We start from the raw sequence: 115,343 nt of genomic DNA on the forward strand, positions 1-115,343 counted from the left end.
AATACCACCCTTTATTTACGTGATGCCTAATCTGTATACAGAGACAGTGTTTGGTGGGTAGTTTGACTGGGGTGGTCGCCTCCAAAAGAGTAACGGAGGCTTTCAAAGGTTCCCTCAGCACGCTTGGTAACCGTGCGCAGAGCGCAATAGCATAAGGGAGCTTGACTGTGAGACCAACAAGTCGATCAGGGTCGAAAGACGGATATAGTGATCCGGTGGTTCCGTATGGAAGGGCCATCGCTCAAAGGATAAAAGGTACTCTGGGGATAACAGGCTGATCTCCCCCAAGAGCTCACATCGACGGGGAGGTTTGGCACCTCGATGTCGGCTCGTCACATCCTGGGGCTGGAGAAGGTCCCAAGGGTTGGGCTGTTCGCCCATTAAAGTGGCACGCGAGCTGGGTTCAGAACGTCGTGAGACAGTTCGGTCCCTATCTGTTGTGGGCGTAAGAAATTTGCGAGGATCTGTCCTTAGTACGAGAGGACCGGGATGGACTAACCTCTGGTGTACCGGTTGTGGTGTCAGCTGCACTGCCGGGTAGCTATGTTGGGAAGGGATAAGCGCTGAAAGCATCTAAGCGCGAAACCCACCTCAAGATGAGATTTCTTTATAAGGGACGTTATAGACGATAACGTTGATAGGCTGCAGGTGTAAAGTCAGAAATGACATAGCTGAGCAGTACTAATTACCCGTAAGCTTTCTCTAGGGCCATAGGCCTTTACCGAGAAAAAGTTGTAGTTCATAATTCTTTCATAATATACATGTCAAAAAGTATTTAAGACTTTATGGTGACTCTAGCGTAGGTGTCCACCTCTTCCCATTCCGAACAGAGAAGTTAAGCCCTACAGCGCCAATGGTACTGCAATAACATGTGGGAGAGTAGGTCGTTGCCAGACTTTATCAAAACCCTTAACTCATTTAGTTAAGGGTTTTTTTATGCCTCAGAGGTAAAACTCGCATATAATAAAAAAAGCATGTACCTGATATGCTTTCTCTAGTTATAATAATTTGTTTTGATTAGCCCACTGTAACCGCTGTCATATCTTCAAAAGATAGATAGTCATTGGCGGTGTTTAGAATAGTATAAGGATCTATAGATTGTATAGTGGTGATGTAATTAGTATAGAATGAGTAATCAAGGTCATGCAAATGGATATTTTTGAATTTACTCATAAGAGAAAATGGGGTACTAATGCCTGACTGAAAAGAACCAATTAAATGATTTTTCACCGCGTCCAATTCTGAAGTGCTGATAGGTTCTTGCTGTAATTTTGAAATTTCTTTTTTTATCTGTGTAAGTGTGTCTTCTAGACTTTCTTTTATAATATCAGCACCGATTACCAGATATGAATCATATTGGAAGTTAACCAAGCTACTATAGATTCCATAAGTATATCCTTTATCTTCTCTAATGTTTTTCATTAATCTAGACCCAAAGTATCCGCCTAGGATGTGATTGGTGATTAGTAACTTACTGTAATCTGGATGTGACTTGGAAATGATAGGTTTTCCTATTCTTATTGATGTTTGTGAAGAGTTCTCTTTATTATCGTTGATTTGTTGGGCCTTATAGTCAAGTGTAAATTGGCTATTTTTTGAGATTTCTGTAGTTACAGGCATTGAAGAGAACGTCTTAACAATATGATCTAAATACGGCTCTACAGCACCAGATACTAAAATTTCGAAATTACTTAAATTTGATTTGAAAAATCCTTTAAGATCTTGACTAGAAACGTTAAGAATATCAGATTCTGTAATAACCTTACCGTATGGGTGTTTGTCTCCGAAAAGAGCATTACGAAAGGTTTTACTGGCTATTACACTATTTTTTTTGTTTTGGGTTTTAAGGTTTTGAATTTGAATACGCTTTAGCGTTTCTAATTCATCTTCAGGAAAGCTCGGTGCAGTGAGGATATCATGAACTAGAGGTAACAAGCTTTCTATATGCTTATTTAAGCAAAGAAGGCTAATAGAAGGCACATCAAAGGAGGGGTTTATATCTAAAAACGCTCCATATTGAGCCAAAGTATCAGCTACTTGTTTGCTATTATATTTGGCTGTACCTTCTTTTAAAAGTTGAAGGCATAACATTGATATACCGGGCTTGGCTTCATAATAATTGCCGCCATAAGGGAACAGGAACTCAAGCTTAATAACTGGCTGGGTTCCTGCATTTATATAATATGTATCGGTCTTACCTGCTGTAGCTTTTTTGACCTGTTGTAGGTCTACAGTTGCAATATTTTGTATTGGTGGTGGTAATGTTCTATTAAGCATATATTAATTAACGACGGACTCCTGATCTTTTGTTCCCTTGTCAAAATTAAATAGGAGAGTAAATCTTAAGGTTTCAGCTAATGGGTGTTCTTGTTCTGAAGGTACTAAATAGGCAAAGTCAATTCCGAATACTTGATAACGGAATCCTAAACCTAAGGTGAGGTATTTTCTGTTTCCTTTATTTTCAGACTCATAGAAGTATCCAACTCTGGCCGCAAATGTTTTATTATACCAGTATTCTACACCTGCAGAAACTGTAACTTCTTGCATTTCTTCACTGAATCCATCTTCAGCATCAGAAAATGATCCGAAGATACCGCTAAGCAAAGTTTTGTCTGAGGCACTACTATCTGCTTGTGGACTAGGTACTAATAGTTTGTTAAAATCCAGCGCAAATGTTAGGGAATTATATGGATTAAAGTTAGTAGTAAATGCAGTTCCTAATCTTAAGTTAGTAGGTATAAAGTCTCTGTTATCTTCATCAGAGTATGTAAGTTTTGAACCTATGTTAGATATAACTGCTGCAAGAGCAAGGTTAGAGTTGCTTCCACTAAGTAGTAAGTCTTTATTATAATACATTGACAAGTCTGCTGCCACACTGCTTCCTGGTTGAGCACTGGCGCTACCAGAAGTATAACTACCTGTAAGGTTAGAGTGTATAAATCTACCAGCCACACCTATACTAAGGTTTTGAGTAAGTTTTCTTGAGTAAGCTGCATCAATGGCGAATTCTCTTGGGTTAAAATTACCTTCATCTCCTCCTGTTTCGTTAGTGAAGTATATTTCACCTAAGTCAAAATACTTCATAGATAACGCTACAGCTTGTTCATTTGAAAGTTTATAGTAGCCAGAAAGATAGGATATAGACATGTCATTGATGATCTTACCTAACCATGGTGTATATGATACTGAAAAGCCTATGTCATTCTCTATGTAAACTAGTTTTGCGGGGTTCCAATAAACGGAGTTGGCATCAGCAGATGTGGCGGAACCAACATCTCCCATACCTCCTGCACGTGCATCGGGTGTAATGGTTAGAAAAGGAACAGCAGTGGTTATAACTCTTCGGTCTGAGTCAGCACCAGTTAGGTCGCTGGGGTCTGTTACCTGAGCATACAATGCCGTCGGAAAGCTATTCAAAGCCATAATAATAGCCCCTAGGAATATGGTTGATATATATTTCATAAAATAGTGATATTAAACAAATATAATTAATTAAAAAGAATAAGCTTTTGGAATGTATGATTTTTAGCCCCGTCTACGTTTGAACGAACGGATACCTTGTATATGTATATCCCAGCTTCTGTTTTTTTGCCCAATGTATTATTTACATCCCATTCGTACAAATTAATTTTACCTGGAGCATCTATAAATTCAAAACCTAGTTTAAGTAAACTTTCTCCTGATATACTAATAATTTCTAGTTCCACCTGCAAATCATCACCGGCACGATTATGCTCGAAACTTATGAGTGTTTTATCCATAAATGGGTTAGGATAATTTCGTAAATGACTGATAGCTAATGAGCCTGAAGCACTAACCTCGAACTGGATAGTTTTTTCAGTACTGTTATTATGAGTGTCCCACGCTTTAATGGTAAGAGTATGCAGGCCTTCACTCAAATTGCTAAGCGGATATCTTAACCATCCTTCCTGGTAAGTATTTTTTGTAGCTTTATAATAGTCATTAACTATTTCAGGAGCCTGATTATCTAGTTGTACTGTTAGGCTGTTATTTGCATTATAATTGGAAATATTAATGCCACTTTCATCTTTTAGATTAGCTACCAACAGCGTATTTGTATTAACAGGCATTCTTCCTGAGTAAGTAGAGTCTCCGAAAAATATATTTATTTCCGGACCAGTATTATCATTAGGGTAAGCATCTGCAGATCCACCGACTATTACGTTGATATCAGCACCATTGCCATCACTATCTCTGGATGAATTTACAGCATACAGACTAATTTTCCCCTTTTCTAATTGGTAAGAGATGTTTTTTGGTACAACGAATTCTGCATCAAACAAGCCTGAGGTAATGCTTACGTCACCTCTGAAAAGCGTATTTTCTCTGGCTTTGTAATTATATACGAGGCCATTGTCCTCATCGCCCAGAGTGGTTAAAATAGCTTCTTTATCAAAAACTGTAATTTCTAAGTCTCCGCTAAAATTAGAATCAGTACTGCCGTTAGCTTGAAGAACTTTACCGGTTATAGCTATTTTATCTAATGCACTCAGCGTATCAGTAGATTGAGAACCTGAAATAGATTCTATAATAATATTTTTTTCAGGGTAGTTGAGCTTAAGTGCCGGATCTCCAAGCAATATGAAATTTCGGTTACCTACCTGATTTTGATCTACGGCATTATCAGCGCTGTTATTTTTTGTGATACGAATAATATCACCTAACCGCAGGTAATGATCATCAGCCTTAGAGAATACGGTGTTATAAAAGGCTTGATTGAGTTCAAAGTTAGATGAAGCATAAACTGGTCTGCAAGTGCTTATAATAGCTATTCCACCTTTGTTTGCACTGTTGAGGATTACTTCACCACCGGATCTGATGGCACTGATATCATCATGGCGGCCAAACTCACAGGTAGCTGTAACAAATAATGGTAGCTTATTTTGATTATCCCAATTCTCTATTTGTGGTATATCCAGAATGTTTTCCTGAGCCCATACATTTTTGCCCCCATGCCCAGTGTAATTCATAATAAGCGTCCCTGTTTCAATACTTGCATTTATAGCCTCGACCATATCAGGTGATTTGATAGAAGGTGCGGAAGCATCTTGTCGGTATGCATCAAGGAATAACTTCTTATAGTTGAAGGCGGAATAAGAGGTGTCGATAAGAACACTTAGTTGATTACTTTGATCAATATGTAAGTTGTTATCTCCATCATCAGCTACCAGAGAAACGGTGTTTCGCCAGGGGCCATAAGTTTGAGGTGTGGAATAGTGAATAATTTTATTTACTACATTCTGTGCTTCTTCGGCACTAGCCGCAGGAATGCGTCCTACACCTATTTCTAATGAATGATTGCCTCCAGCAATTTCTTCCCACTCACCTTCTTCATCTTCCATAAAACCAAAATAATCATCAGAACAGTAGGTTTGTAATGGGTGTAATGAATTTCTCGATTCATAAGTAGGTACGAAATTGGAGTTATTATTATTGATATCTTTATAATCAAAGGACCCTTTACCAAATAGAAGTACGTATTTTAAGGAATGGTTTTGATCGTATAAATATTTTATGAAATCTCTTATGGCTGTGATGTCTTGCTTGCCACTACCAAATTCATTGTATACCTGATTGGTAGTTACTACAGCACTGGAAATACCATCATTACTATCATGATATGAGGCTAGTTGTAAGGCCTGACTTTGGAAATTTTCATGCGAAATAATCAATAGCTCAGGAACACCGATTCCATGGATATTTTGATTGTCAATTTTTTCTACTGATTCTGGAGAAGGTATTTGAGTAGGATCAAAAACTACAAACTCTTTATTGATGCTGGTATTGCTCCCAAATGAAATGGTGCTATTATTCAATTCAATACTTTGTAAGTCTGGCGCAGTAGGATTGCTAATATCAAACACAAGGCAATTATTTGTGCAATTATTTATCACATAGGAGGATACTGCATCAGATGTATTAGCAAAAGACCTAAAAGTGAGTTGATTACCTGCTAAAGAGATTCTTCTATTAGCTTCTATAATTACTTCTTTTAAGTAGCCTATTGATCTTCCACTATTATTGCCATTATAAGAAATATTTAATGATAAGGCGTTAACTGATGAACTAGTGGTAGTGGAATAGGTAGAGGTATTTTCTAATCCTTTTACACTATATCTATAAGGGTTGTTTTGACTCGGATTTAAGAAGTTTGGAACACTATTTACATTTTGAGTGCCCAATTGACTTCCGTTGATACTTAAAGTAAAACTGCTTTGCGCGAAAGATTGAGCCATTACAGTAGAGGTGACCTGAATAGTGCTATTGGCTGTAATATTGGGCATCTCCACGTCAATTTGTTCGTTAATAACCCGAGAATACCAGGCTCTGCCAGAGCGCAATAGGTTTTCTTCTTCTTGCTTGTAATAGGCAAAATCTTTGAAAGCAGTGATTTGATTATGGTTTAAACCCAAATTGTCTATCTCCTCTACTCTGGCTCCATTTTGAGTGCCAATAGTCAGGTAGTAATAATTGACATTGCTGTAGAGGTTCCTTTCATAAGTAATTTCGCCGTCATCTGAGTAACTGTACTTATCGGGGCCTTGAGCATAAAAAATAATATAGTCATCAGTATTAAAATTGCCATCATCTTCACCTCTTACATATATGCTATTCATAATAAGGTCAGCAGCACGGCTGGCATTATTTGCTTGAGGTAACATGCCGCCCCCATTTCCATAGATAGCTAATTTTCTAGGATCTATGTCATCAGCAGGTATACCTAACGAATTGAGGTAATCATAATCTATTTTATAAACGCCATCATGAAGTATTTCAAGTTTATACCATTCTCCATTACTTAAGACAGAGTTGATTTTCTGACCATAAGAATAATTATTTGGAAAAACTGTAAAACCAGAAATTACAATAAGAATTACCTTAAAAGCTTTAGGCATTATAAAATGACATTTGTCTTAACAAACAAGATAACTAAGTTTAACGTTTCTTATAACGCTATGGTATTTAAAGTACGGCTTTTGTTATGTTTTTAATTAATGACAATACAATATAGGCCACTATTATAAAAGGAATAGCGAAAATCTTCAGCATCAAAATCAGTATAACGCTAACTACTAGGAGCAAAATTTGAAAAATATTCTCTTTCCAGTTCATGGATTTTAGTTTTAGAGAAAATAATTCTACCGGGGCTACCAGTAACAAAGAAAAGACTACTGTAATAGTAATCAGTATATTAAAGTTGATCAGTTCTCTATATTCTGAGCTGGTAACAAAGGCTATACTTGAGATAAACAAGGCGTTTGCTGGTGTAGGTAATCCTATAAATACAGACTGTTGCCTATCATCAATATTGAATTTGGCTAACCTAAGAGCAGAAAACACAGCTATAAGAAAGGCTGCAAAAGGCATAACAAAGTGAACTGTGTATGATGACAAAAGCTCATACATAATTAAACCAGGTAATACTCCGAATGTCACCATATCAGCCAGTGAATCCAGTTCTTTACCGATTGGAGAGCTTACTTTGAGCAAGCGAGCCACAAAGCCGTCAAGGAAGTCAAAGATGAGAGCCGCCCAGATCATATAAGTAGCAAAGATCAGCTCACCATTAGCAGCGAGTGTAATACCTACACAACCACAAGCCAGATTGCTGGCTGTAAGCGTATTAGGAATGTGTTTTTTAATATTCAATCTATTAATTTTTTAAAGCGCAAAAAGGATTACTTTTTTTCTCTATTTCAGTAGAAGTAGGTCCTCCGTGACCTGAGTATACCGTGTAATCAGTATCCCACTTAAATAGCTTGTTGTGGATACTAGATATTAAGGTGTCAAAATCACCACCGGGTAAGTCCGTTCTGCCAATACTACCCTGAAATAACACATCACCACTGATGCATAATTTATGTTCATGATTAACAAAAGCAATATGACCGGGAGCATGACCAGGTACAAACAACACCTCAAATGTATGTTTTCCTATCTCAATAGTATCCCCTTCTTCTAAATATTCATCGGCTTCGCTAGGGTTAAACTGCGTGAAACCATAAGAAGGAGCATAAACTTCTACTGATTTAAGAGTAGGCACATCAGCCTTGTGAATATATAAATTTACATTAAAAGTATCCTTTATAAATTGATTGCCCAGCACATGATCTATGTGGCAGTGGGTGTTTAAAAGCTTATTTACCTTAATGTTATTATTGTTTACAAAATCAATCAGCTCGTTTCTTTCATAATCTTCATAGCAACCCGGATCTATAATGACTCCATCTAAAGTTTCATCATCATAAACCACATAGGTGTTTTCCATAAATGGATTAAATACAAAAGACTGAATCTGTATCATATTATAATTAAGTTTGTCGTATCAAATTTTGTTTTAGACTTTTCAAAAATAAGTCATTTAATTAAATCATTGTGATCAATGGCTGTAATATATGATTATCTTATAATAGGACAAGGGCTGGCAGGATCTGCATTGGCCTATCATCTTCTGGAATTAAACAAAAAAATACTGGTTATAGATGAGAATAGAGAAAATACTTCATCAAAAGTAGCAGGTGGGTTATATAATCCTGTTACTGGCAGAAAGATGGTGAAGACATGGAAAGCAGACTCGCTGTTTCCATTTATGCAAGAGTTTTATAAAAACATTGAAAAATTACTTGAAACGGAGTTTTTACATGAAACACCCATTTACAGACCTTTCATTTCTATGGAGGAGCAGAACGAATGGATGGGGAAAAGTGCTACACCTGAGTATAGCCGTTTTATTAAGAAAGTTCATCAGGGGAACTTGTATGATTTCAGCAAAGATAAATTTGGTGGTGTAGAGCTCAATTATTCAGGATACCTGTCCGTATCCAAATATCTGGAAGCCTACCAAGCCTACCTGAAAGAGAAAGATTCATTTATAGAAGGCAGGTTTGTTTATGATGATTTGAAAGTAGAGACTGATGAAGTGAGCTATAAAGATATCAGGAGTAAGAAAATTATTTTTTGTGATGGACTTGGCTCCCAGGAAGGATCCTATTTTTCATGGCTTCCTTTCAGGCCTGTGAAAGGAGAGGTGATACAAATTGATGCAGATATTGAACTTTCACACATCTTAAATCGAGGAGTTTTCGTAGTTAAAAAAGGTGATCATTTCTATGAAGTAGGGTCTAACTATGATAATCAGAATTTGAACTGGGAACCTACCCAAAAAGCCAGGGAAGAGATTTTAGGTAAGATGGCAGATATATCTGATTTTTCTTATGAAGTTACTCATCAGAAAGCGGGTATAAGACCAGCCACAGCAGATAGAAGGCCTATTATAGGAATGCATCCTGAGCATGAAACTATTGGGATATTTAATGGGTTAGGAACAAAAGGAGTTTCCTTAGCTCCATTTTTTGCCCATCAGTTTGTTCAATACCTGGAAGCTGATAAAGAACTCATGCCAGAGGTCAATATTAGTCGGTATTTTTCGTTATATTAGGATTCTTGTCGAGTTATAAATGATAGTATTTAAAAAGTTTATTCCAATTCTTGGTTTCTTCTTATGTGTATCTGTGGGTGTATTGGCCCAGGATGCTTCTGAGAAGTTTGGTAGAAATCGCTTACAGTACGAACAGTTTGAATGGAAGTTTTTAAGTTCAGACAACTTTGATATTTATTTCTACAAAGGAGGCGATAATATTGCCAAAGAAGTAACAGAATATCTGGAAGATGAATTTGAGAAGGTAACAGATCTTATTGGATACCCTCCGTATTCTAAAACTAAAATATTTCTTTATAACTCGGTTTCTGATCTACAGCAAAGTAACGTAGGTGTAGATGACAAGACCATAAGCCCCAGTGGACAGACCACTTTCATTAAATCTAGCATAGAAGTAGCCAATCCTGGTAATATAGAAGAGCTCAAAGAGAAGCTACTTTATAAAGTAAGTAGTCTCATGGTTAATGAGATGATGTTTGGCGGAAGCCTAAAAGATATGTTTCAGAGCTCAGTATTACTAAACCTGCCCGAATGGTTTATTGACGGAGCGGCACTATATGTAGCCAAAGGATGGAGCATAGAAATGGATGATTATGCCAGAGAGCTGATGAAGACTAAAAAGCCACAAAAGCTTAATCGACTTACAGGCAAAGAAGCGGCACTTGCTGGTCAGTCTGTTTGGAATTACATAGCTCAAAAATACGGCAAAAGTAATATCTCAAACATTCTTAACTATACACGGATTATCAGAAATGAAGAGCGAAGTATAGGCATAACCCTGGGTAGGTCTTTTGAAAGAGTACTGCAAGAGTGGCAGGAGTTTTATACAGATATAGATAAACAGGTGGCTCAAAACTATCAGGACGCTAATAATGAGCGTATTATTATAGATAGAAAAAACCGAAAAGGCATTGTTTACAGTCATGTGAAGCTAAGCCCCGATGGAACCAAAATAGCCTACACCACTAATAACCGAGGTAAATACGAAGTACGAATACGTGATGTAGAAGGAAAAAGAAGTGACAAAGTGCTTGATGGTGGTTATAAAGTAATAGATCAGGAAGTGAACTATGAAATGCCACTTATAGATTGGGTAGATGAAAATACATTAGGCATAGTAAGGGCGAAAAAAGGACAGTATTATTTTGTGCTTTATGATGTAGCCTCAAAAAGTAAGCTGCAAAGGCCCTTAAGGAAGTTTGATAATATAAAAAGTATGGACTTCTCAGATAATGGTCGGCTTTGGGTAGCTAGTGCTACCATTGATGGTGTTAATGATTTATACCTAATGACCACGAAAAGAGATAGGGTGAAGCGACTTATGCATGATATTTATGATGACATGAACCCTTATTTTCTGCCTGGCACTAATATCATTGCTTTTAGCTCTAACCGAATTTCTGATACCCTCAATGTAGATACTAAAGACTTTGCTAAGGTTACGGATAACTATAATATATTTTATTATAACCTTGATACTACAGATAACATAGTAAAACGCGTTACCAACACCATCAGCTCAGATGTGAACCCCATAGCAGTGAATTCAGATAAGATTTATTACCTGAGCGATCAAAAAGGAATAGTGAACATCTTTAGTTATAGTGTAAGTACGGGCATATATACTCAGGTGACTAACTTCTCCAAGAGTATTAAAGACTTCGATATTAATTTTGAAAACAACGCCTTGATTTTCACCATGCTGGAAGGTGAAAATGACTATATCTATTACTATCCTGACTTTGATTATAACCAACAGACTTTTACGCCACTAACCGTAAGGCAGCAATTGGAGCAAGTAAAAGCCTTCAAAAACAGAAAAAACAAGGAGAGCAAAGAGGCACTTACTGTAAAGGAAATTGTAGAAAAGAGGCTGGCTGAAGCCAAAGAAGAAATGGTAATGCCAGTAGATACAGTAACTACACCTCCTACAGATAGTATACCAACAGACAGTGTAACCATAGAGCCTATAGTGCAAGATGAAGATATTATTGATACTGATAATTATTCATTTGATTCTGATGTGGTAGATAACGCCACGGAAGATGAAAATGACGTAGTAAACACCAGTAACTATACCTTTGATAATGATGTGGTGGAAGAAGAGCAAAATGATTCCTTCCTGGCTCAATACCGAAAATTAAGAACGGAAAAGAAAATAGCCGGTCCTTTCCCTTATGATAATCGTTTTAGTGCAGATAATGTAGTTACTTCATTGGTGATCCATCCATTGATGGGCTTTGGCATTAGGCTGGAAACAGGCATGACAGATATGCTGGAAAACCACAAATTTAATGGTGGTATCATGACTAACTTTGATTTACGTAGTGGTGAAATATTCGCTCAATATCAATATCTAAAGCATTTTGTAGATTACAAGGTACGTTATGATCGTAGTGTATATTTCTTTGATGATGTGTTTCATAAATTTGTGAACAACACATTTCAGGTAGGAGCTTCTATTCCTATTAGTACCAGAGCAAGATTGAGCTTAGAGCCTTTCTATACTCAGGTGAAATCATTAGACCTTAATAATATTACCAGCAGCCGGGCACCTAATTCTATCTTAGACCCTATTACTGATAATTATGGTGGAGCCAATGTGGAGTTTGTTTATGATAACTCAATTATTAATGGCATGAACCTCATTGAAGGATCTAGAGCTAAGCTGAAACTCGTGCATTATGAAGGGTTAGATGATAAAGAACTTTCATTTACCAACCTTACAGCTGATGTAAGACACTATCAGAAAATATATAAAGAGATCGTTTTGGCTACCCGCGTATTTTATGGCCGCTCTTTTGGTAATAGCCCTAAGCAATTCCTTTTGGGAGGTATGGATAACTGGATCCTGTTCGATGAAAATACATCAGGAGACAATAATCCGTTGGACTTCACCAGTGAAAGATATAATACTGATGTTATTTTTGCTCAGTATGCTACTAACCTGCGTGGCTTTGATTATGCCACATTGGTGGGAGAGAATACTTTAGTTTTTAATGGAGAACTGAGGTTGCCGCTGATAAGAGCTTTATCTAATAAACCTATTTCCTCTAACTTCTTTAGAAATTTACAGTTTATAGGCTTTTTTGATATAGGTTCTGCCTGGACAGGTCGCTCTCCTTTTCATGAAGATAACAGCGTAAGCACAGAGACTATAACTGAAGGTAACTTTACAATATCATTGAAAAATTACCGTAATCCTTGGTTGTATAGCTATGGTGCAGGCTTACGTACCATGTTACTGGGGTACTATGTAAAAGCTGACCTGGCATGGCCGGTTGAAGATTACAACGTAGGCTCACCTCAGATTATGTTTACATTAGGATACGACTTTTAAGTCATTTAAATTTGCCCAAGTTTTAATTAAAGACACATTATGCTCATATCCATGACAGGTTATGGTGCGTCATCATATTCTGATGATAACCTTAGTATTAATATAGAAGTAAAGACCCTTAATTCTAAATTTTTGGATCTGAACTTTCGTTTACCAAAATCATTTTCAGAGAAGGAAATTGAAATAAGAAATATAGTATCAGAAAAGCTGATAAGGGGAAAAGTGATGCTTAACATTGACTATGTTAATGAAAAAGATGCTACCCTTAAGCAAAGATATAATGAAGAGCTTTTTGCCAGATATTATGATAGCTTACGTAAGCTGGCTGATAATGTAAATGCCTCTGATTCAGAGTTGTTTAAAATAGCTTTGAGTGCACCAGACGTGATCATTAATGACCTGAAGGAAGAAATTTCAGATCAGGAGTGGGATAGGTTACGTTCACTGATAGTAGAAGCTATAGAGCAGTGCGATGGTTTCAGGAAAAGAGAAGGTGCTGAGCTACAGAAGAAATTAGAAAGCTATGTAAGTACTATAGGTGAGCACTTAGAGGCTGTGGCAGAACTTGATCCTGCCCGTGTGGAGAGAATCAGAACAAGAATAAAAAACAATCTCTATAAATTTGTAGAAGAAGAAAACCTGGATAAAAACAGGTTAGAGCAAGAGCTGGTTTATTATATAGAGAAATTAGACATTACTGAAGAGAAAGTAAGGCTTAAGAGTCATCTTGATCATTTCAGTGAGGTGCTTAATGATGATAGCTCCATGGGTAAAAAACTGGGATTTATTTCTCAGGAAATGGGTCGAGAAATCAATACTATTGGCTCCAAGGCTAATGATGCTGATATTCAAAAGCATGTAGTGACCATGAAAGAAGAGCTTGAAAAAATAAAGGAACAGGTGTTGAATATTTTATAAATATTCAACCACTGCTTCTAATCCTAAACTGCGCGAGGCTTTTACAAGAATAACAGAATCAGAGAATTCTTTTTCTTGCAAGGCTTCAATCAGTTCTTTTCTACTAGTGAAATAATGAGCTTCTGGTACATGTTTAAGTGCCGGTTTTATCAATTCACCACATAGATATATCTCGGAGAAATGCCTTTCTGATAAGGTGGAGCCTAATTTCTCGTGCTCCAAATCACTTTCAGGTCCTAGCTCTTTCATATCTCCCAAGATGATTACTTTATCTGGGCTTTGCATTAAAGAAAGGTTTTCAATAGCTGAAGCCATGGAGCTGGGGTTGGCATTATAGGCATCTAATATTATGGTGTTAGAGCCCTTTTTTATAACCTGAGAACGGTTGTTGCTCGGGGAATATTCGCATACAGCAGTGTTGGCAGTATTTTCTTCTACCTTAAAAAACTTGCCTATACATAGTGCTACGGCTATATTTTCGAAATTATATTTACCTATCAGCTGAGTGGTTAGCTCTTCATTATTTTCGGCAATAAGGCTAACAAAAGGAGAAGCCTCTTTAAATTCACAATGGTAATAATCTCCCTCTGCAGGATAGAAGAGCGGAGCTTCAAACCTTTTTGACATGTTTTTCAAAATCTCATTATTAGAGTTTATCCACACAGTACCATTGGTTTTTATTAAGAAATGGTAAAGTTCACTTTTGGCTCTTATCACCCCTTCAAAACCACCAAAACCTTCTAAGTGAGCCTTGCCTATATTAGTTATTAATCCATGAGTAGGTCTGGCTATTTCACAAAGAGCCGCTATTTCTCCAATATGATTGGCTCCCATTTCTATTATAGCTATTTCATGAGAGCTATTTATATTTAGTAAAGTGAGCGGAACACCGATGTGGTTGTTAAGATTACCAGCCGTAGCCAAAGTTTTATATTTTCTGGAAAGTACTGCATTGATCAGCTCCTTGGTAGTAGTTTTTCCATTAGAGCCGGTGAGCCCAATTACCGGAATATTGAGTTGTGAACGGTGATGTGAGGCCAGATCCTGCAGGGTTTTGAGTGTGTCTTCCACTACTACATACCTTTCATCAGCCTTATAGTCATTATTGTCTATTACTGCAAGAGAAGCACCTTTAGCCAAAGCATCAGCAGCGAACTTATTGGCATCAAAATTTTCTCCTTTAAGTGCGAAAAATACATCTCCTTCCTGTATTTTTCTAGTGTCGGTAGAAACGCGGCCACTTTTTAAATAGACATTATATATTGCTTCTAATTCTTCCATGGATACAAACTTAATATTACTAAGTTATGGGAAAAACTATTAATTAGAACTTATGCTAACTATTTCCATTTCTATGGCGCTATTCAAACCTTATTTTGAAGTTGTACGTTACCAAATGTAATTACTTACTTATACATGAGATTCTTTTTAACCCTAGCCTGCAGCCTGTTTTTTTCCTTGGTATGTAAATCACAATACGCTTATCAGATAGTTAATGATGTTGAAATAAGTGGCCTTTCTATGCCGTGGGCAGGAGGAATAAACTCAGCTCAATACAGTAATATAGACCTGGATGGTGATGGACAGCAAGATCTGGTGGTTTTTGATCGTACCGGGAATAAAGTCAATACATTTATTTATAAAGAGGGCCATTTTGTCTATGAGCCGGAGTACGCCTATTACTTCCCGGAAAATCTAAACAGGTGGCTATTATTGAAAGACTTTAACTGTGATGGCAAACCTGATATTTTTACTGGTGATGCTCTGGGCATGAGGGTGTATATTAATACTACTCAAGAGGGTGAGCACCTAAGCTGGAGATTATTTAACAGTCGCGAACCACAGCCATCTCCATTACTGTCACAAGGTTTTTCTTCTGCTGTTAACCTACAAGTAAATACTTCTGATTTGCCTGCCATAATAGATGTTGATGGAGATGGAGATCTTGATATCCTTGTGTTTAGGCCTAGTGCTAACTCTACCATAGAATATCATAGAAATATGAGTATGGAGAATGATGGCAATTGTGATTCATTACAAATGGAACGTATTACTCAAACATGGGGCGGAGTAAGAGAGTGTAGTTGCGGTGTGTTTGCCTTTGGTGGAGATGATTGTGGCGTTAGTGGAGGTAGGGAAGAGCACCAGGGGGGTAAGGCCATGTTTTTATATGATAGAGACGGAGATGGAGACCTTGATCTGGTAATGTCAGAAGAGACATGTAATGGCACTTATTATTTTGAAAACAAGGGTAATTCTGAAGAAGCCTATTTTGAAGAAGCGCAAACTAATTTCCCTAATGATGATGATCCTGCCTGGTTCTATATTTTCCCTTCGGCACATCATGCAGATGTAGATATGGATGGGCTTGATGATATTATGGTTTCGTCTAACCATTCTTCTAATACCACAGGAGGAATAGATTTTAGTGCATCTAGCTGGTATTATAAAAATACAGGCACTGGCTATTCGCTTATCCAAAAGGATTTTTTGCAGGATCAGATGATAGACCTCGGAGAAAATGCAAACCCAGCTTTTATAGATGAAGATGGAGACGGTGATTTAGATATGATAGTTGGCCAGTTTATTGATAACACACAAGGGTTTTTAACCGCCTCACTTAAGTTGTATGAAAATGTAGGAACCCTATCTGAGCCTGCTTTTGAGCTTAAAGATGAAGACTATCTGGATTTATCACAGCAAGGGCTATTTAATTTCAAACCCAAGATTTATGATGTAAATGGTGATGGTAATCCTGATTTGGTAATCAGTGCAACAGATATTTTTAATTCTACTACCAGCATTTATTATATGCTCAATCAAAGTAGTAGCTCGTTTGAGGGTACGGGAAATTTAGTACCATTTTTTAGCTTGAGTATACCAGGAGACAATTATGAGAATTATGAAATAGCCGATATTGATCAGGATGGCCGCTTTGATATTTTAGTGGGGAGGTTAACCGGGAGGGTAGAGTATTATCGAAATTTGGGCAATTGGTCTAACCCATCTTTTGCCATACAAACCAATACTTTTTATAACTTGGATTACAGCACTTCAAGAATAAACCCTTCCATAGAAATAGCGGATCTTAATGCTGATGGAAATGATGAATTGATCATAGGTGATCAGAGAGGAACATTAACTATTTTCGACAATTTTAGAGATCATTTAGATGATCCTGAGCCAGGGATTACCGATTTTATGAGACCTAGAGATGAAGAGTACCTTACTACTTTTACCTTTGGAAGCAAGACTTTTCCTACAGTCGTTAATTTATTTAATGAAGATCATCCTGCCATAGTAATAGGCACCGGCCAGGGCGGGGTAAATATTTTGCAAAGTACTGAAGCCGTAGAAGGAAGAGAGAATTTAAGTGATTTAGATATCTACCCTAACCCTGTAATTAAATCAGAAAGAACCACAGTGAGTATAAGCTCCCGGTACAGTGGTGAAGCCGTGATATTAAATACATTAGGACAAGCGGTTTCAGGAAGATTCTCCTTACGAGCCAATGTGCCTGGTACTGTTTCCATAAAAAATCTGGCAGAAGGTATTTACATAGTTTATGTAAACGGATCGAAAAGCATTAGTCAAAAATTCATAGTTGTAGATTGAGGTTATTACTTTATATAAAAATAGCGGAAGATCGCTTTCACTTTGAAAAGGTTAACTTTCTAGGGGTAAAGGAAGCGAATGTATTTGATGTTGATAATTATTCTGATGCCTTAAGCGTTGACTTGGCACTGAAGGCAATGAAATTATCGGAGAAGCTCTTAGTGTATATTGAAGTAAAAGAGGAGATAGATGTAAAAAGTCTATTTAAAATTTTCCAATATCTTTCAAGACCACAGCAGCCTGTAACCATAGTTTATTCCGGTATTAAGCATCATTTAGTAAGCAGTCTTTTGCGGGCAGTAAAAGGAGAAGTCTTTATTCAGGAAAATCAAGAACTCCAGCAAGCCATCAGTTGGCTGGAGAATTAATTAGTTAGTTTATAGAGAATTTATCGGCATCCAACTGAGCTGGAAATTTCTCTCTAAAGCGTAGCAGTTCTTCTCCATTAAGGCTGGTAGTGTAAATTGCTTCATCATCTAAGCGGTGATAAAGTTTCTCTCCTTTCGGGGAAATAATAGCTGAGCTACCATTATAGCTGATGCCTTTACCATCTTCTCCTGTTCTGTTTACACCTATGGTATAGCATAAATTTTCTATAGCTCGCGCTTGTAGCAAGGCATCCCAGGCAGACACTCTGGCTTGTGGCCAGTTAGCTACATATATGGCCAGATCATATTCAAATTCTCCTTCGGCACTTATATTTCGGCTAAAAACAGGGAAGCGAAGGTCATAACAAACTAAGGGACAAATGCGCCAACCTTTAAGAGAAACCACCAGTCTTTTGCTGCCTGCTGAATAGTGGTCATGCTCATTGGCCATTCTGAAAAGGTGCCTTTTATCATACGTTTGGTATTCTCCTGATGGCGTCATCCAAATAAGTCGATTGTAATAATTGTTATTTTCTTTCACTATGTAGCTTCCGCAAATACAAGCTTTAGTCTGCTCTGCCATTTGACGCATCCATCGGAAGGTGGTGAAATTCATCGGTTCAGCCAGCTTTTCCGCTTCCATACTAAAGCCTGTAGTAAACATCTCAGGCAGTACTATCAAGTCCGTACTTTCTTCTATTTGCCATATTTTCTCTTCAAACATGGCGAGATTAGCACTAGTATTTTGCCAGTGGAGGCTGGATTGAATGATGGATACCTTTAAATCTTGCATAGTATTTCAGTAGCTTTTGAAAGAGTAGATTCATTTTTTGCAAAACAAAATCTCAGTACTTTATGATCAGTTTTAGATTGATTAAAAACAGAAATAGGGATTGACGCAACTTTATGTTCCTTAGTTAGCCATTCCGCCATAGCTACATCGCCTAGCTCAGAGATACCATTATAAGATAACAGTTGAAAATAGGTGCCTTTAGAAGGTAAAGGTTTGAACCTTGATTTTTTTATGCCTTCTAAAAATACATCTCTTTTCTCCTGATAAAAGTTAGATATGGAGTTGTAGTGACTTTCATCTTCAAGAAAATCGGCCAATGCCATTTGAGTAGCAGTATTTACGCTGAAAGTAACATACTGATGTATTTTCCTTATTTCTTTGGTAATATATTCTGGTGCTATGATGTAACCCACCTTCCAGCCCGTGGCATGGAAGGTTTTTCCAAAGGAGAAAACGGCCATACTCTTTTTAGCTAATTCAGGATATTGCATCACCGTTTTATGGTTATTGCCATCAAAGGTAATGTGCTCATAGACTTCATCGCTCAGCACAAATAGCTGCTTATGCTTTTTACTTAAGCTTTCCAGCTCTTTTAAGTCCTCACTAATTAATACCGTTCCCGAAGGGTTATGAGGGGAGTTGATTATAATCAGACGAGTTTTGCTGGTGATGGTTTCTGCTAACTGTTGCCAATTAATAGAAAAGTCAGGCCAATTTAACTCCAAGTGAATAGGCTTACCACCACTTAAGGTAATAGCAGGGGCGTAGCTATCATATGCAGGGTCAAACACAATGACTTCATCTCCAGGTTGTACTACCGCTTGTATGGCTACAAACAGAGCTTCTGTGGCTCCGGCGGTCACTGTAACTTCTGTTTCTGGGTTGATGGTAAGCTGATATTGATTGTGAAAGAGATCTGCAATTCTTTGTCGCAGCGATGGAGCACCTGGCATAGGAGCATATTGGTTATGCCCTTGCTGCATATGATAATTAACCAGCTCAATGAGTTCAGGAGAAACCGGAAAATCAGGAAAGCCCTGTGAAAGATTAATGGCGCCATTATCATGCGCCATTTTAGACATTATGCTAAATATTGTAGTGCCTACTTCCGGTAGTTTAGATACCAAAGATGACATTAGCGCTTAGCAGGTATTGCTACACGATAATCCACTTTCATTTTTCCTTTAGTAATGTTTTGAAGCTTACCTTTTAGCATTCTTTTTTTCAATGGAGAAAGGTAGTCTGTGAATAATATGCCTTCTATGTGGTCATACTCATGTTGAATGATGCGAGCTTTCATACCGTCAAACTCATCTTCGTGCTCTACCCAGTTTTCATCAAAGTATTTTATTTTGATTTTGGCATTTCTGCTAACTTCTTCTCTGATGTTAGGTATACTCAGGCATCCTTCTTCAAAAGGCCATTCATCACCGGTTTCTTCAATCATTTGAGGGTTAATAAATACTTTTTTAAACCCTTCCATATCTTCATCTTCAATAGGAGTGCCGTCTACTACAAACATGCGAATGCTTTTACCTATCTGTGGAGCGGCTATCCCGATACCACTAGCGGCATTCATTGTTTCGAACATGTCTTCGCTTAGCGTTTTTACATCTATTTCTCCCTGCTTAATATCTTCTGCTTTTTTCTTTAATACCGGGTCCCCATAAACCACTATAGGATAAATCATATCTTTCTGTTTGTTTTGAATGGCAAAATTAAGGATTATTTTAAAAAGAAGGCGAGCTATCCAGATAGGATTGTAATATCAAAGCGGCACTCACCTTATCAATATTACCTTTTTCTCTCCTGTCCTTTTTTTTCATACCTCCGGAAAGCAGGCTATCTGTAGCTATTTTGCTGGTAAACCGTTCATCTACCTCATGAATAGGTGTAGTACTAAAGTTTTTCTGAAGCTTCTCTATGAATTTTTTAACATGGCTGGTAGCATCTGTATCTTCATTCTGCAGATTTTTAGGCATGCCAATCACAAATTTTTCCACCTCTTCATTACTACAGTAATCTTTTAAAAAGGGAATAATTTCCTTAGTAGGCACAGTAGTTAAAGGAGATGCAATAATTTTTAAAGGATCAGTGGCGGCAAGCCCAACGCGCTTGGTGCCAAAATCAATAGCTATAATTCTGCCCACTTAGTTAAATCCTACCTTTTGAGAAAATTTCTTTTTGGCTTCTTTTTCTAACATCAGTGCTTTAGGGAAAAGTATTTCATTTTCTACTCTAGCATGGGTGATTAGACTTTTCTCAAGTTCTTTAAGCTCCTCATAGATAACCTTTACATGAATAGGTGTTTTTTCATCCATATGGTAGCCATCCGTAATTTTACGAATGCCCAGCATTTCATCATCATGCTCTTCATGCTCTATAGCATAGCGCTGAAGGGAGCTTTTTTCCATAAGGTAGTACACGTGCGAAATGTTGCCCTTGCCATCATTAATAAACTTATCCAATGTTTTGATGTAATAAAAAAGCGTATCTTCTTCTTCATAGATATGATGAATAAAATCTTCTACGAATAAAGGGAAGACGAATTTTAAGTCTTTTTCTATTACATTATAGTCCTTATGATCAGCATTAAAACCTTTTATGATTTGTGCTATATAAGGTAGTTTTTGCTTAATGAATAAGTAATGGGCATGTTGCAAGTATGTGATTATTAAATCAACAGGGTATTGATTTAATAATAAAGGCGCTTCTTCTCTGGTCTTTACAGATTCCAGTTTTTTAGTTACGGTCTGTACGTCTAGTCCTCTCTCTGTGCACGCTTGCTCTAGTGTCTTTTCAGAATAATCATAGAACTTGATTCCAAAATAGTAGAGCACTGATGCGTACACATAGTTATCATCTACTAGATCGTTTATTTTTCTTTGATTCAAGATAAATTTGTATTTTTAATATTAGAGCAATGTAAATATACAAAACACAATTTAAGAAAATAAGTCAATCAAAACATTAAGTGGTGGAATTTTAGATAAAAAGTAAAAAAAATCGATAGTATTATGTCTTGTTGGTTAGCGGGAGAACGAAATTGAGCTTAACCATAAAGCTAAAGGTTTCGTTAATTAGAAATTAAGAAGAAGAAAGAAGTTGATTTATTAAACAGTTTTAATTGTGAGTGAATATAATAATTCAAAATACCAAATAAGGTTACCCATTATATTGTTTATAGGAATTGCGGCCGGAGTACTCATAGGAGCTACTTTTACAGATTCCACATCTGTAGTGAAAAATGATCTGAATTCTAATCTGCATAAATTCAAAGAGGTGCTTACGCTCATAGATCAGAATTATGTAGATACAGTAAATACTGATAAGCTGGTAGATGATGCCATAGAGCAAATGCTTTCAGAATTAGACCCTCATAGTTCTTATATACCCGCGAGAGATGTTAAAAAAGCTAATGAAGATTTAAGAGGCAACTTTGAAGGGATAGGAGTTGAGTTTAATATTTTTCAGGATACCATAGTAGTAGTAACTCCATTAAGTGGAGGCCCTAGTGAAGCGGTGGGCGTAATGTCTGGTGACCGCATTATTAAAATTGATGGCGAAGATGTAGCAGGCGTTGGGTTTACCAATCAAGATGTGCAAAAGAGCCTCAAAGGGGAAAAGGGAACTGAAGTAAAAATCACTGTTAAAAGAAAGGGAGAAAAGGAACCCATTGAGTTTGAAATAATCCGTGACAAAATACCTCAGAATTCGGTTGATGCCAGTTATATGATTGATGATATCACAGGGTATATTAAAGTGAATCGTTTTTCTGCCACCACTTATGATGAGTTTTTGGAATCTCTGAAAAAACTTAAGGACAAAGGAATGGAAAGGTTGGTGCTTGATTTACAAGGCAACCCTGGAGGATATATGAATCATGCCATTAGAATGGCAGATGAGTTTTTGCCGGATAATGAGAAGATTGTTTATACGCAAGGTAAACAGTCGCGTTTTGACATGGAGGCACTGGCAGAAAGAAAAGGAGAATTTGAAAAAGGTGATTTAATAGTTTTGGTTAACGAAGGCTCAGCTTCAGCTGCAGAAATTGTTACTGGTGCTTTACAAGATAATGACAGGGCTTTGGTAGTAGGCAGAAGAACCTTCGGGAAAGGCCTGGTTCAGAGTCCTATGGATTTAAGTGATGGCTCGGAGCTTCGCCTCACCATTTCCAGGTATTATACGCCTAGTGGCCGATCTATACAAAAGCCTTATGATAACATGAAAGATTATAGTCGTGATATGATCGAGCGGTATAATCATGGGGAATTTTTTAGTGCAGACAGCATTCAGTTTAATGACTCATTAAAATTTGAAACCAGACATGGTAGAACTGTATATGGCGGAGGAGGTATCATGCCAGATTACTTTGTGCCTTTAGATACGGCTCATAATTCTAGTTATTTAAACAGGCTCTTCACTAGTAATTCTATGCAAGAGTATACCTTTAAATATGTAGGACGAAACAAATCCAGGTTAGAAAGTATGGATTATAGTGACTTCTTGCGAGGATTTAATGTAACAGATAGGATGTTAGATGAACTCGTGGAGGTAGGAGAATCTAACGGAGTAACTCCGGTAAGATCAGAAATGATAGAGCAAAAGGACTTGTTTAAACTTCACACAAAAGCGCAGATAGCCAGGCAAATCTGGGGTAATGATGGATTTTATCCTATTTACAATCAAACTAATGAGGTGCTGAGACAAGCACTAAAATTATTTGATGAAGCAGAGAAGCTGGAACGCGCTAAATTATAAAATGTATTATCACAGATTAGGACATATTCCTCCGAAGCGTCACACGCAATTCCTCCAACCAGATGGGAGTTTGTATAAAGAAGAGCTGGTCTCTTCAAGAGGCTTTTCTGGGATATATTCTAATCTGTACCACATAAATGCCCCTACCCGAATAAAGTCTGTAGGCGAATCAGAACCTTATGATTCTTCTTTAATAAAAGACTACGGCCTAAAGCATTCTCATTTGAATACGTCAGAAGTAGGCATTACAGGAGCAGATTTTCTTAGTGCCAGATTGCCATTGTTAAAAAATGATGATGTTACGCTTTCCCTTTGTAATCCTCAAAACAAGAATATGGATTACTTCTATAAAAATGCAGAGGGAGATGAAGTGATTTACATTCATGAAGGCAGCGGCTATCTGCATTCTCAATTTGGAAAGATCAAGATTACTAAAGGCGACTATGTCGTTATTCCCCGAACTGTTATTTTTCAATTACAGTGGGATGATGAACCGGTAAGGTTATTAATCATTGAATCTACAGGCCCGATAGAAACACCTACTCGATATAGAAATGAGCTGGGCCAGCTACAGGAGCATGCTCCTTTCTGCGAGCGAGACATTCGTGCGCCAGAGGAGTTGGTGACACAACGAGAGGAGGGAGATTATCTGGTAAAAATAAAAAAACATGGCCAGCTTCATAATTATGAATATAGCCATAGCCCCTTTGATTTAATCGGCTGGGATGGCTACTTATGGCCATACGCCTTTTCTATATATGAATTTGAACCTATTACTGGCAGAATTCATCAGCCGCCGCCAGTGCATCAGACTTTTCAAGCACAGAACTTTGTGATCTGCTCTTTTGTGCCTCGCCTTTTTGACTATCATCCTTTATCTATACCTGCTCCGTACAATCATTCTAATATCGATTCTGATGAGGTGCTGTTTTATGCTGAAGGAAATTTTATGAGTAGAAAGGGTATAAAAAGAGGCTCATTTACCTTACATCCTGGTGGTATACCCCACGGTCCACATCCGGGAACGGTAGAAAAAAGCATTGGAGCTAAAGAGACCAAAGAGTATGCAGTAATGGTTGATACCTTCAAACCTCTTTTTCTTACAGAAAATGCACACAAATATCTGGATCCTAATTACCCTATGAGTTGGACGGAATGATTGATTCTCAACGTTTTTTTTCTTATATTCTAGGGTGAATTAACGTTAAGGTGCTATGGAAACAAGGGTGCTATCCTCTAGTAAAGTGAGGTATTACATTGCCTTAAACCTGTCCTTATGGATAGTTTTGCTCCTTACCATGATTTATATCTCCATAAAAGCTGAAACCAGCACCGGTTTTTTGCTTTTTAATCTGGCTTATTTCTTCTTATTCTTTTATAAAATTTTCGTTCTCAGAACAGCCCGTCTCAAGAGCATTCGTTTCAATAATCATTTTCTCTATATAGAAGAGCGTAACTGCCCCATAAAATTACCTCTTACAGAAGTTAGAAATGTAGAACTTAGGAATTTTACCGGTGTACACGTAATCCATTTAGATAGAGATTTTGGTTTCGGAAAAGAAATCTATTTCAAAACTTCGTTATTTTATCCCTTCAATTATAAGCGGGTAAATAGAGACCTGTATTTATTTAAAAAAATGGTGCACAACTCCAAGTATGAAGCACCTGAAGAAGACTCCAAATGGGCTTTAGCCGGGCATAGTGTTTAATTTCTAAATTATTTGCAGCATCTTTGACCCATGGAAATCATATGGCTTCTTGTGGGGGTGTTAATAGGTGGAGCAGCAGCTTGGTTTATAGCAAAATATAAATTTTCTGGTGCTGCCCTGGAGGTTTCTGCTGAAAGGAAAATAGCCCAGGAGAAGATAGCCCATTGGCAACAAGAGTCCGTACAATTAAAAAAAGAACTAGCCCAGGAAAGAAGCAAAGTCCTAGGCCTCAATAATAGTCTTTCCTCAACTGAGGCTAACTACATCAACTTACAGGAGAAACTTAGAGATCAGAAGCTGGAATTAGAAAAATTACAACAGCATTTTGCATTACAGTTTAAAAATCTGGCCAATGAAATCTTTGAAGAAAAGAGCAAGAAATTCACTGATCAGAATAAAGTGAACCTGGGTGAGTTGCTGAACCCGCTTAAAGAGCGAATAGTTGAGTTTGAGAAAAAGATAGAGCTTAATAGTAAAGAAAGTCTAGAGCAAAGTAGTGCATTGAGAGAGCAGCTGAGAGGATTAAAAGAACTCAATCAGCAAATGACTAAAGAAGCGGAAAACCTTACTAAAGCACTTAAAGGAGATACAAAAGCTCAGGGTACCTGGGGGGAGTTTATCCTTGAAAGTATTCTTGAAAAATCTGGTTTAGAAAAAGGGCGGGAGTATTTTATTCAGGAGTCTTTTACCAATGAAGAGGGAAGAAGGCTACAGCCTGATGTAATAGTGAAGTTGCCCGATGAAAAAAACATCATTATAGATTCAAAGGTGTCATTAATTGCTTATGAAAGATATGTCAGTGGCGATGAGGAGGACAGGATGATTAACCTTAAGGCCCATTTACTTTCGATGAAAAATCATATCAAAGGCCTTGATTTAAAAAAATACCAACAGCTTCATGGAGTTCAGGGGCTGGATTTTATATTGATGTTTATTCCTATTGAGCCGGCGTTTAGTACAGCTGTGCAGGGTGATGCGCAACTTTTTAACGAAGCTTACGATAAGAATATAGTAATAGTGAGTCCTTCTACGCTTATGGCTACTTTGAGAACCATAGCTAATATATGGAAGAATGAGTACCAAAGTCAGAATGCGCTGGAAATAGCCAGGCAAGGTGGCAACTTGTATGATAAGTTTGTGGCCTTTACCGAAGATCTTAAGAAAGTAGGCAACAACCTGCGTATGACTCAAAATGCTTACTCAGATGCTATGAAAAAGCTACACGAGGGTAAGGATAATCTTGTGAGAAAGTCAGAGCGCTTAAGGGAACTTGGTGCTAAGGCCAGTAAAACAATAGATCAAAAATTAATAGATAGAGCGGATAATTAATTATGCAAAGTATAACTCCTGACAGTAAATTGAAGAAACTGATAGTAGTAGGAGACAGGGTGTTAGTAAAACCCGTCAAGCAATCTGATAAGACCAATAGCGGCTTGTTTTTACCTCCGGGTGTTCAGGAAAAGGAAAAAATTCAGAGTGGATACATTATAAAAGTAGGTCCTGGCTATCCTTTGCCGTTACCTACAGATGAAGATGATGTATGGAAAGGTAAAGACGAACAAATAAAATATATACCGCTGCAAGCCGAAGAGGGTGATTTGGCTATTTTCCTTCAAAAGGGAGCCATAGAAGTGATTTATGAAAACGAAAGGTATTTTATTGTACCTCAAAGTTCTATCCTTATGCTGGAGCGTGAGGAAGATTTTTGATAAAGACTGTTAAGTACTATATGCAACAAGGACTATCAATAAACGCCATGCGCGTAGGCCTGAAATATAAACTGGTGAATTACGGAGAGGTGTATGAGTTTGAAATTTTAAAAAGAATTAGTGATAATAACTTCCTATTAAAAGACCTCTACACTTTGGAACAATATGAAATCCACGACCTGGTAAGATTCGGTCGTGGAGATGATTTTGAAATTAGGGAAATGTAATTTACAGTTTCCCTTCTTTTCTTAACTGAGCAAATTCTTTAGCGCAATACGTTAAAATAATATCAGCGCCTGCTCTTTTCATACTAATCAACATTTCGTTCATAGTAGGAATTTTATCTAGCCATCCGTTTTGGGCGGCAGCTAATAGCATGGAGTACTCTCCACTTACGTGGTAAGCTGCTATAGGCAGATCATAGTTTTCCTTCAATAGCTTTATAATGTCAAGATAAGCCAATGCTGGTTTTACCATAAGGAAATCAGCACCCTCTTGCACGTCTAAATCAGCCTCGATCAATGCTTCGCGCTGGTTAGCAGGATTCATCTGATACGTTTTTTTATCACCACTTTTAGGAGCAGAATCTAGTGCATCTCTAAAAGGACCATAAAAAGCACTAGCATACTTAGCGGTGTATGACATAATAGATACATTAGTATATCCGTTGGCATCCAGCACATCTCTGATATACCCCACTCGGCCATCCATCATGTCTGATGGGCCTATGATATCTGCACCTGATTGTGCTTGAGATAAGGCCATTTTGCCTATAATTTCAAGGCTTTCGTCATTAAGGATGTTACCATTTTCATCTACTATCCCATCATGACCATCAGAGCTATAAGGGTCCATAGCTACATCTGTCATTACACATACTTCGGGGAAAGTTTCCTTAACCTTTTTCAATGCCTGCTGATAGAAAAAGGAATTATCATAGCTTTTGGTAGCTAACTTGTCTTTGTAACTTTCGCCCACCACAGGAAAAATGTCAAAGGCTTTTACTCCCACCTCCAAACACTCTTCTATTTCTTTCAACATCTTATCTATTCCCCATCTAAATACTCCGGGCATAGATTTAACCTCTACCTGAGCTTTAGGGTCTTCTAATAAAAAAAGAGGTAAAATAAGATCGTCGGTAGATACCTTAGTTTCTTCAACCAGCGAGCGAATAGCTGCTGATTTTCGATTTCTTCTGGGTCTGTTAATCATATTTTTAAAAAGGCTTTTGTTCCTTATTTATTGTGGGGCAAAGATAGATGATAAGCATTTATTTAGCTCTGTAAATTGAGCTTATCATTTATAAAGCTGTTATGATCTTACCCAGACTACCTGGTTGATCGCTGCTGTTTCTTCAGCAATGCCAGCTTCCTTGAGGGTGAATAGTACGCTGTCAAGCATTTTGTTGCTTACCCAGCTGTCAGTAGCCCATTCTGTAGCATGATACCAGTATTGCGCGTCTTCTAAAGGAATATTATACCTGTCACTGGTGAGCTCAATGGCATCTTTCCGTTTCATGAAATCTTTACAAGACTCATGGACAACCTTGAGAAATATATCCAATTCTGTAGCTTTTTCTGCTATAGCCTTATCAGAGGCGGCTATCATAAAACAAGGCCACGGAGATATAAACTCACCAATTCTTCTTAAGTATCCCTGGCTTACATAGGGTTTGGTAGTATATTTTTCCCAGTAAAAGATGTCGGTGTCTCCACTGTTTAAAGATTCTAAGGCGCCATTAATATCCTGCACAGGAATAAACTGTTCTGCAGACATTTTTTTGCCTTTAGAAAGTGCGTCTACTGTGGGCATCAGGTGAGAGCCAGATCCAAATCTGCTTATGGCTATATTTTTTTCGAAAACCTGATCATAAGAATGTACATCGCTGTCTTGGCCAGTATGTACTCCCCATATAAGTGGGGAGATTACATAAGGGCTAATGATCTTAGAGGGGTTGCCGTTAATAATATCTATGATTATACCTTCGGTAAGCAATATGCAAATGTCGCATTCATTATTTCTCAAGGCGGCATTCATGGCACCTGTTCCTCCAGGAAAGTTGCTCCATTCAATATCAAGATTGGCCTGAGCAAAATCACCTCTTTCCATGGCTAAATGGATGGGTAGATTAAAGTGCTCAGGCACACCTCCTATTCTTAGCATGCTCTGAATATATCAGTTAGAATTCTAAAATTGTCTTTTCGATAATATCACAGCATTCATTAATCTGAGCTTCGTTCATTACCAAAGGAGGGGCAAAACGAATAATGTTACCATGTGTAGGCTTAGCTAGCAGACCATTTTCTTTTAAGGCTACGCAAATATCCCAGGCGGTAGAGCTGTCAGGAGAATCATTGATAACTACAGCGTTTAGTAGTCCTTTACCTCTTACCAGGCTGAGTTTATCTGTCTTCTCTATCAGCTGAGCCATTCTTTCTCTGAATATTATGCCCAGTTTATCAGCATTTTCGGCTAGTTTTTCTTCCTCTACTACTTCAAGAGCGGCCATAGCTACTTTACATCCTAGCGGGTTACCACCAAATGTACTTCCGTGCTGTCCGGGCTTAATTACTTCCATTACTTCATTATCTGCCAATACTGCAGATACCGGGTATGCACCACCAGAAAGTGCTTTACCTAATAAAAGCATGTCAGGTTTTACATCTTCATGGTTGCAAGCTAGTAGTTTACCGGTTCTGGCTATTCCTGTTTGGATTTCATCAGCAATAAATAACACGTTATATTTTGCGCATAACTCATATGCCTTTTTAAGATAACCTTCATCAGGCACCATTACACCTGCTTCTCCTTGTATAGGTTCTACTAAAAAGCCTGCTATGTCATCTTGCTTGAGTACCTCTTCAAGGGCATCAAGGTCATTATAGTTTACTGAAATAAAGCCTGGGGTATATGGGCCGAAGTTGTTTTTAGCACTTTCATCATTAGAAAAAGAGATAATAGTAGTGGTTCTTCCGTGGAAGTTGCCATCACATACTATAATACGTGCTTTGTTTTCATCTATACCTCTTTTCTCATAAGCATATTTACGACAGATCTTAAGGGCTGTCTCTACCGCTTCAGCTCCCGTGTTCATGGGAAGTACTTTTTCGAAGCCGAAATATTCAGTGACAAACTTCTCGTATGCTCCCAATACATCATTATAAAATGCTCTTGAGGTCAGTGTAAGTGTTTCTGCCTGAGATTTAAGGGTATTAATAATTTTAGGGTGACAGTGTCCCTGATTAACGGCGCTATAAGCAGAAAGGAAATCGAAATATCTTTTTCCTTCGGCGTCCCACACATATACTCCTTCTCCTTTAGATAAAACTACCGGAAGGGGATGATAATTATGAGCTCCATACTTATCCTCCAGTTGTATTGCTTGCTCAGAACTGAGATTTTTTTGTTCGGTAGTATTCATAATGTTAACTTTAATAGCTGTTTAAGGGTTTAAAATTAAATGAATTTGAAAAAACTTTGTTGGTAAAAGATTTAGGAGTGATTGCAACAAAAGTAACAAATTTGGGGAGAGAATAAAGAATTTGAGGGGTTCTCTACGGAGAGAAGAGTATAATATTAATATTTTCATAGAATAATTTTCGCAGTATTTTGAATGTTATAGAAAATTTTCTGATATTTGCAGACCCAAATTAAAAAAGGATACGAAATTTAACTTTTTATAAAGATGTCAAGAGTTTGCCAGATTACCGGAAAGAGGCCTCAGGTGGGAAATAACGTTTCGCACGCAAACAATAAAACTAAAAGAAGATTTAATCCAAATCTTCAGAAGAAGAGATTTTATATTCCTGAGGAGGATAAGTGGGTAACTTTAAAGGTATCTACTTCAGCGATCAGAACCATTAACAAAAATGGTATTACGGCCGTTTTGAAAAAAGCCAGAGCGAACGGTAACACATTGGTTTAAGTAATTAAAGCATTTAAAAGAATTTAATCATGGCTAAAAAAGGCAACAGAGTTCAGGTGATATTAGAATGCACCGAGCACAAAACAACTGGTAAACCAGGAACATCAAGATACATCACTACTAAGAATAGAAAAAACACTACTGAGCGTTTGGAGCTTAAGAAGTATAACCCTATTCTTAAGAAATATACCATTCACAAAGAAATTAAATAACTATGGCTAAGAAAGTAGTTGCAACCCTTCAGAAAAAAGAAGGAAAGAATTTTGCGAAAGTGATAAGAGCCGTTAGATCTGAGAAGACTGGTGCTTATACTTTCAGGGAAGAGATGGTTCCTGTTGATCAGGTTAAGGATACTTTGGATAAAAAGTAATCAAAACTTATTTGAAATCTTGTTAAAGTCCCTTCCGAATAGTTGTCGGAAGGGACTTTTTTGTTATTTTCACCGTGTATATGTACCTATTTGATAATGAGTGTCTTTCAATTAGGTTTAAACCAACAACATTATGGCAATTTTTGGAGGTCTATTCTCAAAAGATAAGAAAGAGTCTCTTGATAAGGGATTAGAAAAAACAAAGGAAAGTTTTTTCACTAAGCTTGGAAAAGCGGTAGTAGGTAAGTCTAAAGTAGATGAAGAAGTATTAGATGAATTGGAAGAGGTTCTTATTACTTCAGATGTGGGCGTAAACACTACTATTAAGGTTATTGAGAGAATAGAAGAGCGAGTTGCCAGAGATAAGTACATGGGTGTAGAGGAGCTTGATAAAATTCTTAGAGAAGAAATAGCAGGCTTACTGGCAGAGAATAACACGCAAGATCTTAAGGATTTTTCTATTCCTGAAGGAGTAAAAAGACCTTACGTAATTATGGTAGTAGGGGTTAATGGTGTGGGTAAAACTACCACTATTGGTAAACTTTCTGCTCAATATAAAAGCAAAGGCCTTAAAGTGGTGCTGGGTGCAGCGGATACTTTTAGAGCTGCAGCTGTAGATCAAATTAAATTATGGGGTGACCGTGTAGGGGTTCCTGTAGTATCAAAAGGAATGAATACTGATCCTTCTGCCGTAGCATTTGATGCTGTAAAGCAAGGGGTGGATGAAGGAGCTGACGTAGTTATTATAGATACAGCCGGTAGGTTACACACCAAAGTGAACTTAATGAATGAGCTCTCTAAAATTAAGAGGGTAATGCAGAAATTCATACCTGAAGCTCCGCACGAAGTATTACTAGTGTTAGATGGTAGTACTGGTCAAAATGCTTCAATCCAGGCGAGAGAATTTACTAAGGCTACAGAAGTAACTGCACTGGCTATTACCAAATTAGACGGTACCGCCAAAGGTGGCGTGGTAATAGGTATCTCCGACGAATTTAAAATTCCTGTTAAATATATTGGTGTAGGCGAAAAGGTTGAAGACCTGCAGGTGTTTAATAAAATGGAATTTGTAGATTCTTTCTTTAAGAAATAGTTAATTACTATTTCTTTGGGTAATCCGGAACAGGCACTTTCCTTATAGGTATTCTGAACATGATCCAATAGTTGAATCCCCAGGTTACATTGTCTTCAGCTAAACCATAGCCGGGGATGGTATGGGGCATAAGTTCTTCTTCTTCAAAATTGCTCAGGCGCACTTTAAATCTGGCGGTGTAACCCATCCAAAGAGGTTTGGCTATTTGTACTTTTAAGCCGGTAGTTAATTCAAACCAGTGCGCTGTTATATTGCTATTTTCTAAGTTTCCGTTAGTCACTCCATAAGTGGGGTCATTGTTAATGTAGGAGAGGTTATCTGAAAAGGAAGATAAAGCATAGCGTAAGCCTACAAACAAAGCACTCCTGTCAGGGTCTTTTACCAGAAAGTTAATATCCGGGCCCAGTTTTAAATAAGATCCCTTTACTTCATAAGCTGCGCTGTCGTTGTCAGTGCTCATGGATTGCTCCATACGACCAAGCTCCACATTAAAAAGGTATTTATGAAAATCTATATCAGCAGTGATGTTAAACTCTGTATATTCATCTTTGGTGAAAGTTTTTACTATACTAATCACATCAGTACCTATACGCACTCCTGTAGGAATGTACATAGTGCTAGAGTCTAAGGCATTAATTACAGAATCAGTTTTAGCTTTTACCGTCTTTTCTTTTTTGGGTTTCGGTTTATCTTCTGTTTCTTCATCCTTCAGGTCTTGAGCGGAAGAAATTAAACATGCCAAAAGAAGGCTGGCGCTAATTAAATATTTTAACATCTTCAGTGCTGCTGTTTGATAATATATTGTTAACTACAACTACAGAATCCATAGTGGTAGAGGCGATTTCAAGATTTCTTATTATGTATTCTACTCCGCATTCATCAGATATAAAACGGGTACTGACGTCATAGGTAAACGTGATATCAGAGTCTCCATACTCAGTACTAAAATAGAAGGTTGTGCTGTCATGGTCGGTTCTGAGCGGGAGTTCTAGAGAACTGTATGAATTAGCCACGACCAGATCCTCCTCAACATCGTCAGTTTGAATAGACGAAACCCAAGTTTGCTCTGCATCTCCATCTGTAGTGCTGTAAAAATTAACTACCATTGATGTGGAAGTTATGGTGTTACAGTCTGGGTCTTCCAGGCATGCAGAAAGACCTAAAAGGGTAATAAAAGTGATATAAATTGTAGCGTGTCTCATTTTATAAATGGCAAATATAAAACTTTAGTTGTCTCCATCTTGTATTATATGCTTAAATGTAGATGATGTAATAAATAAAGCAACGTTACTTTCATAGGCTTCTTTTCTATTCAGCACTAGTTTTAGTAATTTTGCATACATTTTTAATTAGCACGATTTGAAAACTAAGGGTAGAAAGAAGGACAAAGTAAACATCGTTACGTTAGGTTGCTCAAAAAATCTGGTAGATTCTGAGGTAATGCTAACGCAGCTTCGTGGCAACAAGATTAATGCCACACATGAAGATAATAATGATGATGCCAATGTGGTGATTGTGAACACATGTGGGTTTATAGATAACGCCAAGCAAGAGTCTATAGACACTATATTGAGGTACGCAGATGCTAAACAAGATGGACTTATCGAAAAGCTATATGTTACTGGGTGCTTATCTCAGCGATATAAAGATGACCTGGAAAAGGAAATTCCGCAAGTAGATGCATTTTTTGGTACTATGGAGCTGCCGCTTTTATTGAAAAAATTTAAAGCAGACTATAAGCACGAGCTTGTTGGGGAAAGAATTCTTACTACTTCTAATCATTACGCTTATTTAAAAATAGCTGAAGGTTGTGATAGACCTTGCTCTTTTTGCGCTATCCCTATAATGAGGGGAAAGCATGTTTCTAAAACTATTGAGGAGTTAGTAACAGAAGCCAAGAATCTTGCTAAATACGGAACCAAAGAGCTGCTACTCATTGCTCAGGATTCTACTTACTATGGCTTAGATATTTACGGCAAACGCAATTTGGCCGATTTATTAAGAAGTCTTTCTGATGTAGAAGGTATAGAGTGGATAAGATTACATTATGCCTTTCCTACGGGCTTCCCTATGGATATTCTTGATGTAATGGCCGAGAGATCTAATATCTGTAATTATATAGATATGCCTTTACAGCATGGCTCTACCCGCGTGCTTAAGCATATGAGAAGAGGTACTACTCGTGAAAAGCAAGAGGCGCTTATTCAGGACATCAGAGCTAAAATGCCAGATATTGCTATAAGAACTACTCTGATAGCCGGGTACCCGGGTGAAACAGAAGAGGAATTTCAGGAAATGTATGATTTTGTGGAAAGAATGCGTTTTGAGAGACTCGGAATCTTCACTTATTCGCATGAAGAAAACACTCATGCCTATAATTTTATTGACGATGTTCCTGCTGATGTGAAACAAGAACGGGCCAATGCCGTAATGGAATTACAGGAAGGTATTTCTTATGACCTTAACCAAAAGAGAATAGGCCAGACTTATAAAGTATTAGTGGATCGTATGGAAGGAGGAAAATATATCGGTAGAACCGAATATGATTCACCTGAAGTAGATAACGAAGTAATTATAGATGAAAAAGATGGCCATATCAGGTTAGGTGATTTTGTTCAAGTGAAAATTAATGATGCGACAGAATTCGATCTATATGGAAGTGTTGTCAATGACTGATGGAATAGCAGTCTGTCAGTGTCATGCGATAACCTTATAATCAAACCGTTCATATGAATATAAATAAAGTTGATTTTACCGAGACGCACCAGTTCTCAGCATTGTTTTTAGATTATATAAAAGGTAAAGATCAACTTAAGGGATTCTATAACCAGTATCCTGAAATAAGTAATTTTCAGAAGCAGATAGAGGAGAGGAATTTCTCAAGTGATACCCGAGAAGTTTTAGTGAAAGTTTTAAAAGAGCAATATCAGCACATAGATGCTGATTATGCACCTATAAAACTGTTGGAAGAGGAGAATACTTTTACCATTACCACAGGCCATCAGCTCAATATTTTTACAGGGCCACTATATTTCATATATAAGTTAGTAACGGTTATTAATACCTGTAAAGAGCTTAAGCAGAATTATCCAGAGTATAATTTTGTGCCGGTATATTGGATGGCTACGGAAGATCATGATTTTGATGAAATCAGATATTTCAGGCTCAGTGGAAAAAAGCACCAATGGAGCACAGAGCAGAAAGGTGGAGTAGGCAGGTTTACTACCAAGGGTATTGAGCAAATAATAGCTTCAGTACCAGGCATGCCTCAGTTTTTTATAGATGCCTATACTAAAAGTAAAAATCTGGCCGATGCTGTGCGTAGTTATGTGCACCATTTATTCGGCGAAGAGGGCTTGTTAGTAGTAGATGGAGATAGCCCTGAGTTAAAGGCGCCCCTAAAGCCTTATATTACAGCCGATGTAATTAATAATGAAACCCTTCCTTTTGTAGAGAAGCATACTTCAGATCTCGAAGAACTTGGTTACAAAACACAGGTTCATGGCAGAGAGATCAACTTTTTTTACTTGGAAGATGGCCTAAGAGAAAGAATAGTAAAGGAAGATGACCATTATAAGGTATTAGACACCGATTTATCTTTTTCTGAAGAGGAAATAAAAAGTTTAATAGATCAGCACCCGGAGAGGTTTAGCCCTAATGTGGTTTTAAGACCGCTATATCAGGAAGTGGTACTGCCTAACTTGGCTTATGCCGGTGGTCCGGCAGAGGTGGTGTATTGGTTACAGCTAAAATCTGCCTTCGATCATTATGGAGTGTCTTTTCCTATGCTTATGCCTAGAAACTTTGCCTTGGTAATACCGGGGCCGGTCAAAAGAAAAATGGATAAGCTGGAGCTATCCTTTTTAGATCTTTTTAAAGGCGGAGCAGAGCTGGAAAAGGAAATAGTAGAAAAATATAGTACTCATGATATTCACCTGAATGGTCAGAAGGAAGCTATTATGGAGTATTTTGATAAGATAAAAGCCCAGGCAACTTCAATAGATCCTACATTGAGTCAGCATGTAGAAGCTCAGCAAACCAAGACCAAAAATAGACTCGAAATCATAGAGAAGAAGTTTATACGTGCAGAAAAGAAGAATCAGTCAGATAAACTGAGACAACTGCATGCTGTGTTAGATGAGCTTTTCCCTGGTGGTAGTCCACAAGAAAGAGTAGACAACTTCCTGAATTTCTACTTAGAAGATACTGAGTTTATAAAGAAACTGATCACAGGTTTTGAACCCCTTGACTTTAGGTTCAACATAATTACTAATGATTGATAAAAACACTTTACGGAAGGCTTACCTGCGAAAACGTAGACTATTAGCAGAAGAGGAGTTTACCCGAAGAAATCAATTATTACAAAGCAGGTTTGAGAGGTTTGTTGAAGAAAACGTACCTAAGGCTGTTCATACATTCCTATCAATAGAAAAACAGGCTGAAGTAAGTACTTTCCCACTAATAGCTATTATGAAAGAGGCGGGAGTAGAGAAAATAGCCATTTCAAAATCATTACCGGCAGGAGAACTTTCTCACTATTGGTTGAATGAAAAGGCCGTTCTTAAAAATAATAAATGGGGCATACCAGAACCTGTAGAAGGTATGGCCGCTGACATCCATGAATTGAACATGGTATTGGTACCTTTAATTTCATTTGATAAAGCCGGTCATAGAATAGGTTATGGTAAAGGTTACTATGATCGTTTCTTGTCTAAGATCCCTAATGTTATAACTGTAGGCCTTTCATTGAGCCCTCCTTTAGACTCCATTCCATTCACAGGAGAGCTTGATGTAGCCTTAAATTACTGCATCACTCCATTTGCTACCTACAGGTTTCAATGAAATCTTCATTAAGTGTAAAAATTACTCTTATTTATTAATTCTTACTTCCACTTTCCTTTTTCCTTGAATTAATATGATTCCTTTTGAAAGAAATAGGACGGTTGCAAAACTTTTTTAAGCGTAATAAATACGGTTTTATTACATGTTTCGGCACACGCTAAATAGATTTAGTATCTTGCAAACAAATCAACCTAAAACCTTTAACATGTTTATTTACCTTTTTCTGCATAAGTCTGTATTGACTTTCTATGCACTATGAGCACCAGGGCTCTCCTGATTGCTCTTTCTCAAAAGACTAACCACATGCTTTTTTATATAATTAACAGACGAATATCTGTAGTTGGCTCTATGGTTTTTTGTATTAGTTAATTTATGTTCAACCAATTTTTATGAAAACAATTTTTACGTTTATTGCGCTCATTTTCTGTAGTGGCTTTATGAGTGTGCATGCAAGAGATATTTATTTATCTCCAAGTGGTAGTGACTCTGGATCAGGCAGCCAGAGTAGTCCTTTGTATAGTTTAGAAGAAGCAGTAGATATGGCTAGTGCCGGTGATAGGATCTACATGAGAGGTGGTACCTATAACTATTCTTCAACTATTAAAATAGAGAAAAGTGGCAGATCAGGATCTATGATTAGCGTTTTGGCTTATAATGGAGAAGTTCCTGTGCTTAGTTTTTCGGCCATGTCAGAAAATTCTTCTAACCGAGGTATAGTGTTAGATGGTGATTATTGGCATTTTAAAGATATTATCATTGAAGAAGCTGGCGATAACGGTATGCTTTTATCTGGTAATAATAACATTATTGAAGATTGTATTTTTAGAGCCAATCATGATACAGGTTTACAGATAAGTAGATATAATGGCTCTGATGATTCTATCAGCGAATGGCCTACAGATAACCTAATATTAGGTTGTGAAGCTTATAATAACCGTGATTCTGATAATGAAGATGCAGATGGTTTTGCTGCCAAGCTTACAGTAGGTACAGGAAATGTTTTTAGAAACTGTATCTCACACCATAATATTGATGATGGTTGGGATTTATATACCAAAACAGATACAGGCCCAATAGGAAGCATTACGCTTGAAGGCTGTATTGCTCACCATAACGGAACACTTACCTCTGGCGGGAGCTCTGGTGGAGGAGATAAAAATGGATTTAAACTAGGCGGTTCAGGTATCCACGTAGATCATATCGTTCGTAGATGTATAGCTTATAATAACGGTAAACATGGTTTTACTGATAATAGCAACACAGGAAGTATAGAGTTCACTAACAACACTTCTTATGATAATGAGGAGTATAACTTCCATACCAGAGACGGCGCTTCTCATATATTTAAAAATAACCTTTCTTACCAGTCGTCTTCTAATGACCGCTTGAGAGGTAACACTTCAGCTCCTAATGTTTTTGATAACAATGATTCTTGGCCTTACTCTGTGAGTAGCTCTGACTTTGTTACTTTAACTCCTGGGCCAGACAATAACCCTACTTCTAATGGATTTTTGTCTTTAGCAGCTAATAGTGATTTAATAAATGCAGGTGTTACTACATCTGGTATTACTTATAATGGATCAGCTCCGGATTTAGGAGCATTAGAGTATGGTGGTACTACTACACCTGATCCAGATCCAGAAACCTATACATTAACAGTAAATCGTACTCCTTCAAATGGTGGTAGTGTTTCTATTACTCCTAATAAAAGTGAGTATGAAGATGGAGAAACAGTAACCTTAACCGCTTCTGCGAATTCTGGTTTTACTTTTTCTGGCTGGTCAGGAGCACTTTCTGGTTCTGCAGCTACAGCTTCTGTTACTATGACTTCTAACAGAACGGTTACTGCTATTTTTGAAAGTACAGATAACGGTGGAGGCGGCGGTGAGCCTGGAGCTACCGTGAGAATTGAAGATACTAATAGCAATGCGCAAGGCCTTTGTGCTTATGATGGTAGTCTTAAAGAATATGCTAACGCTGATAATGGTTCTGCTATCAATTTATCTAATTCTGCAGATCAATCTATTGTGTGGAAGGTGCGTGCTGCTACTTCAGGTACATACACGCTTACTTGGAGATATACTAATGGAGGAAACAGTGCACATACACAAGCTGTAGTAGCTCTTAATGGCGATGTTGTAAGAAATGTAACTTTCTCTAAAACTCAGGATAAAGAGACCTTTGTAACTACATCAACTACTGTTTCTTTAAATCAAGGAGTAAATGAGCTAAGCCTGATTACTGCAGAAGATGGTGAGTTTGCTGATGTTGACTGGATGGAGGTTTCAGGACCTGGTGTGAGTATAGCTAGTTGTTCTGCAAGTAATAGCGACAATGATACTCCAGCTGACGCATCTATAGCACTTAGCTCATCTGTTGCTAATGATGAAATTGCACTTGAGTGGGAAGTTACGAACGCTACATTTGCTCATGTAGAAATTTTCAGAGATACTGATGATAATCCTTCTGGAAGAGTGAGAATAGGCTCATTAGATGAAGCTACTACCTTTGTGGATGAAACCGCTGAAGAGGGAGTAACTTATTATTACTGGGTAAAAGGAGTTTATACTGATGGAACTGAATCAGTAAATTCTAATGTGGCTAGTGCAAGAATTGCTGCTGATGATGTGGCCGAAATTGCTTTGGAAGCTACAGCAGGAGCCGGAGAAATCAACCTAAGTTGGTCAATAGGAGATGCACAGTTTGCTCATGTAGAAATATTTAGAGATACAGATTCTGATCCTTCAGGAAGAGTGAGAATAGGTTCATTAGATGAAGCTACCACTTACACTGATGCTACGGCAGAAGCAGGAGTAACTTATTATTATTGGGTAAAAGGCGTTTACACTGATGGTACCAGTGCTGTAAATTCTAATGTAGCCAGTGCTGCTGCTCTAGGTGATATCGACCTGGGAGACTTTAGTATGGAAGGATATGCTACAGTACCTGGAGATGGCTTTCAAACTACTACTGGTGGTGCTGGTGGTAGTGTGGTTATTATATCGTCATTAAGTGAATTAGAAGATTGGGCTTCTTATAGAGAAGGCGAAACTTCACCGCAAATAGCGTACTTCAGCGGTAAAATTAGCAGCTCAAGCAGTACAGTGGTAACCATTAAGCATGGGGCTAATATTTCTATTCTGGGGCTTGGAGATGGTGCTGAGCTAGAAAATGTAGGACTGAATATCCGTAATTATGATAATGTAATAGTTCGAAATCTGAAAATACATGAGGTGTTTTACCCTAATGATGCTTTAACTATTGATGAGTGTAGCCATGTGTGGATAGATCACTTAGAGTTACACAGCAAAATGGGAGATGGAATAGGCGTTGATACTTATGACGGACTATTAGACATCAAAAAAGGCTCTCGTTATGTAACCGTTTCGTGGTGTTATATTCATGACCACATGAAAACTTCTTTGATAGGCCATACTAATAATTCTGGTCAGCAGGAAGAAGATAGCCAGATGAGAATCACTTACCACCATAATTATTTTTACAATACTTATGGCCGTAACCCAAGTTTAAGATATGGAGCTATCCATATGTATAATAACTACTTTAATAAAATTAGTGATTACGGTTTAGCTGCGAGAGTAGGAGCTCATGCGTTAGTTGAAAATTGCCATTATAATGATGTGGATATTTCAATGTCTACTGACAAGTTCCCTGTAAGTGGAATGCCTAACGGCTATATCTGTCAATCTGGTAATTTACTTACCGGAGATACAGGGGAGCCTATAATTTCTCAAACAGGCTGTGACTGGTGGAATTTACCTTACGATTATGAAATGGCACCGGCAAGCACATTGGCAGGTACATTACCTTCTCAGGTAGGTGTTGGTAAATTAGACATTACCTTGAGTGCTAATGCTATTATGGCTAGTGTGGAACCTAAGCAGGAAAATATTATTACTGCCCAAGGTTTTAAAGTGGATAATAACTATCCTAATCCCTTTAGTGTAAAAACTAATATCAGATTTTATCTGGATGAAAATGAACCTGTAAGCCTAGTGGTGTATGATGTTATGGGGAATCAGGTTTATAAAATGATGAACGAAGATTACAACAAAGGTCAGAATGAAATTACTCTGCAAAGAGGAAATCTACCGGCTGGAATTTACACTTACATTTTGAGTACTCCTCAAAATTCTGTAAAAAAGAGGTTTTCTATTGTTCGATAAATTGTAGGTTTTTTTTAGTTATATAAGTTGAAAAGGGGGCCTGCGCATAGGTCCTCTTTTTTGATTTGATTGAAATGTGTAATAAAAATTTCATTAAGTGTATTAAGTACATTTTTTATTACATCGGCGAGGAAGTAATTATATAATTGAGTAAATTCTATAAAATTCAATCGATTGAATTTCCTCATGAAACCAATTTTTATACCTAAACTCACATTTTATGAAATTATTTACCAAAATTTCGCTTCTTTTTGTCTTTTCCTGCTTTTTGTCTTTGGTGCAAGTTTATGCTCAGGGAGAGGTTACGCGCTCTGGTAATACCTGGTCTGCCCGGGTTAATGGAAATACAGTATATACCGGCTCACGGATGTTCGATGCAGTAAATGCGGCTTGTGGAAATGCCGGTACAGGAGCTACTATTAATATCAGAAACTCTGGTGATTCCGGAGAAGATGGCGGGAATGTATATGCCATCAGGCCTTTGGCTGGTCAGACATTAGATTTTCATGGTCACACCGTTAACTGTAACAGTAGTGGGGATCTGGCTGTGGCTGTACATGCTGACCGACGAAATGGCATAACACTAAGAAATCTGAGAGTGACCGGTAATCCCAGATACGGACTCTGGTTTAGAGGCTGCTCTGATGTTACGCTCACTAACATTACCATGGACTTAAGTAATGATAGTCCTGTAGGGCTGGGAATAAGAGTAGATGCATCTACCGCTGCGGCATCAAATTTAACTATTAATGGTACTACTACCATTACAGGAAGTAAAGGACATGGCATTGAAACTTATGGGCTAAACGGAGTTTCAATAGGAGATGTAACTGTAACTAATACCGGTGGTTGTGGTGTATTGTTAAACCAATCTCAAAACTGTACTGTAGGAGTAGTTACCGGAAATTATAATTGCTATGGTGGCGGATATGCCACATTTAGAGTGGCCAATGATAATGGATCTACTCATGTGGACGGTGTATATTCAAGAAATTCAGGACGTGGTTTTTTTAGTGTATCAGGAAGCCATGACTGCACTATCGATTGGGTAGACATCGCTAATAGCACCAGTCAGGGTATATTTTTAGAAGATGCCACTAATACCCATGTGCTTAGTGGTACAGTAGTAAATGGTAATCCTGATGTGCAGTTAGTAAGATCACCTAACTGTACGGTGAATGTTAATGGCTCAGGTGGTGGTGGACCAGATTGTGGCACTTGCGGCAGCGGTATCTTAAGCGGAGCAATATACAGAATTACACCTAAGCATGATCAGAGCAAATCCATAGAGCTTTATAATTTCGAATCAGCTAATGGTACTAATGTAAACCAGTGGGAATATTGGGGCGGCGAGTATCAGCACTGGGTAGCTCGAGACAGAGGCAATGGCTATTGGAGTTTCCACCCGGTAGCAGCTCAGGGCAGGTCGATGGATATCTGGGAAATGTCTCAGGATGATGGAGCTACTATAAATATCTATGATTATTGGGGAGGTGATGGCCAGCAATTTTACTTTTCTAACGCTGGGAGTGGCGGATGGGTGCGTATTAAATCCCGTTTGAGTGGAAAGTGTTTAGATGTTTTAGATGGATCTTCTGATAATGGCGCTAACCTCATTCAGTGGGAATGTATAAGTAATCAGACTAATCAGATGTTTCGATTTGAGCCTGTAGCAGCGGGCTCTCAGGTAGCCAGGGTTAATTTTGATGAAGAGAAAATTACTCAGGGGGAAATCAGTATTTATCCTAACCCGGCACAGAGTACGATAAACTTGCAATTGCCCAAAGAGCCCACAGAAGCAGCCTTTTATCAAATCTTTGATGTTAATGGAAGCCTATTAAGCTCCGCTAAAATACTATCAGCTTCTTCTCAGCTCGATGTTTCTTTTCTTCAACCAGGCGCTTATGTCCTTTTAATTAATGATGAAAGCGTAGCGATAAGTCATAAGATAAATATTCAATAAGAACTTGATTATAGTTGGCAATTTATTCAACCAAAAATTTTCATTTTATGAAAAATTCTATCTTAATTTTTCTGGTATTGATACTAGGTGTTTTTTCCGCCAAAGCAGCTAATTATTATGTTGCTACAAATGGAAATGATTCTAACTCAGGATCGAGTGGGAGTCCATTTTACACACTGCAGAGAGCAGTGAATGTAGCCAGTTCTGGCGATTACATTTATGTGCGTGGAGGTACGTATAATTATTCCAGCACAGTGGTAATACCCAGGAATAAGTCTGGCTCTTCTAGTTCACCCATTAGGGTTTGGGCTGATGGTGGAGTGCCCATCTTTAATTTTTCTGCTCAGTCAGAAAATTCTTCTAACCGTGGAATAGTTCTGGATGCTAACTATTGGCATTTCAGAGGTATTACTATTCAGCAGGCAGGAGACAATGGTATGCTTGTAGCTGGAAACAACAATACTATTGAAGACTGCATCTTTCACTCTAACCATGATACCGGTCTTCAAATAAGCAGGTATAATGGTTCTTATAACAGTATTAGCCAATGGCCTGCTAATAATCTCATTTTGAGATGTGAATCTTTTAACAATAGAGATTCTGATAATGAAGATGCTGATGGTTTTGCCGCTAAACTTACAGTGGGTAATGGTAATGTCTTTGACGCTTGCGTTGCACATCATAACATTGATGATGGTTGGGATCTGTATACTAAAAATGATACAGGTCCGATTGGCCCAGTTACTTTACTTGGATGTATTGCTCATAATAATGGCGTATTACTAGACGGCAATACTTCTGGTGGTGGTGATAAGAACGGTTTTAAACTTGGTGGATCTGGAATTCATGTTAACCATATAGTAAGAAGATGTATTGCCTATAATAATGGTAAGCATGGTTTTACTGACAATGGGAATACCGGTCGTATAGAGTTTACTAACAACACTTCTTATAATAATGATGATTATAACTTCCACACTCGTGATGGGGCTTCTCATGTTTTTAAGAATAACATTTCTTTTGAATCTTCTTCTAATGATCGTATCAGAGGAAATACTTCAGCACCAAACGTGTTTGATAATGGTGATTCATGGCCATATTCAGTGAGCAGTTCTGATTTTGTAACGTTAGTGCCAGGAGTTTATAATGATCCTACCTCTAATGGCTTTTTATCTTTGGCTTCTGGTAGTGATCTTATAAATGTAGGCGTAACTTCATCAGGAATAAGCTATAATGGTTCTGCTCCTGATTTAGGTGCAGTAGAATCTAACGTCGGCGGCGGCGGAGGAGGTGGAGGAGGCGATGGCCCCACCTGTGGTACATGTGCCAGTGGTATAGTAAATGGTGGTACCTACCGCATTACCCCGAGACATGATGTAACTAAATCATTAGAGCTCTATGAACTTGAATCTGATAACGGGACTAACGTAAATCAATGGGAATACTGGAATGGAAGTTATCAGAAATGGTTAGCACGTGACCGTGGTAATGGATACTGGAGTTTTCACCCTCTAAATGCTCAAGGCAGAGCTTTAGATATTTGGGAGCTGTCTGAAGAAAGTGGAGCTAATGTAACTATTTTTGATTATTGGGGTGGAGAAGGTCAGCAGTTCTATTTCTCAAATGCCGGAAGCGGAGGCTGGGTAAGAATAAAATCCAGACTAAGTGATAAGTGTCTAGATGTTGAAGATGCTTCAACTGCAGATGGTGCTAATGTTATGCAGTGGGATTGCTTAAGCGACCAGTATAATCAAATGTTTAGATTTGAACCAGTATCAACATCTTCTGCTAGAATTAATTTAGAAGATGAGGGGGGAAATAATAACTTTAAATACAGATTCTACCCTAATCCGGTTAGCAGTACCTTGAATTTAGAAGTGGCCGAAGTAACAGAAAGTACTACGATGGAAATTGTAGACCCTGCTGGTAAGGCGGTAATGACCAAAAAAGTGGTTAATAATACTTCAACAGTGGATGTGGGTGGACTGAAGGCAGGCATTTATATTCTTCTTATTAAAGAGAATGATAAGCAGCTTCTTTCTGAAAATATTTACATCACTAAATAAATAAAAATGGGGCTGCCTCAATGTGATATTAATTAAATAACATTTTTGAGACAGCCCTTTTCTTAAAGAATGTCTTCAATAACGAACTTTCTGGTATTAAGTTCAAATGAATCTCCTTTTGATTTATCGATGAGCTGCATGCCTAAAGGTGAAGACGGAGCTATAGCAAAATAGTCTTTACCATCCATAACTATTTTACCAGCACCAATGGTAATATAAAAACTACCATTGTTTGTAATCACCAAGCTGCCTGACTGGGCTGTTGTATGAGATCTTCCCGGATTAATGCTTAAGATTATTTCTTTCAATTTCTGAGCTTCAGCCAATTGAATGGCATTGTTCTCCATCTCTTGTTGCATCATTTCTCTTCCGGTTTCATACTTGTCTCCAGCCGAGCTTTTAGTCTCATCGTTAGCGGCCGCCTGCGCTGACTCCATAGCATCTTTGGCATTCTTTATCCTCTGATCTACAAAGCTTACGCAGTGGTCGTATAGTTTTTTCTTTAAGCTAATTTGCTGTTCCATTTTGCATAGTGATGAATAAAATGCAAAATTTAATAAGTTAAACGAGCAATTAACCTTTTCCTGAAAAATTATTTTTCTACAGCAATATTCAGGAACGAGTCATCTTTAGCTTCAAGCTTGCTTTCACCCATCAAATAACGATCTACGGCAATAGCAGCCTCTCTACCTTCTGAGATGGCCCACACTACCAAAGATTGACCTCTACGGGCATCACCAGCAGCAAAAACATGACTCTTGTTAGTCTGATAGCCTCTGGTTAGAGCATTGCCTCTAGGGTCTTTCTCTACATCAAAAGCATCTAACAACTTGTTTTCAGGAGCTAAAAAGCCAATGGCCAAAAGAGCCAATTCACATGGTATTTCCCTTTCTGTACCTTCTATTTCATTAAAGGTAGGTCTGCCATCTTCTCCGGAAGCCCACTCTATGTCTACTAGTTTTACTTTTTCAAGCTTACCATTACTGCCGATAAACTCTTTGGTTAAGATAGCCCACTTTCTGTCAGCTCCTTCTTCATGAGAAGAAGAGGTTCTCAGAGTCATAGGCCAAAGAGGCCAAGGATCTTTATCTGTTCTATGAGTTAAAGGCTTGGTCAATAGCTCTATCTGCATTACAGACTTAGCTCCATGCCTGTTAGAAGTACCAATACAGTCAGAACCTGTATCTCCACCACCTATAACCAGTACATTTTTGTCTTTAGCAGTAATTTTATCATTTACCTGATCTCCTGCCACTTCTTTATTTTGTCGTGTAAGGAAATCCATGGCGAAGTGAACGCCATCCAGCTCTCTGCCTGGTATAGGCAGATCTCTGGGGTGAGTAGAACCAGCACATATTACCACGGCATCGAAGTTGTTTTCTAACTCAGAAGCTGGAATATCAGTACCTATAAAGCTATTAGTTTTAAAGGTAATGCCTTCCTGCTCCATTACTTCAACTCTTCGGTCTATTACCCATTTTTCTAATTTGAAATCCGGGATTCCGTATCTAAGTAAGCCTCCTATTCTGTCCGCTCTTTCAAATACAGTAACCAAATGCCCCGCCTTGTTTAACTGTGCGGCAGTGGCTAACCCGGCAGGACCGGAACCTATTACTGCTACTGTTTTACCCGTTCTTTCTTGTGGCGGTTGTGGTGTTATGTAGCCTAATTCATAGGCTTTTTCTGCAATAGTTTTTTCTATATGTTCTATAGCTACCGGAGGTTTATTAATGCCCAATACGCAACTTGCTTCACAAGGGGCAGGGCATATTCTGCCGGTAAATTCAGGGAAGTTGTTAGTAGAAGTAAGTATTTCTACTGCTTCCTCCCATTGTTCTCTATAAACAGCATCATTAAATTCAGGAATAATATTTCCTAATGGGCAGCCACTATGGCAAAAAGGGATGCCACAATCCATGCAACGTGCTGCTTGCTGCTTAGTCTTAGTCTCAGGAAATTCCTCATAGATTTCTTTATAATCATGAATTCTTGTTTGAGGGTCTCTTGAAGATGGCAGCTCTCTGTCGTATTGTAAAAATCCGTCTTTTTGTCCCATATTATACAGCCACTTTTAGTGCTTCTTTTCTTTTTAATAAAACTTTTTTGTAATCGTGAGGAATGACTTTAACAAACTTGCTAAGCTCACCAACCCAGTTCTCTAATACTTTTTGTGCCAAAGCACTGCCAGTATTTTTGAGGTGGTTTTCCAGCATTTTTCTTAAAAAGTCTTTGTCTTCCTCTTCAAGTGGATCAAGTCCAACCATGCCTTTGTTGCATAGCTGATCAAATGAATTGTCTTTGTCATACACATAAGCAATTCCACCACTCATACCTGCGGCGAAGTTTTTACCCGTAGGTCCTAGCACTACTACGTGCCCGCCTGTCATATATTCACAAGCGTGGTCTCCTACACCTTCTACCACTACGTTTACTCCAGAGTTTCTTACGCAGAAACGCTCTCCGGCCATGCCTCTGATGTAGGCTTCGCCTTTAGTAGCTCCATAAAAGGCCACGTTACCAATAATTATATTCTCTTCAGCTACAATAGTTGAAGTTTTGTCAGGATATACAGAAAGATGTCCTCCACACATGCCTTTTCCGAAGTAATCATTGGCTTCTCCTTCTAAGTCAAAGTGAACACCTGAGGTTAAGAAGGCTCCGAAGCTTTGTCCTGCAGATCCTCTGAATTTAAACCCTATAGTGTCGGCAGGTAATCCTTCTCCTTTGTATATTTTACTGATTTCGTTAGATAGAATAGCTCCTACTGCACGGTCAGTATTTTTAATTGGGAAGTCTTTACTTACTTTGGTCTTGTTTTCTAATGCCGGTTTGGCAGCATTAACCAGTTCCCAATCCAGCACCATGTCTAATTCATGATCTTGCTCTACTTGTTTGTAGATACCTACGTGATCAGAAATGGTTTCTTTAAATAGAATAGGAGTTAAATCAAGACTCTTATATTTCCAGTGGTTAATATCACTTCTTACTTTCAGTACGTCAGTTTGTCCTACCATTTCGTTGATAGTTCTGAAACCGAGTTGCGCCATGATTTGTCTCAAATCTTCAGCCAGGAAGGTGAAGAAGTTTACCACATGATCAGGATCTCCTGTAAACAGTTTTCTCAGGTCTTCATTTTGAGTAGCTATACCTACCGGACAAGTATTTAGATGACATTTTCTCATCATAATACATCCTTCTACTACCAGGGCAGCGGTAGATATTCCCCATTCTTCAGCCCCTAATAGTGTAGCTATGGCTAGGTCTCTACCTGTTCTTAGCTGCCCATCAGTTTGTACTGTAATACGGCTTCTTAAGTCATTTTTTACCAGAGTCTGGTGCGCTTCAGCTAAGCCAAGCTCCCAAGGTAAACCAGCATGACGGATAGAGCTCAAAGGAGATGCTCCTGTACCACCATCAGCCCCGGAAATAAGCACTACGTCAGCGTTAGCCTTACTAACACCGGCCGCCACAGTACCTACACCTGCTTCGGAAACTAGTTTTACGTTTATTCTAGCCTTTCTATTGGCATTTTTTAAGTCAAAAATGAGCTGCGCAAGATCCTCAATAGAATAAATATCATGGTGAGGAGGCGGTGATATAAGCCCTACTCCCGGAGTGGAGTGTCTCACTCTTCCGATCCAGTCATCCACTTTGTGGCCGGGTAGCTGTCCCCCTTCACCAGGTTTTGCACCTTGAGCCATTTTTATTTGTAGCTCGTCAGCATTAGACAGGTAGTAGCTGGTTACACCAAATCTACCTGATGCTACTTGCTTAATGGCTGATCTTTCCCAATCGCCATTTTCTTTTCTTTCAAACCTTATTTCATCTTCTCCGCCTTCTCCACTGTTGCTTTTAGCACCAATGCGGTTCATGGCTATGGCCAAAGTGGAGTGAGCCTCATGCGAGATAGATCCAAATGACATGGCTCCGGTAGCAAATCTTTTGAAGATCTCTTCCTTAGACTCTACTTCTTCTATAGGCACTGCGTTTCTGCTCTTGAAGTCAAGCAAGCCTCTTAGGGTTAAAGCATCTCTGGTCTGATCATTGATCTTCTGAGCATACTTTTTATAAAGGTCGAAGTTATTAGTTTTAGTAGAATGCTGTAGTAAATGGATAGTCTCAGGGTTGAAAGTATGTCTTTCACCTCTACGTTTCCATTGGTACACACCACCAGTTTCCAAGGTTTTAGTGTTAGCATAATAAGCCCCTCTGTGTCTTGCCAGTACTTCGATAGCTAGGCCGTCGAAATCCAAACCATCTATTCTGGAAATAGTGCCTTTGAAGCATCGGTCTATCACTTTTTTGCTTAGGCCAAGGGCTTCAAATATCTGAGATGATTGGTAAGACTGAAGAGTACTGATACCCATTTTAGAAAGCACCTTCAATAAACCATAGCCAATTGCTTTTTGGTAGTTGGCTAGCGCTTCTTCTTCAGTGATTTTTTGTTCTAAAAGGTCTTCTTCATGTAGCTCTTTTATAGATTCCAGAGCAAGGTAAGGGTTAATAGCACTAGCGCCATAACCTATAATAGTGGCAAAGTGATGCGTTTCTCTCACATCTCCGGCTTCTACCACCAAGCCTGCTTTGGTTCGTATTTTATTTTTTACCAAGTGCTGATGAATAGCTCCCGTGGCTAGTAAAGATGGAATAGGAGCGTGTTCTTTATCAACTGCTCTATCTGATATTATCAATACTTTTTTTCCTGCTCTCACTGCCTCTTCAGCTGCCTGACAAATAGCATCAAGGCCTTCTTCTAAGCGCCCGGGTTCTCCATCAGCTAAAAATACTGAGTTAATTACTTGGTAATCAAATCCGAAATTGGCCATGTTCTTGAACTTCTGTAGGTCAGAGTTCAAAAGAACGGGCTGTGAAATATGGATTTGCTTAGTGTGCTCAGGAGTTTCTTCCAATATGTTCAAACTTTCTCCTACGCGAGTAAATAAAGACATTACTGTGCGCTCCCTGATCGGGTCAATAGGAGGGTTACTTACCTGAGCAAATAACTGTTTGAAATAGCTGGATATGTGCTGACTCTGGTCAGATAAAACGGCTAGCGGAGTGTCAGCTCCCATAGAACCAATAGGCTCGGTACCGCTTACTGCCATAGGGCCTAAAATTACTTTTTGGTCTTCTTTAGTATAACCAAATGCTTTTTGTCTAAGCTGTAAAGTTTCTTTGTTGTAATCAGCTTCTAGTTCAGTAGGCTGAGGTACAAGTCTTAGCTTCGTTCTGTGGTCTTTGATCCACTTATCGTATGGGCTTTTTTTGCTTACCTTGGCTTTTACCTCTTCATCATAAACTACTTTGCCTTCTTCAATGTCTACCAATAGCATTTTGCCTGGCTGCATACGGCCGTTGCTCACTACATTTTCAGGCTTCACTATCAGTGCTCCTGTTTCTGAAGATACTACCAGCCTGCCATCTTTAGTGATACAGTATCTTGAAGGGCGAAGTCCGTTTCTATCAAGTGTAGCCCCTATTTGCTTGCCATCAGTAAATACTAAGGCAGCGGGACCATCCCAGGGCTCCATAAGAGCAGCATGATATTTATAAAATGCCTTTCTATCGGCATCCATTAGTTCGTTATCTTCCCAGGCTTCGGGTACCATCATCATCATTACGTGGGGTAATGATCTTCCGCTGAGTACCAGCATCTCTACCAAAGCATCAAAGTTGGCAGAATCAGAGTGTGCCGGGTTGGTGATAGGCAATAACATCTTCAGTTCTTCGTCTGTGAAGAGCGTAGATTTCATCATTGCCTCTTTTGATTTCATTTTAGTTACATTACCTCTGATAGTGTTGATTTCACCATTGTGCGCAATGTATCTGAAAGGTTGTGCCAGTTTCCAGTTAGGGAAGGTGTTTGTGCTAAATCTGGAGTGAATAATGGCAAGAGCAGACGTTACGTGCTCATTTTGCAAATCAAAATAGTATGGTCTTAGCTGGTTAGTACGCAGCTGACCTTTGTATACCATTGTTTTGCTTGAAAGGCTAGGCACATAAAAGTCATGATTGTTTCCCTTTACATTATGACCAATGTAGTGCGTAGTATGATTTCTTAAAACGAAAAGTTTCCGTTCCAGCTCATCAGTGCTGATCTTTTCGTTATTATGTTTAAAAAATATCTGCTCAATTACAGGCTCCACTTTTCTGGCTCCAGAGCCCGGTATATTATGGTTTACCGGCACACTCCTATAGCCTAATAGAGTAAAGCCCATCTCTTCTGCATGTTTTTCAAATATTGCGCGACATTCATTTCGCACGGCAGGGTTTACGGGAAAGAATACCATTCCTGCTCCATACTTACCGGCTTCGGGTAATTCAAAGCCTAGCTCTTTACATTCCTTCGCGAGAAAATCGTGTGGAATCTGAATAAGAATACCTGCACCGTCACCGGTCTCAGGGTCACTGCCAGTACCTCCCCTGTGTTCCATATTTTCAAGCATATCTATAGCATCTTGAACAATGGAGGAGGATTTGCTACCATCTATGTTGGCAATGCACCCTATTCCGCAGGCGTCATGTTCTAGCTCTGGGGTGTACAACCCCCGCTGTTGATCACTTTTCATAAGCATTATAATTTTTTAGGGATTGGCTAATGGAATTTAGCCGTTGAGCGACTCTTATCAAGAATACACTTTATAAATTTCTACGTAATTAACGAAAAATCCGACTTATATACATAAAAGATAAAGTTATTTTATGATTTTTTCAAAGAGTGCGCGGACAAATTTAAAAATTATCAATTTTAAATCGTTTGCGAAAATTTTTATTTTGTCACCTGTGCTGGTTATGCCTTAATGGCCTGAACCATCTCCTTTTTTCCAGGAGGGCCCGGCAGAGAGTTTACCGTCAGTCCAAGGCTCTTTAAGTCTCTTTTTAACTGACCTTTGGCACAATAAGTAACAAACACAGCCTCAGGTTTCATAGCCTGAACTATCTTATTCAAAATATCATAACTCCAGAGTTCTTCTTGCTTGCTGGGAGCGAAGGCATCAAAATAAATAATGTCAAAAGCAGCTTCCGGCAAGGTACATTCCTCTAGCTTTTTATCTATTTTTTTTAACAAAAAATGGTTGTGAATTGGTTCATCATTATTCCATGCAGTTTGGTGGATTTTAGAAAACCACTCTTTGGCTTCTGGAGCTTTTAGATAATCACAATAGTTTAGATGATCAGTCAGCTCTGCCTTTAGGGGGTAAGCTTCTATGGAAGTGAAGTGTATTTTTTGCTGATGAGCATGGGCATAGTCTGCGGTAAGTAGCGCATTGAGGCCCGTGCCCAGGCCCACTTCAAATATGGAATAAGCAGGCTGAGGGGCCTGCTGTATTTTATACTCAAGGCCCGACTTTATAAAAACATGAACAGACTCTTGCACCGCGCCATGAAAAGAGTGATAGGTTTCATTTAAACGAGATACATACAGGCTATGAGAGCCATCGTCTGTAGTGATTAATTTTATGTCAGGTTGTTTGCTCATTTTATAATTAATACGGTAGCATAAGCAGAAACTCCATCTTCTCTGCCTACAAAACCTAGTTTTTCTGTAGTAGTGGCTTTTATAGATAAATCTTCTTCAGGGATTTCCATCACCTTAGCCAGGCAGGCTTTCATTTCTGGTATGTGTGGATTAACCTTGGGTTGCTGAAGGCAAATGGTGCTATCAATATTGCTGATTTTCCATCCTTTCTCACGGATAAGCTTCATTACCTCTTTCAGCAAGATTTTACTATCTATACCCTTATATTGAGGATCTTTATCAGAGAAATGAAAGCCAATATCACGCATATTAGCGGCTCCCAATAGTGCATCGCAAATAACATGAATAAGCACGTCGGCATCAGAGTGGCCTACAGCCCCTTTGGTGTGCGCCAGCTTAATGCCTCCCAGCCAAAAATCATAGCCCTCTTGTAGCTGATGTACATCATACCCAAAACCTGTTCTTATTTTCATGCGTTCTTTTCTTTTGATTTATAATATAAAACCGAGCAGTTGGTTTCTCTCAGGATCTGGGGAGCTAAGGCTTCCATGCGTTCTTTAGTTACTTCCTGAATAAGTTCTGCTTCCTGGTTTACAAAGTTAGTGTCGCCAGATAGCGAGGCAAAAGCCAGCGCTCGGGCTCTATTTAATAGCTCTACTTCTGAAAATACTAAAGTAGATTCTGCCTGATTTTTTACTTTTTCTAATTCTGAATCTTCTATACCGTTTGCCAGTAAGTCATTGATAATGGTCCATACATGCTCTTCAGCTTTTTCTATAGGCACATTTTCTGATACCCTACCCGTAATAACCAGAAGCCCAGGATCCATAGACCCGGTAACATAAGCATTGATAGAGCTAAAGATTGATTGTTCTTTAACCAGCTTCTGATATAAGCGAGAAGATTTTTCACGACCCAAAATATCACTGATAAGATCTACTGAAGTATAGTCAGGGTCAAACTTGCCAGGCATATGAAAGGCCATGGTAAGCATGTCTGAAGGAACATCTTCAACTATTTCCATAAACCTTCTTTCGTTTTGAACGGGTTCTTTCGGAAGATTGCGAACATACGCTTCACCTCTGGGGATGGGGCCAAACCATTTTTCTGCCAGTGCTTTCACCTCTTCAGTATCAACATGGCCGGCTACTACCATAATGGCCTGGTTGGGCACATAGTGTTTGTAGAAGAAAGCCTTAACGTCATCCATGGTAGCGTCTTCAATATGGCGAATTTCTTTACCAATAGTAGGCCATTGGTAAGGATGCGCTTTATAAGCTAGCGGTCTGAATTTCAGCCACAAGTCACCATAAGGTTGATTAAGATACCTTTGTTTAAACTCTTCTATAACTACTTTCTGTTGCGTTTCCAGCACTTTTGGGTCAAAAGAAAGTCCTAGCATCCTATCAGACTCTAGCCAAAAACCGGTTTCCAGGTTTTGAGGAGGCACGGTAAGGTAGTAGTTAGTGACATCAGGGTTAGTGAAGGCATTATTTTCGCCTCCGGCTTCCTGTAAAGGTTCATCATAATTAAGGATGTTTTTGGAGCCTCCAAACATGAGGTGCTCAAAAAGGTGAGCGAACCCGGTTTTTTCTGGAGATTCATCCCTCGAACCTACATCATATAAAATGTTAATTACCGCAGACTGTACACTTTTGTCTTCATGTACTATAACCCGCAACCCATTATCTAAAGTGAAGCTGTTGTATTTGATCATTAGCAGACAAAAATAAAAATATAACATCACTTTGCAGATATAGCCAATACTTTAATTTTGTTTGAAATCAATAGACGGATATATGAATTTTGATCGCAAGGAGTACTCGGATCAGTTGTTGAAGACATTGTACGAAGGGCTTTTGAGACCACGTATGATAGAAGAAAAAATGTTGATTTTACTCCGGCAGGGCAAAGTGAGTAAGTGGTTTTCAGGTATAGGACAGGAAGCTATTTCTGTTGGCGCTACTTCTGCACTTCATTCAGATGAATATATTCTGCCTATGCATAGAAATCTCGGGGTGTTCACCTCACGTAATATTCCATATAGAAAATTATTTGCTCAGTTTCAGGGTAAGCTTTCTGGCTTTACTAAAGGGAGGGATCGGTCTTTTCATTTTGGTAGTAATGAGCACCATATTATAGGCATGATCTCACACCTGGGGCCTCAGCTGTCCGTAGCTGATGGTATTGCTTTAGCTAATAAATTGAATGGAGAGCAAAAAGCTACTGTGGTCTTTACTGGTGATGGCGGTGCAAGTCAGGGGGAATTTCATGAAGCATTAAATGTGGCTGCCGTTTGGGACTTGCCAGTAATATTTGTGATTGAAAATAATGGTTATGGTCTTTCTACGCCAGTGAGCGAACAGTTTAGGTGTGCTAGTTTTGTAGATAAAGGCGTTGGTTACGGTATAGATGCCATTAAGATTGATGGTAATAATGTGCTAGAGGTCTACAACACTATTTCGCAGCTGGCTGATAATATGAGGGCTAACCCCAAGCCAGTAATTGTAGAGGCCATTACTTTTAGGATGAGAGGCCATGAAGAAGCCTCGGGTACTAAATATGTGCCTAAAGAACTGCTTGATAAATGGGCACTAAAAGATCCTGTAGAAAATTATGAGGCCTATCTTCTTAAAGAAAAGGTAATAACAAAGGCCTATGTTGATAAACTTCGAAAGGCCATTCTAAAAGAAATTGATGAGGGCTTAAAGACTGCTTTTGCTGAAGGAGTGCCAGAAGCATCAGTAGAAAATGAGCTTAATGATGTGTATGCACCTCATGATTATAAAGAGACTAAACCTACTGGTGAAAAAACATCTGAAAGGAGATTAGTCGATGCAATCTCTGATGGGCTGAAGCAAAGCTTGGAGAGATTTCCTGAGCTGGTGGTAATGGGGCAGGATATAGCTGAATATGGTGGTGTTTTTAAAGTGACTGAAGGTTTTGTGGAGCTTTTTGGAAAGGAAAGGATAAGAAATACACCTCTTTGTGAATCTGCTATTATTGGTATTGGGTTAGGTATGTCCATTAAGAACCAAAAGAGCGTTATAGAAATGCAATTTGCTGATTTTGTGACTTGTGGTTTTAATCAGATAGTGAATAACCTGGCTAAATCTCATTACCGATGGCAGCAAAATGCTGATGTGGTAATAAGGATGCCTGCTGGTGCGGGAGTTGGAGCGGGTCCTTTTCATAGCCAGTCAAACGAAGCATGGTTTTTTCATACGCCGGGGCTAAAGGTGGTTTACCCGTCATCTCCGGCAGAGGCTAAAGGTTTATTGGCTGCCGCAATTGAAGATCCTAATCCTGTCATTTATTTTGAGCATAAATATTTATATCGCTCATTAAGTGAGCAGGTGGCTGATGATTATTATACTACTGAAATAGGTAAAGCCAGATTAGTAGAAGAGGGCGAGCAGCTATCTATAATTACTTATGGTATGGGCGTGCATTGGGCTAAAGAAGTGGTGAAGAGCTTAGGAGCATCTGCTGATATTTTAGATTTGCGCACACTACTGCCCTGGGATAAAGAAGCCGTAGAAAAAACAGTGCAGAAAACGAATAGAGTATTACTTTTGCATGAAGATTGTCTTACCGGAGGTATCGCTGGGGAGTTGGCTGCATGGATTGCAGAACATTGCTTTAAATATTTAGATGCGCCAGTATTCAGAGTAGCCAGCCTGGATAGTGCAGTGCCGTTTGCCTCTTCACTGGAAGAAAACTTTCTCCCTAAAGGAAGGCTCAAACAAAAAATTGAGGAATTGCTGGAATTTTAATTAAATTAGTGCGTTTAAAGGCTAATTGAATTCTAATTTTTTAAGTGATCAGCCGGATTGAAGTTTACCTATCAAATACCATTTTTTGCAAAATTGCCAATAATAAGGACATTATTCTATGGAATGCTGCTCCTGTTTTTTATTGGTATGGCTTCTCCCGTGGCTCATGCTCAGGGCAAGAGATCTGAATATGAAAGGGTAAAGGCCAAGAAAAATAAAAAGAATAGAAGGCTTAAAAGAAGAGGTGATAGAGGAAAGTCTAACCGCCGCAAATTAAGAGCTACTAAGTTTAAAATTAGATCACGCCAGGGAGAAAGAGCCTTTCATGGAGATATCACTGGCAGGAAATTCAGGTCAAAAAGATCTACCAGGCCTCAATGGGGGGCGCGTATTGCTTCACCTAATCCTTACGCAGGTCGGAAAAGAATGAGCGAGGGCAGCAGAGCCAAAGCTAACAGGCAAACACCAAGATATAGCTCAAGAAAAAGAGAGCGAGCAGGTAAAGCCGCTGGCCGAGCTTTTAATAGAAACTCAGTAAGAACTACTTTTACAGGAAAACGATATAGGCAAAATAATATGTCTGCCACGCGTGATCCGGAAAGACCGCGTAAAGTAAAAAGAATATCACCTCGTTCGGCATCAGGCTCATATAATGTAAGAAGAAAGCGGAGTCCTTATAATGCTTTCAGGAAGAGAAGCCCTTGGGAAAAGGCATTTCAGGGTGATATTACCGGAAGAAAATTCAGAACGAAAAGAACCAACGAAAGGCAGTCAATTAAGAGGCCTGGAAGAATAAAATATACTTCATCAGGAGGCAGAAGGGGAGACAGAGCTTATAATGGTAATGTGCAAAGTGGGTATAATTCCGTAACCAAAAGAAGAGAACGTGCCTGGAAAAATGATATCAGTGGGCATAAGCTCAGAATAAGAAATTCTAAAAGACCAGATTTTGGAGGATCTCAATTTAATGCCTATCCTACTGGCAAGCGCAAAGGAGACAAAGCCTATAGAGGCAAACTGAAAGGTGGAGGTTTTAAATCTGAAAGCTCAAGAAAAGAGCGAAGCGGTAAGCCATTGCCTAAGTTAGGCTCTCCTTCTGTAGGTAGTGGGTTTAAAGGAAGGGTAAGAGCAGGCAAGCCACTCAAAGGAGGAGGCAGCATTAGCGGGAAAAGAAGAAATAATAATGGAAGAGCAATACAAAGTAGAGCGCCAAGATCGCAAGATACTCGTATTGCAGGCTTTCAGGGTAATGTAAAAGGTGGCCGCATTCTAAAAGGGGGAGGTAGCATCAGTGGTCGTTCTAGAAATAACCGTGGTAGACCAATTGATGGCCGAGGCCCCAGAAGGCAAGATAATCAAACTGCTAAATTTCAGGGTAATGCCAGAGGTGGCCGTATTCTTAAAGGAGGAGGCAGCATTAGTGATAGATCTAGAAATAATAAAGGCAGACCTTTAGAAGGTAGAGGACCAAGAAGACAGGATAATCAGACAGCTAAGTTCCAGGGAAATGTAAAAGGTGGCCGTGTATTGAAAGGTGGCGGTAGTATTAGCGATCGTTCCAGAAATAACAAAGGCAGACCACTGGAAGGACGTGGAACTAGAAGGCAAGATAATCAAATAGCTAAATTTCAAGGCAATGTAAAAGGAGGTCGTGTGTTTAAAGGCGGTGGCAGTATTAGTGATAGATCCCGGAATAATAAAGGCAGGCCTGTTGATAGCAGAGCACCAAGAAAGCAAGACAATCGAATAGCCAAATTCCAGGGAAATGTAAAGGCCGGAAAAGTTTTGAAAGGTGGCGGTAGTATAAGTGGTCAATTATGGAATAATAAAGGTCAGCCTATTGATAGCCGCATACCTAGAGATCAAGATAAGAAGTCAGCAGCCTTCCAGGGAAATATTAAGGTGCGAAAAAATCTGGTGAAGAAAAATGCGGCTAAGTCGGCCAATTTTACTGGTCACATAAAAATGTACCCTTACATGAATAAGACAGGACCAGACGATGCTCATGTGTATAGAGGAGGCATGAAGAGGAGCTTTAAATATAAAAAGGCACCAAATGCAGCTGACGAGTCTATTAAAGTAAGGAAGCCAAATAAGGAATTTTTCAAAACAGGAAAGTATAGTGGTAACGTTAAAGACAGAAGAGTATTTAAACAAAACCCTTCTGCAGCCAGAGAGTCATTAAAAAACAGGCCTGCAGGTAAAGGAACTGCCAAGGGTATGGATTTTCAAGGCCGATTTAAAGCTAATGTTAATTACAAAACCCGACCACACGCAGCTGATAATGCTTCTAAGGGCAAAGGACCTTCAAGGGCAGCTATCAAAGCAAGTAGTTATCAGGGTAATATTAAAATGCGTAAAAAATGGGTGGGCAATAGGCACCCTGACTTCAAGTATATAAGTATGAAGTCTAACGGTAAGAGGGAAAAAGAAAAAGTGTTTAGCTTTAAAATTTTATGGTCTAAATGGTTTAAGAAAGAGGAAAATCAGCCTCTTAATGTGAAGCAGAAGGAGAGAAAACCTAGGTACGATAAAAAAGAAGAAGGACTTTGGAACGATTAGAATATGGAATGGAATAAAATAGATAACCCTGATCAAATAAACACATTAAAGGAAGAGTCTAAAGGACAAATGGTTATGCTATTTAAGCATAGTACCACTTGCCCTATTAGTAGCATGGCGCTTAACAGACTGGAGCGATCATGGCAAGATGATGATGCCCAGGTGATAAAGCCATATTTTCTAGACCTTTTAAAATACCGCAGTATTTCTAATGAAATAGCTGATGCTTTTAGTGTACAGCATGAATCACCTCAAGTGATCCTTATTAAGGAAGGGGAAGCTGTTTATAACAACTCCCACATGGGTATAAATTACGCTGAGATAATAGGCCAGGCTAAAAGTTAAAGCTGATAGTTTGCTTTATGTCCGGTGACAAGCTAAGCGCTACGGGGCAAGTTTTGGCAGCTCTTTTAAGTACTTCTATTTGTTTAGGAGTAGCCTCCAGATGATCATGAGAAAAGGAAATAATAATTTCACTGATTTTTCTGGGATTAGCCGACATAACTTTTGTAACTTCTGCTTTGAGCCCTTTGATATCAACATTTTCCTGTGCGGCCTTAATGCCCATTATGGTAATCATACAGTTGGTTAAAGCAGACGCGATTAGGTCAGTAGGCGAGAAAGCCTCTCCTTTACCGTTGTTATCAACCGGGGCATCAGTAATAATGGTATTGTTAGATTTTAGGTGAGTAGCACTACTGCGTAGATCACCTAAATACTCAGAAGTCATAGAGTGTGTCATAATAGGGGATTAGATAAAAACTAAAATTGAGCTATTTTCGTTAATAACTCTAAAATCCTTAAATTTATAAATTATTACTTTTTCTGTTGCTTAGTATGGGCAAAAAGCTATTATTAATACTTATTTTATTCACTCCTTTTTTTGGGTTTGCTCAGTCATTGGAGGCTGATAACTATGAATCTGAATTTATATGGGGAGTAAATAAAAATACTGCTGGTGGACTTATTGGTGGTGTAGTGGCGCGTAAGTCTAAAAGGCTTACTGACAGAATGTACCAGAGTTTTGGCCTGGAGCTCATGAACGTAAAGCACGAACGTGAACTGAGAGTGACATCTTATCAAGGAGGAGGTCAGTTTATATACGGAAAAAGTAATTATCTGTATGCTATCAGATTACAATATGGCCGCGAATTAGTCTTATTCAGAAAAGCACCCGACCAAGGTGTGGAGATTAAAGCCATAGGCGCTATTGGTCCTTCAATAGGATTACTCACCCCATATTATGTTAGCTACTTTGCTAATAATACAGATTATGACCTTAGCTATGCTCCTTACTCAGATCAGGATTTTAGCACGATCTACGGATCAGGAAGAATTTTTCAAGGCCTTTTTGAATCACAGCTTAGAATTGGTGCTAATCTGAAAGCGGCTCTTAGCTTTGAGCTTGGCTCGCAGAAAAGTCATGTTACCGGTTTTGAAGTAGGCTTTTTGTTAGATGCCTACGCCGGGGAGATAGAGCTTATGCCAGCTTATGATAACAGCTCTGTTTTCCCTACTGCTTTCATTACACTTTTCTATGGCAGGAGAAGATAATTGAAATAGTGAGGTCTTAAAAATTTATTTTCTAGTTTTGTGTTGAGAATAATCATACCCTACTTATGATAGAACTACCAGTAATTTCTGAAGGAGAACAAAAGAAAAAACGTAAACCAGACTGGCTTAGAGTAAAATTACCTATTGGTAAGGAGTATGCTAAAGTGAGAAAACTGGTTGATAACCATAAATTACATACTATTTGTGAAAGTGGAAGCTGCCCTAATATGGGAGAATGCTGGGGTGCCGGTACGGCTACTTTCATGATTTTAGGTAATGTGTGTACCAGAAGTTGTACTTTCTGTGCCGTAGCTACGGGCAGGCCTCCTGAGTATGACGAAGAAGAGCCTAAACGTGTAGCTGAAGCCATTAAGTTGATGGGAGTAAAGCATGCCGTGCTTACTTCTGTAAACAGAGATGAGCTGAAGGATAGAGGTGCAGAGATATGGTACCAAACGGTGAAATTGACTAAAGAGCTTAGCCCTGAGACTACTATAGAAACCTTAATCCCTGATGTAAAAGGAAATTGGGATGCTTTATATAGAATGATTGAGCCAGGGCAGGAAGTGGTTTCGCATAATATAGAAACTGTAGAAAGACTTTATAGAAGAGTTAGACCTCAGGCCAAATACCATAGAAGTCTGGAGCAAATTAAAAAGACTAAAGAGGCAGGCATGAGAACTAAAACAGGAATTATGCTTGGCGTGGGCGAAACTCAGGATGAAGTGCACAAGGCTATGGATGATCTGGCTGCTAATGGATTAGATATCCTTACGCTGGGGCAGTATTTACAGCCAACAAAAATGCACCTTGAAGTGGCTGAGTTTATTCACCCTGATCAGTTTGATGCATATAGAGAAGAAGGTTTGAAAAGAGGACTTAAATATGTTGAGTCTGGGCCATTGGTGAGATCATCATATCATGCAGAGAGACATGTGAATGTGCCAATCTAATTGATGAAGAAATAAAAATAAAAAAGCCGGACAATGATTCATTGTCCGGCTTTTTTATTAGGTAGTTCATAACCTTAATCCTGATTAAGCTTTTGCTCAGAAGGTTTATCTACTTTTATTCTTTCTTCTCTGTTAGCCAGTTCCCAGGCAGTATAGAAAACTAGTTTGGCTCTTTTTTCTAATAGCTCGAAATTAATCTTATCTACAGTATCAGTGGGCTGGTGGTAATCTTCGTGCGTTCCATTGAAATAGAAAATTACAGGGATGTTATTCTTGGCAAAGTTCCAGTGGTCAGATCTATAATAGATTCTTTCCGGGTGATTCTCATCGTTATACGTATAGTCAAGCTCAAATTTGGTGTAAGTCTCATTCGCTTTTTCACTGATGGTATGCAGTTCTGAAGAAAGTTTGTCAGCGCCTACCAGGTATACGTAGTTAATATTGTCTTCATGCTTTTCATCTATACGGCCGATCATATCAATGTTAAGGTCCACCACCGTATTTTCTAAAGGAAAAACAGGATTGTCTGTATAATAGCTAGAGCCCAATAAACCTTTTTCTTCACCTGTCACAGTCATAAATAGCATGCTTCTGCGTGGGCCGTTTCCATCTTCCTTAGCTTTTGCAAAGGCTTCTGATATTTCTAATACGGCAGAGGTTCCTGAGCCGTCATCATCAGCACCATTATAAACTTGTCCATTTTTAATTCCTTCATGGTCATAGTGAGCAGTTACTACTATAAGCTCCTCTTTTTTGTCAGAACCTTCTAAATAGCCTAATACATTTTCAGATCCTACAGTCTTTACTTTTTGTTCGGTTTGATATTTAATAGAGCTGCCTTTGATCTTCTTTAATGACTTTTTGCCACTTTCATCAGCAGCAGCTTTTAACTTTTCTACTGATGTGTTGAAGATCTCAGCTGCTGTAGATGGAGATACCAGAAATACGCCGTCAGCACTGCCAGAAGCAATAGATGGTTTTTCTAATGATAATCTTCCTCCTGATAAATATCTTTTAAATCTGTTAGTAGTATTTTTAAAATCCTCATCAGTAGCATCTGTTACAGCAAAAAGGATGGATACATTCGCTTTTTCAGCATTTTGCATCACTTTAGGGTCTCTTAGGTTATTTACAAATATCAGAGCCGCTTTGCCTTCTGCTTTTACCTGGTTAAAGTCTTCTTCAGAGCCACTTCCGGCAAATACAATATCAGAGGTTAAAACGCTATTTGTGCTAGACGTACCATAGTAGATTATATCTTCAAAGTTCTTTTTCTTTTTACCGTCCACTTCTATGAAAATATCTCCTGGTACTATAGAGTATAGCTCTACCGGCTGTAGATAGCTTTTTCTGTCTCCATTTTTTACGGGAGCAGTTAACCCTAAAGATTCAAAATGTGCACTAATGAAAGCCGCAGCCATTTTTTGTCCTCTTGTGCCGGTTTCTCTTCCTTCTAGCGCATCCGAAGCTAAAATAGAAAGATCTTCGTGTAAATCTTCCTTGGTTATGGTAGATGCATATTTCTCAGCGGTTTTATCCTGAGCATATAAGCTGCCGGTAAGGACAAACGCTATCAAAAATAATTTAAGCTTTCGCATATGTAATAAGCTGATTTTTAGAAATGTTTATTTTCAAAAATAAAAAAAAATATACCCTTGTGTCTTTAATTTCTGATGAATTGTTACAAACGGCAAATTCACCGTTTAATAATCGTCCTTATAAGTTTTTGCTGTTGCTTATTTCTGATAAAGAAATACTAACTTTGCATTTTCATTTTGGCGGGCAAAATGGAAGTGTTTTTACAAGAACTTACTTCACTAATGAAACTTGAAATTAACAACCTGGAAAGATTCGAAACGAGGCACATTGGACCCGACGAGGACCAAATTAAGGAGATGCTGGGCTTAATAAAGGCCGCATCATTGGAAGAACTAATTGACCAGACTATTCCTCAGGCTATAAGGCTAAAGGAGGAGGTAAATCTGCCTTTGGCAAAGACTGAGTATAAATTTTTAAATGATTTCAAGACCCTTGCCAGCAAGAATAAGATATACAAGTCTTATATAGGAGCAGGATACTACAACACGTTTGTTCCTCCTGTTATATTAAGAAATATACTTGAAAACCCGGGTTGGTATACTGCCTATACTCCTTATCAGGCAGAAATAGCTCAGGGCAGACTGGAAGCTTTAGTCAACTTTCAGACTATGATTATAGACCTTACAGGTATGGAGATAGCTAATGCTTCTCTGCTTGATGAAGGTACTGCTGCCGCTGAAGCCGTGGCCATGTTAGCAGGAGCAAGAAAAGGAAGCAAGAAAAAAGCTTCTAAGTTTTTTGTTGATCAAAATGTGTTCCCTCAGACTATCAGCGTAATGAAAAACAGAGCGTTGCCTGTAGGTATAGAGTTGGTAGTGGGTGATGTAAATACTGTAGACCTTACTGATCCTGAATTATATGGTGTTTTGGTTCAAAACCCTGATAATAACGGCCAAGTGCATGACTATTCTTCATTTATAGCTTCCGCTAAAGAAAATGACGTATTCACTGCCATAGCAGCAGATTTGATGAGCCTTCTGTTAATGAAGTCTCCAGGAGAGATGGGAGCTGATGTGGTAGTAGGTACCAGTCAACGTTTTGGTGTGCCTATGGGATATGGTGGACCACATGCCGCTTATTTTGCTACAAAAGACAGTTATAAGAGACAAATACCAGGAAGAATAATAGGTGCTTCGGTTGATAGTGAAGGAAATTCTGGCTACAGAATGGCACTTCAAACTCGTGAGCAACATATTAGAAGAGAGAAAGCTACTTCTAACATCTGTACTGCGCAGGTGCTATTGGCAGTAATGTCAGGTATGTATGCTGTTTATCATGGCCCTACGGGATTAAAGAAGATTGCAGAGCGTATTCACGGCCTTACTTTATTATTAGATAAAGGCCTTAAGTCTCTTGGCATAGAGCAATTAAATACTGGCTACTTTGACACCTTAAAAATTAAAGTGGATAATGTAGATGCTTTGAAGGCTGAGGCCTTGAAAAGAGAAATGAACTTCAGGTATTTCGAAGACCATGTAGGTATCTCTCTTGATGAGACTACCAGAATCGAGGATATTGAAGAAATTCTTTCTGTTTTTGCAGCTGCTAAAGCAGGCTCATTATCTTTTTCTGCTCAGTCAGAAAGTGAAAACTTGGAAATGAACTGGCCGCAAGAGCTCATCAGAACATCGGAATATTTAACTCATCCTATTTTTAATACTCATCATTCAGAACATGAAATGACGAGATATATAAAAAGGCTTGAAAATAAAGACCTTTCATTAGTGCATTCTATGATTTCATTAGGCTCTTGTACTATGAAACTGAATGGTACTACCGAAATGATTCCTATTACCTGGCCTGAGTTGGGTAATATTCACCCATTTGCTCCAGAAGATCAGGCGGAAGGATACCACGAAATGTTTAAAGATCTTAGTGATTGGTTATGTGCCATCACTGGTTTCTCGGCAGTATCACTACAACCAAACAGTGGAGCTCAAGGTGAGTATGCCGGTCTTATGGTGATCAGAGCTTATCATGAAAGCAGAGGTGATAGCAAGAGAAATGTGACTTTGATTCCTTCATCAGCTCATGGTACTAACCCTGCCAGTGCAGTGCTTGCTGGTATGAAGGTGGTTATTGTTAACTGTGATGATAAAGGAAATATTGATGTAAGTGACCTGAAGGCGAAAGCAGAGGAGCATAAAGATGAACTTTCTGCTTTGATAGTAACATATCCTTCAACTCATGGAGTGTTTGAAGAAGAAATCATGGAGATATGTGAGATTATCCATGAATATGGTGGTCAGGTGTATATGGATGGTGCTAACATGAATGCTCAGGTAGGTCTTACTAGTCCTGCTAATATAGGAGCAGATGTATGTCACCTTAACCTACACAAAACTTTCTGCATACCTCATGGTGGAGGTGGCCCTGGTATGGGACCGATCGGCGTGGCTTCTCAGCTAGCCCCGTTCTTGCCAGGAAATCCTGTAGTAAAAACAGGAGGCGAGCAAGCCATTGATCCTGTATCAGCAGCTCCTTGGGGTAGTGCCAGTATTTTAGCCATTTCATATGCTTACATTGCCCTTATGGGAAGAGAAGGATTGAAAAATGCTACTCGCATGGCTATTCTCAATGCTAACTACATTAAAGAAAGATTATCTGGTCATTATCCGGTGTTATATACTGGTAAAAATGGCAGGTGTGCGCATGAGATGATTATCGATTGCCGTGAGTTTAAGAAATGCGGCATCGAAGTGGAAGATATTGCTAAGCGATTGATGGATTACGGATTCCATTCGCCTACAGTGTCATTCCCTGTGGCTGGTACTATGATGATTGAACCTACAGAAAGTGAGCCTAAAGAGGAGCTTGACAGATTCTGTGATGCACTTATCGAAATCAGAAAAGAGATAAAAGAGGTAGAAGAAGAGGCGTGTGATAAAGATAATAACGTGCTGAAAAATGCTCCTCATATTGCTGCATTAGTTACTGCAGATGCTTGGGATAAGCCATATAGCCGTGAAAAAGCTGCTTTTCCATTGGCATATATCAGAGATGCTAAATTCTGGCCTACAGTAGGTAGAGTAGATAATGCTTACGGGGATAGAAATCTAATGTGTAGTTGTTTGCCTATAGCGCATTACGCTGAAGATTGAGCCAATAGTAATAAAATATTCAAGTAATAAGGAAAGCCCGTAGCTAGTAGTTACGGGCTTTTTATTTGGACTTGGCAGCTTGTTTTTTAAACAAGCACAAACGAAAAAATTGAAGCAATATTTTATTTATATAATTTATTTTATAGATTGAGTTTAAATAGTTCAACCTAAAACAAAAATTATGATTCAAATTTACCTCAGGCGAGGACTGGTCTCGCTATGTCTAATTTTCATGTCTTTTTCGGTTTTTTCTCAAGTAAAAGGACAAATTTCCAAATCAATCAAAGACAAAAAAAAGGGTTTCATCAAAGAGTTAGTATTTGATACTCAGCGGAAATCTGTCAGAACCAGTGAAGTTCAAAATGTATTTCGAAACCAATTAGGCCTTACAGAAGGTCATGAGCTACGTGTAGCACGGTCTATTAAAGATTCTGATGGGGCGGAACATATCAGGTATCAACAATACTATAAGGGAATCAGAGTAGAAGATGGTAACTACATAGTTCATTCCAAAAATGGTGCTATTAAGTCAATGAATGGGGAGTATGCACCATTTGAGAAGATGGATATCACCGCTTCTATTTCAGGTTCAGTGGCTCTGAATAAGGCTATGCAGCATGTAGGTGCTAAGCGTTATTTGTGGGAAAAACCCGAAGAAGCCGGGCTTATTGATTATAAAAAGCCTAAAGGAGAATTGGTAATTATCAGAAACAGACTGGCCTACAAACTAGATGTTTATTCTGTAGAGCCCTTGTACAGAGCAGATGTTTACATCGATGCAAAAACAGGAGAATTTATCTCTGAAAACAAGAAAATTCATCATGCAAATGTAGCAGCTACCGGAACCAGTTTGTACAACGGATCGGTGTCATTTACAGCTGACAGTTATTCAGGTGGATATCGATTAAGACAAACAGTAGACGGAAGTGGTATTCAGACCTTTGACCTTAATAATGGTACGAATTATAACAATGCATCCGAAATAACAAGCAGTAGTACCAATTTCACAGGTAATGCTACAGGTGTTCAGGCTCACTGGGGGGCTGAGCAAACGTATTCATATTTCTTTAATGAGCACGGTAGAAGCTCTTATAATGGAAATGGAGCATTGATTAGATCGTATGTGAGTTATTCTTCAGGTTACGTGAATGCATTCTGGGATGGTTCACGAATGACCTATGGAGATGGAGATGGTGTTAACTATGGCCCATTAGTTTCATTAGATATTTGTGGGCATGAGATTTCTCATGGTGTAACTGAGTATTCTTCTAACCTTAATTATAGTTACGAATCAGGAGCGCTTAATGAATCTTTTTCAGACATATTTGGAGAGTCGATTGAGTATTATGCTTCAGGCTCTAATGATTGGTTGATGGGTGATGAAATTGGTGCCGGAGGAAGTGGTGGTGCCATTCGTTCTTTTAGTAACCCTAATTCTTTTGGCCAACCAGATACTTATCAGGGTTCTTACTGGGCTACAGGCTCTGCTGATAATGGAGGTGTGCATACCAATAGTGGAGTGCAGAATTATTGGTTCTATATCTTATCAGTAGGAGGTTCAGGAACAAATGATAATGGTGATAGCTATAATGTTACCGCCATAGGCATGGAAAAGGCAGCTCAAATTGCTTACAGAGTTAATAATGTTTATTTAACCTCTACTTCTGGTTATGCAGAAGCTAGGTATTACGGTATTCAGGCCGCTGAAGATTTGTATGGTGCGGACTCACCTGAAGCTATTGCAACCCAAAATGCATGGTATGCTGTAGGTATAGGATCAGAATATGGAGGTGGTACTCCTGATGAATGTGCAACTGGTACAGTAACTCTGACCTTAGTGTTAGATAATTACCCTGCAGAAACCAGCTGGACATTGGCCTCAGGCGGTTCTACTATCGCTTCGGGAGGTAATTATAGTTCTGCAGGATCTACCATTACTGAAACATTTACTTTAGCCGATGGTGACTATATTTTCACAATAAGTGATTCTTTTGGTGACGGTATTTGCTGCTCATATGGTAATGGAAGTTACACTTTAACAGACAATGGAAGTGGTTCTACTATTGCAAGTGGCGGAAGTTTTGGTTCTTCTGATTTTGTTGAGTTCTGTGTAGAAGAAGGAGATGGCGGAGGGGAGCCTGATACTGAAGCGCCTACAACTCCAGGTAATCTTTCAGTGAGCAGTGTTACCGCAACTAGTGCTGTTTTAAGTTGGTCAGCATCAACTGATAATGTAGAGGTTGAAGGATATGAAGTTTCTGTTGGCGGGACTTTAGTAGGCACAACTACTTCTACTTCTTATAATTTAACAGGTCTGACTGCCTCTACTAGTTATTCTGTTACTGTGGTAGCATTTGATGAAGCTGAAAATACATCTACTGCCGCTGCTGCCAGTTTTACTACCAGTGGAACTCCTCCAGCTAGCTATTGTTCATCATCAGGTTCTAATAGCAGTTATGAGTGGATTGATTTAGTGCAATTAGGATCGATTTCAAATTCTACCACAGCTGATGGTGGTTATGGAGATTATACTGCCCTGAGCACTGATCTAACTCCAGGCGATTCTTATACCATTAACTTTAGTGCCGGTTTTTCTAACTCTAGTTACACAGAATACTGGAGAGTTTGGATTGATTTTAACCATGATGGTGATTTTACAGATTCAGGAGAACAACTTGTAAGCGGATCCTCCTCAAGTGCAGGAACATTATCAGGCACTTTTAGCGTGCCAGCATCAGTAATGCTCGGTACTACCAGAATGAGGGTAACTATGCGTTATGGAGGTACTCCTTCAAGTTGTGGCTCATTTACCTATGGAGAAGTAGAAGATTACACTGTAAACATTACTAATTCTATAGCAGCCTTTGCCTCTTCTGATGTGGCGAGTATGGAAGCTGAAAGATTAGGAAATGAAGCACCTATGAAGTACTTTACAGTAGCTCCTAATCCGGTTAAAGATTTTGCTCGTGTTGCTATTTCAGCGGAAGGTCATGCGTATGATCTTCAACTTACTACGCTAAATGGTAGAGTGATTTCTAAAACGGAAGCTGTAGGTAGAGAGGTGAGTATAGATATGTCTCAATTACCACAGGGTATCTATATATTATCAATGAAAACAGAAAGAGAAGTCATCAATACAAAGATTATTAAAGAGTAAGAGTTTACTGTACTGGATAGTGGTACTTAAATCGGCGAGGGTTTAAGCTTCTATTTGGTGTCAGTATATAAGGTGAGGGCTGGATCATATTTATGATTCAGCCTTTTTTTGTTTTTTATTTGTAATAGAAACTCATTTAAAATGGCGATTTAACTGCCTGTGTAATAAAATATTAACAATTATGATTGCTATGAGTTTAATTGGTGATTTAGTTGTAATTTTTATTGAAGCTAATCTTATTTAAACCTCTGGCTATGAACAGTCATAATTACATATTCCTAATAGTGTTTATAGGGCTTATATCTGTGTCTTCTCTTTCTTTTGGTCAGGGAAAAGGCCAAATATTGAAATCCACCAAAAGCAAAGAAAATGGGCGCTATACATATCTAAAATTTGATCAGAAAGAAGAAGCTGTAAGTGAATCGGAAGTTGATCGTATTTTTCGGGAGAGGTTGTTAGTTAATAAGCAAAATGAATTTAAAGCTATTAATTCTTATAAAGATTCTCGAGGGAAAGTACATACACGCTATCAACAATTCTACAAAGGTATACCGGTTGAAGATGCCGTTTATATGGTTCATGCTAAAGCTGGTAATATAGGCTCAATGAATGGAGACTATGAAAAGCTTGAAAACATCGATATAACTCCAGCTCTATCTGCTGAAGCGGCTTTTATGCAAGCGATAAATTTTGTGGGAGCAAAGCAATATTTATGGCAGCATACGGAGCAGAGTAAAGCTATTGGCTATAAGAAACCAAAAGGAGAATTAGTGATCCTGGAAGGTGTGCTGGCCTACAAGTTTGATATTTATTCCTATCAGCCTTTAGATAGAGCTTATGTTTTTGTGAATGCTAAGTCAGGTGAAGTGATGAAGAGGAAGGCTATCATACACCACGTAGAAGAAATAGGTACTGCGGCTACCAGGTACAGTGGGGAGCGAGCCATTAAAACGGAAAATTTTTCAGGAGGAGGTTATAGGCTGAGAGATTATAGCAGAGGAGAGGGAATAGAAACTTATGACATGCAAGGTGGAGCTGATTTTGATCTTGCCACCGATTTTGTAGATGATGATAATAACTGGACTGAAGCGGAATGGGATAATAATGCTAAAGATAATGGTGCGCTAGACGCTCACTGGGCAGCAGAACAGACGTATGATTATTTTTTCAGTACGTTTAATAGAAATAGTTATGACAATGATGGGACTGTTATTAAAAACTATGTTCATTTTAATTTGAAAGAACTAGGCTATTCTAGTAATAATAATGCCTTCTGGGATGGAAGCCGGGTCTTGTATGGCACAGGAGACCTGCCTTATACCGTACTGGATGTGGTAGCGCATGAGATAGGCCATGGCATTAATGATCATACTGCTGAGTTGAATTCTACAGGAGAAACTGGCGCGCTTAATGAAGGCTTTAGTGATATCTGGGCGGCTTGTGTAGAGCATTATGCTGCTCCAGCAAAGCAAAATTGGGAATTGGGAGAAGACTTGGGAGCAGTTAGAAGATCATTAGCAGACCCTAAATCTACAGAACAGCCAGATACTTATAGAGGGCAAAATTGGGATTCAGGCTCATCAGATAATGGTGGTATTCATACTAATTGTGGTGTTTTAGGTCATTGGTTCTATATTTTAGCTGAAGGAAAGACCGGCTCTAATGATAATGACAATAGTTATGATGTAAAGGGCATAGGGATAGAAAAAGCAGCAGAAATTGCATATCTGTTAGAAGTAGCCTATTTAACGCCTAATGCTGAATATATGGATGCCAGAAATTACGGCATTGAAGCGGCCAAGTCTTTATTTGGAGAAGATTCTGAAGAAGCAATAGCCACACAAGATGCTTGGTATGCGGTGGGCCTGGGAGTGGCTTACCCCGGAGATGAAGAAGTTGGTTGTGCTCAAGGAACGGTTACTTTAACCATAACAATGGATAATCATCCAGAAGAAATTAGCTGGACACTTAAGGATAGAGACGGTAATATCGTGGATTCTGAAGATGATTATGAATCATTAGAGCCAGGGGCTATAGTATCTGAAACGTTCACTTTAGAGGACGGAGAATATGACTTAATAATTAATGATGAGTATGGAGATGGTATTTGCTGTGGTTATGGCAATGGGAATTTCATAATAAGAGATGATTCTACAGGTATGGTGATCGGTAGCGGGGGTGAATTCGGATATTCTTCTGTTGTGGAATTTTGTGTGGGAGCAGGAGATGTGGATGTGTCGCCACCCAGCAGGCCTGGCTTGGTAATGATTAATGATATAACTCAAGTGAGTGCTCAAGTCCGATGGACCACAGCTACAGATAATGTGGGTGTTTCTGGTTACGAAGTGTACTTAAATGATGAATTGCAAGCATTTACTCCAGAAAAGAGCTATTTATTGAAAGACCTCCAATCAGGAACAAGCTACCAGGTAGCTATTAAAGCTAAAGATAAGGCTGGTAATATTTCTGAGCCTGGAATTCGCAATTTTTCTACTTTGGATGAGATTAATTTTTATTGTAATGCTAGGGGCAATAATGTAAGCTATGAATGGATTGATCAGGTGCAGCTAGGTACTATAAATAATAAAACAGCAGCTGATAATGGGTATGGTGATTTTACAGCGCAAACTACTAATTTAAGTAAAGGAGCAGTTTATACTATTTACTTCAGTGCAGGTCATAAGAGTGCAGCATTTAATGAAGGTTGGGGCATTTGGATAGATTTCAATCAAAATGGAGATTTTACGGATGAGGGTGAGCAGATAGTAGAAGGTTCTTCATCAGCCAGTGGTGTATTATCATCAGAATTTACGATTCCTGATTCTGTGATGACAGGAACTACCAGAATGCGAGTGGCTATGAAATATAATTCAGCGCCTCAACCTTGTGAAATTTTCGAGTTTGGTGAGGTGGAAGATTATAGCGTGAATATAACAGAATCCTTAGTCACCTTTACACCAGTAGGGATAGAAGCAGCGCAGACACTCGGTTATGAAAAAACGAAGAAAATAGTCACCCTTTCGCCTAACCCTGTCAAGGATAGGCTACAAGTTGAAGTTCCTGATCAGCTGCAGGTGTTAGATATTAAACTCACCACTTTAGATGGTAGAGAAGTGAGAAATGCAGAAATAAGCAGAGAAGGTAGAGAAATTAATATGTCTGCCATGTCTCAGGGAATTTATATAATAACTGTTCAAACCGAACGAGATAAGGTGGTGGAGAAGGTTATTAAAGAGTAGTTTAAATGATTACACTTCTAACATTTATTTAAGTAACTATCGTTTTATAATAAAGCTTATAATATAAGGTGTTTCGGGGTCCTCAGGAGGAATTAGATCATTAAATGGATTTGATCTAAAACTTGCTTTTATTTCATTTAGTGTATGCCATGGAGCGACTGAAATAAACCTTTTATGGTTGTTAAACAAAGGTGTTAATACCTGAGAAGCAGTAAAACTATATCCTTCAAAACTAAACTCTCGTATTGAGGAAGTTTGTTCGTTATATACTCCTATATGTTTATTTAGCTTATGCACATAGCTAAACATTAAATTTTCATTGTCAGAATCAATCAATGCTGCGCTAAAATCATAATCGGATAATCTATTAATATCTTTATTCAATAGATTAATAAAATCTTGATGCCCATTTTGTAATAAGCTAGCAGGAAGCGGATTATTTTCATAAACAAAAACATATTTCGCTCTTATTGTATCAGGGCTAATATTAAAAATAGTATCTATTAAATGATCACTAAATAGTAATTCCTCGCCATGCCTAATCAATGCATGCGTGTTGTGAACGCGAGCTTCTTCAAAGTTTTCAGGCTTAAATGGAAGGTAATTATTAATAATTTCGCCTTCAGGTTGAACTATCAGTATATCATTTGTATAGTTTATGTTATTATGAACGTTGGTAAACTTAGCAGTGAATAAATAATATAGAGAATCTCTGAATTTATAGTTCATAAATTTATACCCTATATCCTTTCTTGAAATAAAATTGCCTTCAAAATCATAATAATAAAAACGTTCGGCTTGCGAATCATAAATTTCTATTTGATTTTTATCGGTTATTGTAAAGTCTGTGACCTCTTTGTACTGATAGGGGGCATTACCTTTATTATTGATTAGCTTAATTAAGCTCCCATATTTATTAGTGACTATGATGTTACCAGTGTACTGACCGTCAAGAAAGAAATATAAACTATCATAATTTACTCCTTTTGTAATACTACTAAATATAGGTGTAATTGAATCAGTTGACTGTATAGGTGTAACCTGTATAGAGTCAATCATATCGTCTATATACTTAACTGTATTAGTTGAAGGGGAAAGGTGTATTTCCTTTAAATTAGATACCACATCTTCGGTTCTATTTGAACAGGATGTGCACAAAATAGTGGTAACTACAAGTAGAAAAGTAGTTTTAAGTTTCATTTATGAAATATTTATTTAATTCTATAGGATTTTCTTTCTGAGGATCTGAGGCCGGAATGTACATGACGTTGTTTATAAAAACAGGAGTGGACTTAACACTTCTTTCAAAATCGTGTTCATAAATAACATTTAAGTTAGAATCCATTACCCGAAAATAAGTATGTAGTTCCTTCTCTAATAATGTAGTCTCAGCAGTATTAAAATGAATGCCATAATACCTGTTTACTGTATCATGGTGTATTTCCCCTTTCTGATTTATTAGATATAAATGATTGGAGTTAGCTACAAGTAATGAATCTGATGAAATTATTTTAAAAGAAATTAACTTGACTTTATTAGAACCGTCCTCTTGGTGCTGGATAGATTGATCCAATTTATAATACGTTAAAGAAAAAAACATAATTTTATGCATCAGATAATCATATTCGGCCAAATAAGATATATCATCAATATTTACATGTTGCCACATTATTAGATCTGCGATTAACTCATGTCCCAGGTGTAAGGTAATGGTGCTTTTATCTAGTGAATCAGTAGTATTGTGCATATTATTACATGCCAAAAGAAATAGGAAGAAGATATAAATTGATGCGAAGACCCTCATGGTATTTGTTGCTTCTTGGTTAAGAATACAGGCAAACAAATAAACACAGCTACTAAAGAAAAAATCAGCCCTCCGATGGTGCCAATAGCCAGTGAAAACCAAAAGACTTCTTCTTGTCCATTAATTAAAAAAGGAATTAGCCCGAAGCAAGTGGAGAGCACAGTGAGGAGGATGGGTTGTGCCTTGCCTAGCGCAGCTTTTATAATGTTTTTGTTATGAATGCCATGCTTGTAGCTTTTAAAGTCATTAACTATGAAAATGGCAGCATTTACTACCAAACCTCCCAAAAGAATGAAAGCAGCGTATCCCCCTTGATCGAAATAGAAATCAAAAATTGAGAATATTAAGAACAAGCCTATAAATGAGATAGGAATGCATATTATAATGTATAAGGGTAATTTTAGGCTTTCGAAAAGTATGGCGCAAATCATAAAAATGGCAGCCATTAAAACTAAAATGAGGCCGTATTGCCTTTTGGTTTTATCCCAGGTCCAATCCCAACTTATTTTTTTAGCTTCAAAGCCCAGTGGCAATTCTTGCCTTTGAGCTTCCAGGGTTTTATCAAGGTAGTCATTGCCAAATTTATAACTTCCGAAATAGTCAAAACTGACTATCCTTAAATATTGCCGGTTTTCTTTATGGATAGCATTGGTTGTTTCTTGTAGTTCTAAATTGGCTATTTTACTCAAGTCAATTGTTTTGGATGAGTCTATTTGGAATTGACCATGTTGTAGTTGATAGGCGTTGAAGTTGTCGGCTTTGTCACTTACTAAATAAACTGGAGTGAGAGAATGCTGTAGGTTGAGGTAAGTAGAGGGTGTGGTTGGTTTGGTGTGTTCTCGCAGGCTGGTCGCAATCTCATAAGTACTCACCTTTTGTTTGGCTAGCAATTCTGGTGTCATAGAGAAAACATACTCTTTAGCATTTTTCTCAGTCCACATAAGTCTTTCGTTTATATTTACTTCCTGAATACGTTTATGTACCAGAAGTTTATTGGCCAATGATTGTGCCTGTACGGCTAATTCATCATAATTATATCCTTTTAACATTACTTGAAAGGAGGGCATAGCATTTGAATTACTATTACTAAAACCTTTACCAATACCATAAATATTCCATTCAACACCACCCCAATCTAATGATTTCGCTATCAACCGGCTTTTAAGTTGATATGGAAGTGCGCCATGCTCTTGCTCGGGAGTGAATTCAATGATGATAGAGCTGTTCTGTCCACTATTTACAGAGGTTATAAATCTATCAATACCCTTAACAGGCAGAAGATATGCCTCTACATTTTGCATCACCTCATTCATTTGTGATAGGGTGCTACCATATGGCAGAGCTGCGTGAATAAAAAGCTGTGTTTTCTCGGGTGTTCTATAGGTAGATTTTTCAAACACATTCCTAATGAAAAGTCTTAAGCTTCCACCTAAAGCTTTGTCTACATAAGGTCTTATATGATCCTGATAAGTGGAGCTACCAATGGTTTTATTATAAAATTCATGATCATTCCACTGTGCGGGCAACAAAAATATTGGAGTGCCAAATAATAAAACAATCACAGTGAGAAACATTACTTTTCTCTTAGCAAGAAATGTAATGAAGTTATAATAGTGTTTTCTGATACTTACGCTTCGCTTTCTCTTATGGTAAGAGGATTGTTCAGTACTTTTCTTTTTTATATTCAAAATTGAAAAGATGGCGGGTGTGTAGGTAATGGCTATTAACAATGATATAGCTAAGCAAACCACTATGATCTGACTAAACTCCAGCAAATTATTTTTTTCCTCTTCCGGTAAGAAAAAAACTAACATTAAGGCCGCTATGGTAGTGAGAGAAGCTCCGAGCAAGGAGGGAAATATACTTACATTATCTTTTTTATATAGATGATCTACCATCACAATAGAATTGTCTACCAATAAACCAAAGGCGATGGTGAGGCCGGCAATAGTATAAATGTGGACATCAATTTTTAGCAACCATGCCACTAGTAAGGTCAGACTAAGGTTGATTATAATGCCAGAAAATAGCACTAATAAATACTTGAGCTTTCTATTAACTAAGAAAATGAATAATGACAGAATAAGAATAGAAAAACCTGCTCTGAGATAAATTTTATGTAGTTCATCTCTTATAAACTCAGTATCGTCATAATCCTTGCTAATGGATAGCTCCACGGGTAATTGTTCTTTTATGAGGCGGATCTGTTCGTAGATTTGGTCAGCCAGTACAATTTTATTTATTCCTTTTTTTGCGGTAATTCTGAGCGTGATGGAGTTTAAACCATTTATTCTATAGTAGGCTTGAGGTTCGCTTTCTTCTAATAAGACATTGCTTATGTCTTTAAGTCGTATAGCTCGTTCTTTCGTGGCTTTTAGGATGGTGTTTTTTATATTTTCAATATCAGTGGCGGTGCTGCCCGTTTTTATTATTAAATTCTCACCATTCATAGTAAGCAAACCAGGATAATTGATGGAAAAGTTGCTGTTAATAGCGTCAGCCACATCTTGATATGAAATTCCAAATTGCTGGGTTTTAGTATTATCAATTATTATAGTCAACTGAAGATCTTGCGCTCCATAAGTTGTTATTTCATCTATACCATGAAGCTGAGAAAGAGCAATAAGCAGATGTTCGTCAGCGATTTTTTTAATCTGATAACCCGTTAGGGAAGCTTTTAATTTATAAACAAGAAGGGGCGAGGTATTTTCTTCTTCAGAACCAGATGAAACTATAGGATAAGAAAGCTTGGTGTTGAGTTTAGGGTAAACTTGTCTAAGCAGTGTGTTTACTTCAAATTGCTTGTAGTTGATGTCAGCTTCTTTGCTAAAGCTAATGGTTACATAGCCACTGTTATAGTTAGATACAGAATATATTTCATCTACTTCAGTTAATTGAGAAAAGGTGTTTTCAAGTGGAGATGTAGCTTCGCGTTCAACTATTTCTGGCGAGGAATTAGGTAGATTATAAGAAATGGTAAGCTCATGCCGATTGCCTACAGGATTAAGATCTATCCTTAGAAGAGGGATAACGGCCCACCCCAAAAGGCTCAGTGCTATAAAACAGACTATGATCTTAAAGGCATGATTCATTTAAGGTAAATGCAAAAAATGCAAAGATTAGGTTTAGAAATGAAAAATGATTGCTATGTCTTTTCAGTTATTCAATCATAATAATAAGCTAATATTATTTAAAATATAAGAAAAGTGACATTTTATTCATTGGCGTTTTTAAGGTTAATAGAAACAAAGTTATGTAAAATTCTTGAGGAAGGTTAGCTTTAAAAACTTCATTTAAACTCTCTTTTGTTATATTTAAATTTTATTAATATGTTTCTACTTATATGCATACATTGATCTAGACCTATACCTTATATGAGACCTATTTTTTTTTATGGATTATGCCTTTTCGCTTGTGCTTGCTCTTCTCCTGCCAAAGATAGAGAGACGGACCCGGAAGAATTTAGAAACGAACTGAAGCCTACCGAGGTGGCAGTAATTCCTGCAGAACTAAAAACTTTTAACTATACCGTAATAGCCACAGGAAAAATTGAAGCAGATCAATTTGCTGAGGCCAGGTTTGGCACTTCTGGCCTTGTCAAAGACTTAAAAGTACGTAATGGGCAGAAAGTTAGGCAAGGGGCAATATTGGCAGAGCTTTATAACCAGGAGCTTCAGCTTAGTCTAAAAAAGGCAGAGGCTAACTGGAAACAAATGGAATATGATTATAGAAGTCAACTACTTTCATATTCTGAAAAGGATTTAGCGGGTGTTAGGGGAGATACTATCAGAGAGAGTATTGCCTTTGCTACCGGATATGCCAATGCTAAAATAGAGTACGATCTGGCCATTTATAATTTTCAGCAAGCCACCTTGAAAGCACCTATTTCAGGAGTGGTGGCTAACGTAACTATCAAACCTCAAAATTATATATCTGCAGATGAAACCGTATGCGAAATATATGCACCAGAATCAATACGGGCTGTAGTACATATTATGGAAAGTGATTTTAGTAAGTTAAAATTAGGCCAATCTGCTACACTTTCTTCTGCAGCTATTGACAAAGATATTTCTTGCATTGTTGAAAGGATTAACCCAATTATTGATGAAGCTGGCATGATAGAGGTGGTGCTAAAGGTTAACAACTATCAATCTCTTTTACCAGGCATGAATGTGCAGGCTTCTATCGACATTCCTACTAATGAAGCCGTGGTGGTTCCCAAAGAAGCTATTGTGGTGAGAGGAGGGCGTCAAGTGGTTTTTGTGGCTGAAGCTGGAAAAGCAAAATGGCAATATGTAAAAACTGGTCTGGATAACGGAGAAAGTGTGGAGGTGCTTGAGGGATTAGAAGTAGGTCAGAAAGTAATACTTAAAAATAACTTGCAGTTAGCACACGGAGCAGCAATAATTTTCTGACATTAAAATTGTATATTAATAATATTAATCATATTTTTAAAAATATAAATTAAATAAAATATATTTATTATGAAAAAAACTGTATTGAGAGTTAGTTTGATGGCCTCTATCTTGTTTGCTATTCAAAACATTAGTCCAATCAATGTATCTGCGGAAGCTGCAGGAGATTTACGTTATTGTAAATGTAATGGCAAATGTAAAGGAAAAGGTGGATGTTGTAAAAAAAGTGTTCAACTGGCAGTTGCCATCGACGAATTATGTTAAGGGTTATTATGATGCCTGCTAGATTAGCAGGCATTTACATACTATTTTTTTGTGGCTGCCAAAATCCAAAAGATTCAATAAATCATATTAAAATTATTGAGCCAGTTGAGGCTGATTTGAACTATTCACTTGAAATAATGGATACCGTGCTAATTCCAGTTGATTCATTAACGAGAACGGTTAACAATGTGAATTATTTTTATTGCTCTCCAAAGACAGAATTATATTTTGATTATAATCCTGCTGTCCATGCGATACAGGGTTACAATATTAATTCAAAGGTTAAAGAATTTTATATTGAGTTAAATAAAGAAGGTCCGGAAGCCATAGAGGAAGTTATAGGATTGTGTGTTGTTAGCTTAGATTCAATATTTTTGGTGACAGAATCTCCAAAGAGAAGAATTTTATTATTAAATAGTCAAGGAGAGGTATTATCAAATTGGTTCATACAGGAGCCCTTGCCATCTGGTTTGTCTGAATATGATTTATACTTCAGTAATAATTTTGAAATAGAATACAATAATGAAAGGAAGTCTCTGATATTATCAATAGCAGTATATGTAGAACCTTGGAAATTGGAATACTATAACCATCCGTTTATTATTGAGTATTCTTTATCAAAAAATAAAATATTAGAACAGTATGGCGTTTTCCCTTATTCTAATGATATCTATTTTATGATGGAAGAAAATAGTAGATTCTCTATGAAAGATAAGGAGGTGGTAAGTTTTTATGGAAGCGATTTATTTCTTGTTTATAATTCTGGGGATAAAAAACTAGAGAAAATTATCAAAGTTTCAAGTAAGTTTTTAAATGATGAAATTCCTCCAATTGGGAAAGATATTGTTGAGGATCAAGACATGGCTGCTCAATCTAATTATTTTTTGGAAAATGGAAGTTATATGGTTGCTAGATATGATTCAAAAAGGAATATAATATATAGATTAATAAAAACACCAATGGATGCATTTAATGTTGATGGATCAAAGAAGGGATATAGTGATATTGAATATAGCTTAATGATACTTGACAATAATTTCTCGCCCATAGATGAGATAAAATTAAGTTCTAAAAAATTTAATCCTAATATATTTTTTGTTAATGAGCAAGGCTTATGGTTAAGCCTTAATAATTCTTCCAATACTTCTGTAGATGAGGATTATCTTTCCCTAGTTTTATTTAGACCAGTGAGTAATGATAAAAATGATTAACTATTTTTTTTCTATTATTATGATGTCCATGATCTTTGGCTGTAATAAGCATTATGATAATTCTGAGGGTCTAAATGAATATTTTTCTGAGCTAAATATTGCTTACGAGGATCTAGACGCATGTTTGATTGTACCACTGCAGGGGTGTTCGTCTTGCATCGATAAGTGTGTATCTTTTGTTAAGAAAAATCACACAAATAATAAGATCCATTTTATAATTGTATCTTCTGATTTGAGGGATGTTAAGATTCGTTTGGGCTCTAATGTTTGGAGAAGTAAAAGTGTTACAATCGATAGTTCTATGCTTGCCGTTAAAAAATCTTTGACATATATTTCACCACTAATTATTTCCAATGAGCAAGGTGATCCCATTGTTACATCTATAAATGTCGGTGAGATCGATAAACAACTTGCTAGTTTGCAGCGGAAAATTAATTTGTGATTAATACATTTTAGTAGTAATGGTTTTTATTTTTAATTGCTTTAATTCTTGAAGTGATAAAGGTGAGAGGGTAGCAAATTTTACAATGAGAATGGAATTATAAAATATATTCATGATTATTACTCTTATATGACCAAATTCCTTCTCTCACGTCCTATAGCCGTTTTTATCGCTTTTTTGACGCTGGTCGTATTTAGTGTGATTTCCATGCTATTTCTGCCTGTTTCACTTTTGCCAGATACTGATGTGCCCAGCTTAAAAGTGCAGGTTAATTATCCTAATGCCTCTCCCTTAGAGGTAGAGCAGAATATTCTGAGGCCTATAAGAGAAAGTTTTGCCACTTTAACTGGCCTGAATGATCTTGAAAGTAAGGCGGGGTTTGAATCCGGAGCCATCAACATGTCTTTTGATTTTGATGTGCCCATGGACCTTACTTATATCGCAGCCAATGAAAAAATGGATCGCTTAATGGAGCAATTGCCCCATGATATGGAACGCCCCCGCATTATCAGACAAAATGTAAGTGACATTCCTATAGTTCGCATACAGGTTATACCTAAGGAGAATACTGATTTTGTACAACTCTCTGAGTTAGCTGATAATGTATTAAAAAGACGGATAGAGCAGCAGAAGGGAGTCTCTGTAGTAGATATGAATGGTTTGAAAAAGCCAGTAATCAATGTTACCGTTAATCAAACCAGGGCTGAGGCATTGGGAATCTCTATTGCTGAGGTAGTAAGCTCCATTGAAAATAACAATCAATCTTTAGGAGGCATAAGTGTAAAGGACGGATTATATAGGTATTATGTGCAAGTAAGAAACGTGCTGAGTGATTTAAATACTATTAAGAACCTTCCAGTGATATTACCTGAAGGGCAGGTTATAAAACTTTCTTCTATAGCCCAGGTAAGTTCTGCCGTTAACGAGCCTGTGGGGTATCACCTGTATAATAATAAGGAAGCCATAGTTATAGAGGTACATAAGCAAGCTGGGGCCCGGATGACTACTCTGGTGCCAGAAATTGAAAAATTAGTTGAGATTTTTAAGACTGAATATACTGATGCTCAGTTTGAAGTCACCAGAGATCAGTCTGATTTGCTTAATTATAGTATTGATAAACTTACTTCTAGCTTGGTGATAGGTGGAGGGCTTGCCTTTGTGATTTTGTTTGCCTTTATGGGTAATATAAAAGTACCACTCATTATGGGGGTGAGTTTACCGGCCTCGGTGCTTTTAGCATTTCTGTTATTCTACCTTTTCAACCTATCCATTAATATCATTTCTTTAAGTGGCCTGGCCTTGGGCTTAGGCATGTTAATAGACAATGGTATCATTGTGATGGATAACATTACTCAGCATCGGAAAAATGGCCTTTCGGTTTTGCAAGCTTGTATAATAGGTGTAAATGAGGTAGTGGCTCCCTTGATTAGTTCTGTACTTACTACCTTAGCGGTTTTTGTTCCGTTAGTGTTTCTGGGCGGTGTGAGTGGTGCGCTTTTTAAAGATGAAGCGCTTTCTGTAACAGCCATATTATCGGTTTCATTGCTGGTGGCGTTTGTGTTGCTTCCTTTACTTTATCGGCTTTTTTCTTCTTCTAAAGAGACGGTTAAAGATGATAGCCAATTCTTCGAAAAAATTAAATCGGCTTATAGTAATAGTTACCAATGGCTCGAAAATCATAAATTGATTGGAGTTGCTAGTATGTTAACTCTGCTTGTAGTGGGCGCATGTTCTGTGATATTCTTGCCAAAAGAAGGGATGCCATATCATGAAGATAAGGAAGTGTTACTTCAGCTCGATTGGAATGAACCGATAGAGGCGCGGGAGTCTAAACTTAGGGTAGAGGAAATGGTGCTGGAATTACAAAACGAAATTAGCCAATCGGAAGTGGATTTGGGACTTTCCCAGTTTTTGTTGGATAATGAAAGTGCTGAGTTGCAAAGTGTTTCTGCATTCCTGAGTTTAAAGAATATTCAATCTGCTGATTTAATAAAGCATTATTTCAACCAGTATTTTCCTAAAGCAATAGTAAAAATAGAAGCAGCTCCAAATGCCTTTGACAAGATCTTCAGAAGCGAAAGGCCTTACCTACAGGCTAAACTTAGGGAAGTTAATAAGGGTGAGTTAATAAATGCTGCCAGCCTGGATTCAGTACAATTGCCCCTCGCTTATAGTTTAGGAGATGGTTTTAGCCGTGCTAATGCGGTTAAAGTTATGATTAATAAAGAGAAAGCGGCCACCTATCAGATTAGTTATGAATCACTATTAAAGCAGCTGAATTTGATTTTGAATAATTATCTGATTACTGAAATTAAAAGCTTTAACAGCGAAGTGCCTATTTACTTAAATAACACTGATGCTGATATTAATTCAGTGTTGCAATCAGTGAAAATTCGTAATGAGAAAGGAACAGCCTATCCGGTAAATGAGTTTGTAGACTTTGAATATACTTGGGATTATCGTACCATCACAGCTGATTTGAGTGGTATATATCAGGGCGTAAACTTTGGCAGCAGTTCACAAGAAATATTGCCCACGGTGGAGCCGGTTTTAAATAAATATGCAGTTCAAAATGGGTGGTTAGTAGATTATGATGGCGAATACTTTGAGAATATTAAAAACCTAAAGGAGTTGGTGCTTATTTTTAGTGTTTCTGTATTGCTTCTTTACCTCATTCTTGTGGCGCAATTTGAGTCATTCAAGCAACCTATTCTCATTATATTAATACTGCCCATCGGGCTTGCGGGCAGTTTATTAATGTTGTGGATAGCTGGCAGCTCGCTAAATATTATGTCTGGTATAGGTATCATAATTATGCTGGGTATTATAGTTAATGATACCATTTTGAAAGTAGATACTATTAATAGATTAGTAAAGGAAGGGCTCCCTGTAAAAGAAGCCGTCCATACGGCAGGGGTAAGGAGGCTAAAACCAATCCTTATGACCTCTCTTACCACTATATTGGCAGTAATACCTATTTTATTTACTTCAGGTATAGGAGCCGATCTTCAAAAGCCTTTGGTATATGCTGTTACAGGAGGATTAACCTTAGGCACTGCGGCTGCAGTTTATTTTGTGCCTATGGCTTATTCGTTTATAACCAAACCCACACCTCATTCATAATAAACCACATGGAGTAAGGTTTCTCCTACAGCGTCTAAGGTCTCTTTGCTTATTAGTGACATATTATCCTGATGTGTGTGGTGGAAATCTCCAAAACCACCGTCTTTAGGATTAAAAGCGATAATATCAATCATGGGTATTTTGGCGTATTCATTTACAAATACATGATCATCAGTAGTTTGTCCACCTGGCTGTTTTATGAAATAATTAGAGAAGCCGAGTTCAATGCCTTTGTTCCAAACTTTATCTACTATAGAAGAAGCATAATATTTAGACATCCCTTCTACATAGAATTTAGCGTTCTTACCACCCACCATATCGAGTAGAATTCCATAATATGCAGAGTAATTACCTTTATTCTTGGCCCAATATTGAGAACCTAAGCACCACCAAGTGTCCAGGCCTTGTGGAGTAGGCACATCAGCTCCTTGCGTTTCGCCCCAGTCTTCACCATCAAAAAGCATAAGATCAATACCTACTTCAGGCTGAGCGTTGTTATGCAGTACACGTGCTACCTCTAATAAAACGCCTACACCGCTGGCACCGTCATTAGCAGCATCTATAGGCTCATATTTACGTACAGAGTCTTTATCTGCAAAAGGGCGGGCATCCCAGTGAGAGGCTAAAAGTATACGTTTGGTGGCCTTAGGGTTAAAAGAGGCCATAATATTAGTAAGCTGTACTTGCTGATTATCAAAGGTGGTGGCAGTAAACTCTTGCGGTTTTACCTCTGCTCCATAGGCTTTAAAAGTGCTGATCAGGTATTGTTTTGTAGCTTCATGAGCTTCAGTGCCAGGTACGCGAGGCCCAAATTCTACTTGCTTGGCCACAAAGTGATAGGCAGAGTCAGCATTAAAATCAGGAACGCTTACTACCTTTTTTGCTTCTGTTTCTTTGTTGCTCTTCTTGCTGTCTCCTCCGCATGAGGTGATTACCAGCCCTATAAACAAAAGATATACAAAATATTTTATATGAATAACTGTGGATCTCCTTGTGCCTGACATTGATCTTTTCTTTTTATTTAACAGTTACAATTATAACTGATTATCATTTAAAAACTGTAAAGAATAGTTTGTTCATTATATTGTTTGTAAAGCAAACAAAATTGCGTTAAATTTGCCGTTGAAAATCGACATTTAGTTTAGAGGGGACGCTAGTCCCCTCTTTTTATATTCTGTGTTCAATATGGATTTGGAAAAACGTGTATACGAAATAGCAGAGAAGCATTTACCCGATGAATCAATATTCATGGTGGATGTAGTGGTAAAGTCGAACAAAGGACCAAAGAAAGTTTTGGTGCTAATAGATGGAGACGAAGGAGTAAATATAGATACTTGTGCAGACCTAAGCAGGCTGGTCGGGAATGAAATTGAGGAAAATAATGTTATTGATGATGCTTACAGACTGGAAGTATCTTCTCCAGGAACAGATTACCCTTTAAAATCTATTAGGCAATACAAGAAAAACATAGGCAGACAAGTAAAAGTGTACCTGCAGGATACAGAATTGCTAGGAGTGCTTAAGGCTGCTGATGAGGACAAAGTGGTTCTCGACAAAGAAGTCAAAAAAGGGAAAAAGAAAGATTTGGAGGAGGTAGAAATACCGTGGTCAGATATTAAAAAAACAATAGTTCAGATTTCATTTAAATAATAGAAAAATGGATACCGGTGTATTAATCGAGTCATTTGCAGATTTTGCAAAACAAAAAAATATAGATAGACCTACGATGATTCGTATTCTTGAAGACGTATTCAGGACTATGATCCGTAAGAAATTTGAGACTGATGAAAACTTTGACATCATTATCAATGCCGATAAAGGCGATTTAGAAATCTGGAGGTTTCGCGAAATTGTAGATGATAACAGTGAAGACATCTGGGATCACGACAAAATCAGCCTGAGCAAGGCCAGAAAAATAGAGCCTGATTTTGAAATAGGTGAAGAAGTAGCAGAAGAAATAACACTTGAAGATTTTGGTAGAAGAGCTGTAATGACGGCCCGTCAGACCTTAATCCAAAAAGTAAAAGATCTGGAAAAAGATATTCTTTTCCAGAAATATAAAGATTTAGTAGGTGAAATTATTTCAGGAGAAGTATATCAAATACTTAGCCGCGAAGTATTACTTACTGATAGTGAAGGTAATGAGATTTCAGTACCTAAAAATGAACAAATACCCAAAGACAGATTCCGCAAAGGAGATCCGGTGAGAGCCATAGTGGATAGGGTAGAGATGATTAACGGTAATCCAAAGATTATCCTTTCTCGTACCAGCCCTGTATTCCTTGAAAGACTGTTCGAAAGTGAAGTTCCCGAAGTATATGATGGCCTTATCACTATTAAAAGGGTGGTTAGAGAGCCAGGAGAGAGAGCAAAGGTGGCAGTAGAGTCTTATGATGACAGAATAGATCCTGTAGGTGCATGTGTAGGTATGAAAGGATCTCGTATCCATAGTATTGTAAGAGAGCTGCAAAACGAAAATATAGATGTTATCAATTATACTGATAACATGGAGTTGTATATTGCAAGAGCTTTGAGCCCTGCTAAAATATCAAGTATAAAAATTAGCGAAGAAGATGGTCGGGTATCAGTATACCTTAAACCTGATCAAGTATCTTTGGCTATTGGTAAAGGCGGGCAAAACATTAAGTTGGCGAGTAAGTTAGTAGGTTTAGAGATCGACGTATTCAGAGAGCTGGGAGATTTTGAAGAAGAAGATGTGGATATCGATGAATTCGTAGATGAAATTGAAGACTGGGTTTTAGACGAGCTTAAACGAGTTGGCCTTGACACAGCAAAGAGCGTATTGGCACTCTCCAGAGAAGAACTTGAAAGAAGAACCGATCTCGAAGAAGAGACAATTAACAATGTGATGCAGGTTCTTAAACAAGAGTTCGAGTAAGCAAATTTTTAATAATCACAAAAAAAAGGGATATTTGAATATGTCAGAAGAAAAAACCATGCGGCTAAGTCAGGTAGCCAGGAAATTAAATGTTGGTAGAACTACCATCGTTGACTTTCTGGCTGATAAAGGCTTTGATGTAGATAGTAGTCCAAACTCTAAAGTTACGGGAGAGCAATTTGCGATGCTATCTAAGGAATTTGCTGCATCTGCTTCTGAAAAAGAGGAGGCTTCTGGGCTTACCATAGGGACTAAACACAACGAACACGTAGTGATAGATTCTGATGGTGAAGAGCCTAAAAAGTCGGACGATGAAGAAAAAGTCTTAATAAAAAATCTTTCTAAAGGGAAAGATGAAGTTGAAGATAAGCCCAAAGAAAAGGAACCAAGTAAACCTGAAAAGGTTGACAATGATAAACCTAAATTAAAAGGGCTTAATGTAGTTGGCAAAATAGACCTTCAGAAAAAGGACAAAAAAGAGGAGCCTAAGGCAGAAGCTAAGAAAGAAGAGCCTAAACCTAAGGAAGAACCCAAAAAAGAAGAGAAGAAGCCTGAGCCTGAGGTGAAAAAAGAGGAGCCTCCTAAAAAAGAGGAAGCCCCTAAGGAAGAAAAACCTAAAGTGGAAGCTAAAAAAGAAGCCCCTAAGGAAACGCCTAAAGAACAACCCAAACCTGTTGAAAATAAGAGCGAAAAAGCTCCTAAAGATAAAATAGAAGAAAAACCTAAACAGGTTCAGAAGAAGGAGGCCACTCCCAAACCTCAAGAAGAAAAGGTGGAAGCTAAAAAAGAAGACTCTAAAAACAAAAGCAGTGAACAACCTAAGCGTCAAGAAGTAATTGAGGCTAAAGCAGATAAGTTAAAAGGCTTAAAGGTTGTTGGCAAAATTGAACTTCCGGTAGAGAAGGATAAGAAAAAGGATAAACCTGTGGCATCTTCTGATGACAGAAAAGAGCAGAAGAAGAAAAAGAGGCCAAGAAAGAGAATCCCTAGAGATAATCATCATAACAATAATAACAATAACAATAACAATAATAACCGCGGCAGGTCTAAACGACCACGTGTAGAAAAGGAGGAGCCTTCAGATAAGGAAATCCAAGATAAGATTAAAGCTACACTGGCTAAACTTAGCGGTAATAAAAAGAAAAGTTCAGGTTCTAAATATAGGAGAGAGAAGCGTTCTGCCTTAGCTGAAGCTAAAGAAGAGCAAATGCTTCAGGAAGAACAGGAATCAAAAATCTTAAAAGTAACAGAGTATATCTCTGCTAATGACCTGGCGTCATTAATGGATGTTTCTGTTAACGATGTGATTTCTACCTGTATGGGACTGGGAATGTTCGTTTCTATAAACCAAAGGTTAGATGCTGAATCTATTACAGTAATAGCTGATGAGTTTGGTTATAATGTTGAGTTTACTAGTTCGGATGATGATCTTGAGATAGAAGTAGAGGAAGATGCTGATGATGATCTTAAAGACAGAGCGCCTATTGTAACTATAATGGGACATGTAGATCATGGTAAAACTTCATTACTGGATTATATAAGAAACTCTAAAGTTACTGCCGGTGAGGCCGGAGGTATCACCCAGCACATCGGGGCTTATGATGTAACTACAGAAAGCGGTCAGAAAATCGCCTTCTTAGATACTCCTGGTCACGAAGCGTTTACCGCCATGCGTGCTCGTGGTGCTCAGGTAACTGATATTGTAATTATAGTGGTGGCCGCTGATGATGACGTGATGCCACAGACGAAAGAGGCTATTAATCACGCTCAGGTAGCTGGTGTGCCTATCGTAATCGCTATTAACAAAATAGATAAGCCTGGCGCTAATCCTGATAAGGTAAGAGAGTCACTTTCTCAAAATAATATCTTAGTAGAAGACTGGGGTGGTAAATACCAAAGTCAGGAAATTTCTGCTAAAACAGGACAAGGCGTTGAAGACCTATTAGAAAAAGTATTACTTGAAGCTGAATTACTTGAGCTAAAAGCTAATCCTGATAGAAAAGCTGTAGGTGCTGTAATAGAAGCCTCTCTAGATAAAGGCCGTGGTTATGTAGCTACACTACTAGTTCAAAACGGAACTATGCAAGTGGGAGATGTGATATTGGCAGGAGCCTACCACGGTAGAGTAAAAGCCATGTTCGACCATAAAGGTACCAAAATGGATAAGGCAGGGCCTTCCACTCCGGTGCTAATGCTTGGTCTTGATGGAGCTCCTCAGGCAGGTGATAAGTTCAATGTTATGGACAGTGACCGTGAAGCCAGAGAGATAGCTAATAAAAGAGAGCAAATTCAGAGAGAGCAAAATATCAGAACTAAGAAACATATCACACTTGATGAAATTGGTAGACGTTTGGCTATCGGTTCATTCAAAGAGCTTAACGTAATTGTTAAAGGTGATGTGGATGGTTCAGTAGAAGCACTTTCTGATTCATTATTGAAATTAAGTACTGAAGAAATTCAGGTAAATATTATCCACAAAGGTGTAGGACAGATATCTGAGTCTGATGTGTTATTAGCATCTGCCTCTGATGCAGTAATTGTAGGTTTCCAAGTGAGACCATCGAGCTCTGCTAAGAGAATTGCTGAAAACGAAGAAATTGAAATCAGACTTTACTCAGTGATTTATGACGCCATAAATGACGTGAAAGACGCCATGGAAGGTATGCTTGATCCTGAAGTAGAAGAAGTGATCGTAGGTAATGTGGAAGTAAGAGATGTATTTAAGATATCTAAAGTAGGTACCGTAGCTGGTTGTATGGTTACTGACGGATATATTAAGAGATCTAATCCTATCCGATTAATACGTGATGGTATCGTGATCTACTCTGGTGAGATGGGACAATTGAAACGTTATAAAGATGACGTTAACGAAGTGAGAAGTGGATATGAATGTGGTATCAGTATTAAGAACTTCAATGATATAAAAGAAGGTGATATAGTGGAGAGTTACGAAGAAAGAGAAACAAAACGTACACTATAGATAACTTTTTGTCAATATTCTTATTATTAAGGGAGCCGGAAGTGGCTCCTTTTTTATTTTAAAAAAAATAAACTTTTGTTGGACAATAAGGTTAAAAAGTGGTAATATGAAATTAAGGATCAGGTATTCTATTTGTCCGATGCGAAAGTTTGGAGTTCAGGTTAAATTTTCTCTTTTTTTTAAGAAAGAAATATTAAAAGTGGAGAGTAATTTATAAATTGTGCGTTAATTGAAATTTTTTTAATAAACCTTACGAAAGACATTTTAAAGTTTATAGGCCATGGAAGAAACATCGATGCAATCTTTTGAGACCTGGAATACGTGGGCGCAGTATATAGCGTTTGGCTTGGCAGGAGTATCCATTTTGATTTTTTTAGGACATTTGATTAAACTGACTGCCACCAGTGATTCAAAGAGCAAGTACGATTATATTAATAGGAGTGAGATCAGTGTGTTAATGACCTGTAGCGTTCTCCTCATTGTTGCAGGTGCATTTTACTCAAATTCATTTATTTATGAATTGGGAATACTGTGGCTGTTTGTAAGAATTTTTGTAACCATTTCTATGGGGCTAATTTTTGGCGTTATTATTCAGAACTTACTTAAGTTCTACTATCCTTTTTATATAGAAAAGAGATTGAAGAAATTGCGTTACAAGCCAAGAGTTTCTCCTAAAACAGGTAAGCCTATGAAGCTTCTTAGTGAAGAAGAGGAAGATGTTTATCTTGATGAAGGTATGCAGGCAGAGGAAAATATATTTTCTATTGACTATGATGTGTGGGTAGACGAAGAAACTGGCTATACTAAAATTGAAAAGTATGCTGGTCACTTACATGCATTGCAGTGCCCTGAGTGTAACTATCAGACATTTAGAGTAGCAAGAGAAGAGATTTTGAAAGCTCCGTCACCAGCAGCAGAAGGCGAACTTATGAAACATTATGAGTGCGGATACTGTGGTTACAAAGCTAAAAAGACATTTAAAATAGCTATGCTAGAGGCTCAAAAAGCAGGCTCTACAGCTGCTGTTTAAGATATAAATATTTAAAATATTTAGAGGGCTGCTTTACATTATGTGAGGCAGCTTTTTTTTATGCCCTATCTTCAAAGGCTTCTGCCGGTAAATACAGATAATAATAATATTGGCTAAGCCTGAATCATTAAAAAAGGGTGAAGCCTTTTAAGTTGACCTCACCCTTGGTGGACTATGATTTTATTACTTACTAATCTATCTCTCCAATAAGTACACCAGAAACATTCCAGGCGCTAAACATATTGCCTTCTCTTTCCCCTAAAGGAATATACACTTCTATAGTGTGTTTACCAGGTGTTAGGTTTTCGATATCAGTATAGTATGGATGAGAAACTGATCCCGGACACCATCCTGAGCGGCTCAGATCAGAAGAAGATAATCCATTCCAGAAATTACCCGAGGCAGGATTATATGCTCTATAGGTTCCACAGTCAACTCTCCAGGGCGTATAGCTGAAAAAGGGCTCTCCATCTAAGAAAAGCTGGTTCTTTTTAGGAACGAATTCATCGCCACCTCCCCAGCCTCCATGGCCTGTAGAGATATATCTGAAGGTAGCATTTTTGACGCCTTCAGGTACTTCAAATTCTACTTTTAAGGTATCTGTTTTAAACATGGTTCCATATTCTTGGCCAGCCATTTCCATTACGTTGGTAGTGTTAAATACAGATTGTACCCAGTGCTTTCCTTTAGGCTCTTCTGATGATTCTTGTTCGTTAAGATGGTATTTCAAATTGAGGCTTACTTTATGACCACCACCGTCATAATTTCCTATGAATACTGCCAGCCAACATTCGCCCTGTAAAACAGGAAGCAAATGACTTACCTCTTCTTTATAAGTTACAGAATCAGCCCAGGCAATTCCTACATCTCTCTTGTCATTGAAATGATTTACGCCAAATGGAGTGAAAAAGCGCATCAACTCAATTATAGGATCATAATCATCGGTACTAACCACACCTTGATAGGTCTTATTTTCTTTGCTTACATACTTAGGCAGGGCGTCAACACCTGATTTTAAACCATCTAAAAAGCTTTTCTCTTTCCCTGTAGGGATAATGAATGCTGAGCCAGTTCTGTCATAGGCATCACCATTAGATTTTTCTACTACCTCAGCAAATACTGTAGTGCCATTAGGAACCTCAGGAAGCTTCACTTTTTTAGCGATCACGGTGCCGCCGGCAAACCTGTATAGCGCGTCAGTTACATTTCCTTCAGGGTTATTAATCTCATCACCCCAATTAATTTGTTCGTTCTCAAAAACTTTCACCTCTTTCACAAACGCATTAGCTAAGCGTAAGCCAAAATTTACCTGATCGATTTCTTTACCTAAATCGGTTGGCATCAGTTTAGGTGCTTTTTTCTTTTTATAGAATTCTATGTCAGTAGCTTGCCATCCGTAATTTTCATTACGTACATATTTCAAAACTAGTCCATTAGGGTACGGAAAAGATAATATTGGGGTGCCTTGCAAGCCTGTTTCAGTTGTAACCCAAAGTTCAATTTTATTAGAAAAAGAAGAACCGGTATACTTTTGACAATTGTAGCCTAGTATTTTAACAGGCGAACCTTCCGGCTTAAAGCCTTCGAGGTCATTGAAATCCATTTGGGTGTAATAGGCATCACCGTCCATGAAAATGGCCTGGCGGTATATTTTCTTATTAGAATAATCGAAATAATTGGCCTGCTTAGGAACCTCAGGGATTAGGTTTTTGTCAGACTGGTCTGTCCAGCTTTTGGCAATACCCTGGTTGTATTCCACTATTAATGGGTCTCGCTCTTTATTGATCTCACCATTATGCCAAGCTGAATATTCTACCTTTCCACTTTTGCCTTGTTGGCTTACTTCTGCTATGCTTAGGCCGGAAATGCTAAACAGCAGTAATGTCATTATGAATTTATACATTCTGTTTAATTTATTGAGAAGATTTTCAATGGTGAATTTATAAGAAACTAAATAATGATCCAAAGGGTGATAGAAATTAGTAAATCGATTTAGCGATAATTTGAAGAAAATTTGTTAAACTAGTTGGTGTTCAATTGGGCGCTAACTAATTGAATACATGCTTTACCACGGTCTATTAAAAATTACTCATACTATGGAGAAAATATTTCAATCAAAATCTAAGGCATTTACCATATATACTTTGCTGGTAGTCTTAGCTCTTTTTTCAACTGCTTTTAATTCAATACAAGCACAGTCAAGGGAGGTGTTTAGCAGGTATAATTATTATATGCCTAATAATAAGGTTGAGCTGATCGCTGTACTACCTGAAGAAATTAATAAAAATGGATGGAACATTGACCTATGGTTTGGAGAAAAGCATTTAGATATTACGGAAGCTCATGTTGATAATAGATTGGTGGCTACTCTACAAAATGCTTCCCTTCCTCAAGGCGTATCAGCATTAAAATACTCCTTGACTAAAAATAAAGCAGTAATTCAAGAAGGTCATATAAAGGTGACGTTGCTGCCTGCGAAATCTAATGCCGTTCAAATTGATAGGTTAACTGGTGGATTAATCGCTGATGGTCTTCCATTTTTTCCTTTCGGCTTTTATTGTGTACCAGTGGGTAATCTGCCTGAAAAGGAAGTGGTGCATGGTATGAATTTAATAGGACCATATCAGGATAATCAACCTGAAGGTTTAGCCCAGCGTAAGGCCTATATGGATCGGTGTGCTGAGCTAGGAATAAAAGTGCAATATGCTGTGAATTCATTAATAGGCAGTGGTCATAACGGGGCACCAGGTTTAGATATGCCGAAGGAGGAAAAAATAGCTTTGTTGAAAAGTGAGATAGGGACTTTTAAAGATCATCCAGCACTTTTATCGTGGTATATAAATGATGAGCCAGATGGACAGGGCAGGCCGGCTTCCATCCTGGAAGAGGCATATGATGTTATTCATGAGGTAGATCCGTATCATCCTGTTTCAATTGTTTTTATGATGCCTTCTCGAGCTGCAGAATTTGAAAACACAATGGACATAGCCATGACTGACCCTTATCCGATCCCTAAAGCGCCTGAAGAAGTTTTATATAATCTAAATGGTTATACAGATGCCTATCAATATAAGAAGTCAGTGTGGATGGTGCCTCAGGCTTTTGGTGGTCAAGAAATGTGGGAAAGAGAACCTACTGCCAATGAGCTAAGGGTAATGACGTATATGGGCCTGATCTCAGGTGCAAAAGGGATTCAATATTATATCAGAGGTGAGGGTAATATTAATCCTCAAGCGGTATCTGCGTGGTCAGAGTGTAGTAATATGGCAGTAGAAGTTTCGCAAATGGCTTCATTTCTACTGTCTGCAGACTTAGCTCCGGAGGCGAAGGTCTCAGACGATCGTATTCTCACTAAAGCCTTTAAATACCAAGGCAACCTACTTGTAATAGCCGTTAATAAAGATAACAAGCCCAAAAGTTTGGATATAGATATTGAGAATGATGGCGTGAATTATAAGCAAGAAGCTGAGTTATGGTTTGAAAACAGATCTGTAGCTTATGGTGACAATCACATCCATGATATGATCGATGCTCTAAGTACCAGGGTTTATCTAATTCATAAAGGAGACTCTGAGGAAGTAGCTAAGGTGTCAAGCAAAAACTTAATTGTTAACCCAAGTTTTGAAGAGGTAACAAGTGCGGGGCAGTCCATTGGTTTCAATAAAACCTATACAGATTTTGCTCAGAAGGATCTGGGAGCTACCGTATTCACTGACCCTAGGTTGAGTGTAGATGGAATGCTAAGCCTTAGAGTGATAAGCCCCAGGGATAACGGAGGGAATAAAATTCGTTTTTTACCATTGGTAGTAAATAAGGATAATAGCTATGAAGTTTCTATTTGGGGAATGGCCAAAGCACAGGAAAAAATGCCTTCTTTTACTTTGTCTATGAAGTTAATGAATGAACAACGCTCCTTTCAATTAACCTCTGAATGGAAAAAATACTCATTTGTATTTACTGCACCCGTTTCTTCTACTAACAACCTCCTTACTCTGGAAATGAAAGATAGTGGTACTGGTTGGTTCGATTTACTGCAAATGTGCCCTACACCCGTTATTAATTATGAAATAACACCTGAGAATATAGCTGAAGTGACTATTGAAGGGGGTGAAGAGAAAGGCAAAATCCGATTTGATATTGATAAAGAACCTACTGCTAAAAGTAGTATTTATAAGAGGCCGATTACAATTAAAAAATCAGCCACAGTTTATGCCGCGATATTTGACGGTAAAAAGGAATATGCTGCTTCTCAATTATTTATTCCTGTCAATCGGGCGCTGGGAAAGCCTGCTACTTTGAAGAATCCTGCTCATGCCCAGTACCCGGCCAATGGAGCAAATAGCCTAACCGACGGTGTTATGGGATCTACTGCTTTTAAAGACGGGAAATGGTTAGGGTTTAGTGGTACTGATATGATAGCGACGGTTGATTTGAAAGAGCTTACTCAAATCAATAAGGTGAGCGGCAGCTTTTTATGTGATCCTAATAGCGGTATTTTCCTGCCCACCAAAATAGAGGTATATACTTCTGTAGACGGTGTTAATTTCGATTTTGTAGGCGAACAAGAAAATTTGGCAGGAAATGTAAGAGGCGAGCCGGTGGTTCATCAGTTGTCGGTAGAAATAAAAGATCAGCAGGTGCGCTATGTGAGGCTAAAAGCCAAAGCTTACGGTCGAATTCCTGAAGGCTATCTTTTTACAGGCTCTATTTCATGGCTGTTTGCTGATGAAATATTGATTGAGTGAAAAGGAAATAAACCGTATTATGTTTTCAAGAAATGTCTTCCGGCAGCTTTATCTGATCAGAGTAGAATTTCATTCTAGAATGGTTTTGGTCTAGCGGCTGTATCCTTTCTATAAAGTCATGCTTATGATTATAAAAAACTTCCACATAAAAATTATGTAGGAGGTAAAGATTCACTTTGTAGCCATAATAACGAATAGAAACTACAAAATCACCCTCAAGAAAGAGTGTTCGCAGTTTTTCCCGAGCGGGCAATTCGTTAAAAAAGACATGGCTTTGAATCATATCGTCATTTTTCGAAAATAAGAAGCGAAAAGTTAAGAGTAATAGAGCTAAAAATGAAGGAGAAGAGGAAAATAAAAAAGCCTTCTTGATCTAAGAAGGCTTTTGGGTGGAAGATCGGGCTCGAACCGACGACCTCCTGAACCACAATCAGGCGTTCTAACCAACTGAACTACAACCACCATTTTTCCCTAAAGGGACTGCAAATTTAGAGAGTAGTTCTGAATTTACAAATACTATTTCAGGAAAATATTTTTATCTTTTATTAAAAAGTAGTCTATGGCCCTTTTTGCCCTCATTAAAGGTGCCATTATTATAGGCATGATGGCCAGAAACGAAGGTATTTTCTACTTTTGCGCTAAATTGATGACCTTCAAAAGGAGACCAGCCACACTGAGCTAAAATATTACTTTTATCTACTACCCACCTGCTTTCAGGGTTTACAATGGCCAAATCAGCATAATATCCTTCTCTTATAAAACCTCTTTGCTTTATGTTGAATAATATGGCCGGGCTGTGGCTCATTTTTTCAACTATTTTTTCAATGCTGATTTTTCCCTGCTTACAAAAATCCATCATAGCTGTAATACTGTGCTGTACTAATGGCCCTCCGGAAGGTGCTTTGAAGTAGGTATTTTCTTTTTCTTCTATAGTATGCGGAGCATGGTCAGTAGCAATTACATCAATCCGATTATCTAAAACGGCATTAAATATAGCTTGCTGATCCGTAACCTTTTTTTACTGCGGGGTTCCACTTTATATAAGTGCCTTTTTTGTCATAGTCGGCATCATTAAACCACAAGTGATGAATACAGGCTTCAGCAGTAATGTTTTTATCTGCTAACGGAATGCTATTGTCAAATAAACTAAGCTCTTTCTCAGTGCTGATATGAAGCACATGCAAACGGGCACCATGTTTTTTAGCCAGAGCTACTGCCTGGGAAGAGGAAAGATAACAGGCTTCAGCACTTCTTATTTCCGGGTGGCAGCTAATAGGCACATCCTCACCATACTTTTCTTTAAAGAGCGCTGTATTTTTTCTGATGGTGGCCTCATCTTCGCAGTGGGTAGCAATAAGCATCTCTACTTTAGAGAAGATGTTATTTAATGTGGCTTCATTATCTACCAGCATATTTCCTGTAGAGGAGCCCATAAATACTTTTATCCCACAAACTTTATCAGCCGGAGTTTTTAAAACTTCTTCAATATTATCATTGCTGGCCCCCATAAAGAAACTATAGTTAGCCAGTGAGTCTTTTTTTGCTATAGCATATTTATCTTCGAGCAATTCCTGTGTTAGCGCGTTGGGTACAGTGTTGGGCATCTCCATAAAAGAGGTTACCCCGCCGGCTACGGCTGCTTTTGCCTCAGTATAAATAGTGGCTTTGTGTGTTAATCCCGGCTCCCTGAAATGAACCTGATCATCAATAGCTCCGGGTATTACATATTTGCCCTGAGCATCAATTATTTCATCTACACCTTCGGAAGAGATGTTATCAGCTATTTTTTCTATAAATTCGCCTTTTATCAGGATATCTGCAGGAAAGGTCTTACCTTCATTTACAATATTGGCGTTTGTAATTAGTGTGGTTTGCATAGACAAATTTCCTGTTTTTGATTGCAACAACAAATAAACTTAAATTTTTATGGGGTCTGACAAGGCAAGCTTTCATGATTTTAAACTAAACAAGCAGCTTATTAATGCTGTGGAAGAGCTGGGCTATGATGAGCCTACGCCTATACAGCAAAAAGCAATACCTTTAGTTTTGAATGGTCATGATGTGATGGGGATAGCGCAAACGGGAACGGGAAAAACAGCGGCCTTTGTATTACCTATTCTTTATAAGGCGAAATACGCTCAGGGCAATGACCCCAGAGTGCTTATTTTGGCGCCTACGAGAGAGCTGGCGCTGCAAATAGAGCAGTCAGTAAAGGAGCTTTCTTCATATACAGATTTGCGTTATTTAGCAATTTATGGTGGCTTAGGGCCAAAGGTGCAGATAGAGGCTGTACAAAAAGGAGTTGATATTCTGATTGCCACTCCAGGGCGATTTATGGATATTTACCTGAAAGGTGAGTTAGTTACCAAAAGTATAAAAACGCTGGTGTTAGACGAAGCTGATAAAATGATGGATATGGGCTTTATGCCGCAGATCCGAAAAATACTGGAGGTAATTCCTGTAAAGCGTCAAAATTTACTTTTCTCTGCTACTATGCCAGAAAAAGTAATACGCTTGTCAGAAGAGTTTCTGGAATTTCCTGAGGTGGCAGAAGTGGCACCACAAGCTACTGTGGCTGAAACGGTAGATCAGGAACTTTACGAAGTGCCTAACTTAAAGTCAAAAATCAATTTGTTAGAATACTTTCTGAAGAAGGAAGAGTTTGCAAGAGTTTTGATTTTCACTAAAACCAAGACCATCGCGGACAATGTGTTTAAGTACCTGGAAAGAAAAGATTATGGTAGCATAAGAGTAATTCATTCTAATAAAGGGCAAAACAGCCGAATTAATGCTATTAATCAATTTAAGGAAGGGCAACTGCGTATTTTGGTATCTACAGATGTTTCAGCTCGGGGCATAGATGTAACTGAAGTTTCGCACGTTATCAATTTTGATGTCCCTGTTATTTATGAAGATTACGTTCACAGGATAGGTAGAACAGGTAGAGCTTTAAAGGAAGGCAAGGCACTTACTTTTGCCAACAAGGCCGAAATGCTTCATATTACTAAAATAGAGGAGTTAATTAAGGACACTATTCAGATAAAGCCAATTCCGGAAGGAGTAACTATCACAGAAACACCTAAGCCGGAGCGTCAGGATATTGAGCGAGATATAGATACCTTCAAAAGAAGGGAGAACCCTGATTTTAAAGGTGCTTTTCATGAAAAGAAGGTCAAATTTAAAGAGAAGAAGCCAGTATCTAAAAGAAGAAAAAGAAGGTAGCCTAAATTAGACCCCTGCTTTTAGATTATCTTTTTGGCTCGTAGGCCGAAAAACCTTCGGTTCCTTTCATTTATAAGAATAAATTCCAATCTTCAGTATTCTACTAAAGTGGATAGGGTACTCCTATGCTTTTGGGTGGGATGAATATCACTTCTTAAATGCATCTTATAAATGAAATTAAACGGCATTATAATCTTTTTGCTTTTTTTGACATCTACCATCCAGGCGCAAACGGATGATGAGAAGATGCTCAAAAATATTTTTGACTATGCGTTAGAGCACGGTCAATCATATGAAATGTTAGACTACCTAAGCAATGAAATTGGCGGGAGACTAAGCGGCTCTCCTGAGGCTGCGGCAGCGGTAGAGTGGAGCCGACAAACCATGACGGCTTATGGCTTTGATACCGTTTATTTACAAGAAGTGATGGTGCCGCACTGGGTGCGAGGGAAACAAGAAACAGTTAAAATTGCGAGTTCAGGTAAGTTTGGTCCTGAACTATTAGATGCGTGTGCTTTAGGAAATTCTGTAGGTACTAATGAAGAAGGTGTGCTGGCAGAAGTGGTAGAAGTGATGGATTTTGATGAACTCAAAAAGCTGGGAAAGAAAAAGGTAGAGGGGAAAATAGTGTTTTTTTAACCGACCTATGGACGCTAGCCTTATCAATACTTTCGCTGCTTATGGAGGTGCAGTAGGCCAGCGTGTAGCAGGAGCATCAGAAGCCGCTAAGTTGGGGGCTGTGGCGGTGGTAGTACGGTCTATGGCCTCTAATAATGATGATATTCCTCATACTGGTACGCTCCATTATGAAGAGGGAGTGAAAGCAATCCCGGCCGTGGCTATTAGTACTAATTCAGCAGATCTTTTAAGCAAGGCGGTGGCAGATGATGCTTCCTTAAAGTTGTATGTGGAAACTCACTGTAAAACACTGCCAGATGTGCTTTCTTATAATGTAATTGGAGAGATGTATGGTAGCGGAAATACTGATGAATATATTGTAGTAGGCGGGCACTTGGATAGTTGGGATCTGGGCGATGGCTCACATGATGACGGGGCAGGGTGTGTTCAGTCTATTGAGGTGCTAAGAATTCTTAAAGGGCTAAAGTATACTCCCCAGAAAAATATACGAGCTGTTATGTACATGAATGAAGAAAATGGTCTCAGAGGTGGTCTTAAATATGCTGAATTAGCCAGTTTCAATAAGGAAAAGCATATAGCGGCCATTGAGTCTGACAGAGGCGGTTTTACTCCTAAAGGGTTTACCATATCTGGCAGTGAAGCCGCGAGAACTTCTTTGATGTCATGGAAGCACTTATTTGAGCCTTATACCATTTATGACTTTGGTAAAGAGGGTGGTGGTGCAGATATTGGCCCTCTCAAAGATCAAGGAACCGCTTTAATTGGCTTTCTGCCAGATTCTCAGCGTTATTTTAATTACCATCATACAGGTATAGATACTTTTGATAAAATCGATAAAAGAGAACTTGAGTTAGGAGCAGCCAGCATGGCGGCTTTGGTGTATTTAATTGATAAATATGGCATCGATGGAAATCCTTGAGACTGAACTTACCAAAATGCTAGGGATAAAATTCCCTATTATCATGGCGCCAATGTTTTTGGTGTCTAATACAGAAATGGTTATTGAAGCTACCCGCGCAGGCATCACCGGAGCTATTCCTTCTTTGAATTACAGAACAGATGAAGAATTTAGGCAGGCTTTGAAAGAGATGAAGTCGAAGGTTGCGGGGCCTATTGGTATTAACCTTATTGTAAACAAATCCAATTTCCGGCTAAAGGAACAATTGGCTATTTGTGTTGAAGAGAAAATTGATTTTATAATTACTTCTCTGGGTAACCCGAAGCTGGTAATTGAAAAGTGTAAAAAACATGGTATAAAGGTCTTTTGTGATGTTACAGAAGAGGTTTATGCTAAAAAGGTAGAGCAATTAGGTGCCGATGCACTTATTGCCGTTAATTCTTCAGCAGGGGGGCATGCCGGAAATATGGAGGCTAAGGATCTTATTCCTTTATTGAAGTCAGTTTGTAATATTCCTGTTATTTCTGCCGGAGGCGTGGGTAAAGGAGAGCAGCTGCAAGAGATGTTGGATTTGGGGGCTTGTGGTATTTCTATGGGCAGCATATTCATTGCCTCGGAGGAAGCTGGTGTTTCTGATGCATATAAAGAGGCCATTGTTAAATATGGTAAGGATGATATAGTGATGACCGATAAATTGTCAGGCACACCTTGCACGGTGATTAACACACCTTATGTTCAGGAAATCGGGACTCAACAAAACTGGCTGGAAAGGCTGCTCAATAAGCATAAAAAGCTGAAGAAGTACATGAAAATGCTCACTTTCTATAAAGGAATGAAAAGTTTACAAAAGGCAGCTTTTGGAGCCACTTATAAAACACTCTGGTGTGCTGGCCCCTCGATTGAGCATGTAACACAGGTGCAGCCTGTAAGTGAAATTGTGGCCAATTTTATAAAGAACTATTGGGATAAAAAAAAAGGAAGTCAATTGACTTCCTTTTTTCTGGTTTACAGGCATTTCAGATCTGCGATCTAAAGTCCTGGGTTTAGGTTGAAATTAAATTTTAATTTCTTTTTAACTGAGCTTTATAGGTCACGCAATATCATTAATAATATTCTTTTTAGAAAGGTAATTACTGAACTAACCTTACGTGTTGGATGAATTGACAGAATTATCTTTAAACGGAATTGATTTTGTGAATCATTATATTTTGTTTCGTAAATTTTATTTCATATTAAAATATTTTTATAATTAGCCTTGGAATCACTGTGTAATTAAATAGTGAAGAGGTTGTTTTTATAAGAGTGATTTTTTTCGGTTTAAATGTTACATTGTTAAGCTAAAAATGTGTCATAAAAACAAAAAAGTATATGATTCCAACGCTTTACCGAGGTTAATTTTAGCTGTAATTTTCTATTCTTTTTATGAAGAAAAAATTTCTCCAAATACTTTTTCTGGTCTGTCATTTCAGCAGCTTTTATAGGTCCGGGTACATTGGCCACAGCCTCTGCTGCAGGAGCATCATACCATACAGGTTTAGTATGGGCTTTGGCTTTTGCTACAGTTGCCTGCATGGTGCTTCAAGAGATGGCTGCACGTATAACCATAGCATCAGGGAAAGAGATTCTTAATATTCTGGATTCTAAAAAGGTGAAGCTACTTATAGCTATAAGTGTACTTGTGGGCTGTGCAGCTTATGAGGCGGGAAATATTTTAGGGGCTATAGCAGGATTGAATTTATTGATTGACGTGCCGGTCTTTTTGTCTGTGTCAGTTTTAGTGATTATCTGCGCTTTAATTTTATGGTTTGGAAGTGTGCAGACAGTAAGCCGTTTTCTGGGTGTTTTTGTAGCAGTTATGGGGCTTGTTTTTTGCGTAGTAGCTTTTAATGTAGACCTGGAAGAGGGCGCTATTGCTCAAGGACTTATTCCTAGTGTGCCCGCAGGCAGTGAATGGATAGTTATAGGTTTGATAGGAACTACTATTGTGCCTTATAACCTTTTTCTAGGTTCAGGCATAAGCAAAGGACAACAGATTCCTGACATGCGTTTCGGTCTGGTTGTTTCGGTATTGTTAGGCGGGGTAGTTTCTGTGGCTATTCTAGTAGCGGGAATAGAAATTAATGACGTCGTATCTTTTGCTGAATTGGCTAGTGTAACAGGTGAGCACTTGGGGGCTTGGGCAAAAATCTTTATGGCTTTAGGCTTATTATGTGCCGGACTTACTTCTTCTGTTACTGCACCTTTGGCTGCGGCTCTGATTATGAAGAATGTTGGAGGTACGGATAGAGCCTACAAATGGGGCTGGATATTAGTGCTAATTACAGGATTTATATTTGGAATTACTGCTCTCAAGCCCATTCCAATAATTATTATGGCTCAGGCTTTAAATGGAATGATATTGCCGCTGGTAACTATTTTTTTAATAATCAAGGCGAATGATCTTAACGTAATGACAGCCAAATGTCTGAATGGTTGGCTGATTAATGTGCTCTCTGTTTTGATCTTGGACGTGGTCCTAATTATTGGTATTAATAATATTTATAAGACCTGTTGTACAGCTTTTCATATTCAAGCTAATAGAGATTTATCCACTTTGATTTTTTTACAACTAATAGGCGCTCCAGTTCTGCTTTTTACAGTACTTCGGGTTTTGAAGCTTAGAAAAGTTAAAAATTATTAATGGTGATGTCTTTAAGATTAATTTCTGATATCTTTTTCTAGTTCTTCGTTTTCATAGGCTTGGTCAATATTCATAAAATTGATTGTAGATGAAGGTTGAAAGTTGTAATAATCTAAAAATGTGATGCCTTCAATCTGCCTTTCATTATAAGCCTTTCTAAAGCGCATGCCTCCACCATCAGAATGGTATTTATAGGCAAGGAAGTCAATTTTAAGGTTGGCCGTATTTATCCAATAAAGAAAAATGTCATTATAATCTTCACCACCACCATCTTCTCTAAAAGTTACTTTGACTTTATGATAAGCTTGGCCTTTAATGGTGGTTTCTTTTAGGTATTCTTTAACTACAGCCTCTTGATCAAGGCCATATGGAAGTAGAGCAAAATAGATAACAGAGTTTACGGAGTTGCTATACTTAGCGGCAGTACTGTCGGGTGTTTCTGCCAGAGCACCATTTATATATCTCTTAAAGGAATCATTAGTCAGTACATCTCTTATGAGGTCATTATCCTGCTTAAATAATCTGATATATTGGTATTGACCATTGTTGAACTTGGCACCATATTCTTTATCTCTGAAACTAAACTCTACCATTTTGCCATTCAGCGACTTCATACCCATGACCTCAATAGTCTTGTTGATCAGCTCTTCTCCTTTAGAAGGTTCATGGCAGCTGGTAGCAGAAATGGAGGCGATGATAATAAGGGCCAATAGAGCGTGCTTCATATTATATGAGTTTCGCGTGGGTGGTAATATACCTTTCTGGTAACTCTCCTTTAGTGGCGGTTTGGTAATCAGTATATGAGCATGGGATAATGCAGTTTCTGGAATATTTTTCTTTTCCTTGTGGATAAGGTACTTCCATCCACCATTTTTCACTGATTTTGCTTTTATAAAAATGCAATACTTCAGGCTCAGAAGGCATAGAAACCACGAATTTCAGGTAGTCATTATTCTTGAAGTTCTGCTCGTTTTTACGATGATAAAAGCCTTCTACAAAATACCATATCATAGTGGCTATTACAGCGGCAGTTTTTTTATTATCATCGTCTAGCAAGGGATTGTACTCATAGAATCCTACGGAGCTTAGTTTTTCATTAAGTCCTGCATACCAGCAGATCTGGCAGGCTTCTTCCCCAGTTAAACCAAAAGGCTGGGCATTAGCATTGCCAGGAGCATCACTTGATTTAATAGCTGTAACATCAAAAGACAGCATATCAGCATTTCTAATGATTGGTTCCATCTCCTGAATATTGGCTCTGAGGTGTCCTATCCTATAGGCTTCAAAATATAGCTTTTCCAGAATAGCAATGGCATTAGGGTCTATTAAATAGCTTTGGTAGGCCAAATGGCTATAGTTGAAAAGGTAATTGGGCTCATGAAGCAAAATTTTATGAATATGCTGCTGACTGGCACTTACTGCTGATGAATCCTCCATGTCAAGAAAAGCATCCACATTGAGCAGGCTGATCAGTTTATCTAAATCTTCATACGCCTGGTACTGGCCGTAGTCGAGATCATGAGAGCCGCCGATGATTAAAGGGAGAACATTATTTTCAATGAGGTTCTGACAAACTTCTTTTATTCTCCCTAATGTTTCTCCATGGTCTATGCCATTTCTAAGGGTACCCATGTCCACTATTTTATAGTGGCCGTGGCCTTTTTTTTAGGTTAAATAGCTTCTTCCTGATTTCAATACTGCCTTTGGCGGTACCTTTATTATGCTCCGTGCCTGCTTCTTCATTTACTCCAATAATAGCAATGTCAGCCTCCCGGTACGGGGGCATTTTATCGGTGTATACTTTTATGTTTTTATAAAAGCTATTGGCTTGTTTTATGTGAGCAAAGTGCTCTTCTTCTATCGGAGAAAAAAAGATTTTCAGATCCATATATCAGGCTTTTCTTAAGAGGTTAAATTTAATGGTTTGCCAATTAATTAAAAATAAAAAACCCTAAAGCCGAAACTTTAGGGTTTTCAAATTTATGTTTTATGAGTTTATTCTCCGAAGTCGTCAAATCTGATGTTTTCAGAAGGAATACCCATATCATCGAGCATTTTCAGAACTGCGGCATTCATCAAAGGAGGTCCGCATAAGTAGAATTCTACTTCGTCTGGCTCAGGGTGATCTTTTAAATAGTTATCTAAAAGTGCCTGGTGAATAAATCCGGTATATCCATCACCTTCTTTATCATCAAGACTCTTTTTAATTTTCCAATTATCTTCTTTTAAAGGCTCAGAAAGAGCAATGTTGAACTGGAAGTTAGGGAACTCTTCTTCAATTTTTCTGAAGTGGTTCACGTAGAATAATTCTTTCTTAGATCTACCTCCATACCAGTAAGAAACTTTTCTGTCAGTTTTCATGGTGTGGAATAAGTGGAATATCTGAGCTCTAAGAGGAGCCATACCTGCACCACCACCAACGTAGATCATTTCTCTGTTAGTAGAGTGGTTGATAGCAAACTCTCCGTAAGGACCAGAAACAGTTACTTTGTCACCTGGCTTTCTTGAGAATATATAAGAAGAACAAATTCCTGGGTTAACATCCATCCATTTACCAGCACCTCTGTCCCAAGGTGGAGTAGCAATACGAATATTAAGCATTACGATATTACCTTCTGCAGGGTGGTTGGCCATAGAGTAAGCTCTGTAGATAGGCTCATCATTTCTCATTACCAAGCCCCATAGTTGGAATTTATCCCAGTCAGACTGGAATACATCGTTAGGGTGATTAAGCTCAGGTTTTGGAGTAATGTCCATTTCAGAGAAGTTAACCGTTACTACAGGTACGTCAATCTGAACGTAACCCCCAGCTTCAAAGTCTAAAGTTTCTCCTTCAGGAAGTCTTACTACAAATTCTTTAATGAAGGTAGAAACGTTGTAGTTAGATACAACTTCACATTCCCACTTCTTAATACCAAAGATTTCTTCAGGTATTTTTATCTTAAGGTCTTGTTTAACTTTTACCTGGCATGAAAGGCGTACATTCTCTTTTTGTTCAGCTCTGCTTAAGTGACCTACCTCTGTAGGTAACACATCGCCACCCCCTTCTTGTACTACGCACTTACACATGGCACATGTACCACCACCACCACAGGCAGAAGGTAAGAATATCTTCTGAGCTGATAATGTGGAAAGTAATGAAGATCCAGCGGAAGTAACTACAGGGTTGTCAGTATCTCCGTTGATAACTATGTTAACCGGGCCTGACTGCACAAGTTTAGATTGTGCAAAAAGAAGAATAAACACCAATAGCAGGATAATGATTGTAAATGCTACGATGGATGTTAAAATAATTGTACTCATTGAATTTGAATCATTTATTCAATAAAAAATTGCCCCCTATTCAAGGGACTACAAATATATTTAGTAAATATCTAAAACTATAATCTGATACCCTAAATTTTGGTATCGGCTATAAATAATAATGTCCTTCATCTCTCATAACTCAGGCTTATTATAGGGTTTAAGAAATTAACATTATCATAATTTTTTCATAATCGATTTTGGCTTCCTCCATATTACTTTCAGGCCTTAAACTAATTAACACACCTAATTATGAAAAAACTCTTATTAATAATGGCCATTATAGCCATAATGCTCCCTGTTGTGAGCTGTTCTGATGATGAAGATTGTTGTGATAACCCACAAATATTACAGTTTGAAAGTACAGCAGGTAGTATGCCTGAAGATTCTGCCGGATATACTATTCCTTTCTTTTTTACCGAAGCTTATAACGAGAGTAGTACGGTTATCATTAATATTTCTACTGAGGCTGTTTATGGAGAAGATTATACTACTGAGCCCGCAGCTGAAGAAGGGACACTTACAATTATAGTTTCTGAGAATGAAACAGAAGGTAGTTTTACGGTAAGACCTATTGATAACGAAGATTTGGAAGGGGATTTCACAATAATCTTTGAATTATCTGATGAACTGTTTGCTGTGGGTAGTTTGAATAAATTTGTACTTACGGTAAAGGAAGATGAGATACCTCTTGTAGAAGACCCTGCAAGTTTTGGATTGGCGGGTGGAATTACGCTCAGTGGCGGAGAAGGAGCGGCAGAGATATCTGCATTTGATCCATCTACTAACCGGCTTTTTGTGGTTAATAATGCTGAAGATTCAAGAATAGATGTGGTAGACTTTTCTAATCCTGCGAGTCTAGAATTTATCACCAGTATTGATGTTACTCCCTATGGAGGCGGAGTAAATAGTGTGGCCGTGAAAGATGGTTATTTGGCCGCAGCTATAGAGGCAGATGATAAACAAGCCGATGGTAACGTTGTAATATTCAACACTTCAGATTATAACCTGGCAGCATTAGTAACTGTAGGTGCCTTACCTGATATGGTCACTTTTACCCCTGATGGCAGGTATGTTTTATCAGCTAATGAGGGCGAACCTAATGATGATTACGATATTGATCCGGAAGGTTCGGTTTCTATTATAGATACGCAGTCTGACTACGCCGTGACTACACTTGGCTTTGAAGGCTTTGCTTCTGAGCAAGCAGATTTAATGGCGGCAGGGTTTAGAATTTTCGGGCCTAATGCCAGTTTTGCAGAGGACATAGAGCCAGAATATATTACTATTTCTGAAGATTCTCAATATGCATGGGTGAGCTTGCAAGAAAACAATGGTATTGCAAAAATAGATATTCAGTCGGCTACAATTACAGATATTTTTCCGTTGGGCTATAAAGATTTTAGTATAACTGGTAATGAAATAGATCCTAGCGATGATGATGGCGCCGTTAATTTTGGCCTGTGGCCGGTAAAAGGAATATACATGCCTGATGCTTTGGCACATTTCGCTATAGGAGGTACGGACTATATTATAACTGCTAATGAAGGTGATACCCGGGATTATGATGGTTATAGTGAAGAGGAAAGGGTGAAAAATGTAGTGTTAGATAATTCCGTATTTACTGATGCCAGTATAATGGATGATGAAAATCTGGGCAGGCTGACTGTTACTACTACTTTAGGGTATAATGAAAGTACGTCTTCTTATAATGAATTATATGTTCCTGGGGGTCGATCTTTCAGCATTTGGAATGGTAGTACGGGAGCTTTGGTTTATGATTGTGGTAGTGCTATGGAAAGAGCCATTAATGATTATGGCATATATGATGATGGTAGAAGTGATAATAAAGGGGTAGAACCTGAAGGAGTGGCAATTGGCATAATGGGAGACCGAACAATAGCGTTTGTAGGATTAGAAAGGGTAGATGCTGTGGTGATATATGATATAACTAATCCTACAGCACCAAGCTTCTTGCAAATTTTAGAGACTGGAGATGCTCCCGAAGGAATAGTTTTCATTTCGGCAGAAGAAAGCCCCACCGGAAGAAGTTTGTTAGTAGTAAGCTCAGAAGATGATGGTCAGGTTTTGGTGTTTCAGCCTGAGGTAGTGATGTAGTAAGCTCTGAAATATACCAAAAAGGCCCTGTTATTAATTACAGGGCCTTTTTGGTTTAAGCGTAAAAGTATGTAAGCTTCGAAAGTTCTATTTCAGCGCTTTTACCTGAAGTAAAAATCACATTAGCACCTTCTTTAGCTTTTTCTAAAATTCCTTTAAGGTTTTGCAAGCTGATTTTTCCGATCACATAACCATGCTTTTGCCCAACAAACTTCTCTGAAACATTTTCAAAGACTGAAAGATCTACGTTTTCAGGATCATCAAAGCGTAAGTAAACTTCAGACAAGTCTTCCTGTACCGTTAGGTTTCTGCTTTCAGCATAGTTATAAGTGTATTCTTTAGTAAGAGAAGCCACATCAGCTAATACCGCCAGGCCAGTAGGCAAACTTCCTGCTCCTTTACCGATTAATGTTTGCTCATGGGCATATTTACCATTAATAAGTACGCAGTTAAATTCATTTTCAACGTGGTAAAGCGGATTGTCGCTATCAATATAATGAGGAGCCACTAGTAAGGATAGCTGCCCGTTTACTGCAGTAGCTTTGGCTACCAATTTTATTTTAAGATTTCTTTCTTTGGCAAAACGAATATCTTCGTCAGAAATATTTTGAATACCCCAGTTAAAGATTTTTTCAGGACTTACAGAAATGCCAAAAGCATGTTGGATTACAATGCTCAGTTTAAATTTAGGATCGAAACCTCCTACGTCAAGGGTTGGATCTGTCTCAGCAAAACCATTTTCCTGTGCTTCTTTTAGGGCTTCATCATAAGATTGGCCTTCTTGAAAAAGCTTAGTAAGAATGTAGTTAGAAGATCCGTTAAATATTCCTTTTACTTCAGTGATTTGCTCAGAAGCGTAGTAGTCATTCAGGTTTCTAATGATTGGGATACTGCCACATACAGCACCTTCATATAAAAGAGGAGTGTTATATTCTTTTTGAAGAGCTATTAATTCGGGTAAGTGTTCGGCTACCATTTTTTTGTTAGCAGTAACTACAGCTTTACCTTTTTTTAATGACTTTGTTACGATCTCAAAGGCCGCTTCCGCATCATCAATTAGCTCTACTACTATATTAATAGAATCATCGTTTAAAATTTCATCAGCAGAAAAAATGAATTTTTCTGAAGCGATGGGAGATCTGTCTTTGTCTTTGTTTTTAACACATATTTTAGAGATCTCGGCATCTAAATCATTATTAGTGGTGAGTGTTTCATAAAGTCCCTTTCCAACACATCCAAACCCAAAAAGTCCAATTTTATACTTACTCATATGAATTTTATTTCAAAAAATTTTCTATCTCTTTACTTAACGCTTCTGTTTCAATTAAAAAGCCATCATGCCCATAAAATGAATCTATCACAGCAAAGCGAGCGTCTTTAATGTTCTTCGCTATAAATTTTTGCTCAGCTACCGGGAAAAGCAGGTCTGAGCGAATGCCTACTACCAGTGCTCTGGCGGTAATATTTTTTAAAGCATGAGGGACTGATTTTTTATTTCGGCCTATGTTATGGCTGTCCATTGCTTTGCTCAAATACCAATAAGAAACGGCCGCAAACCTGTCGCTGAGCTTTTTACCTTGATAATATTGATAGCTGCTCGCTTTGAAGTCATCTAGTTTATCATCAAAGTCCGTTTGTGTTTTTCTGTATGTGGTTTGGTTACGGTAAGAGAGCATAGCTATAGCTCTTGCCGCTTCCAAACCTTTGGCACCAGCTTTTATCTTTTTTTCTGTGTGCGTAGGGTCCGCTTCTATGGCCATCCTTTGAGAGGTGTTAAAAGCTATTCCCCATGCAGAGTGGCGTGCATTAGTAGCCACCACGCAGATATTTTCGAATAAATCTGGCTCAGAGCTAGACCACTCCAGGAGTTGCTGTCCGCCCATGGAGCCGCCTATGCCCAGGTATATTTTATGTATGTCTAAATGTTTTCGTAGAAGTTTATGTGCTTCTACCATGTCTTTAACGGTAACAAGAGGAAAATCGAAGCCATAGATTTCACCAGTAGCCGGGTTAATGCTGGCTGGCCCGGTGGTGCCATAGCATGAGCCCAATATGTTAGCACAGATAATAAAGTGCTTCTCAGGATCGATCAGGAAGTTACTTCCTACCAAACCAGGCCACCATTCTACAGGATCAGCATTGGCGGTAAGCGCATGAAAAACCCATACCACATTATCTTTCTCAGGAGATAATTTACCGTAAGTAGTGTAGCTGATCTCGAGCCCAGGGAGTGATTTCCCACACTCCATACTGAACTCATGATCGTATTTATAGGTATTCAAATTTGGCTTCGTTTCAGTTTGTTTGTCAATAGACTGCGTTAAAGGCATTTTCTAAATCAGCTTTTAAATCTTCAATATGTTCTATTCCTGCCGATAATCTGAGTTGATTAGGCAGAACTCCGGATGCAAGTTGTGCTTCTTCACTGAGCTGTTGGTGTGTGGTAGCCGATGGCTGAATGATGAGTGTTTTAGCATCTCCAACATTGGCCAGGTGGCTAATAAGCTTAAGGCTATTCACAAATTTTATTGCGTTTTCTTTACCTCCTTTTAGTTCAAAGGTAAACACACCTCCAAATCCTCTTTTTAGATATTTTTTAGCTAAGTCATGGTAAGAACTACTCTCTAAGCCTGGGTAATTTACTGAGGCCACATGTTCATGCTGTTCTAACCACTGCGCCAGAGCTAGTGCGTTTTCTACAGTTCGGTCTACTCTTAATGAAAGAGTTTCTAACCCTTGAATTAGTAAGAATGAGTTAAAAGGACTTAATGCAGGGCCAAAATCTCTTAGTCCTTCTACTCTTGCTCTAATGGCGAAGGAGATATTGGGTAAACCTAATGGGTTGTTATCGCCAAATGTTTCCCAGAAGTTGAGACCATGGTAGCCTTCTGATGGCTCAGAAAACTGAGGGAATTTACCATTACCCCAATTGTAATTTCCTCCATCTATAATCACCCCTCCAATAGAGTTTCCATGTCCGCCTATCCATTTGGTGGCAGAAGAAACTACTACATGGGCACCGTGTTCTAAAGGCCTAAATAAATAACCTCCAGCCCCAAATGTATTATCAACTACTAAAGGAATATCGTGTTTTTTAGCTACTTCTGCTATGGCATCAAAATCAGGAATGTTAAATCCAGGATTACCAATAGTTTCCAGATAAATAGCTTTAGTGTTTTCATCTATAAGAGCTTCAAAATCTGCTGGTTTATCACTCTTTGCAAATTTGGCTTCTATGCCTATTCTTTTGAAAGCTACTTTAAATTGATTGTAAGTACCTCCATATAAAAATGGAGTAGAAACAAAACTATCTCCTGCCTGCAGGAAGTTAGTTAATGCTATAAACTGAGCCGCTTGCCCACTACCTACTGATACAGCTGCTACCCCACCTTCTAATGCTGCAATGCGTTTCTCGAAAACGTCATTAGTAGGGTTCATTATGCGAGTATAAATATTACCAAACTCCTTAAGAGCAAACAAGTTAGCTCCATGCTCAGAGTCTTTAAAAGTGTATGATGAAGTTTGGTAAATAGGTACAGCTCTTGATCTTGTTGAGGCTTCTACATCTTCATACCCAGCATGAAGCTGTAATGTTTCGAAATTATATGATTGTGACATCTTAATACTTTTTAGCTAATTGGAATAATTTATTTGATTGATATACTCGAGAAAAATTGAGTATAGTTTTTTCTGCCAAGAAGGCAATTTTGTTTAAGTACGTTTTAGGTAGGTACTAACAGCAACAACAACAGCACATATAGGCTGAGTTGGAATCAAATAAATAGGAAGAAATTAGCGTTTGTATTGATCGCTGAAATGTGGCTAAAAGCCTTTTTTGATGTTGGATTGATCTTTTCATTACCATCAATTTATATTCTCCCGTATTCGCCACCTGACGAACGTTCTTGGGATCAGGAAGTAGCACCTTGGATTGGTGACCAGGTTGCTAGCGCTTCTAAGAGCCTGTCTCTCCACGCTTCTTTATAAATCGATCTCTCTGGTTAAGAGCATATCGAATTGATGGGACAAACGTAAGCAGCGTTTACAATGTTTCCAAACAAAGCATCGGAAAAATTTTAAAAGTGGCTGTGCTTTAAGCTGTAATAGGCTTAAAATGATTTTTTATATGAGATAAGCAGCCCTAGTTATTGTTGTCGGGAGGTTGGTTATGGTAGTGCTGAAGCATTTCTGCAGTAAGACCTTTCATCGTTTCTAGAAGTTCAGTTGGTTCTGTAGGCCTTACCCGGGTGCCTAGAGATAAGAGCCAACGGCCAAAATATTCCAGGTGCGAGATCATAAAGACCATTTCCATTTCATCGTCACGGTCTATTTCCTCTATTAGGCCCATGTAATACTTTTGATCGTTCAGGTTTAGAGCCACTCTTTTATCCATTCTAACCACTACTTTTCTTAAGTCAGAGCCCAAAATGAGGTGGTTTAGATAATCCTGATAATCAGAGCTATTATGTGGAGTGTAATGCTCTTCATTAATCTGCAGCTTGGTAATTCGGTCTGTACGAAAATCTCGCATGGCCTTTCTAAGCCTGCAATAAGCGATAAGGTGCCAGTGGTTACTATAAAAACAAAGATTAACAGGCTCTACGTCTCTATGAGTGAAGCTTTGGTTATAGGTGGAAAAATATTCAAAGCCTACCACCTTATGTTGAGCCAGGGCGGTGTTTATGTCTGAGATAAAATTATCCGGAAAGGTATTATTTCTTGAAGGTTGATTAGGCAGGGTTAAGACTTTTATATTGCGCTCCAGATTATCAAGATATTCCTTTTCTTGTATTTTAAGGATGGCTTTTATTTTAAAAAGAGCATTTTCGAAATGGTGCTGGATAGATTGGTCAGCATGCCTTTCTGCCAACTTAGAAGCTATTACTATAGCGCCGGCTTCTTCTTTAGTAAATGAAACCGGAGGCAAGTGATATCCCTCCATAAGAAAATAGCCTACACCAGCTTCAGCCCCTATTGGTATGCCAGCTTCCTCAAGTGCTCTGATGTCACGGTATACCGTACGTAAACTTATGTCGAACCGATCGGCAATCATTTGAGCTTTTACTACTTTCTTGCTTTGCAGTTGAATTAAAATAGCCGATAGCCTGTCAATGCGATTCATTTTATGTAGGAAACGGTTTTTTTAAACAGACTCATCCTCGTCTCGCTCAAAGGATAAGTACCGCTGAATATAATAAGACCTGCCTAATAACAAGATTATTAATGGTATTAAAGAATAATGAATATTCTGAGGTAAAAAGGCCCAGGTAATTAGTAATACAAGGTTTACTAAGCAGGAGGCTTGAAAATAGATTCTCAGAAAATCAGGAATATTTTTCTTTAGTAAAAACAGGGCTAATGGGAAATGCAATGGAATAGCCCATAGCAAGTTGAAATTTCTGGCAGCCGCATGATGATCAGTTGCCACCCATAATATAAGTAGTAACCACCCTACCAGGCCAATGACAGAAAATAGAATAACATCAAACAAGAAATAGCCTTTGTCTTTGCGATAGCCTATGACGGATATGATTATGCCAGCTAATAATAATAAGCCAAAGACAATTAATGGAGTTATAGTGCTTGCCTGATCCTCCTGTGGCTGGGCTTTATTAGTAACAATGGTCTTTTTTACCAAAGGCTCCAGCCTGCCATTTTTCATTATGGAGGCATGGTTAAAACCTTGCTCAATATAGTCAGGCAAAAACATATACATTTCAGGGGTAGCTACGGAATCCATAGGTAGACCGAGGCAAATGTCTATACCTAACTCACCCCATGGTTGCTGCTCCAGGTAAATGTGTGTGAGATCTCTGATAGTATAATCTGTACTGATATATGAGCCATCAAATTGAAGATCATCTTTAAAAGTAGCTTTTAAGGCATCCCTGACTTTAGTAGCACAGTTGTTATAAAAATAATCATAGTAGTAATACTGATTTTCAGGCTTAGCGTTCCATTGGAGGTAGTCGAATAGCTTTTGCTTTTGTTCTTGGTCCAGATTTAAAATTTGTTCATGAATAAAGCGATTGTAATAGACGTAAGCATATTTAAAGTTGCGATACTCTTGTACTGCTAATTTATAGTTGAGGTATCCACGGGCAAAGTTGAGGTAGAAATTGGGTTGATCAAAATCAAAAATTCCATAATTATACACCATGTCATACCCTTTCATAGGATCATGTACTCTTATGGCACTGTGCCCGAAGGCGGAGTATAATTCTCCTTGATAAGGGCCACAGGTGAGTACCCTTATTTCGGCATATTTAGAAAGCGTGCGTTTCTGCGCAAAGCATAAGGTGGGTAGGAGTAATATAAGTATTAAAAACTTTTTCATTTCAGGCAGCCGTTGATTATAACTATCGTCTTTGGTGGTTATAGGTTAATGTTGGCGTAATGCGTGAGCTCACTTTTATTTTAACAAAGCTAAAATTGCTCACATAATAATATCATCATTACTACTAATCTAGAAGATTCTGCTATTGAAGAGGTGTTACAAAGGAAAAAAATATCAAAACCAGCTAATAATATTTCATCGGCGCAGGGTTGGCAAATGTTAATTTTATAGAGCGATGTAATCTCGGTTTTTAAAGCTAGCGTACTTTTGGTAATTTCGATCGGTGAATTCGAATGTAACAGATGGTCTGAATTTTCTCTCTAAATTTAGTTTTAAGAGAGCATGGAATGCAGGAAGGGTGGTGCGGAGCTACATTGTTTCTCGCTGGCTGGGAGGTTCATCTATAAAAGGAATGCCTATAAGCATTTCAATAGAACCTACTACCTCGTGTAATCTTCGGTGCCCGGAGTGCCCTAGTGGTTTACGGTCATTTACCAGGCCTACCGGTATGTTACCCAATGATTTATTTAAAAAAGTAATTGATGAACTGCAAGACACACTGGTTTATCTGCTTTTTTACTTTCAAGGGGAGCCCTATCTGCATAAGAGCTTTTTAGACCTGGTCAAATATGCATCTGATAGAAAAATTTATACTGCTACCTCTACTAATGCCCATTATCTTAATGATGAAAT

General features: G+C 38.2%; 86 protein-coding genes, 1 tRNA gene, 2 rRNA genes, 1 pseudogene and 1 riboswitch (2 of these 91 cut by a window edge). Of the genes and pseudogenes, 48 read left to right on the forward strand and 42 right to left on the reverse strand.

Features of this window, described 5'->3' with window-relative positions; genetic code table 11:
• A 23S ribosomal RNA gene (locus LVD15_RS09185) occupies positions 1 to 705 on the forward strand; it begins 2,177 nt to the left of the window's first position.
• Positions 706 to 784: 79 nt separating this feature from the next.
• A 5S ribosomal RNA gene (rrf, locus tag LVD15_RS09190) occupies positions 785 to 896 on the forward strand.
• Positions 897 to 1,017: 121 nt separating this feature from the next.
• On the opposite strand, the gene LVD15_RS09195 is transcribed toward rrf, so the two are convergent.
• The 5 genes from LVD15_RS09195 to LVD15_RS09215 form a co-directional block, all read right to left on the reverse strand.
• A complete protein-coding gene (locus tag LVD15_RS09195) occupies positions 1,018 to 2,277 on the reverse strand; it encodes a M16 family metallopeptidase (RefSeq protein ID WP_233779990.1) in 1,260 nt (419 codons plus the stop codon).
• Between the two features lie 3 nt (positions 2,278 to 2,280).
• Positions 2,281 to 3,462, reverse strand: a complete 1,182-nt coding sequence (gene porV, locus LVD15_RS09200) for a type IX secretion system outer membrane channel protein PorV (protein WP_233779991.1) — start codon at positions 3,460 to 3,462, stop codon at positions 2,281 to 2,283.
• Between the two features lie 26 nt (positions 3,463 to 3,488).
• Positions 3,489 to 6,917, reverse strand: a complete 3,429-nt coding sequence (porU, locus tag LVD15_RS09205) for a type IX secretion system sortase PorU (protein WP_233779992.1) — start codon at positions 6,915 to 6,917, stop codon at positions 3,489 to 3,491.
• Between the two features lie 67 nt (positions 6,918 to 6,984).
• Positions 6,985 to 7,671 (reverse strand): CDP-diacylglycerol--serine O-phosphatidyltransferase, encoded by a 687-nt coding sequence (gene pssA, locus LVD15_RS09210; protein ID WP_233779993.1) that lies wholly within the window; start codon positions 7,669 to 7,671, stop codon positions 6,985 to 6,987.
• A 4-nt stretch (positions 7,672 to 7,675) separates the two neighbouring features.
• A complete protein-coding gene (locus LVD15_RS09215; protein ID WP_233779994.1) occupies positions 7,676 to 8,326 on the reverse strand; it encodes an MBL fold metallo-hydrolase in 651 nt (216 codons plus the stop codon).
• A 78-nt stretch (positions 8,327 to 8,404) separates the two neighbouring features.
• Here LVD15_RS09215 and LVD15_RS09220 point away from each other — a divergent pair, with 78 nt between their 5' ends.
• Genes LVD15_RS09220 through LVD15_RS09230 form a run of 3 tightly spaced genes read left to right on the forward strand, consistent with a single transcriptional unit; the run spans position 8,405 to position 13,718 of the window.
• Positions 8,405 to 9,460, forward strand: coding sequence for an NAD(P)/FAD-dependent oxidoreductase (locus tag LVD15_RS09220; protein WP_233779995.1), 1,056 nt, complete (start codon positions 8,405 to 8,407; stop codon positions 9,458 to 9,460).
• A gap of 19 nt (positions 9,461 to 9,479) precedes the next feature.
• Positions 9,480 to 12,800 (forward strand): translocation protein TolB, encoded by a 3,321-nt coding sequence (locus tag LVD15_RS09225; protein WP_233779996.1) that lies wholly within the window; start codon positions 9,480 to 9,482, stop codon positions 12,798 to 12,800.
• Positions 12,801 to 12,839: 39 nt separating this feature from the next.
• Entirely contained in the window at positions 12,840 to 13,718 is an 879-nt protein-coding gene (locus tag LVD15_RS09230; RefSeq protein WP_233779997.1) for a YicC/YloC family endoribonuclease, read from the forward strand.
• Here LVD15_RS09230 and LVD15_RS09235 read toward each other — a convergent pair.
• Entirely contained in the window at positions 13,713 to 14,999 is a 1,287-nt protein-coding gene (locus tag LVD15_RS09235; RefSeq protein WP_233779998.1) for a UDP-N-acetylmuramoyl-tripeptide--D-alanyl-D-alanine ligase, read from the reverse strand. The two genes, LVD15_RS09230 and LVD15_RS09235, sit on opposite strands and share 6 nt — an antisense overlap.
• Positions 15,000 to 15,134: 135 nt before the next feature.
• Here LVD15_RS09235 and LVD15_RS09240 point away from each other — a divergent pair, with 135 nt between their 5' ends.
• Both LVD15_RS09240 and LVD15_RS09245 read left to right on the forward strand, forming a co-directional pair.
• On the forward strand, positions 15,135 to 17,333 hold the full coding sequence (locus tag LVD15_RS09240; protein ID WP_233779999.1) for a T9SS type A sorting domain-containing protein: 2,199 nt from the start codon (positions 15,135 to 15,137) through the stop codon (positions 17,331 to 17,333).
• On the forward strand, positions 17,330 to 17,701 hold the full coding sequence (locus tag LVD15_RS09245; protein WP_233780000.1) for a hypothetical protein: 372 nt from the start codon (positions 17,330 to 17,332) through the stop codon (positions 17,699 to 17,701). The genes LVD15_RS09240 and LVD15_RS09245 overlap by 4 nt, the downstream gene beginning before the upstream one ends.
• A 4-nt stretch (positions 17,702 to 17,705) precedes the next feature.
• Here the strand turns inward: LVD15_RS09245 and LVD15_RS09250 are convergent, their stop codons facing one another.
• The 5 genes from LVD15_RS09250 to LVD15_RS09270 are packed head-to-tail and all read right to left on the reverse strand — an operon-like array spanning position 17,706 to position 21,388.
• A complete protein-coding gene (locus LVD15_RS09250) occupies positions 17,706 to 18,494 on the reverse strand; it encodes an amidohydrolase (protein ID WP_233780001.1) in 789 nt (262 codons plus the stop codon).
• Entirely contained in the window at positions 18,482 to 19,630 is a 1,149-nt protein-coding gene (locus tag LVD15_RS09255; RefSeq protein WP_233780002.1) for a methionine aminotransferase, read from the reverse strand. Before LVD15_RS09255 ends, LVD15_RS09250 begins: the two co-directional genes overlap by 13 nt.
• Positions 19,630 to 20,184, reverse strand: a complete 555-nt coding sequence (def, locus tag LVD15_RS09260; protein ID WP_233780003.1) for a peptide deformylase — start codon at positions 20,182 to 20,184, stop codon at positions 19,630 to 19,632. Before def ends, LVD15_RS09255 begins: the two co-directional genes overlap by 1 nt.
• A gap of 40 nt (positions 20,185 to 20,224) precedes the next feature.
• A complete protein-coding gene (gene ruvX, locus LVD15_RS09265; RefSeq protein WP_233780004.1) occupies positions 20,225 to 20,644 on the reverse strand; it encodes a Holliday junction resolvase RuvX in 420 nt (139 codons plus the stop codon).
• The gene (locus LVD15_RS09270; protein WP_233780005.1) at positions 20,645 to 21,388 is read right to left on the reverse strand and encodes an iron-sulfur cluster repair di-iron protein; all 744 of its coding nucleotides are present in this window, start codon (positions 21,386 to 21,388) and stop codon (positions 20,645 to 20,647) included. It abuts the gene before it with no gap.
• 235 nt (positions 21,389 to 21,623) lie between these two features.
• On the opposite strand from LVD15_RS09270, the gene LVD15_RS09275 reads away from it, so the two are divergent.
• Genes LVD15_RS09275 through LVD15_RS09300 form a run of 6 tightly spaced genes read left to right on the forward strand, consistent with a single transcriptional unit; the run spans position 21,624 to position 26,900 of the window.
• Positions 21,624 to 23,255, forward strand: coding sequence for a S41 family peptidase (locus LVD15_RS09275; protein ID WP_233780006.1), 1,632 nt, complete (start codon positions 21,624 to 21,626; stop codon positions 23,253 to 23,255).
• Entirely contained in the window at positions 23,221 to 24,414 is a 1,194-nt protein-coding gene (locus LVD15_RS09280) for a homogentisate 1,2-dioxygenase (RefSeq protein ID WP_233780007.1), read from the forward strand. The genes LVD15_RS09275 and LVD15_RS09280 overlap by 35 nt, the downstream gene beginning before the upstream one ends.
• 55 nt (positions 24,415 to 24,469) lie before the next feature.
• Complete coding sequence (locus LVD15_RS09285; RefSeq protein ID WP_233780008.1) at positions 24,470 to 24,964, forward strand: hypothetical protein; 495 nt, start codon at positions 24,470 to 24,472, stop codon at positions 24,962 to 24,964.
• 30 nt (positions 24,965 to 24,994) lie between these two features.
• Positions 24,995 to 26,293: a DNA recombination protein RmuC gene (locus LVD15_RS09290; protein WP_233780009.1), complete on the forward strand. Its 1,299-nt coding sequence runs from the start codon at positions 24,995 to 24,997 to the stop codon at positions 26,291 to 26,293.
• Between the two features lie 2 nt (positions 26,294 to 26,295).
• Positions 26,296 to 26,673, forward strand: a complete 378-nt coding sequence (locus LVD15_RS09295) for a co-chaperone GroES (protein WP_233780010.1) — start codon at positions 26,296 to 26,298, stop codon at positions 26,671 to 26,673.
• 20 nt (positions 26,674 to 26,693) lie between these two features.
• Entirely contained in the window at positions 26,694 to 26,900 is a 207-nt protein-coding gene (locus LVD15_RS09300; RefSeq protein ID WP_233780011.1) for a hypothetical protein, read from the forward strand.
• A 1-nt stretch (position 26,901) separates the two neighbouring features.
• On the opposite strand, the gene hemB is transcribed toward LVD15_RS09300, so the two are convergent.
• From hemB to rocD, 3 genes are all read right to left on the reverse strand, one after another.
• A complete protein-coding gene (gene hemB, locus LVD15_RS09305; RefSeq protein ID WP_233780012.1) occupies positions 26,902 to 27,885 on the reverse strand; it encodes a porphobilinogen synthase in 984 nt (327 codons plus the stop codon).
• A gap of 99 nt (positions 27,886 to 27,984) precedes the next feature.
• The gene (locus LVD15_RS09310) at positions 27,985 to 28,836 is read right to left on the reverse strand and encodes a type 2 periplasmic-binding domain-containing protein (RefSeq protein WP_233780013.1); all 852 of its coding nucleotides are present in this window, start codon (positions 28,834 to 28,836) and stop codon (positions 27,985 to 27,987) included.
• Between the two features lie 16 nt (positions 28,837 to 28,852).
• Positions 28,853 to 30,094, reverse strand: a complete 1,242-nt coding sequence (gene rocD, locus LVD15_RS09315) for an ornithine--oxo-acid transaminase (RefSeq protein WP_233780014.1) — start codon at positions 30,092 to 30,094, stop codon at positions 28,853 to 28,855.
• A gap of 264 nt (positions 30,095 to 30,358) precedes the next feature.
• On the opposite strand from rocD, the gene rpmB reads away from it, so the two are divergent.
• The 4 genes from rpmB to ftsY all read left to right on the forward strand — a co-directional run bounded on the left by rpmB (position 30,359) and on the right by ftsY (position 32,061).
• Positions 30,359 to 30,598 (forward strand): 50S ribosomal protein L28, encoded by a 240-nt coding sequence (rpmB, locus tag LVD15_RS09320; RefSeq protein WP_202244862.1) that lies wholly within the window; start codon positions 30,359 to 30,361, stop codon positions 30,596 to 30,598.
• A 29-nt stretch (positions 30,599 to 30,627) separates the two neighbouring features.
• Positions 30,628 to 30,810, forward strand: coding sequence for a 50S ribosomal protein L33 (rpmG, locus tag LVD15_RS09325; protein WP_202244861.1), 183 nt, complete (start codon positions 30,628 to 30,630; stop codon positions 30,808 to 30,810).
• Between the two features lie 2 nt (positions 30,811 to 30,812).
• Complete coding sequence (locus tag LVD15_RS09330) at positions 30,813 to 30,968, forward strand: DUF4295 domain-containing protein (RefSeq protein WP_233780015.1); 156 nt, start codon at positions 30,813 to 30,815, stop codon at positions 30,966 to 30,968.
• A 133-nt stretch (positions 30,969 to 31,101) separates the two neighbouring features.
• Complete coding sequence (ftsY, locus tag LVD15_RS09335) at positions 31,102 to 32,061, forward strand: signal recognition particle-docking protein FtsY (protein WP_233780016.1); 960 nt, start codon at positions 31,102 to 31,104, stop codon at positions 32,059 to 32,061.
• Between the two features lie 7 nt (positions 32,062 to 32,068).
• Here ftsY and LVD15_RS09340 read toward each other — a convergent pair whose 3' ends face one another.
• Together LVD15_RS09340 and LVD15_RS09345 are read right to left on the reverse strand one after the other, a co-directional pair.
• On the reverse strand, positions 32,069 to 32,836 hold the full coding sequence (locus LVD15_RS09340; protein ID WP_233780017.1) for a DUF6048 family protein: 768 nt from the start codon (positions 32,834 to 32,836) through the stop codon (positions 32,069 to 32,071).
• Complete coding sequence (locus tag LVD15_RS09345; RefSeq protein ID WP_233780018.1) at positions 32,817 to 33,263, reverse strand: DUF6452 family protein; 447 nt, start codon at positions 33,261 to 33,263, stop codon at positions 32,817 to 32,819. Before LVD15_RS09345 ends, LVD15_RS09340 begins: the two co-directional genes overlap by 20 nt.
• Before the next feature lie 157 nt (positions 33,264 to 33,420).
• Here LVD15_RS09345 and rimO point away from each other — a divergent pair, with 157 nt between their 5' ends.
• The 6 genes from rimO to LVD15_RS09375 all read left to right on the forward strand — a co-directional run bounded on the left by rimO (position 33,421) and on the right by LVD15_RS09375 (position 45,119).
• A complete protein-coding gene (rimO, locus tag LVD15_RS09350; RefSeq protein WP_233780019.1) occupies positions 33,421 to 34,737 on the forward strand; it encodes a 30S ribosomal protein S12 methylthiotransferase RimO in 1,317 nt (438 codons plus the stop codon).
• Positions 34,738 to 34,790: 53 nt separating this feature from the next.
• Complete coding sequence (bshC, locus tag LVD15_RS09355) at positions 34,791 to 36,341, forward strand: bacillithiol biosynthesis cysteine-adding enzyme BshC (protein WP_233780020.1); 1,551 nt, start codon at positions 34,791 to 34,793, stop codon at positions 36,339 to 36,341.
• Positions 36,334 to 36,903, forward strand: a complete 570-nt coding sequence (locus LVD15_RS09360) for a 5-formyltetrahydrofolate cyclo-ligase (RefSeq protein WP_233780021.1) — start codon at positions 36,334 to 36,336, stop codon at positions 36,901 to 36,903. The genes bshC and LVD15_RS09360 overlap by 8 nt, the downstream gene beginning before the upstream one ends.
• A 389-nt stretch (positions 36,904 to 37,292) precedes the next feature.
• The gene (locus LVD15_RS09365) at positions 37,293 to 41,090 is read left to right on the forward strand and encodes a right-handed parallel beta-helix repeat-containing protein (RefSeq protein ID WP_233780022.1); all 3,798 of its coding nucleotides are present in this window, start codon (positions 37,293 to 37,295) and stop codon (positions 41,088 to 41,090) included.
• 220 nt (positions 41,091 to 41,310) lie between these two features.
• On the forward strand, positions 41,311 to 43,053 hold the full coding sequence (locus LVD15_RS09370) for an RICIN domain-containing protein (RefSeq protein ID WP_233780023.1): 1,743 nt from the start codon (positions 41,311 to 41,313) through the stop codon (positions 43,051 to 43,053).
• 47 nt (positions 43,054 to 43,100) lie between these two features.
• Positions 43,101 to 45,119: a right-handed parallel beta-helix repeat-containing protein gene (locus LVD15_RS09375; protein ID WP_233780024.1), complete on the forward strand. Its 2,019-nt coding sequence runs from the start codon at positions 43,101 to 43,103 to the stop codon at positions 45,117 to 45,119.
• Between the two features lie 62 nt (positions 45,120 to 45,181).
• Here the strand turns inward: LVD15_RS09375 and LVD15_RS09380 are convergent, their stop codons facing one another.
• The 6 genes from LVD15_RS09380 to LVD15_RS09405 form a co-directional block, all read right to left on the reverse strand.
• Positions 45,182 to 45,643, reverse strand: coding sequence for a GreA/GreB family elongation factor (locus LVD15_RS09380; protein WP_233780025.1), 462 nt, complete (start codon positions 45,641 to 45,643; stop codon positions 45,182 to 45,184).
• Between the two features lie 68 nt (positions 45,644 to 45,711).
• The gene (locus tag LVD15_RS09385) at positions 45,712 to 47,175 is read right to left on the reverse strand and encodes a glutamate synthase subunit beta (protein ID WP_233780026.1); all 1,464 of its coding nucleotides are present in this window, start codon (positions 47,173 to 47,175) and stop codon (positions 45,712 to 45,714) included.
• 1 nt (position 47,176) lies between these two features.
• Positions 47,177 to 51,688 (reverse strand): glutamate synthase large subunit, encoded by a 4,512-nt coding sequence (gltB, locus tag LVD15_RS09390; RefSeq protein WP_233780027.1) that lies wholly within the window; start codon positions 51,686 to 51,688, stop codon positions 47,177 to 47,179.
• A 221-nt stretch (positions 51,689 to 51,909) separates the two neighbouring features.
• The gene (mnmC2, locus tag LVD15_RS09395; RefSeq protein ID WP_233780028.1) at positions 51,910 to 52,599 is read right to left on the reverse strand and encodes a tRNA (5-methylaminomethyl-2-thiouridine)(34)-methyltransferase MnmC2; all 690 of its coding nucleotides are present in this window, start codon (positions 52,597 to 52,599) and stop codon (positions 51,910 to 51,912) included.
• Entirely contained in the window at positions 52,596 to 53,072 is a 477-nt protein-coding gene (ispF, locus tag LVD15_RS09400; RefSeq protein WP_233780029.1) for a 2-C-methyl-D-erythritol 2,4-cyclodiphosphate synthase, read from the reverse strand. Before ispF ends, mnmC2 begins: the two co-directional genes overlap by 4 nt.
• Positions 53,069 to 54,316 carry a M16 family metallopeptidase gene (locus LVD15_RS09405; protein ID WP_233780030.1) on the reverse strand — a complete coding sequence of 416 codons (1,248 nt, stop codon included), beginning with the start codon at positions 54,314 to 54,316 and terminating at the stop codon, positions 53,069 to 53,071. The genes ispF and LVD15_RS09405 overlap by 4 nt, the downstream gene beginning before the upstream one ends.
• Positions 54,317 to 54,398: 82 nt before the next feature.
• Between LVD15_RS09405 and LVD15_RS09410 the strand changes: the two genes are divergently transcribed.
• From LVD15_RS09410 to ytxJ, 3 genes are all read left to right on the forward strand, one after another.
• The gene (locus LVD15_RS09410) at positions 54,399 to 56,375 is read left to right on the forward strand and encodes an alpha-ketoacid dehydrogenase subunit alpha/beta (RefSeq protein ID WP_233780031.1); all 1,977 of its coding nucleotides are present in this window, start codon (positions 54,399 to 54,401) and stop codon (positions 56,373 to 56,375) included.
• A gap of 123 nt (positions 56,376 to 56,498) precedes the next feature.
• Positions 56,499 to 58,937, forward strand: a complete 2,439-nt coding sequence (locus LVD15_RS09415) for a hypothetical protein (protein ID WP_233780032.1) — start codon at positions 56,499 to 56,501, stop codon at positions 58,935 to 58,937.
• A gap of 3 nt (positions 58,938 to 58,940) precedes the next feature.
• Positions 58,941 to 59,282 carry a bacillithiol system redox-active protein YtxJ gene (ytxJ, locus tag LVD15_RS09420; protein ID WP_233780033.1) on the forward strand — a complete coding sequence of 114 codons (342 nt, stop codon included), beginning with the start codon at positions 58,941 to 58,943 and terminating at the stop codon, positions 59,280 to 59,282.
• Here the strand turns inward: ytxJ and LVD15_RS09425 are convergent.
• The gene (locus LVD15_RS09425) at positions 59,272 to 59,679 is read right to left on the reverse strand and encodes an OsmC family protein (protein ID WP_233780034.1); all 408 of its coding nucleotides are present in this window, start codon (positions 59,677 to 59,679) and stop codon (positions 59,272 to 59,274) included. The genes ytxJ and LVD15_RS09425 overlap by 11 nt on opposite strands.
• Before the next feature lie 95 nt (positions 59,680 to 59,774).
• Here LVD15_RS09425 and LVD15_RS09430 point away from each other — a divergent pair, with 95 nt between their 5' ends.
• On the forward strand, positions 59,775 to 60,491 hold the full coding sequence (locus LVD15_RS09430; RefSeq protein WP_233780035.1) for a hypothetical protein: 717 nt from the start codon (positions 59,775 to 59,777) through the stop codon (positions 60,489 to 60,491).
• A 65-nt stretch (positions 60,492 to 60,556) separates the two neighbouring features.
• Complete coding sequence (lipA, locus tag LVD15_RS09435) at positions 60,557 to 61,444, forward strand: lipoyl synthase (protein ID WP_233780036.1); 888 nt, start codon at positions 60,557 to 60,559, stop codon at positions 61,442 to 61,444.
• A gap of 74 nt (positions 61,445 to 61,518) precedes the next feature.
• Here lipA and LVD15_RS09440 read toward each other — a convergent pair whose 3' ends face one another.
• A complete protein-coding gene (locus tag LVD15_RS09440) occupies positions 61,519 to 63,042 on the reverse strand; it encodes a M28 family peptidase (RefSeq protein WP_233780037.1) in 1,524 nt (507 codons plus the stop codon).
• A gap of 222 nt (positions 63,043 to 63,264) precedes the next feature.
• Here LVD15_RS09440 and gcvP point away from each other — a divergent pair, with 222 nt between their 5' ends.
• From gcvP to LVD15_RS09455, 3 genes are all read left to right on the forward strand, one after another.
• On the forward strand, positions 63,265 to 66,144 hold the full coding sequence (gcvP, locus tag LVD15_RS09445) for an aminomethyl-transferring glycine dehydrogenase (RefSeq protein WP_233780038.1): 2,880 nt from the start codon (positions 63,265 to 63,267) through the stop codon (positions 66,142 to 66,144).
• Positions 66,145 to 66,325: 181 nt separating this feature from the next.
• Positions 66,326 to 69,301, forward strand: coding sequence for a M4 family metallopeptidase (locus tag LVD15_RS09450; protein ID WP_233780039.1), 2,976 nt, complete (start codon positions 66,326 to 66,328; stop codon positions 69,299 to 69,301).
• A gap of 254 nt (positions 69,302 to 69,555) precedes the next feature.
• Complete coding sequence (locus LVD15_RS09455; RefSeq protein ID WP_233780040.1) at positions 69,556 to 72,540, forward strand: M4 family metallopeptidase; 2,985 nt, start codon at positions 69,556 to 69,558, stop codon at positions 72,538 to 72,540.
• Positions 72,541 to 72,576: 36 nt separating this feature from the next.
• Here the strand turns inward: LVD15_RS09455 and LVD15_RS09460 are convergent, their stop codons facing one another.
• The 3 genes from LVD15_RS09460 to LVD15_RS09470 are packed head-to-tail and all read right to left on the reverse strand — an operon-like array spanning position 72,577 to position 77,436.
• Positions 72,577 to 73,740: a DUF4934 domain-containing protein gene (locus LVD15_RS09460; protein WP_233780041.1), complete on the reverse strand. Its 1,164-nt coding sequence runs from the start codon at positions 73,738 to 73,740 to the stop codon at positions 72,577 to 72,579.
• On the reverse strand, positions 73,730 to 74,287 hold the full coding sequence (locus LVD15_RS09465; protein ID WP_233780042.1) for a hypothetical protein: 558 nt from the start codon (positions 74,285 to 74,287) through the stop codon (positions 73,730 to 73,732). The genes LVD15_RS09460 and LVD15_RS09465 overlap by 11 nt, the downstream gene beginning before the upstream one ends.
• 53 nt (positions 74,288 to 74,340) lie before the next feature.
• Complete coding sequence (locus tag LVD15_RS09470) at positions 74,341 to 77,436, reverse strand: efflux RND transporter permease subunit (protein WP_233780043.1); 3,096 nt, start codon at positions 77,434 to 77,436, stop codon at positions 74,341 to 74,343.
• A gap of 282 nt (positions 77,437 to 77,718) precedes the next feature.
• Here LVD15_RS09470 and LVD15_RS09475 point away from each other — a divergent pair, with 282 nt between their 5' ends.
• From LVD15_RS09475 to LVD15_RS09495, 5 genes are all read left to right on the forward strand, one after another.
• Positions 77,719 to 78,759 carry an efflux RND transporter periplasmic adaptor subunit gene (locus LVD15_RS09475; protein ID WP_233780044.1) on the forward strand — a complete coding sequence of 347 codons (1,041 nt, stop codon included), beginning with the start codon at positions 77,719 to 77,721 and terminating at the stop codon, positions 78,757 to 78,759.
• A gap of 69 nt (positions 78,760 to 78,828) precedes the next feature.
• Complete coding sequence (locus LVD15_RS09480) at positions 78,829 to 79,023, forward strand: hypothetical protein (protein ID WP_233780045.1); 195 nt, start codon at positions 78,829 to 78,831, stop codon at positions 79,021 to 79,023.
• Positions 79,017 to 80,234, forward strand: a complete 1,218-nt coding sequence (locus LVD15_RS09485) for a DUF4221 family protein (protein WP_233780046.1) — start codon at positions 79,017 to 79,019, stop codon at positions 80,232 to 80,234. The genes LVD15_RS09480 and LVD15_RS09485 overlap by 7 nt, the downstream gene beginning before the upstream one ends.
• A complete protein-coding gene (locus LVD15_RS09490; protein WP_233780047.1) occupies positions 80,218 to 80,676 on the forward strand; it encodes a hypothetical protein in 459 nt (152 codons plus the stop codon). Before LVD15_RS09485 ends, LVD15_RS09490 begins: the two co-directional genes overlap by 17 nt.
• 129 nt (positions 80,677 to 80,805) lie before the next feature.
• Entirely contained in the window at positions 80,806 to 83,799 is a 2,994-nt protein-coding gene (locus tag LVD15_RS09495) for an efflux RND transporter permease subunit (protein ID WP_233780048.1), read from the forward strand.
• Here LVD15_RS09495 and LVD15_RS09500 read toward each other — a convergent pair.
• On the reverse strand, positions 83,790 to 84,803 hold the full coding sequence (locus LVD15_RS09500) for a M28 family peptidase (protein WP_233780049.1): 1,014 nt from the start codon (positions 84,801 to 84,803) through the stop codon (positions 83,790 to 83,792). The genes LVD15_RS09495 and LVD15_RS09500 overlap by 10 nt on opposite strands.
• A gap of 181 nt (positions 84,804 to 84,984) precedes the next feature.
• On the opposite strand from LVD15_RS09500, the gene rimP reads away from it, so the two are divergent.
• The 4 genes from rimP (at position 84,985) to LVD15_RS09520 (ending at position 90,708) form a co-directional block, all read left to right on the forward strand.
• The gene (rimP, locus tag LVD15_RS09505; RefSeq protein WP_233780050.1) at positions 84,985 to 85,449 is read left to right on the forward strand and encodes a ribosome maturation factor RimP; all 465 of its coding nucleotides are present in this window, start codon (positions 84,985 to 84,987) and stop codon (positions 85,447 to 85,449) included.
• A gap of 7 nt (positions 85,450 to 85,456) precedes the next feature.
• Positions 85,457 to 86,698: a transcription termination factor NusA gene (gene nusA, locus LVD15_RS09510; protein WP_233780051.1), complete on the forward strand. Its 1,242-nt coding sequence runs from the start codon at positions 85,457 to 85,459 to the stop codon at positions 86,696 to 86,698.
• Between the two features lie 40 nt (positions 86,699 to 86,738).
• A complete protein-coding gene (infB, locus tag LVD15_RS09515; RefSeq protein WP_233780052.1) occupies positions 86,739 to 89,678 on the forward strand; it encodes a translation initiation factor IF-2 in 2,940 nt (979 codons plus the stop codon).
• A gap of 280 nt (positions 89,679 to 89,958) precedes the next feature.
• Positions 89,959 to 90,708, forward strand: coding sequence for a hypothetical protein (locus tag LVD15_RS09520; protein ID WP_233780053.1), 750 nt, complete (start codon positions 89,959 to 89,961; stop codon positions 90,706 to 90,708).
• A 190-nt stretch (positions 90,709 to 90,898) separates the two neighbouring features.
• Here LVD15_RS09520 and LVD15_RS09525 read toward each other — a convergent pair whose 3' ends face one another.
• On the reverse strand, positions 90,899 to 92,611 hold the full coding sequence (locus LVD15_RS09525; protein WP_233780054.1) for a PNGase F N-terminal domain-containing protein: 1,713 nt from the start codon (positions 92,609 to 92,611) through the stop codon (positions 90,899 to 90,901).
• 193 nt (positions 92,612 to 92,804) lie between these two features.
• On the opposite strand from LVD15_RS09525, the gene LVD15_RS09530 reads away from it, so the two are divergent.
• The gene (locus LVD15_RS09530; RefSeq protein ID WP_233780055.1) at positions 92,805 to 95,453 is read left to right on the forward strand and encodes a carbohydrate binding domain-containing protein; all 2,649 of its coding nucleotides are present in this window, start codon (positions 92,805 to 92,807) and stop codon (positions 95,451 to 95,453) included.
• A 25-nt stretch (positions 95,454 to 95,478) separates the two neighbouring features.
• On the opposite strand, the gene LVD15_RS09535 is transcribed toward LVD15_RS09530, so the two are convergent.
• From LVD15_RS09535 to LVD15_RS09545, 3 genes and pseudogenes are all read right to left on the reverse strand, one after another.
• Positions 95,479 to 95,736, reverse strand: coding sequence for a hypothetical protein (locus LVD15_RS09535; RefSeq protein WP_233780056.1), 258 nt, complete (start codon positions 95,734 to 95,736; stop codon positions 95,479 to 95,481).
• Positions 95,737 to 95,840: 104 nt separating this feature from the next.
• Positions 95,841 to 95,916: transfer RNA gene (locus LVD15_RS09540), tRNA-His, on the reverse strand.
• 72 nt (positions 95,917 to 95,988) lie between these two features.
• Positions 95,989 to 97,330, reverse strand: a pseudogene (locus LVD15_RS09545) (dihydroorotase).
• A gap of 49 nt (positions 97,331 to 97,379) precedes the next feature.
• Here LVD15_RS09545 and LVD15_RS09550 point away from each other — a divergent pair.
• From LVD15_RS09550 to LVD15_RS09565, 4 genes are all read left to right on the forward strand, one after another.
• Complete coding sequence (locus LVD15_RS09550) at positions 97,380 to 98,675, forward strand: DEAD/DEAH box helicase (protein WP_233780057.1); 1,296 nt, start codon at positions 97,380 to 97,382, stop codon at positions 98,673 to 98,675.
• Positions 98,676 to 98,846: 171 nt separating this feature from the next.
• Entirely contained in the window at positions 98,847 to 99,314 is a 468-nt protein-coding gene (locus tag LVD15_RS09555) for a zinc-binding metallopeptidase family protein (protein WP_233780058.1), read from the forward strand.
• 7 nt (positions 99,315 to 99,321) lie between these two features.
• Positions 99,322 to 100,233, forward strand: a complete 912-nt coding sequence (locus tag LVD15_RS09560) for a M28 family peptidase (RefSeq protein WP_233780059.1) — start codon at positions 99,322 to 99,324, stop codon at positions 100,231 to 100,233.
• Positions 100,211 to 101,245, forward strand: a complete 1,035-nt coding sequence (locus LVD15_RS09565) for an NAD(P)H-dependent flavin oxidoreductase (protein WP_233780060.1) — start codon at positions 100,211 to 100,213, stop codon at positions 101,243 to 101,245. Before LVD15_RS09560 ends, LVD15_RS09565 begins: the two co-directional genes overlap by 23 nt.
• A 299-nt stretch (positions 101,246 to 101,544) precedes the next feature.
• On the opposite strand, the gene LVD15_RS09570 is transcribed toward LVD15_RS09565, so the two are convergent.
• Positions 101,545 to 101,784, reverse strand: a complete 240-nt coding sequence (locus LVD15_RS09570) for a hypothetical protein (protein ID WP_233781017.1) — start codon at positions 101,782 to 101,784, stop codon at positions 101,545 to 101,547.
• On the opposite strand from LVD15_RS09570, the gene LVD15_RS09575 reads away from it, so the two are divergent.
• Entirely contained in the window at positions 101,705 to 102,892 is a 1,188-nt protein-coding gene (locus LVD15_RS09575) for an NRAMP family divalent metal transporter (protein WP_233780061.1), read from the forward strand. The genes LVD15_RS09570 and LVD15_RS09575 overlap by 80 nt on opposite strands.
• Before the next feature lie 17 nt (positions 102,893 to 102,909).
• On the opposite strand, the gene LVD15_RS09580 is transcribed toward LVD15_RS09575, so the two are convergent.
• The 4 genes from LVD15_RS09580 to nqrF all read right to left on the reverse strand — a co-directional run bounded on the left by LVD15_RS09580 (position 102,910) and on the right by nqrF (position 106,195).
• Positions 102,910 to 103,617, reverse strand: a complete 708-nt coding sequence (locus LVD15_RS09580; protein ID WP_233780062.1) for a DUF6503 family protein — start codon at positions 103,615 to 103,617, stop codon at positions 102,910 to 102,912.
• A 1-nt stretch (position 103,618) separates the two neighbouring features.
• Entirely contained in the window at positions 103,619 to 104,524 is a 906-nt protein-coding gene (locus LVD15_RS09585) for a formimidoylglutamase (RefSeq protein ID WP_306416906.1), read from the reverse strand.
• 10 nt (positions 104,525 to 104,534) lie between these two features.
• Entirely contained in the window at positions 104,535 to 104,780 is a 246-nt protein-coding gene (locus LVD15_RS27090) for a hypothetical protein (protein ID WP_306416907.1), read from the reverse strand.
• A 107-nt stretch (positions 104,781 to 104,887) separates the two neighbouring features.
• The gene (gene nqrF / locus LVD15_RS09590) at positions 104,888 to 106,195 is read right to left on the reverse strand and encodes an NADH:ubiquinone reductase (Na(+)-transporting) subunit F (RefSeq protein WP_233780063.1); all 1,308 of its coding nucleotides are present in this window, start codon (positions 106,193 to 106,195) and stop codon (positions 104,888 to 104,890) included.
• Between the two features lie 252 nt (positions 106,196 to 106,447).
• Here nqrF and LVD15_RS09595 point away from each other — a divergent pair, with 252 nt between their 5' ends.
• Positions 106,448 to 108,313: a choice-of-anchor I family protein gene (locus LVD15_RS09595; RefSeq protein ID WP_233780064.1), complete on the forward strand. Its 1,866-nt coding sequence runs from the start codon at positions 106,448 to 106,450 to the stop codon at positions 108,311 to 108,313.
• A 55-nt stretch (positions 108,314 to 108,368) separates the two neighbouring features.
• On the opposite strand, the gene LVD15_RS09600 is transcribed toward LVD15_RS09595, so the two are convergent.
• The 5 genes from LVD15_RS09600 to LVD15_RS09620 form a co-directional block, all read right to left on the reverse strand.
• On the reverse strand, positions 108,369 to 109,583 hold the full coding sequence (locus LVD15_RS09600; protein ID WP_233780065.1) for a homoserine dehydrogenase: 1,215 nt from the start codon (positions 109,581 to 109,583) through the stop codon (positions 108,369 to 108,371).
• Positions 109,584 to 109,590: 7 nt separating this feature from the next.
• Positions 109,591 to 110,595 carry a homoserine O-acetyltransferase family protein gene (locus tag LVD15_RS09605; RefSeq protein WP_233780066.1) on the reverse strand — a complete coding sequence of 335 codons (1,005 nt, stop codon included), beginning with the start codon at positions 110,593 to 110,595 and terminating at the stop codon, positions 109,591 to 109,593.
• 25 nt (positions 110,596 to 110,620) lie between these two features.
• The gene (locus LVD15_RS09610; RefSeq protein ID WP_233780067.1) at positions 110,621 to 111,931 is read right to left on the reverse strand and encodes an O-acetylhomoserine aminocarboxypropyltransferase/cysteine synthase family protein; all 1,311 of its coding nucleotides are present in this window, start codon (positions 111,929 to 111,931) and stop codon (positions 110,621 to 110,623) included.
• A 248-nt stretch (positions 111,932 to 112,179) separates the two neighbouring features.
• A riboswitch (SAM riboswitch) is annotated at positions 112,180 to 112,303 on the reverse strand.
• 151 nt (positions 112,304 to 112,454) lie between these two features.
• Complete coding sequence (locus LVD15_RS09615) at positions 112,455 to 113,435, reverse strand: helix-turn-helix transcriptional regulator (protein WP_233780068.1); 981 nt, start codon at positions 113,433 to 113,435, stop codon at positions 112,455 to 112,457.
• Between the two features lie 21 nt (positions 113,436 to 113,456).
• A complete protein-coding gene (locus tag LVD15_RS09620; protein WP_233780069.1) occupies positions 113,457 to 114,650 on the reverse strand; it encodes a lipoprotein N-acyltransferase Lnb domain-containing protein in 1,194 nt (397 codons plus the stop codon).
• Positions 114,651 to 114,933: 283 nt separating this feature from the next.
• On the opposite strand from LVD15_RS09620, the gene LVD15_RS09625 reads away from it, so the two are divergent.
• Positions 114,934 to 115,343, forward strand: partial view of an SPASM domain-containing protein gene (locus LVD15_RS09625; RefSeq protein ID WP_233780070.1) — the 5' end (the start) only. The gene runs 613 nt beyond the window's last position; only the first 410 of its 1,023 coding nucleotides appear in the window; the start codon lies at positions 114,934 to 114,936; the stop codon falls past the right edge of the window.

This window comes from Fulvivirga maritima (assembly GCF_021389955.1).
Taxonomy (GTDB): domain Bacteria; phylum Bacteroidota; class Bacteroidia; order Cytophagales; family Cyclobacteriaceae; genus Fulvivirga; species Fulvivirga maritima.

Bases quoted from the DNA above. Each gene is read 5' to 3' on its own strand.
- LVD15_RS09195 (WP_233779990.1), bottom strand. From the start codon at position 2,277: ATGCTTAATAGAACATTACCACCACCAATACAAAATATTGCAACTGTA.
- porV (WP_233779991.1), bottom strand. From the start codon at position 3,462: ATGAAATATATATCAACCATATTCCTAGGGGCTATTATTATGGCTTTG.
- porU (WP_233779992.1), bottom strand. From the start codon at position 6,917: ATGCCTAAAGCTTTTAAGGTAATTCTTATTGTAATTTCTGGTTTTACA.
- LVD15_RS09215 (WP_233779994.1), bottom strand. From the start codon at position 8,326: ATGATACAGATTCAGTCTTTTGTATTTAATCCATTTATGGAAAACACC.
- LVD15_RS09220 (WP_233779995.1), top strand. From the start codon at position 8,405: ATGGCTGTAATATATGATTATCTTATAATAGGACAAGGGCTGGCAGGA.
- LVD15_RS09225 (WP_233779996.1), top strand. From the start codon at position 9,480: ATGATAGTATTTAAAAAGTTTATTCCAATTCTTGGTTTCTTCTTATGT.
- LVD15_RS09230 (WP_233779997.1), top strand. From the start codon at position 12,840: ATGCTCATATCCATGACAGGTTATGGTGCGTCATCATATTCTGATGAT.
- LVD15_RS09235 (WP_233779998.1), bottom strand. From the start codon at position 14,999: ATGGAAGAATTAGAAGCAATATATAATGTCTATTTAAAAAGTGGCCGC.
- LVD15_RS09240 (WP_233779999.1), top strand. From the start codon at position 15,135: ATGAGATTCTTTTTAACCCTAGCCTGCAGCCTGTTTTTTTCCTTGGTA.
- LVD15_RS09250 (WP_233780001.1), bottom strand. From the start codon at position 18,494: ATGCAAGATTTAAAGGTATCCATCATTCAATCCAGCCTCCACTGGCAA.
- LVD15_RS09255 (WP_233780002.1), bottom strand. From the start codon at position 19,630: ATGTCATCTTTGGTATCTAAACTACCGGAAGTAGGCACTACAATATTT.
- def (WP_233780003.1), bottom strand. From the start codon at position 20,184: ATGATTTATCCTATAGTGGTTTATGGGGACCCGGTATTAAAGAAAAAA.
- LVD15_RS09280 (WP_233780007.1), top strand. From the start codon at position 23,221: ATGAAGCAGAGAAGCTGGAACGCGCTAAATTATAAAATGTATTATCAC.
- LVD15_RS09285 (WP_233780008.1), top strand. From the start codon at position 24,470: ATGGAAACAAGGGTGCTATCCTCTAGTAAAGTGAGGTATTACATTGCC.
- LVD15_RS09290 (WP_233780009.1), top strand. From the start codon at position 24,995: ATGGAAATCATATGGCTTCTTGTGGGGGTGTTAATAGGTGGAGCAGCA.
- LVD15_RS09295 (WP_233780010.1), top strand. From the start codon at position 26,296: ATGCAAAGTATAACTCCTGACAGTAAATTGAAGAAACTGATAGTAGTA.
- LVD15_RS09300 (WP_233780011.1), top strand. From the start codon at position 26,694: ATGCAACAAGGACTATCAATAAACGCCATGCGCGTAGGCCTGAAATAT.
- hemB (WP_233780012.1), bottom strand. From the start codon at position 27,885: ATGATTAACAGACCCAGAAGAAATCGAAAATCAGCAGCTATTCGCTCG.
- LVD15_RS09310 (WP_233780013.1), bottom strand. From the start codon at position 28,836: ATGCTAAGAATAGGAGGTGTGCCTGAGCACTTTAATCTACCCATCCAT.
- rocD (WP_233780014.1), bottom strand. From the start codon at position 30,094: ATGAATACTACCGAACAAAAAAATCTCAGTTCTGAGCAAGCAATACAA.
- rpmB (WP_202244862.1), top strand. From the start codon at position 30,359: ATGTCAAGAGTTTGCCAGATTACCGGAAAGAGGCCTCAGGTGGGAAAT.
- rpmG (WP_202244861.1), top strand. From the start codon at position 30,628: ATGGCTAAAAAAGGCAACAGAGTTCAGGTGATATTAGAATGCACCGAG.
- LVD15_RS09330 (WP_233780015.1), top strand. From the start codon at position 30,813: ATGGCTAAGAAAGTAGTTGCAACCCTTCAGAAAAAAGAAGGAAAGAAT.
- ftsY (WP_233780016.1), top strand. From the start codon at position 31,102: ATGGCAATTTTTGGAGGTCTATTCTCAAAAGATAAGAAAGAGTCTCTT.
- LVD15_RS09340 (WP_233780017.1), bottom strand. From the start codon at position 32,836: ATGTTAAAATATTTAATTAGCGCCAGCCTTCTTTTGGCATGTTTAATT.
- LVD15_RS09345 (WP_233780018.1), bottom strand. From the start codon at position 33,263: ATGAGACACGCTACAATTTATATCACTTTTATTACCCTTTTAGGTCTT.
- bshC (WP_233780020.1), top strand. From the start codon at position 34,791: ATGAATATAAATAAAGTTGATTTTACCGAGACGCACCAGTTCTCAGCA.
- LVD15_RS09360 (WP_233780021.1), top strand. From the start codon at position 36,334: ATGATTGATAAAAACACTTTACGGAAGGCTTACCTGCGAAAACGTAGA.
- LVD15_RS09365 (WP_233780022.1), top strand. From the start codon at position 37,293: ATGAAAACAATTTTTACGTTTATTGCGCTCATTTTCTGTAGTGGCTTT.
- LVD15_RS09370 (WP_233780023.1), top strand. From the start codon at position 41,311: ATGAAATTATTTACCAAAATTTCGCTTCTTTTTGTCTTTTCCTGCTTT.
- LVD15_RS09375 (WP_233780024.1), top strand. From the start codon at position 43,101: ATGAAAAATTCTATCTTAATTTTTCTGGTATTGATACTAGGTGTTTTT.
- LVD15_RS09380 (WP_233780025.1), bottom strand. From the start codon at position 45,643: ATGGAACAGCAAATTAGCTTAAAGAAAAAACTATACGACCACTGCGTA.
- LVD15_RS09385 (WP_233780026.1), bottom strand. From the start codon at position 47,175: ATGGGACAAAAAGACGGATTTTTACAATACGACAGAGAGCTGCCATCT.
- gltB (WP_233780027.1), bottom strand. From the start codon at position 51,688: ATGAAAAGTGATCAACAGCGGGGGTTGTACACCCCAGAGCTAGAACAT.
- mnmC2 (WP_233780028.1), bottom strand. From the start codon at position 52,599: ATGAGCAAACAACCTGACATAAAATTAATCACTACAGACGATGGCTCT.
- ispF (WP_233780029.1), bottom strand. From the start codon at position 53,072: ATGAAAATAAGAACAGGTTTTGGGTATGATGTACATCAGCTACAAGAG.
- LVD15_RS09405 (WP_233780030.1), bottom strand. From the start codon at position 54,316: ATGATCAAATACAACAGCTTCACTTTAGATAATGGGTTGCGGGTTATA.
- LVD15_RS09410 (WP_233780031.1), top strand. From the start codon at position 54,399: ATGAATTTTGATCGCAAGGAGTACTCGGATCAGTTGTTGAAGACATTG.
- LVD15_RS09415 (WP_233780032.1), top strand. From the start codon at position 56,499: ATGCTGCTCCTGTTTTTTATTGGTATGGCTTCTCCCGTGGCTCATGCT.
- ytxJ (WP_233780033.1), top strand. From the start codon at position 58,941: ATGGAATGGAATAAAATAGATAACCCTGATCAAATAAACACATTAAAG.
- LVD15_RS09425 (WP_233780034.1), bottom strand. From the start codon at position 59,679: ATGACACACTCTATGACTTCTGAGTATTTAGGTGATCTACGCAGTAGT.
- LVD15_RS09430 (WP_233780035.1), top strand. From the start codon at position 59,775: ATGGGCAAAAAGCTATTATTAATACTTATTTTATTCACTCCTTTTTTT.
- lipA (WP_233780036.1), top strand. From the start codon at position 60,557: ATGATAGAACTACCAGTAATTTCTGAAGGAGAACAAAAGAAAAAACGT.
- LVD15_RS09440 (WP_233780037.1), bottom strand. From the start codon at position 63,042: ATGCGAAAGCTTAAATTATTTTTGATAGCGTTTGTCCTTACCGGCAGC.
- gcvP (WP_233780038.1), top strand. From the start codon at position 63,265: ATGAAACTTGAAATTAACAACCTGGAAAGATTCGAAACGAGGCACATT.
- LVD15_RS09450 (WP_233780039.1), top strand. From the start codon at position 66,326: ATGATTCAAATTTACCTCAGGCGAGGACTGGTCTCGCTATGTCTAATT.
- LVD15_RS09455 (WP_233780040.1), top strand. From the start codon at position 69,556: ATGAACAGTCATAATTACATATTCCTAATAGTGTTTATAGGGCTTATA.
- LVD15_RS09460 (WP_233780041.1), bottom strand. From the start codon at position 73,740: ATGAAACTTAAAACTACTTTTCTACTTGTAGTTACCACTATTTTGTGC.
- LVD15_RS09465 (WP_233780042.1), bottom strand. From the start codon at position 74,287: ATGCACAATACTACTGATTCACTAGATAAAAGCACCATTACCTTACAC.
- LVD15_RS09470 (WP_233780043.1), bottom strand. From the start codon at position 77,436: ATGAATCATGCCTTTAAGATCATAGTCTGTTTTATAGCACTGAGCCTT.
- LVD15_RS09475 (WP_233780044.1), top strand. From the start codon at position 77,719: ATGAGACCTATTTTTTTTTATGGATTATGCCTTTTCGCTTGTGCTTGC.
- LVD15_RS09480 (WP_233780045.1), top strand. From the start codon at position 78,829: ATGAAAAAAACTGTATTGAGAGTTAGTTTGATGGCCTCTATCTTGTTT.
- LVD15_RS09485 (WP_233780046.1), top strand. From the start codon at position 79,017: ATGTTAAGGGTTATTATGATGCCTGCTAGATTAGCAGGCATTTACATA.
- LVD15_RS09490 (WP_233780047.1), top strand. From the start codon at position 80,218: ATGATAAAAATGATTAACTATTTTTTTTCTATTATTATGATGTCCATG.
- LVD15_RS09495 (WP_233780048.1), top strand. From the start codon at position 80,806: ATGACCAAATTCCTTCTCTCACGTCCTATAGCCGTTTTTATCGCTTTT.
- LVD15_RS09500 (WP_233780049.1), bottom strand. From the start codon at position 84,803: ATGTCAGGCACAAGGAGATCCACAGTTATTCATATAAAATATTTTGTA.
- rimP (WP_233780050.1), top strand. From the start codon at position 84,985: ATGGATTTGGAAAAACGTGTATACGAAATAGCAGAGAAGCATTTACCC.
- nusA (WP_233780051.1), top strand. From the start codon at position 85,457: ATGGATACCGGTGTATTAATCGAGTCATTTGCAGATTTTGCAAAACAA.
- infB (WP_233780052.1), top strand. From the start codon at position 86,739: ATGTCAGAAGAAAAAACCATGCGGCTAAGTCAGGTAGCCAGGAAATTA.
- LVD15_RS09520 (WP_233780053.1), top strand. From the start codon at position 89,959: ATGGAAGAAACATCGATGCAATCTTTTGAGACCTGGAATACGTGGGCG.
- LVD15_RS09525 (WP_233780054.1), bottom strand. From the start codon at position 92,611: ATGTATAAATTCATAATGACATTACTGCTGTTTAGCATTTCCGGCCTA.
- LVD15_RS09530 (WP_233780055.1), top strand. From the start codon at position 92,805: ATGGAGAAAATATTTCAATCAAAATCTAAGGCATTTACCATATATACT.
- LVD15_RS09535 (WP_233780056.1), bottom strand. From the start codon at position 95,736: ATGATTCAAAGCCATGTCTTTTTTAACGAATTGCCCGCTCGGGAAAAA.
- LVD15_RS09550 (WP_233780057.1), top strand. From the start codon at position 97,380: ATGGGGTCTGACAAGGCAAGCTTTCATGATTTTAAACTAAACAAGCAG.
- LVD15_RS09555 (WP_233780058.1), top strand. From the start codon at position 98,847: ATGAAATTAAACGGCATTATAATCTTTTTGCTTTTTTTGACATCTACC.
- LVD15_RS09560 (WP_233780059.1), top strand. From the start codon at position 99,322: ATGGACGCTAGCCTTATCAATACTTTCGCTGCTTATGGAGGTGCAGTA.
- LVD15_RS09565 (WP_233780060.1), top strand. From the start codon at position 100,211: ATGGCATCGATGGAAATCCTTGAGACTGAACTTACCAAAATGCTAGGG.
- LVD15_RS09570 (WP_233781017.1), bottom strand. From the start codon at position 101,784: ATGCAGGCAACTGTAGCAAAAGCCAAAGCCCATACTAAACCTGTATGG.
- LVD15_RS09580 (WP_233780062.1), bottom strand. From the start codon at position 103,617: ATGAAGCACGCTCTATTGGCCCTTATTATCATCGCCTCCATTTCTGCT.
- LVD15_RS09585 (WP_306416906.1), bottom strand. From the start codon at position 104,524: ATGGGTACCCTTAGAAATGGCATAGACCATGGAGAAACATTAGGGAGA.
- LVD15_RS27090 (WP_306416907.1), bottom strand. From the start codon at position 104,780: ATGGATCTGAAAATCTTTTTTTCTCCGATAGAAGAAGAGCACTTTGCT.
- nqrF (WP_233780063.1), bottom strand. From the start codon at position 106,195: ATGAGTACAATTATTTTAACATCCATCGTAGCATTTACAATCATTATC.
- LVD15_RS09595 (WP_233780064.1), top strand. From the start codon at position 106,448: ATGAAAAAACTCTTATTAATAATGGCCATTATAGCCATAATGCTCCCT.
- LVD15_RS09600 (WP_233780065.1), bottom strand. From the start codon at position 109,583: ATGAGTAAGTATAAAATTGGACTTTTTGGGTTTGGATGTGTTGGAAAG.
- LVD15_RS09610 (WP_233780067.1), bottom strand. From the start codon at position 111,931: ATGTCACAATCATATAATTTCGAAACATTACAGCTTCATGCTGGGTAT.
- LVD15_RS09615 (WP_233780068.1), bottom strand. From the start codon at position 113,435: ATGAATCGCATTGACAGGCTATCGGCTATTTTAATTCAACTGCAAAGC.
- LVD15_RS09620 (WP_233780069.1), bottom strand. From the start codon at position 114,650: ATGAAAAAGTTTTTAATACTTATATTACTCCTACCCACCTTATGCTTT.